The following is a 105,862-nucleotide window of genomic DNA, read 5'->3' as shown; positions in this document are numbered from 1 at the left end:
GTGGGGTCAATTTCGCGCTTACGTTGATCTGGCGATCGAGCTTCTCTGGCTTGCGGCCGAATTGCATGCGCCGCGGCTTGGCGATCAGCAGTTTGAGGCTGTCGATCTTGATCGTCTGGGACGTGAGTTGCCGTTGCAGATCGGCAAGTTGCGCTCGATCTCGCCCTGAAGCACCGGGGATAGCAGTTTCAGATGCCATCGACTTCATCTTGTGAACAAACGATAATTGCCACTGGCACAACCCTACCCGTCTATGTCACCTTGCCTAATCTTCACGATAGCTTCCTTTTTGATGACCGCGCACCCGAGTACGTCCCGCGTGTCCTACATGATGAGAAATACAGAGACATGGCATGGCAATTCCTTCGCGTGTCCGTTCCGTTTAGGGACGAACCTTCCGCTCGGCCTAGCGAGCGCCAGAAAGCCAGTTCAATTCTGCTTGCGGTAGGTACCCGAGAAGTTCTTAGTCGCGGCAGGCTGCTGAGCGTGGAACTAGTCGCTCTGACCGCTGAAGGTGACGTTGTCTGTGAAATGCGTGCCTACGACACGGGCTTCAATTGCGTGAAGTTGACCAATGGGTATGTGATCATTGAGGACCGCGCGTTGCGCGGATGGAGGATCGGCTCCTACTGCTTCAACCTGCTAGTCCGGTGGGCAAAGTACCACTGTCCCGAAAGTGACGTCGCGACGATCAAGCTACTGGCAACCGATGCTACGGAGGAGGTCAACAGAACTAGGCGCAATATGTTTTATGAGCAGTTTGGCATACGCTTCGCCTACACCGATATGGATGGTCTCAGGAATGCAGCGGGGGAGTCCGAACCGATGAAGGCGAGAGAACTTGTTGAACGCTCGCGAGATGAATTTTCGAACATCGAAGAGCTCGACATGCCGCACGCTGCGGCATTCTCCGCCTTGCTGTTTCCGCAGGCCCAGCGACGCGTTCTCGAGTTGCGTCAAAGCGTAACGGAAATGGTGAGGCAGACTCTACCGACCCGGAGGTTCCTCGGTTTTCTCAAGTACATGAACTGGCTGAGTTTCTGGCTTGCCGCATTACTCGGCGCTATGGCGATGAGTGCTTGGCAGCGGTGGAGCTAAGGCAACAATGTCCGGTTGCAGCAGTTCTATCCTGCGGGTTAAGTCATCCTGGCCACGGTTAGTGCCTGTTGGGTGTTTGCCTGGAGCTATGGCTCTTTTCATTGCCATCTACACTGGTCTCATCTGACGATGCGAGGAAATAGCCAACCGCACCGGTGCCGAGGCAGGGCTAGATACCACCACGCTGTATCGCCAGCTCAAGCCCTTCTTCCGGGCCTGCGCCAGCGAGCTGGACCTGGTGGTGCGTGCGGCGCGCCTGCGCGCGGCCGGCTTTTTCAGCCACGTCTGGAGCAACGATCTCGCAGTAGCAATCGATCACGCGAGCCATCACGATCGCAAGCAGAAGAGCCGGCATCGAGGCGTGTTTTTTGTTGCAACGCTACGCTTTGCATCGAGTCCCTAGTCTGAAGGACGCTAATGAAACTTGAATGGCAGTGTCCGCAAAGATAGCCATAGAATTGCTGGAATAGAAGGCGAGAAATGCCCGCGCTCACCGCGAGGTCTATCCACGCCATTTGCGGCCGCCAATTTCCTCCAAGAACATCGGACCTTTTCTTTGGGGGAAGCCTTTTGAATGCGTCGAATTCCATCAACTCTGCCTTCAATTGGTCGAGCTGCGCCAACGCCCCAGCCATTTTCTCCTTTGTGGCATCTTGCGAGGTGACGATCTTCGAGCGTTCGAGAAGTCCCGAGTATCGCCACATCTTATAGCGAAAGGAGCGCGTCGCGAGGTCTGGATGGCAGAACGCATAATGTAGTGCCAAGCACCCCTCCAGGGCTGTCCTAGCTACTACCGCGACGGACGAGTTGTCCAAGAATGGATAGTTTTCCGCGACAAGTATCTTCGTGGTCATAAGATACCTGGCTGTAACGACATGCTTTAGAACCTTAATGGCAAGGACATGTCCGTCGTTACACTCAGGAGTATCTTTCGGAATACTCGCACCTACGGCTGATTGAACGAGTCTGTGAAAGCCGTCCACCAGCTCGCTAACCATCCGCTCCGTTCTTAAATCGTGTTCAGATTTATTTTCTGTGTTCATGGTGCTGCAAGCCAAAACGTTATCAAGCTATTGTCGTTGCGCTTCTACGCGGAGGTAGGGCTGCAGACTCACGGCCCAGCCGTGGATGGCAGCGCGCGCCCTCAGCGCACGCCGAGAGGATCCCACCGAACGCGAGGATGGTAGTGCCCTATCAGGCACTCCGGTGGCAATGGCATTCGAATGCAGAACCCTGCCCCGCGCCCGTCGTCCCGCGCAAATTCCTTCCCATCCAGCAGCTCTTGAAATACGCATTCCAAGGCTTCGCCCGCGAACTCAAGCATTGAGTCTTCACTGATGTAGTCGAGCGGCACATCGCAGACGAAGATTGTCGGCGTCCCCTCTCCTTGAGCACGCGCCGATAATCCCGAGGGCCGTTCAGATGCGCCGCGATCGCAACCAGATACTCACTGCCGTAGAGCATGTAGTGGCCGCAGTATTCGATCAAACTATGCTCATTGGCCTCGAAATAGACGCGCCCCGCACGTAGGTCCGAGCCAACCGCATCAATGGCCCTCTGAAGATCAGGCTCAGTCAACTCTGGGAAGGCACCGCTAAGGAATACACTTTTTTTTGGCCTGCGCGTGGAACCGCTCGGGTGCCAGCGGCTCGAGACCTTCCCGATAGAACGGATCAAGATCCGAGGTTTTTGTGCCGTGCACCGCTCGGATTGCGCGATAACGCCCCCGTAGCCGCTGCGCAAGCTGGGTCTTGGAATCGACGTCTATATCAAGGACGTCGGCGATGATCTCATCCAACCAACTGAGATCATCACCGACAACATACTCGGGTGGCCGTGCTAAGAAGGCGGTCTGGACTTCCTCATTGGCGAAGTCCTGAATCAGCTTCCAAATGTCCGCGCGCCATGTCTCATAGTCGCGGTGATTCCACACGTCATCAGGCGCTGGGCTGCGCAGGTGATACGCGGCATCGATTCGCTTGTTCGGATAGCCGATTAGTTCGTTTTTCATAAAACCCTCCCTTTCTTACTCTGGTCCGGCGAACACGCGCCCTCTCGCCCACGCCCTCGAGTATCCATGCGCAAGATGTCGATGCCAAGCGCGCAAACTCCAGAGTTCGAGCCGATGGCAGGCCGTGTGCGGGAGTTGCACGTACTTGGCCTCCACCCAGTCGATCGCTCGGAGTTGCCCGCGCATCAGCCGCCGGACAGACTCAGCGTGAAACAGTCGGCCAGCCGCAGCCGCGAGGGCTTGGTCATTGCTACTTCTCAATCATCGGGTTCAGCCGCATGGAGGCGATGAAAGACAGCATGTTGGTGAGCATGATATCGAGGGCCATCAATCTCCCCATCGATTGCTCGAGGTTCGCGGACCCGGCAAACGCAGATGCCAGATCTCGCATGGCAGAGCCCCAGCCGACCACCCATTTTTCGGCCTCCGGGTCCATTAGGAGAACCTTGCCGACGCCGCGATTCATTACGGAGACAACCCTCTTCGGCAGGCTTTCAAACATTGCGGCGGCACTGCAATCGGCTGGCCAGGAGCTGTGCATGATGTAGGTCGAGTCCTCCCTGCCATCCTTGCTCTCGCCACCGATGATGACCAGCAAATCGGACTCGATCTCATTCAGCAGCGCGAAGACCGGCCGAGCTCGATCCCCCGACCACTGCGAGACGGCTTCTACGACCTCCGCAATGTAGTTGAGGCGCGATTGAAGGGTCGCGATATGCGCGTCGGACCGCTCCAGTGCGGGAGAGCGGAGATACTCAGCGAGAGCCGAAGGCATTTCCAAAGAAGCTGACATAGTTGCTTGCTCTAATAGAGGATTGGCACTTCCATATTAGCGACCCGCTCCCATTCCGGGAGTTCGAGCGGCCACGCCACGCAATACAGTCTGACCCGGCGGATCGCGTCCTTCAGCGCGATCTGTCGATCGAGGATCGACTTCCTGTGTTTCTCGTCGGCCCCGGCTGTCCCGCCGGTCAGGTATTGCGGCAGCCGCTTGGTCGTGATGTTGTGGTATGCACTTTGCGCGTCGGCTCGTGCTCGCGTGCACCTGGGATCTTCATCACACGTCATTGCGTCCGTGACACGGGTCGCCAGGTCGCGCAGGGTTCGATCGACCTGCTGCAGCAGCGTATTTGGATTTTGGCGGATGCCAGCCCCTTCTTGCAGCTCGTCCGCCGGCGAGGCCGGTGCATTGATTGGCGCCTGGCTCCTGGACGGCCATCTCGGAATGAGGATCCTTTGCCAGCCTGCCTGGGCATTGGCGGACGGGATCCACGACGTCACCCAATCCTTCAGCCTGGTCCAGAGGGCTGACCAAGTGCTCTGCACTCGCCCGCTGTCGGGCGGTACCGGTCGATCGCTCGAGAGCGGCCCAAAAGGGTTGGACGTGTCGACGTTCTGCACAGTGGCCGGCAACAGGCGCGCAGTCAGCCGGTGCGCAGCGTCGTACTCATAGCCTTCATAGTAGCTGGCAGGCCCCCGAATTGCCGTGAGGAAGCCATTCGCGTCGTACTCATAGTTGCTCACGCGCCCGTCCACCTCATAGGCGATCAGCGAGCCTCGAGCATTGTACTGATAGCGGACGCGCTCCCCATCCATATTGATCGCGTCCAGCAGCCGGCCCGCGGCGTCATACTGCAGCGCCCGGCCGACTTTGCCGTCACGATCGGTCAGGGTCTGCAGGTTGCCATCGGCATCGTAGGTGAAGTACCACTGCCCTGTGACAGCGTCTCCAATCATTTCCACCGTTGCAGTCGCCAGGCCGTTGGCATCGTAAGTCCACCCAGTACTCGTCATCGGTCCCGAGGGTGTGGCACTCAGACCTTGGCTGCCATTCGCGTCAATGGTCGGGAACCACGCGTAGCCGACTACCTGTCCTTTTGCGTCGTATGTGAAATAGTCCACCCGGCTAGGCGACGCAATCTTGACCGGCAGGCGCCAGGTGGGATGCCACTCCGTGGTTGTGGTCTGCGCGTTGGCTGTGCCATAACCCTCTATGCGCTGCGTTTCCCTCCCAAGCGTGTCGTAGGTGTAGCGAGTTTCCTTGTTGTCAAAATCGAACTTGCTTGACAGGCTACCGCTGTCGTCATAGGTAAACGCTTTTGTAACACTTCCGCACTCGAGGCAGGGTGCGGACACGCTGGTGGGACGTAGCACGTTCTGCTGGAGTTGGAAGGCATAGGTACGACTGCTGCCGTCAGAGCTGGTCACCGTTGTTTGGCCGTTGTCCAAGAACTGGAGTTGGGTCTTGTTGATGCCGCCGGCATGTTCGGTGGTGATTGCACGTCCTTGTACATCATAAGCGTACGTTGCAAACCTGGCGCCAGCCTCGTCAGTGATGCCGGTCAGCGCCCATCGAAATTGGCTATTTTCGTAGAGATATTGGCGAGTCTTTCCATCCGGCCAAGTTACAGTGGCCAGCATGCCATAGGTATCGTAGGCATAGCGTGTTACACCGCCACCCGGATCGGTCACAGAAGTGATTCGCGCTAGCGAGTCATAGCTGAAACTCAGGGTATGAGCGAATTGATTCTGAACCCCGATGAGTAGTCCCGGTTTGGGGGCAATGCTGGGTGGTGTGGCCCCGTCGCTATAGGACAGAGTAGTAGTCCATCCATTGCGATTCTTGACCGATAGGAGCTTACCGGTCGCATTGTATGTTTCGACGCTATCGGTGATTGCCTCGGTGTATTGCCAACCGATGATGGCATTGGCAGCGTTGCGGATAGGTTGAAGCGCATCCCTTGCACCACCGGCAGCCGTCCAGTTGCTCTGTTGCCAAACGAACCGCGTAAAACTGCCATCATCTCGCAGGGCCGTAATGCTTGGTGTGTATGCGAACTGCAGCGTTAGGTCCAGTCTCTTTTGCCACTGGTGCTGCCAAAGATTACCAAATCCGTCTTGCGGCGTATTTAGATAGCTTGAACGATAGATGCGCCGCAGGGATAATGGTTGTGGTCCGGCGCCAAAATAATCAACTTCCGCTTGAATTTTGACACCCGTCCCGGGGGAGATTGGATTTCCGACAGGACAAGACTGCTCGGCAAGCCGGTTAATCGGTGTGCCCGTATGCTCTGCCGAGCTACCCGGCTGACACACATAAGTGCCACTACCGTTATCCATCTTTGAGAAAGATGGATCGGTGCATGGGGAAACGGGCCACGCATTGTATCTTGGCCATGCCATGACATAACCGGGATATTGGGCACTCTGGAATACACACTTACCATCGGTCGACGATTGAAAGACGAACAACAAGCTGCCCAGATAGGGAGGGCCAAGCAACTTAGCGCGTGCATCGCAAACATTTTGGCCAGATGAGTATTCGCCCGTTATGTTCCTATGGTCGTCCCAGAATCCCGATGCCGCGTACAAGGAATGCGCTTGAAGCAATAATAGCGCAGATAGCAGCATTAATAAAGTGGAAGAAAAACCATTGCGATGTGCAGGATTAACAATGCCTCGCCTGCATTCATTAAGCCAGAGCCTTCTTTTGTTCATTCTTCCCCCAGCAATTTTTATTCGGACTAAAGATTGGAAAGATAATCCGTATCAGAACCCAATTAAAAACCTGCAAGATCCCCAACCCTGTGACCGCTGCACTAACCGTGTCATCTGAACTTTTATCCCATTGCATGCATCATGGAGTGCATCGTAACATTGTGACGTCACAGGTACAAACCGATCCAGATATAGCGCAGACATGCTTAGTCGCCGGCAACTGGAATCTGAAGCTTAAGTTTCTGCATACACCGTCAGCCGCCACCTTTTCGCGCATAGATCCGGCCCCCCTTGCTGCCTAGACATAGACACAGCTCACGCACATCCACGTGCCGCGCGAGGCCAGGCCGGAACCGGATGTGGGGCGCCGCCAGACTGAGGACCAGTGGGGTGTTCGTGCTGGCCCAGCTTGAAGCGCTGCCGCCTATCTCGGCCACGCCGCCGACCTGGGCGAGCGGGCGCCGCAGGCCAGCACGCACTGGCTGCGCCACATGCATATTTCGTATGCGCTAGCGGCTGGGCGCCGCTGGAGGTGGCGCAGCAGAACGCCGGCGACGCTTCGCTCGACACCACCACGCGCTATGTGACCACCGAGGCGGCGCGACGCATGGAGGCAATGCAGGCGGCGTGGAACACCCGAAAGGGCGATTGATGGTGTGTCCCCAAATCGTTGCACCTTTCCGATTCCCGAAACCTTATACCTATCGTCCCATGTCTCTTGAGAGCGAGCGCGCCGCGGCCATCGTGTGGATACGTGTGCAGATGGCCAGGCATGGCCTGACCTTGGCCGACCTGCAGGCAGCGGGTTGCTTCGCCGTGGTGGTGCCGCCGCCGGCACCAGCACCAGCACCGACGCGCACCTACCGCGACGCCGAAGGGCGGAAATGGGACGGGCAGGGCGAGATGCCGGCCTGGCTGCAGTGGGCCGTCAACGCGGGGCAGTCCGCGGAGCATTTCCGCGTGGGTTGACGGTATGCGATCGACCGGGCCAAGTGGGCGCCGCGAAACAAGCCCGCTCGCTCGGGTGCGCAGGCGGGGCTGGCGGCCACCGCGCTGTGCCCGCAGATCCAGCGCCACTTCCAGACGTGCGCCAGCAAGCGGGACCTGGCGGATGCGTGCCGGGGGCGCCGCGCGCCTGTCTCCCAACTGTGGGAAGATGCCAGCGCTGCTAGAGTGAGCGTGATTGAGAGATCTAGAACGCCCCCTCCGTAGGGTAGCAAGAGAAAATGCCAGATCCGTATCATCGGTGTACTGCCCACGCCGGGCATCCAGGAGCAAGTCGCCATGGGCGTTATCGAGCAAGGCCAGCTGGCAGGGGAGTTCGAGGGCTACGAAGATCAAAACACGGTGTTCGAGTTCTGCAGTGGCGGTAAATGGCGCCAGGCGCGCTTCCACTTTGAATACCACTATGCCTACATGCCACAAGCCAAGGTGATCCAGGAGGACGGCAAGTACGTTCTCTATGTCAGCGGGGCCGGCAAGATCGAGGTCGAGCGGGCCTATGTGACCATGACGACTGACCTCTTTTCGGGATCATGGATTTGAGAATGAGCTGCGACGGCATCGTTGCGCAAGTGAACGGCTACCTGTGCTTTATCGATCCTGCTGCTGAGATTGGCATCGAATGGGGCGGGAGTATCCAGTCCGGGCGCGACCGTCTACATCCGGGGCGACGCACAAGCCGCTATCGCGGATGGGTTGTCTGCGGAGCCGAATACCAAACGAGGATATCCATGAGCGCCAGCCTGTTTGACCTACACATCGCCCGGACCTCTCCGGATGAGTACGCCGCGTTGCGCGAGGCCAATGCGCGCTACCGCGCGCTGGCGGTGCGCTTTCCGGATGGTGACACCGCCGTGACCGAGGCCCACTGCCTGTCCGCCAAGGATGACGCGGATCGAGCCGAGACCGCTGCGCGTGCGGCCTTCCACCTGGCGTTCCAGACGCTGGCCAGGAGGAAAACCACGTGGTAAGAAAGGCGATGCCAGAGCCATTGGCTGCCGGCCAGTATTTGGTCAAATGCCGGGAGACCAGCCACATGCTGGCCATCTTGAATGGCCATGAGGAAGTGTTTCCCCGGACGCGTTGCGTTAGTGACGGTCGCTGGTGCATTTTTTTCCGCGATGGCACCGCCGTGTGGGAGTGCAACGCCAGCTATGCCGCGGCGCATTTCATCATCGAGCCCACTGACCAGTGAGGCAACATAATGAGCATCCCACCCGAACCGAAGACGCAGCCGATTAACCATCAGGTGCCTGAGCAGGAGCCGCGACGCTGGGCTCGATGCGTTGGTCATCTACGGCTTGCTACCCGGCAGCGGTTGAGGCCCTATTGCACTCATACCCGCTGCATAGAAAAAGATCCAATCCGCATAACTCCCTTTCCCTTCGAATGCACGGAAAGCAGGCGGGAAGTTTGCAATCTTAATTGGGGCACTTTGCGAGGCGCTATGGATGCCCAGGATGCCGCCACCGGGCGCCGCGACCAAGACCCAGTCAGCTCGAGACGTGATGGGATCCACATAGATCTGTCGTAAGTGCCGGCGCGGATTGGGATAGCGAGGATCCCTGGTCAATTCCTGCAACGTCATCGGATAGGGTGGGCTGCCTACCGGTGTGGCGCGAAAATAGCTCTCGAATGCCGCGCGGTACTGTTCGCCGACGAACAACAGTTCGTCTTCCGCCATCCGCCGCTGAGTCACAGCACCGAGCATCAGGGTTGAGGTCGTTGTCACGCCAAGAATGGCGATCATGATCATCAACCCAAGGTAGGTGAATGCCGCCTGCCTACGCAACTTCCGCTTTCTTGCCCTAGAAATCCGCATACGATATTCCGTCCCGTGTCTGTCCCGGCGCGGTACTCTTCACGTCGTAGACGCCACCCTTAGCCGGGTCTACGGGTGGTATCAGCAGCCACGTTCCATTGTTCTCAGTAAGCGGATCAACCGGCAAGGACCTGAGATAGTGACGATCTACTAGCTCCTGCAGGCTCTCGGGGTACCGCCCGGTATCGTCAAGGAACTTATCGATGGTCTCACGCGTAACGCGCAGGTTCTCCATGAGAATGGCCTCTTTTGCCTTGTCGACGCTGTGAAAGTAGCGCGGTAGAGAGAGCGTCAGCAGCAACGCTATGATACTCAGCACAACCAGCAACTCTATCAGCGTAAATCCTTGGCGTGCCTGCCAGGGTTCCGCTGATCGACCAGCTCGCAGGCGCGTACGGTTGATATTGCGGTGGGACATGGCTTGGCCTACCAGCGGCGGTATGGGATACCGTTGAGACCGATCGCGGTCGATGTCGAGAACACATCATAAACATCTGCCCCCTCCTGAGGATCTGAGGGTTCGCTGGCATAGCTTCGCTTTCCCCACGTATCGGCATCCGGAACGCGGTAGTCCGTGTACAACGGATCGCGTGGTATGCGGCGCAAGAAATAGATCTTGGCCTTTTTCGGATCACGCGTGTCCTCAACCCCGTCGACCAGAGTATTCAGCGATTTAGGGTAGCCGGTACTGTCGATGGCGCGCTGGATCCGCCCCTGATCTGTTGCTTGCTTGTATGCATCAATCGCGGTGCGTATCTCACGCAGCGCACGCCGCAACTCCTGCTCGTGTTGGCGTTGCAAAGTCACTTGCGCTAAAGGGACCACCATGGTGGCCAGGAGCGCAGTGACGGCCAACGTGACAAGCAGCTCAATCAGGGTGAAACCCCGCGCTGGGCAGCGAATAGCGATCGACATTCTGGATCCTCAAGGCACCACCTTGATCGATTGCGGACTAGGCACTGGTACATTCACCGTTGCGCCATTGACGCCGATAGGCGCGATTGTCGTGACCTGTAGTAGGGTTGCATCCGCGGGAGCAACTGCACGCAACGACAGCGTCAAGAGCGTGCCAGGCGTCGTCGTCCCCGTGCTGTCGCCCTGGCTTTGAGCACTGCGCGTATTCGTTACATAGATCTGACCGGCATTCCGATCGACGCGCTGATTGAATGCGGTGGCGCTGCCGTCCTGTTTTAGCAGGTCTCCCTCGCTGACCGATAGCACCTCTACCAGCTTGGGATCAAAGGCCAGAGCGTATGGAATGCTGGTGACGGCCTGCGGCGGCTGCATCCAGAGCTGCGCGGAAAACGGTTCGCCGACCTTGACTTGTGACGGTGCCTGCCATCGCAGCAGTCCTGAGCCCACAGCGCCACCAGCCCCAACTCCATTCGCCGCCGGCAACGCAGCGTTAGAGCTCGGAACGCCGGGTGTCACTGGTGCGCTGGCGACCGGGCCAGGTGGGAGTGTCCGCGTCGCAGGAGTGGCATCACCTGGTGCGACAGCATTGGATCCGGGAGAGACATCGGGCGTCGATCTCGCGGGAAGGCCGCGCAAGCTTGACTCGGTGCCCGCGTAGAACTCCAATTGGTTCATTTCGGGTCGTGCCATATTGCGGATGAGGTGCGGGGTGATCGAGAGGACAATTTCGTTCTTGTTCGCTTGGCTCAGGCCGCTCGAAAACAGCCGGCCGGCAATTGGGATGTCGCCAAGACCAGGCAGCTTATTGGTCGTTCTGCGATCTTCGTCACTAATGAGGCCAGCCAGCACCTGATTCTCCCCATCCTTGAGCCTCAGCACCGTGGACGCAGTGCGCGTGCCAATCTGATAGGCGAGCGTCCCAGAGGTCGTCTTGATCTGATTGGCGATATTGCTGACTTCCAGCGAGATCTTGATGGCAATTTCGTTGTCAATCGAGATCACCGGCGTCACGTCGAGCTTAAGACCGACGTCCAGGTACTGCACGTTCTCCGCGACGAAGCCGGTGGCTGTCGACGTTGAGGTAATGTTCGGCACTCTGTCACCGATCAGAACCTTGGCAGTTTCCCGATTGCGTGCGCGAATGCGCGGGTTGGCCAGCAGGTTGACGTCACCATCCACGCCGCGCGCGTTGATGTTCAATGGCGAAATGCTAGCTGAGACCTGGCTTGCCGAGAGATGTAGCAGGTCATTGAGCGTAACACTACTGCCCGTTGCGGTTGGCAGCGGAGCCAGCGACAGCTGCTCCGGAAATTTGATGCCGAGTTCCATGAGGCGGGTTCGGTTGACTTCAAGAATCTCGACCTCCAGCATGACCTCCGGCTCTGGGAGATCGTGAAGCGCAACTAGCTTTTCCGCCATTCGGACCGCGTCGGGCGTATCCCGCATGATCAGCATATTCTGCTTCTTGTCAACGATGACATCGCGGGTTTTGAGAATCGTCTTCAGCGTGTTGGCAACCTGCTCCGCATCGGCGCTGGAGAGAAAGAAGGACCGTACCGCGAGCGTCTGATAGTCTTTGAGCTTCGCCGGGGTATTGGGGTAAATCAGTATCGTGTTCCGGTCGAGTACCCGTTGCTCCAATTGGTTGGTCAAGAGCACGACTTCAACCGCGTCCTTGATGGTGGTTCCTTTCAGGAACACCGTCGCCTTCTGATCTCCCCTGACATCCTTATCAAACACGAAATTAATCGATGCTGTGCGTGAGAAAATCTCGAAGACTTGCTTGAGCATTGCATCCTTGAAGTCAATTGTGAGGGTCTTCTGTAGCGCAGTAGATAGTTGCGGATCCATAGGTGGCTTGGTGGTCCGCTCTTCCAGTGCGTTCAGAACTCGCCGCGCGGATGAGTTGGCAGGATCGTCAGACAAGATGCCCCGGAGAATAGAACGGCCGGCCTCATCGTCTTTCTTGCGAATTGCGTTCTCCGCCTCCTGCAGCAGCTTCGCGTGACGAGCGCTACGTTCCAGTGATTGCAGGCCCGCCATGGCACGCGCATTTCCAGTGTCGATGCCCAGCACACGGCGATAGGACCCTTCAGCTGCCCGCTGATCCTCGCGAATCCGCGCGGTTTCGGCCTCAGCAAGCCAATTGGTAATGGCCTGATCGCGCAATGCCAGGTACGCTGCCCGCAACTGCGGATTCGTGGGGGTCTCGGCCAACGCCGCCTTCAAGTGCGTCAGGCTATCCTCTACTTTACCTTGCCCATAGAGTTGCCGGGCCTCCTGGATTGCCACCGGCGCGGCACAGGCGCATAGCAAGGTACACAGCGCATAGGTAACGATGGCGCGTCCGCAAGTTGGCATGGAGTTAGTACCAAGCTATTCGATCGTTAGAGATTGCGATTCGCCGAGTGGAAGATACTTCAGCGTCATGGTTGGTGGACTGATTGCATCCACCTGATACACGTCTTCGATTCGATCGTTTGGCTTGACCACGAACGTGTCGCTCCCGCGGCCAAGGAAGACCATCCATGTGCCTTGCTGCTGCAGCTTTCCGAGATAGACGAATGGCAGGGGTGGCGCAGTCGGCTTCTCCGGCGGCGGTGGGGGAGATGGCGGTGGCACCCAGGTCTGACTGTCGAAGATCCCGCCCGTTGTAGGGCGCCTTCCCTCGATCAAAGACGTTACTCGTTGATTGATCTCTAGAACCGCCTGTTCCTTTCCTTCGGCAACGTCGCGCGATGCCGATTCAACTTGGCTTCTGCCAGGCTCGTGCGACGAGCGACTGGCTGTGCGCCCACGATCTGCTGGGGTAACGACTGCATTCCCGGGGGTACGATCACCCAATGCGGCAATGGCGCCCGCGCTCACGAGTCCTGCCAAGAGGATGACGTGCCTCCGCTTCATGGGCTCTCCCGCGCGCTGGGTTTCGTCTCTGCGAGGACCGCGCCTGAAGTAACTTGTCGATCGGTGAGGAAGAGTGTGAATTGGAGCTTTGCTTCGATGGTCGGCTCGCCAATTGCGCCGCGCTTGAATTTGACTTCGTCAAGGGAAGCGAACGGAATGGCATTTAGTACTTCTTCGCAGAACTGTCGGACCGAACGATAAGGACCGCGAACCGGCAACACAATCTGGTATGTGTAGAAAGCGCCTGATCGATCGAAGCTCGCACGATACTCGGCCTGTCGTAACGAAAGCCCGCTCTCGCCGGCGATCCGAAAAAGGATGCCAATCTCGTCCTCCACCGTTGCATACTGGCCCAAGGCCCCGTAGAAGGCGGCAAGGCCCTGCGCTGTGGCGGCTCGCCGCGTTTGCGAAGGCTGATGCGGAACAGCGAGGGCGGCGTTAACTCCTGCGAGTTGTCGTTGCGTCCCAACCAGAGCCGATCGCTCAGCCGGTAGGGCTATGAGCACCAGGGCCGTGGCGCAGACAAGAAGACCGCTAGCGGCCGGTATCGCCCAACCAACACGGACCATCCTGAGATAGCACCGCAATCCGAGCGCTTTCATTCCCCGGCCTCGCGCCAGTAGACTTCAAACTGGAACCGAAAGGGCTTCATCGGATCCTGGTCATTCACCTCGTGTCGAGTGAGCAGCACGTTATGAAAGGTTCGCTGCGTCTTCAACTGTGTAATGTACGAGAGCATCCCATCCGCAGTAGGGGCCTCGGCAGTCCCTTTGAGAGCGGTCCGCTTCGCTTCGGGCTCTAGTGCGAGTAGGGCGATCTCCTTCGGCGTTGCCGCTTCAATCGCCTGCAATATCCGCTGCCACGGCAGGTTAAGCTGGCGGACGGCACTGTTCACAGCAGCGACTTGCTCGCCCTTGACCGCGGTTACGGGAACGCTGTCGACAGGGCGCTCTCGTGCGGCCAAACGCATACCAGCGTGCGCGACCTCTTTCTGCAGTTCACTGATTCGCGTTGCGAGCAAGACGGATTGTGCCGCCGCATAGGCCGTGATTGCGAGCGCGCAGCCACAAACTACCAATGAAGCCGGCGTCCAACCCGCGCGAATCTTGGGGCCTGGTCGAAGATCGAGCGCTGGCCAAGGATACCGGCGGATCCCGACCGGCTTCGCGGGATGCACCTTGAGCAGATGGATAGCCCCATTGGGATGAGGATTCGCGAAGAATTCCGCGGGAATGTCTCCGGTGCCGATCAAGAACTTGGGTAGCGCGCAGTCGAGCCGCATGGCTTCACGGGATAGTCCATCGTGCAGACTGTCCCAGGACCTCCAGGCTTCTTCCGGCCAAGTCAGTGCCCGTATCGCTTGAAGCCGATCTCTCGTTCGAACGGCCATGGTGACATGCGTGCCGCATCTTGACAGCAGCCAACTCGTCTCCTGCCCTTGCAACGGGTGATCGGCACGCGGGTGCTCGAAGGCGGCAGGCACAATCTTCCCAAATCGAAGCTTGCGCGCCGCGGCGAAGCGGGCAAGTACTCCGAGCACGGCGAGCGGGACAGCGCAGGCAGGGAAGGGCGCCTCCGATGTCCAGGCTGCTGCAACATGCCAGTCACTGGCGTGAGCTTCGTACAACCGCTCGAAACGGATGGCTGCCGCGCATCTCAGATCCTCGAACCGGGTCAAGTTCGACGGAGGTGTTACCAGGAACAGGCGCACGAGAGGATCAGCGAGCACAACGGAAAGGGCTGCCCTAGGAGGAACGTTCTCACTCGGCAGGGCGGCCAAGGCTGATTCCAATGCCTGCACCAGATCACCACGCGGAAGATCCGTCGAAGCAATCAGCTTCGATGTCGAACTCTGCCCCCATGTGTCCATGAACAGCGTAACAGCCGTTGGCGATATGAGGAGGCGAAGGTGTTTAGGCTTGAAGCGTGACACGCTTTACCTCCTCTAAGGTCGTCTCGCCGGCTTGCACCAAGTCGAGGGCCGCCTCGCGCAGGCTCCTGGTTCCCGTCCGTCGAGCCGCATCCTTGATCCTTCGGATCGGCGCCTTTTCCACTACAAGTTCTCGCAATTCGTCATCAAGGATGAGAATTTCCGCGATCGACCGGCGACCGTGGTAACCCGTTCCACGGCATTCAGCGCAGCCACGGCCAGCGCGAAACGCAATCCCACCCCGTTCGCTGAGGTCAATGCCCAAGCCGCGTAGTTGATCCTCGCCTGGGCTCACGTCCGCTGCGCAGTGTGGACAGATGATCCGAATCAAGCGTTGCGCCCAAATGCCATTCAATGCGGAGACAAATGCGTAGGGATCGACGCCCATGTGCGTAAACCGGCCGAACACGTCGAACACATTGTTCGCGTGGACGGTGGTGAGCACGAGGTGACCCGTTAGGGCGGATTGCACAGCGATCTCGGCGGTCTCTCTGTCCCGAATCTCACCGACCATGATTTTGTCGGGATCATGCCGAAGAATGGAGCGCAAGCCCTTGGCGAAGGTCAGTCCCTTCTTGTCGTTCACCGGGATCTGCAGCACACCTGACAACTGGTACTCGACAGGATCCTCGATCGTGATGATCTTGTCTCTGCCGTTGTGAATCTCGGAGATTGCCGCGTACAGCGTTGTTGTTTTTCCTGACCCGGTGGGACCGGTGACCAGCAGCATGCCGTAAGGCTCCTCAGCTAGCCTTCGCAGCGAAACCAGCGACTTCGGGTCAAATCCTAGCGCCTCCAACGTCAGTGCCCCATGCGCCTCAATCATCGCCTGCTTGTCCAGAATCCGGATGACGGCATCTTCGCCGTGTATGCTGGGCATGATCGATACTCGAAGATCAATCTCGCGCCCACGCGATTCCACACGAAAGCTACCGTCTTGTGGAATCCGCCGTTCCGCGATGTCAAGCTCCGCCAGCACCTTCAGGCGAGAAATCACCTGTTCCGCCAGTTCTGTTCCGGAGAGACTGGTAGCGTGGTCCAACACACCGTCAATCCGGTACTTGACTGCCAGTCCGCTTGGTGTGCTCTCAAGGTGGACGTCGGAGGCCCCGGCCCGCAACGCGTCGTAGAGCGTGGAGTTCACGATCCGGACGATGGGACTAGTCGAATCATTGACCGATGCGTAGGACAGCACTTCCGTCACCCGCGCGGTCCTGTGCCCGGAATCGGGCGCAGCAATCAAGCTGTCTACAGCACGAACCGACTCCTCCTGCTGTGTGAGGTATGCCTCGATATCCGTCAGCAGTGCAAGGCGATAGATGACTGGCTGCCCAGCCAGCGCTTCCAGCCACGTCTGAAGATCGATATCTCGGGGATCCGAAAGTACCGCGAACATCTCGCCTTCGGGGCTTCTTGATAGCAACGTGCGGCGCTGCATGGATCTTGCCAGCGGCAAGCAGTCGAAGGCCGGTGACAATCGTGCCATCTCGGCCGGTTCGAGGATGGGCATTTCGAACCGTTCGCCGACGATCTGCAATGCCATGCGGGGCGCCAGCTTTGCAACGACCTCCAGCTCCTCGGCGATCGTGCGGCCCGATAGCCGAGCCGCGGCGCGCGCGGCTTCGAAAGCATCTGGTCCAACGAGTCCATCTATGGGCGGATGAGCACTCACTGGAGACTCCCGGCAAGATCAAAGATCGGCATGTAGAGCAGCACGACAATGAGACCCACGATCAAACCGATAACGGTCATCAGCAGCGGTTCGAACGTTTTGGTGAAGCGTTCGACGAAGCGAGAGATGTCGCCGTCATAGAACTCGGCGGCCTGGGTCAGCATCGCGCCGAGCTGGCCGGATTGCTCGCCCACTCGCAGCATGCGCAACGAAATGGTGGTGGTGAGACCGTTGGCTTCGAATGCCACAGAGAGTGGTCTGCCATCCCGTATCTGCTCTCCTGCTGTCCCAAGCCTGCCTCGCGTGGCAGAGGAAACCGTGGCGCAGGCGGTCTCGAGCGCGCTTGTGGCCGGAATACCGCCTTCGAGTAGCATCCCCAGTGTGATATAGAGCCGTGAGAGCTCATAGAGTTGGACGTGCCGGCCGATCGCCGGAAGGCGCGAGGCCAGGCGCCCCACATTGCCATTGCGGAGCAGACGATGTACGCCAACCGACACCGCCAAGGCGCTTGCCACCGCGCCCCCGGCGAACTCCCAGGCATACTTCGCGGCCAGTTGTCCCCAACTGATCATTACCTGTGACAACCATGGCAGGTCGCGACCCGTATCCTGATAAACCAGCGCGAAACGCGGGACCACGTAACAGACAAGGAAGATCGTGACTGCAGCACCAACTACCATCAGGATCAGGGGGTAGATGGAGGCACTGACCACTTTGCCGCGGATACTATCCACTCGCTTCTGGTACTCGACAAACCGTGCAAGCGACCGTGGCAGGTCGCTGGTGCCCTCAGCCGCTTGCATCAGCCCGACGTATAGCGGTGAGAAGTAGCTTCCTTGCTCTGCGAGCGCGACGGAGAAACGACGCCCCTCCCGTAGCGCAGCGAGCAGTCGATCCAGGACGACACAAACCTCCGCGGCCGTCTCCTTTTCCCGCAGGGCCTCAATGGCCTCGTAAAGGCTCAGGCCTGCCTTAACCAAGGCAAGCATCTCCTGGCTAAAAAGAAGCAGCGAAAATCGCGTTGCACGTGACAGCGCAAGCCTTCTGTCTGTGGCGATCGGTCTCACCGAGATGGCTCGAAGGGCTTGGTTGTCGGCCTGCCGCCGTGCATCCTCCTCGTCATGGGCGTCGACGGTGATGACGGCTATCGCATTTGAAGCGGAAAGTGTCCTGACCTGGTACCGCATCGGGAGTCTCGCTGTAAAAGTCTACTGACTGACAAGATCGGCGTTCTCACCGACGCCACCAGGCTGCCCGTCCTTGCCAAGGGAGATGATCTCGAAGTCTCCCTTGGATCCGGGCGCGCGGTAGGTGTAGGGATGGCCCCACGGGTCGAGCGGAACGTTCTTCTTCAGATAGGGGCCATTCCAACGCGCCAGATTGCCGGGACGGTCCAGCAGGGCAGCCAGGCCTTCCTCTGAACTCGGGTAGCGTCCGACGTCCAGACGAAAGCTGTCGAGCGCGCGTTCGAAGGCTTCGATTTGGCTGCGTGCCACCGTCACTTCGGATTTACCGATCTGTGAGAAATACTTCGGACCGACGTATGAAGCCAGCAGACCGATAATGACAACGACGACTAGCAACTCGAGGAGCGTGAAGGCGCGCGCGTTGCGAAGCGGTCTTTCGTATCGCCGGTGCCAGACGGAGCTGTACTCCCGGGCCTCTCTCGTGCAGATTCTCGCGTATCGCATGTCAGTCTTTCCCCTCTCGACGGTATGACGCATAGCGTGCGAGAACCGTTGGCACATAGTCCATCGTCTCGCGATAGGGCGGGATACGTTTGCCATTCCTGAAGACGCTCTGGGCACCTGCGTTGTATGCGGCCAGGGCGAGGGCGATGTTGCCGTTGTACCTGAGCAGCAAGGACTTAAGGTGTAGGACACCAGCCTCGATGTTTTGGCTGGGATCAAATGGGTCCGTCAGTCCGTAGTATTGCGCCGTGGCTGGCATCAACTGCATGACACCTACTGCTCCCTTAGACGACCGCGCCGTTCTAAGGAAGCGTGACTCCACATCAATGATTGCCTTGATCAGTGCGGGATCGACGCCATGGCGTACGCTGATGGTGTCGATGATAGGCTCGATCGCCAGGAGCCGAAGCGCGACAACTGAATCGCCGGCAGCGGGCGAAGTGAGTAGCATTGCCTCGCCGCGGGTTCGAAGAATCGGAACCTGGCCTCGACTCGATTGTGACGTTGAGTAAGACGGTGTTCCATCCGGAGCGTAGCAGACGTAGATATCAGCCTGGCAGGGTAAGATATCAGCCTGGCAGGGTAGGGCGAAGCTGAGCGCGCATGCTGCACTCCATCCGGTCAGCGTTACGCCAGTCATGACTCGCTCCCCTGAATCGTCGATCTCTACTCGAGTGTCTGAGTGCGCTAGATACGCATCTTGTCGCTCAATACTTACCAAGTACTACCGCTTCGTCCACCATTTTTTTAACGGGTAACGGGTAACGGGTATCCTCGCCCCAATCCTGATACGACAGATCCCGCATTCCTTCATGAACTTCATGGCGAATCAATGCGATGGGCGGTTTCGCTGGTAAGGCTCCGAAGAAATACAGTGAGCTCAACCTTCTCCGCGGGAGTCAAGATCAACGGACGGCCGTTCTGGGCGGTTCGGTAGTAGATCTCATGTTCAACCGCTTGCTCCAGCGTTGGCACACTCCCATCGTGCATATACGGCGCAGTGAGCGCGACGTTACGAAGGCTCGGGGTACGAAATTTTCCGATGTCGGCAGGGTCGAGCGTGATGAAGAAGCGTCCCAGCTCGGCTATGTCATCGTCGGTCAGCACAGTGGCGTCGACGGAGCGTCCATCCCGTCGTGCCGCCACAGCCTCCTTGGTAATGCCGGCAAGTCGGCGCTCTATGCGGTCTAGGCCGATATGCAATGAATGGAATTGGTTGTCAGTGAACGCAGCGCTCGATTTTCCGACGTGATGGCAAGTAGAACACTGTGCTCTGCCGGTGAACAGTGTTAGTCCCCGGCGAGCAGCTGGCAATAGTGCTGTTTGATCTCCGGCATAGTAGAACCGATCGAAGGCAGAGTTTCCGGCGACAATCGAACGCAGGTAGCTGGCGAGTGCTTTGGCGACGTGGCGTTTCTCAATTGAGTCTGTGCTTACATCGAAGGCTTGCCTGAACAACTCGGGGTAGTCCGAGTCATGCCGTATCGTTGACAATAGCTGGTCATGACTGGACAGCCCATGTTCTTTTGGGTTCACGAAAGGATCCAGTGCCTGATCCTCGAGCGACGCCCGCCTGCCGTCCCAGAATTGGCTCTCCATGAGGCCCGCCGTTAGGAGACTAGGGGCGTTGCGCGTACCAGCGCGGTCACCAACGCCTCTGGAAGTCTTAAGGCCATCGCTGAATGCACGGTCCGGCTGATGGCAACTGGCACAACTCACCGAGCCGTCTGCACTCAGTCGCTTGTCGAGGAATAGCTTCTTGCCAAGATCCGCCTTGGTGTCCGTGAGAACGTTGTCGACAGGCGAACGCACGGGTGGCAGTCCAAGACGTTCCTGAAGTTGTCCAGCAAAGGCGGACGTGGACAAGCCGACCACCCAGGCAATCGCAATACAGTGTAGGTCGCTCTCTGTCATCTGTTAGGTTGCCTGCGATAGAAATACGGTCTTGCGGCTTTCCGGGGAAAATGGTCGTCGGATCTAATGAGTAGTACAAGAGCACTGTATTAGCAAAGAGAATTTAGTGGGGTATCTCTTGTGAAAGTCCCCCCCTCTTTCGGGGTATGCGGAGGGTTGACTCCAACTTTTTATTGGTGGACTTGGAATCCTTTGCTATACCGGTCAAACGTGTGTGACCGCCGACAAGAAGTAAGAACGAGAACGGGGAGGAACGGCGACCGTGAGATCCAATCTCCATGCGCGGCAGATGGCACCGATCTGCCGACGTCCAGACTCCCTGATGCGGCGTTTGTCGGGGCCATCGCAGATTCTCCTTCCTGCATAGCACCGATTTGGTCGAGCCCTCCTGTGGCTCGCCGCCTTCTTGCTTCGGGAGAATCGCATGTCCACGCAAATGGTGGCCGAGATGGCGCGTCTATCTATCCGCTCGTTTGGTAAGCGTTTGTTGGCCTTCACCATGGTGATGAGCGCACTGGCGGGCATTTCCCCCGTTTGGGGAGCGATCTACAATTTCTCTTATGATGAGCTCGGGCGGTTGACCGGGATTGTCAATGATGCGGGCAACGCGGCAACGTATGCGTACGATGCTTCGGGGAACATCAGCTCGGTCGCTAGAGGCAACGCTGCGGTTTCCATTCTTGGTTTCTCGCCAGGCAGTGGTGCGGTCGGCTCGAATGTCACTATTTCTGGCTGTGGCTTTTCGGCGACCCCCAGTCAAAACACCGTGCAGATCAATGGTGCCGCTGGGACGGTCATCTCGGCATCCTCCACGCAACTCGTTGTGCAGGTACCGGCGGCCGCTACCAATGGGCCGATTTCCGTGACTTCGCCTAGCGGCAGCGCGACAAGTTCGGCGTCATTTGCGGTCACGCAGAGCTCAGCACCGCTCATCGGCGGGTTCTCCCCGACGATCGGGACGCCTGGGACAGCGGTGAGTGTAAGCGGGAGCAATTTCCAAACCACGGTCAACGAAAATAGCCTGGTCTTTAATACCCGGACCGCTCTCCTTAGCGCCGCAACGGCAACCTCCCTAACGACCGCGGTGCCGACCTTTTCGACCTCCGGGCGGCTAGCAGTGACAACACCGTTTGGCCAGACAACAAGCAGCCAGGATTTCTATGTCCCGCCTGGCGCCCATGTGGTATCGGATGTCGCGGTAACGGGACGAATGGCGATTGGCAGTAGTCAAACAGTGTCGCTAACTACCGCAGGGAAGATCGGACTGATCTTGTTTGACGGTACAGCCGGGCAGAGGGTCGGCTTACAGACCACTAGCTCAAGCTTTGGGTCATGCGGTACCGGTAGCCTCCAGATCCTAGGGCCGGGCGGCTCGTCCCTGGGTAGCACGGCGCTATGCAACGGCAATTATCTGACTGCCGTCACGCTGCCAACCACGGCAACCTACACTATTTTGGTCGCACCGATTGGCACAATGACAGGAAGTGTAACCTTCACGCTATATGACGTTCCGGCCGACGCTGCCGCGACAATCGTTCCCGGCGGTTCGGCGGTGACGCTGACCACGACGACACCTGGGCAAAGTGAGGTCCTTACCTTCAGTGGCACGTCGACGCAGCGAGTCTCGCTGACGTTGAGCGAAGACTCTGGCCTTGGCAGCGATTGTACTTACATCTCGATTGCTAACCCGGATGGCACATTCCTCGTCCCAAGCACATTACTCTGTTCGCGGAACTACTACTCCAATGTGCTCACGCTACCGGCTACGGGCACTTACACAATCAAGCTCCGTCCGTACGGTACCAACAAGGGCAGCGGTACCTTCACGCTTTACAACGTCGCCCGCCGACGCGACGGCGACGATTGTCCCTGGTGGCCCCGCGATCACGCTGACCACCACGGCTCCCGGGCAGGACGGGTCTCTGACCTTCAGTGGATCTGCGGGCCAGCGCGTAAGCCTCATCACGAGTCAGGACAACATAGTTTGGTACTACTTGTCGATTTTGAAGCCAGACGGTACGGCCCTCTATCCCTCCGCGGGCTTTGGGAACAGTACATTCGTCGAGCCACTGACCTTGCCAGTGACTGGCACATATACCATCCGCCTTGCGCATTACGGTAGCGCTACAGGCGGCCTCACCTTCACCCTTTACAACGTGCGCGAGCCTGAGCGTAAGCCTGATCACTAGCCAGGACAACATAGTTTGGTACCGCCTGGCGGTCTTGAAGCCAGACGGTACGGCTCTCTATCCTTTGACCGGCTTTGGGAGCAATGCATCTGTCGGACCACTGACCTTACCAGCAACCGGCACTTATACCATCGTGCTCCAGCATTGGGGCACCGCAACGGGCAGTCTCACCTTCACGCTCAGCCCCTGAAATGGAGGAGGCCATGTCCATGATTCTGCCATCAAGGTGCCTTACAAAGGGGGCGCTCTGGAACATGTCGTTACTTCTCGTTCGGCAGGTTGTCGGTTTGCTTTTGATATTGAGTATGGGCGCGGGGCAGGCGATGGCGGCCGCGCCAGCGACTGCTCCTGGGCAGAGCGCCACCTCGCTGCCGGACGGTCGGTGGCTGCTTCTGGGCGGAGAGGGCGATGGAGCAGGCAAGGCAGTTGTGCTGAATTCCGTTACTCAGCAGCTGGTGGTGCTGTCCTCCAGGCTGCGCACTCCGCGCAGTCACCATAGTGGAACACTGTTGCCCGACGGCAAGGTGCTGGTATTCGGCGGTGTTGACTCCAACGGCGCGATCATTCGCGATGCGGAACTGTTTGACCCTGTCACGCAGGCCTTCACGTCGCTGGGCGATCTAGGACTCATTCCTCGAGCCCGGCATACTGCCACTGTTCTGATGGACGGATCGGTATTGATTGCCGGTGGGACTTCCGAGCAGGGTGGGTTGTTGATCCAGGCCGACCTGTGGGACCCAGTCAGCCGGCAAGCGCAAGGCGTCCACGCCCAGATGGTCGTCCCGCGCGCCGATCATACGGCGCAACTGCTGGCAGATGAGCCCATCCTGCTGTCGGGCGGGCGTGATGGCGCGGGCAAGTCGGTGACTTCCCCAGAACTCTACTTTCCCCAGCAGCAGCGCTTCGGCTTGCCGGACCAAGTATCCAGCGGCTGGTTGGCGACCGCAGCCAGCACTAGCGCACCGAGCGTCCAGGAATCCATGCCGGCCCCAGATGCGATCAACGTCTCCATCAAGGCAAAGCTGGCGGTGCGTTTCTCCAAGCCCCTGGCCGTGGCCAGCCTGAATGCCAGGACCGTGACCTTGCTGGGCCCAACCGGCTCAGTTGCTGCGGCTGTTGTGCCAGTCGAAGGAGGGCGCCTCCTATTTGTCACGCCCGAGGTGGAACTGAGACCGGGGGCACGTTATACGCTTTTTATCAATGCCGCGCTCGATGAGGCCGGCACTGCGTTGCCCTTCACGGCGATTGGCTTTACGGCTGAGAGTTTGCATGGATCGGCTACCGCTGCCGGCGTATCGTCAAGCGCTGCGCCCACTGCCGTCGCGCAGACGGTCCAGCCGAATGCAGGGTCTGGCCGTGCGGTGGCACAGCCCGCGTCCCCAGCACCAGCTCAGCCAGCGCTCCCAGCGACGCCCGTCCCGCTTCCGGATGCAGTCTGGATCCCGGGGCCGACGCATATGCGTGGAAACTGGCAAGTCAAACAGCCGGCTTCGCCGTTGCAACAGTTACCACCACTCGCGGCTACCACCACTCGCGGCGCCGCCCGGCGTGACAGCGCTCGCCGGCCAGGTCTTGCTGATGAACGGCGAGGCGGCGGTCGACGTGACCCTGAAGATCGGGGCGCAGACGGCGCGTACCGACGCGACCGGCCGCTTCCTGTTGCAGGGGATCAGTACGAGTGACCGCACGCTGGTGATCGACGGTACCAGCGCCAATCGGCCCGGCAAGACATACGGCTATTTTGAGGTCCTGGCGGCCCCGGCCGCGGGCAAGACCACCGCGCTGCCTTATACCAGTTGGATGCCCCGTATCGATACCGCGCACGCCATCAAGTTCGACTCGCCGACCGCCTCGGACGTGGTGATCACCACCCCCTACATCCCGCATCTTGAGGTGCACATTCCCAAAGGCACCGTGTTGCGCGATCGCAAGGGGCGTGTGATCAACGAATTGTCGATCACTCCGGTGCCCGTCGACCGGCCGCCCTTTCCGCTGCCAAACCGCTACGTTCCTGTGTACTTTACGCTGCAACCGGGCGGAGCGCACCTCGAAGGGGTCGACGCGGCCAGCGCACAGGGGGCCCGCGTGATTTATCCAAACTATCACCAGGGGGCACCAGGCAGTGTGCTGGATTTCTGGAACTACGATCCTCTGGAGAAGGGTTGGCACGTCTACGGCCAGGGCAAGATCGCCGCAGACGGCCAACAGATCGTGCCCAACCCCGGTGTCGCGATCTACGAGCTGACGGGAGCGATGGTATCGCTGCCCAGCAATGCGCCGGCCGAGGGCCCACCGCCGGGAGGCTGCGGTGGGCAGGCGGGTGACCCAGTGGATTGCTATACCGGTCTGTTCCTTCATACCAAGACCGACCTGACCGTGGCCGGCACGGTACCGATCTCGGTGACCCGAACTTATCGGCAGCGCGACAGCGTCTCCCGGGCCTTCGGGATTGGCACCAATCAGCCGTACGATATCTTTACGATTGGCGACATGAATCCGTACACGTACCAGGATCTGATCCTGCCTGATGGTGGGCGAATTCACTTCGTACGAACCTCGGCCGGAACTGGCTATTCCGACGCGGTCTACACGCATACCGCTACCCCGACCGACTACTATGGGGCGGTCATAAGATGGATCAACAGCAGGTGGCAATTGAAGATGCGCGACGGCCGCGTGATGTACTTCTATGACTGCGCGGGATGCGCCTCCAGCCGCGGCGCGGCGTTGCGAGAGTATTACGATCGGGCAGGCAACAGCCTGACGCTGACGCGCGACGCCAGCGCCAATCTGACGCAAATCGCCAATCCGGACGGTCGCTATATCAATCTGACCTATGACAGTGCGAATCGTGTCACGCAGGCCACCGACAGCCTAGGCAATACTGTCACCTATCAATACGATGCCGGGGGGCGCCTCACACAGGTGACCGATCCGGACGGCGGCATTGAGCAATATACGTACGATGGGGCGAACAACCTGCTCACCGTCAAGAAGCCAAATGGGCAGTTGATGGTGACCAATCAGTATGACGCTAACAATCGGGTCAGCCAACAGACTCTTTCCGACGGCGGCGTCTACCAGTTCGCCTACACGCTCGATGGGACCGGCAAGGCCACGCAAACAGACATCACCGATCCGCGTGGCAACGTGCGGCGGCTTTCCTTCAACAGCAGCGGGTACGTGACCGCCGCGACTCACGCACTTGGTAAGGCAGAAGCACAGGCTTTCACCTATACGCGGCAAGTCGGCACCAATCTGCTCACATCGACGACCGATGCACTGGGACGCCAGACCAACTATGGCTACGATTCACTAGGTAATCTCACCAGCGTTACCCGTTTAGCCGGCACGTCGCAGGCTGTCACTGAAACCTACACCTACGATCCCGCCTATAACCAGCCGACGTCATACAGCGACGGACTGGGCCACACCAGAACGTTCCGATACGACAGCCTGGGCAATCGCATTGAGGTCGACGATCCACTGGGTAATGCGACCCATTTTAGCTACAACCCGGCAGGGCAAGTCACCACGGCGACAGATCCACTGGGTAACGCGACGACATTCAGCTACCGGGAGGGGGATTTGGTCGCCGCAACCGATCCGTTAGGGCGCACCGTCAACTTTTATACCGACAGTGTTGGACGGCTGCTGTCCGTCGCGGATCCCCTGGGCAATCTGACACGCTTCGAATACAACGGGCGCAGCCTGCCGATCCGACGCATCGATGCGCAGGGTAACGTGACCAGTTTCGCCTATGATGCCAATGGCAAGCTGACTAACTTGACCGATGCTCGCGGCGGCCAGACCAGCTTCAGCTATGACACCAAGGATCGGCTTGCCAGCAAGACCGATTCGCTATTGCAGATTGAGAGCTACAGTTACGATGGGCTGGATAATCTCACGCGATTGACCGCGCGCAACGGTAAGATCTCCAGCTTTACCTATGACGGCCTGAACCGGCGTATTTCCGGCGCCTATGGCCAAACGCTGGTAGGGGGTAGCCTTACGGCACCCGACGCCACACTCGCCTACACATACGACTCAGGCAATCGGGTCACGCAACTCGTGGACAGCATTGGCGGCACGCTCGCGCGCAGCTATGACGGTATGGACCGGCTTACCGGCGAGACCACGCCGCAGGGCAGCGTCAGCTACGCCTATGACGCGGCCGGCCGGCGCACCGGCCTGACGGTGGCCGGCCAGGCAGCGGTGAGCTATGCGTACGATAATGCCAACCGCCTGACCGGGATCACGCAGGGCAGCGTCCAGGTTGGCTTCACCTACGACGCAGCCAGCCGGCGCAGTACGCTGACGCTGCCGAACGGCGTGGTGGCTACCTATGGCTACGACATCGCAAATCAGCTGACTTCCATCAGCTATGCCAACGGCGGCACCGCGCTCGGCAACCTGACCCATGCCTATGACGCGGCCGGACGGCGAACCCAACTCGGCGGCAGCCTGGCCAATATGACCCTACCTGCGGCAATGAGCAGCGCCACCTACGACGCCGCGAACCGGCTAACCAACTGGGCCGGCGCTAGCCTCACCTACGACGCCAACGGCAACCTGACGGGCGACGGCAGCCTGGCCTACACGTGGGATTCGCGTAACCGACTCAGTGCCCTTGCCGGCGGCGCGACCGCCACCTTCGTCTACGATGGTGCGAACCGGCGTAGCGGCAAGACGGTAGGCGGCGTCGCCACCGGCTTCGCTTACGATGGCCTGAATGTGGTACAGGAGCTCTCGGGTAGCACGCCAACTGCGAACCTGTTGACCGGCCTGGCCCTCGACGAGACCTTCAGTCGCAGCGACACGGTGTTCGGCGCCCGCAGCTTCATCACCGATGGGCTGGGCAGTACGCTGGCGCTCACAGACGGAACTGGTACTGTGAAGACAAACTATGTCTACGAACCTTATGGGACAGCCACCGTGACCGGGGAGGCTAGCGGTAATGCGCTCCAGTATACGGGGCGGGAAAACGATGGCACCGGCCTCTACTATTATAGGGCGCGTTACTCTCATCCTGGCTTCGGTCGCTTCATTGCGGAGGATCCAATCGGGTTGGTCGGAGGGATTAATCTCTATGCGTATGTAAAGGGAAATCCGGTTTCATTCGTGGACCCTCTGGGACTTTGGTTGGTATCAATAGGTGGACAGGGAAGCTTTACATCTACTCCCGCCACCGTAAGTTCTGGTGGTGGATTTGTTTTCGATGGGCAAGGAAATTCAGGAACTTATACGTCATACGGCTACGGTGCTGGCACCGGGGAGGGCGGCGGTTTTGGAACCACTATAAGTTTTTCCCCTAATGCAAGTAATATTAGAGATTTCGGCGGTCCGTTTACTAATTCTAGCTTTGGCCTTGGGCTCGGGCCGTATGTTTCAATAGATTTTTACAAAGATCCGAATTCAAGCATTTGGGGTGTCGGAATCACCATCGGCGCCGGCGTAGGTGGCGGGGCTTCTGTCACAAGAAGCGATACCTCGGTCGTACCTTTTGGTTGGAGGGAGTTGTTTCCCGATTATTTCTCTAACGCCAAGAGAATTTGCAAATAGGAGAAGTAGATTGAATCAGATAAAATATACAATCAATCCATTCATTGCATTCCTAATTATAGGGGCAATTCTTGTGGTGATGTCATGCTATGAAATATATGGCCGCGCCTCGATTGAGGTTGATGGGGAGGTAATCAATAAATTGGTGGTTTGCCAACAACCAAAAAATAATCGATGCGTCACCAAATATATTATCCTGTCCGCGGCAGGAGAGAATAAATCGTACTCCGCTGGCCCGACAGATCAGTCCTTATCTCGTGATTTTGCGATTGGGGAGAAGATCAAAAAACAGAAATGGAAATTGAGTTATATGGCTGACGAACGAATCATTAATGATTTCCCAATTGTTTTTTACTATGGATTATTATCCATTGGATTGCTTTCAATTGCAATATGGTTTATGAAAAGAAAATATATTGGTGTCGCATGATTACCGCGGCGTATTCAAATAGTAGGTACGGTTTTGGGCCAATTGATCGGCCAGTGTCAAACGCAGTCTCAAGTTGATACAGATTCAGGCGCAAACGCATTTGTAATTTGATAACACCCCCCTGCGGTTACTGCATCGGATGGTTGGGTGGTGGCTCCTTTGGAATGCGTTTGCGTTTGATGTCGTCAGACACGGGGTTCGGCGGCGGCATTCGATTGATCATGCCGGCCTGACGCTTCTCCTTGAGCGGTTCGGAGTCCCCCGAGATGGGTACGTACGTGAGCGTGATGCAGTAGGCGATCCAGCAGTGCCGCGGTGAGCGTGGCGTCGCCAGCAAAGGTCTGGTCACCATTGGCCAACGAGAACTCGAAATTTCTGACGGGAGGAACGGTCACCATGGCATCAATTCTCCGAGCACGAGGACAGACCCGGTCTGTCTAACGTAGCGCATCCGGTGAGGCGTTCACTGGAAGTATTCAAACGCCTTTTTCCCGCAAGCAGGCCGTCGTCGCACCTCCAGGTTAGTGGTGCGTACCCGCTCGCTTCGCGGAAACCGCACGTCCGTCCGCACGGTGGTTGAAATGACGCGTCTGCTTTTCCGTTCGCTATGTGACACGTTTTTGGCTTTCGCAATGATGGTGTTGGGCGTGTTCGCAGGTGGCTCCCTCGTTTGGGGGGCAGCCTACAACTTTGCCTATGACGAAGTGGGGCGCTTGACGGGCGTGGTCGATGAGGCCGGCAACACGGCTATATACGCCTACGATGCAGCGGGGAACATTACCGCGATAGGACGAGGCAGTGCCGCGGTCTCCGTGATGAGCTTTTCGCCGCGCAGCGGTCCCACCGGTACCACCGTCACGATTTCTGGCGCAGGTTTCTCAGCGACGGCCAGCCAGAACACCGTCCAGTTCAATGGCGTGGCGGCCGCGATCAGCTCGGCATCGACAAACCAACTGGTTATCCAAGTTCCTGCCGCTGCGACCACTGGTCCGATCAGCGTGACTTCACCCAGCGGCAGCGCCGTCAGTTCGAACGCCTTCACTGTCGCGCAAGGCGGAGCGCCGGTCATCAGCGGATTCACGCCGACGATCGGTACGCCTGGCACAGCGGTGACGATCAATGGGAGCAACTTCCAAACTACTCTCAATCAGAACAATCTGACCTTCAATACGCGGCTGGCGCTGGTGAGCGCTGCCACGGCCAGCGCTCTCACCACTGCGGTAGCGGCTTCAGCGACCTCCGGGCGCTTGGCGTTGACTACGCCGTTTGGACAGGCGATCAGTAGCCAGGATTTTTTTGTGCCGCCGTCGCCGCGCACTGCGACCGACGTTGAGCTGACCGGGCGCATGACCATTGGCAGCAGTCAGACTGTGTCGATCACAACCGCAGGCAAGGTTGGTCTAATTCTCTTCGATGGAGTTGCCGGTCAGCGTGTCAGCTTGCAAGTCACTGGTTCAAACTTTGGAATGTGCGCCGGTGGCGGTGTCCAGATCATTAAGCCAGACGGCTCGTCCTCGACTAGCGCCGCTCTGTGCAATGGGAATTTCTTGGACCCCGTCACGATGCCGGTTACATTCAGCGGCACGGCGGGTCAGCGTGTCAGCCTGCAAACCAGCCAGAACACTGTTGGCTGCCACACATTGGCGATCCTGAAGCCAGATGGTTCGCAACTTTTTTCGTCCGGATTTTGCGGCACGGCGTACGTTGATACTCAGGTGCTGCCGCTCACTGGAACCTATGCGATCACTCTTGATCCCTGGGATGTGGCTACGGGTAGTCTTACTTTCACCCTATATGACGTGCCTGCCGATGCGACAGCCACGATCACAATCGGGGGTTCATCGGTCACTCTAACCACCGCTGTTCCTGGTCAGAACGGCAATCTGACATTCAGTGGTACGGCGGGGCAGCATATGAGCCTGAGCACCAGCGGGAACACTATAGGCTGCTACACGCTGGCTATTCTGAAGCCGGACAGTGCCACGCTGACGTCAACCGGCACATGCGGCACACCGACGGTAGATCAACCGTCATTGCCCACCACCGGCACCTACACGATCGCCCTCGATCCATGGGGCAATTCGATTGGCAGTCTTACCTTTACGCTCAGCCCCTGAAGCGGAGGCAGCAATGTCCATCACCCTCTCGAAGAGGTGTTCTGCGGGCACTGGTCTGATCCCCGCCATTCAGAGGCTAGCTGGCTTTTTTTCGTCTCCGTTCTGGGGAGTTCCATGTCCGTAAAGGGAGGGGATATGATAGTTGGGATCGTTTTTCTGCTCTTGTACCTAGTCGCACGTCTTTTGTCTGGACCTAAGGTTCATGCCATAAGCACTACTGCGGTAATCGCTCTGTGTTTATTGGTAATTTTAAGGATCGCTGGAGATGGAAGCTGGCAAGGACTGGGCCGGTGGGTAAAAGAACACATTATTAGCTCAATTTTTGTTTCTTTTGCATCTTTGGGAATATTTGTTCTCGGTGTTATCACACCTGCCGCGGGCGGAGACATATTTTCAATTACACTTGACGGGATTCTTGCATTGTTCTGGTTTGGATTATTTGCGGTTACTGGGAGAACTATTTTTGATAGATGCCGGATGGAATAAAAGAAAGTCCTAGCTACTTCGTGGTGCCAAATGTACTCTACTCTTGGAGCAGATTAGGTGAATCAGCTCATCGGGTTGTTCTTGACGGAAACGGTGCTCGTCACAGTCGCTTGAGCGCGAAGTGCTGCCGGATCGGGCCGAAGCTCAACAGGAATGCCTGCCTACGCTCAGGAAGTCGGAAGCCGCGCGTGCGGCGCTGGCGACCCGGGCGCCACTGGAGGTGGTGCAGCAGAACGCCAGACACGCCTCGCTTGACACCACGACGCGCTATGTGACCACCGAGGCGGCGCGGCGCATGGAGGCGATGCAGGCGGTGTGGGACGCCGGCAAGGGTGATTGATCGCCCGCTCCCAGATCGTTCTACCTTTCCGCCTCCCAAAACCCGGTACCTTTCGAATGTCTATGGCCATCGAGCGCGCCGCGGCCATGGTGTGGATCCGTGTATAGATGGCTAGGCATTGCCTAACGTTGGCCGACCAATGCATGCCGGAATGGCGCCGCCACGCCCCGCTGCTTGGCGGCCCTGCAGGTAGGCCCCGCCGGCTCTTGAGTAGAAGCGCCCCCGCAGGCCAGCAACAGCAAAGGAAGGCTTCGTTGGCGTTCGCGTATCGACAATGTTGCAACATCTCGCGAGGTCGAGTATAGTATCAACATTGACGATACGGAGGTGGTTCACATGCGAGTCATCGTAAAAAAGTGGGGCAACAGCGCGTCGGTGCGCATTCCTGCCGCCATCATGGAAGCCGCAAGCCTGAGCTTGGACGAAACCGTGGACGTGCGTGAAGAGGATGGGCGCATTGTCATCGAGCCGATACGCCATAGCGAATACGACCTTGCGCAATTGCTGGCCGGCATCACGCCGGACAACTTGCACGACGAGGCTAGTTTCGGCCCCGCGGTTGGCAAGGAGGCGTTCTAGTGGTGCGCGGCTACGTGCCCGAGGCCGGCGACATTGTATGGCTGCATTTCGACCCGCAAGCCGGCCACGAACAAGCCGGGCATCGGCCCGCCCTCGTTCTCAGCCCGGCTGCATACAACGGCAAGACTGGCCTGATGCTCTGCTGCCCCTTGACTACCCAGATCAAGGGCTATCCATTCGAGGTGTCGATTTCTGGCGACCGACCTAGCGCGGCGCTGGCCGATCAGGTGAAGAGTCTCGATTGGGTCGTGCGCAAGGCGAGTCACAAGGGCAGGGTGTCTTCTGTGGAACTGGCCGAAGTCCGGGCAAAAGCCATCGCCCTGCTAGGCAAACCATAGAAATGACAGCCGCCGCTGGGAGGCTTCACCGGCACCCGCCGTGCCTGAAGGGTTGAGCGACAGCAGAAAACGCCCCAACCAGGGCAGCGAGAGAAAACGCCTCCAGCTGGGGAGCAGAGGATAACGCCCACTTCGGGCCGGCAACCGTAGAGGAACATCATGCACCTGCAGCTTGTAATCAGCCCATCGCACTTTGTTGACCGCTACGGTCGCCGGGTTCTGACTGATGGCGGTCAGCCAGGCATGGACGGCAAAGAGGATGTCGGCTCTACCACGGAGCAATATCGCAATCTCGTGGCGGCCGCCGTCTACGCCAATTGCGAGCATCTGGACAATGCGCAGCTGGACGAGATCATCGCCTGGGTGCAGCTGTACAAGAGCAAGTGACGTCGCCGGCGATAGACGCCACGGAAAACGCCCCCAGCAGGGCATGAGGAATCGATGCCGACCACCAGGTTTGATCTTCGCGTGTCTAGTCCGCGGACAGGCAAGCGCATGCTGCCGGCGCGCGGCCAGCGACGGGCATGTGCTTGCTGTGGTTCGCTTGTGGCGACAGGCTGGGTGCTGGAGAATGGCGATTCGGTCTGCGCTGATTGCGAGGACACCATTGCGCGGGCAGAACTCTTTTTCAGCGAAAGCTATGGGCGAGCCACGCTGGACGCCTTTGCCGCCCATCAGGCGCAGATCGATGCGCATTTTTCTGAGCCTGCTCGGCTGTACTTGGCAGGAAGGCTCGGCCTGAGTTAAGAGTAAAACGCCCCCGGTCTGTGGGGTAGCAGAGAAAACGCCCCGCGGAAGAGCATAGTAGGTATCATGGCGCAGCCGCATCTCGTCCCCGACGCCGGCCGGTGGCCCGGCCCACTTTAGGTATCAAGCTATGCAATACAAGATCATCCGTGCATCGAACAACGATATCAAAAACGCTGAGCTGGAGCTGACCCAGGAAGTCAACGCGCATTTAGAGAAAGGCTGGGAGCTGGTAGGTGGTGTTTCCGTCAATCTTCTAGTTGACGCGGGGAGAACAATTTGTGTTTTCTGCCAAGCGCTCACCAAGTAGGGATGCGCCCTTAGCCGCCCGCGAGGCGGCTTTTTCACGACGCTCTTCCATGCCGATAACTGGTGTTATCAGCATGGCGTTTGACTCCGCAAACGGGCCGGTTCCAGAATGGGTCTAACCTAAGTGCCGGATATCACCCGATGCCGGTCGAATGTCAGTGGATGGAGAGGGATCGGTCGATTCGAAATGCTTTCCCACAAGAGGCTTTGGAACTGATTTCCAGGGTCAGATATCAAGGCTGACGCATGGCAACGAGACTGCTACCGTGGCTGCAGCGCGCTTTGCCTATGAGCAGGCCTGCCGCGCGGCCGAGAACGCGCATCTTGATGCGCGCAGCGCCGAAGCGCGGGCGGACGCCGTGGTGCTGCCCGCGCCGCGAGATCCTGAGGGGGAAGCCGTCCTGGCGTTAGCTAACGCCGATTACCACCGTGCGCTGGCCGCGCGCGAGGCCGCACGGCAGGCCGTGCAGGAAGCCTTGGCGCAGCTAATGGCGGCCATGAGCGCAGCGCGCCGCGTACGGCCAGTCAAGCCGAGTAAGGGCCGCTAAACGCTAGTGCCCAAGTCGTGACGTCATGATCGGGACGTTTCAACTGAATGGACACCACCATGCAGGCATTTGAATTTCTGGGCTACCGCATCGAGCCCGCAGCCGCTTACCACGACGACATACGCCGCTGGATACCGGCCGGCGTTATCCGCAACTCAGGGATCTCGGACGGCGCGACGGTTCCCGTGTCATCGCCGGAATTCTATTTCAACGAAGCTGAGGCCTGTTCTGCGTGCGCGGCGCGAGCGCGGGCGATGATACGGGCACACCGCGCCGGCGACGAAAGCCTGATTGACCTGGTCCGGGAGCAGCAGTGGTGGCGAAGTGGTAACCAAGAGCGAGGAAAACCATGAGTGCCAGCCTGTTCGACTTATATATCGCCGAGACTTGTGCGGACGAGTACGCGTCGCTGCGCGAAGCCAATGCGCGCTACCGCGCGCTGACCGTGCGCTTTCTGGATGGCGATGCCGCCGCGACCGAGGCTGACTGCCTGTCCGCCAAGGATGACGCGGACCGCGCCGAGACCACCGCGCGCGCGGCCTTCCGGCGCGCCTTCAAGCGTACAGATTCCGTTTAAGGAGGGAACGCACGTGGTGCGAAGAGCAATCCCCGAACCGCTGGCTGCCGGCGAGTACCTGACCAAGTGCCGGGAGACCAGCCACATGGCGGCCATCGTGGCCGGCCACGAAGCGGTATTTCCGCGGGCGCGCTGCGTCAGCGACGGGCGCTGGTGCACCTTCCACCGCGATGGCGCCGCCGTGTGCGAGTGCAACGCCAGCTATGCCGCGGCGCATTTCCTCATCGAACCCCTGACCAGTGAGGCGACCGAATGAGCATCCCACCCCGACCGAAGACGCAGCCCATCACCCATCACGTGCCCGAGCATCTGGTCGAGGCCTTCCTGCAGGCGGCGGATGAGTTCTTTGCCCAGGCCCGCGGCGGCCGGACCGCTGGCCAGGGCGCGGCAGAGGTCCGGGCCCAGGACCGCGACCGTGGCCTGGATTCGCTGGCGCACCTGGTGGAAGTCGCCGAAGGCGACACCGGCCAGGCCGGCATCGTGGCGCGCTTTCTCGCGGGCCTGTACAACGGCACCAACTTTCCATTCGACCTCACCGAGCTGCGCGGGCTCGATGCCGATCTGTTCGAGCATTGCCTGGCGGTGCTGCGCCTGGACAACCGGCCCAAGGTGGAGGTCCACCGGTATTTCACGGACGGCGATGAACTTTGGCAGTGCATGATTGCACGCTGGAATTTGGACCAGCAGCCGCCGGCGGAACCGGCGCCGCTGCACGGCGAGCGCTACCAGGCCAAGTACGTCACCCACGGCAACGCGCCGGGCTACCGCGACGTGACGCTGTATGTGTCCCTCGAAAACGACCCGGCGCGTCTGTTGCCCATCGAATTGCACTTCTCGGCGCAGGACGGCGTGGCGATCGCCCAGGACGTGATCGGCATTCACCGTCGTGTCTGGCAAGACGGGCGTGTCCCGATCGATATCGACGCGGGCGAAACGCGCCCGAGCTGGTTCTGATGCGCCGCGCCTTCTGCCTCGGCCGCCCTGACGCGGGCTCAGTACGCCGCCTACCGTGCCTGGCTGCAGGGTGTGCAACTGGGCGAAATCGCCGGCCGCTGGCTGGCGAACGACCCAGACGCGCTGCCGAGCGAGCGCGAGGCCGCCGCGCCCGGGCGTTCGTCTTGGCGTTCAGCCTCTGACCGGCTTCCCGGTCGCGTGCCACCCGAAATGAAAATTGAAATCGCGATTCAAAAAGCGGCCAAAATTCAAATTCTCTTCATTTCGGCAAGTTTCCTGTAGTGTGCCCCTAGCGCAGTTAATCTGCATCCAGTTGACCCTATTGCTGCATAGTACATGTGCTCAGCATCAACAGGCGCCACTAAGCCGTGCCTATTGCACATTTGCAACTCTTTAAAAACTCGCGCGTTATTTTCATCAACAGGAATATGCTTGAGTTCATCCGGTACATTTTCCCTGTCAGGCTCAAATGAAGGATCAAGCGCAAAGACGCTTGCGGCGTCAGGAAAATATTCCGGCAACCGCCTTAGCGTTTCCAATGAGATTTTCGGAGTAACCCGGCGCAGAGTGATAAACGTCTGCACGTTCGCCTTATAAATCGGTCGTTGCTCCCAAGCGCCCAAAGTTTGGTCCACATGTGCATAAACGGATGCCGGAGTAATCCGGCCGCAAATATCGGCAGCACTGCCGCTTAGCGCATCGAGTAGAATATCCGTGAATAAGCCACGACCGTTGGCCTCCGCAGCCGTTCCATTACGATGGCATGCCGTCAGTATTGTCACTCCACTACCAATGGCGGATATATTCTCATTGCCAAGTGAGGGCACTTCGCCAGCAAATCCAGAATGACAACTATCGAGAATAATTACCGTGGATTTGATGCGTGGATACGCTCGGTTCGCTAATCCCAATATCTCAGCAAGTGACATCCCCCAAGCCCCCCTAGTTCCGTTCTGGCTAACAATATAGCCAGCGTTGGTGTCAGGGTTGAGAATGCCATGTCCTGCGAAGAAGAGAAGGGCCGTTTCAGCATCTCCCGAAAACAACTCGGAGACTGCGGAATTCAAAGTCGCAGTTGATACCTCAATCTCGTTGCTTGTCAAAAGGCGAGTCGAAAAATTCGGCGACCCATCCCCATCCTTTTCGAGAGTGTTAGCAATGGCAGTAGCATCATTGACGCATCCGTGCAGCGGATGCGCCGGGTAATCGTCGATGCCAATCACTAGCGCCTTTTTCATAACCATTCCATTTTGAGGTTAAATTGAATGCGCCCTTATGGCATCAACGATTGATTTGCTCTGCCACCGAACAATCGCATCGGAATTTTCTTTGACAAGCTTGGAGGTTTTTTCCGCCGCCCATGGTTCTACTGCAATAATTGGTTTTTTGAAGTCATTTTTGGAGATTTGAATTTCCTTGTCGATCCATTTCGAGTATGAGCTATAAACGCCTGCGAGCATAACAACACAATTCACTGGAGCTACTTGAGCTTTTATTGCTTCGTATAATTTGGCATCCGTGCCAGCAGAATGAATCGGGTCGTTTTTCGGCACCGAGTAATTCGCCCAAGAGAAATTTGGGTGCTCATTAAAAAACTGCACAAGTTTCTCATAGGCATCTCCGTAGGCCCAGGAGTGACTGATAAACAGGCGATAGGTTTTTAGGCTTGGCATTTTGTCCTTGACGATTAATTTGTGGCGCCTGAGATCAGTTGTATCGAAATGAGGGGGCGCCGGAGGTGAGATGGATGATTCGACTAGTTATTTCCCTTGTTTCGGCGGAGTGACTTTGGGCATTGGAGGAGTTTGCCGTGGCGTTGGCAAGCCACGATCCTCACCAAGCGGCCGGGGGCGAGAAGGCGGATTTTGCGGTGACGGCTTATGATTCGACATCTTTTTTCCCTATATTGGGTAAAATGTTGAGAAATAATCCAGGGCAAGAGATTCGGCCTTTCCGGACTTTTCCTTGCTTTCTGGAATCACGCTGGATGATAGATATTTTTTCAGTATCTTATGCTTCTGCAGCCGAATATTTGTTCTTGCCTTGTTAATTTCCTCATCGCTAAGCTTTCCCGCTGCTATTTCTGGCCACTTCGACTCGGCCTGAATAAACAGCTCCTCAAATTCGTGTAGCACCGATGAATATGCATTCAATCGGTGCTTGAAAGGTAGGTGGGGGGCCACAGCAGAGACAACTTGAGACGCCGCAATAATTGACGCCCACAAAACTGAGAAATCTTTCCAAATCACCCATGCCCCGATACTTGCGCTTGAGGCAATAGCCATGAATATTTTTATAGCGCGGTCGCACCTTTCGGCATCATTAATATAAGCCTCTAGATAATTGATGTGAACCTTGAGTTGATAGAGCTCTTTCCAGAAGCGTTCCTGTGCCATGTATAATAGTAATTTCGCTAAAATGATAAGGCTAGACGCACTGATATAGCACTACAGCATTGATTAAATAACAGTACGAAATGGGTATGTGATTGTGTCCATATCATACACGCAGATCGCCTGACTCGCTGCTTTGCTGGAATTTTAACGATAGTTACCGTCCGCGCATCGCTTGCCTCCGTCCTGCGCGTCAAAAGAAGTACCGTTTTTCCATTTCAATGTAGTGAAATTGGGGCATGCCACGCCAGGCGCGCGCCGGCGGAGCGCCGAGATACGCAAGCTGTTTTCGCGTACGCGAAAATAGGGCATCTTCCGGCCTGCAGACAGCTGTCTGAACGCTGGAAGCGCTGCGGCGGCACGGCGCCGGGGCGTTTGATCTTCACCAGTCGCGCGAGCGCACGCCGACCTGGTGAGTGCTGCCAGCCCGCTTTGTCATAGAGCCATTCCCCATCGTCGACGTCCTGGACATATAGCAGGCTGGGAGGCGGTTCGGCCAGAAGCTTTTTGAGCGCGGACTTGCGCTCCTCGATGGGCTGGGCCCGCAGATCTCGCCCTCCGCCAACGATCAGGTCGAAGATGCAATAGGCGACCTGGTCCGCTCCCACGTACCAGCCACGACGCAGGGCGCGACGGTGCACCCGGTTGAAGTCGCTGATTCCGAGATCGGAGAGAACGCAGACCTCCCCGTCCACGATGTTCCCAGCAGGCAGGGCGGACAGAGCGTCGCCCAGCTCGGGGAACCACTTCGTCGCATTGACCCCGCCGCTCGACTGCAATTCGACCTGGCCGGTGGTGGCCAGCATCCTGTAACCGTCGTACTTTTATAGGTATCTCTGGAGGTGTTGCGTTCGACTGACTGCCGGGATTCATAATATGCGGTGGGAAAGTCGATGCCGAGCGAAGAATGGAAAATGAAATGGATGTGCAGGCGGAGCTGGAGCAGTTGAGACTATCGGTGCAAGCCGCGCAGGACGAGGTGATGCTGGCGGTGATGTTTCATGAAAACTGGAAGCCAGCGGCTTACGATGTAGAGCTGCATGAGCGTATGGGGACATCTTTCGCCACGCATTCCTTCCAGATTATTCGGATGGCCCTTCGGCGGGAGGTCCTTATGGCGCTGATGCGCGTGTGGGATAAGGACAAGCGTGCGGTGAGGCTAACAGCTATCGCCGAAGTATTGCGCAGCAAAAAATGTTTTGAAGCGTTGGTTCATGCGCGTGCGGCCCGGATCAACATTGGACCTGATCCAATTGGAGACATGCGAAGCGCTCTGGAGCCAAAGCGCGATGAGATCTTGCGCCTTGTCCGCAAATACCTCGAGAAAGGCGATGGATCGTCGATTCTCGAAAGCCTGAGGGCGATCAGACACGAACGGCTCGCGCATAGGCAGACTGGGCAGCCAGCTAGCGCGCCAGGAGCGGAAGCAACTGAGGAGCAAATCGAAACGTTCTACCAGGACACGTTAGAAATTGTTCGATTGCTTTCCTTGGTGATGGGGCATGCCTTCGAAATTGCTACCGACGCTGCTGGCGTCTACCGACACCATGCCAGCTTTTTTTGGGCAGCCGCAAGGGGTGAACGAACGGAAGGCCATCCGAACTTCAGGCGCCCTTCGCTGGGGTAAGAGCGCTGACTCTTCGCTGTCCGCATGGGGGCAATGGCTCAATCACAACACCCCCCTTCATCAAACGCAACGGCCCCTCACGTGGGGCCGGCGATGCAAGAAATGCAACAGGTTGGGGTACATATTTGCACTTGATCTCGAAATGCCAGCCGTCCCCGCGCGGAACGGTCTTTCGTTCTCACAGCAGCATGGGGGAGAGGTCCGCCAGCTTCGGCGCCGGCGCGCGCGCATGGGACGCTACTCGGCAGCCTTTGCCTGCGGTGCGCGCGGCGCAGGCTCTGCAGCCATGAAGTCGGGCGGGTAGGGCCGCATGAAGCTGCGTGCCCGCTCCGGATCTCGGCAGCCCAGCCAGTCGTCCCATTCCGCCCGCGGTACGATGACGATCATCCGTTTTTCCTTGCCTGGGGCATGGAAGCGGTTCATCAGTGGGTGTTTGTCCGAGTTGATGGTCAGCATAGTAAAGCTGAAGACCTCGGCGCCAGCCTCGCCTGGCCAGGCCCGCCACAGCCCCGCGATCGCGAATTCGGGCTCATCCTTCAGCCAGATCCGCCAGCGGACCGACTTGGGCCCGCTCTCGTAGTTGGGTTCATAGAACGCGCTGGCCGGTACGAGGCAGAGCTGGCCCTTCTTCCACGGCCCCGAGAAAGACCGCTTCTCGCCGACCGTCTCTGATCGTGCGTTGGTTGTGTCGAACTTGGCCACGCCGGGTGGGATACGTGCCTTGGGGACCATGCCGAAGGTGCCAACCAGCGCCTGGCGGGCGCTGCCATTGCTCACGATGATTGGCGCCGGATAGTCCGGCCAAGTTTCCTTCGGATAGTCCAGCGGCGGCGGCTCGACGCCGTAGACATCGCGCAGCAGCTGTCGCTGGACAGGGGCGTAGTTATTGCACACGGCTAGTCCCTCCGGTTCTTGTTGCGAGTGTAGACGCTTTGCCGCAGCGGCCCGAAGAACTCCCGTTCCCAGGCCTCGCGCTCCTCGATGCAGGGCTCGCCGCAGATGTCGGCACGGAACTTCTCCAGGATCTGCATGTGCGACACGTGGCAGCCGCAGTCGTAGGCCTTCTGCAACTGGTTGGCGCACAGCAGCAGAATCCGCAAGCGGTGGATCTCCCAGAGCAGGTCCCGGACCTCGGGGCAGGGGTTTCGCTCGTAGATCGCACGGAGCTGGCCGGCGGATAGCTTCGGGTATTCGTATCGGCCGTCCGGGCCGACGGGAAACTTGGGTGCCATGGCGATCACTGAGCCACGCGCGGCAGCACGCGCATGGCCTTCTCCGCTACGCGTCGGTGTTTGTCCTGTGCTTCCGCCCAGGTCGCCGATGTGAAGAAGAACGAAGCGTTTGAACCAGCCGGTGAGAAAGTCGAGGTGAACACGCTGCTCCAGTTCCACCACGGGCTGGCCGTTGGGGTCAAGGATGAAATACCGTGTGCGGAAGGGATCGCCATAGAGATCCGGCGTACCACCGCGCATGGCGTGACGCAGCGCGCGGATCCAGTTTTCGGGAGTATCGGGGTGGGGCATGGCGCTGGATCAGCTTCTGGACGACTTGGACGGGCCGATTCGAATGCCCTCACAGGCATTGAATTCGACGAATGGCTGGTACCCGTAAGCACGCAGGCGGGCCAAGTCGCCCCGGGCCGAGCCTGGCAGCCGGGTGTTGCAGCCCAGTAGGGCGGACGTTACTGCATAGGTGCTGCAGATAGGGCAGGTGTATCGGAACCCCTGGCCGCCACGCTGGCACGTGCGTTCGGCCGCGGCCTGGCAGACGGGGCAAGCTGCAGATTCGGATTTCATAGGGAGGCAAAAAGTACTGTATGGATATACAGTATCATACTGCTTTCCTCGAAAACCGCGCTTGTGGGGCGGCCCCTTCTGTAGGAAACCAGAATTAGCTGGACTACATACCGGTTTGCTGGACTGGAAATCCGGAATTAGCTGGATTGCCGTGCAGCTGATGCGGGCGAGGCTGCTCCAGGGTAAGGGCCATAGTCGATTTCGACCTCTTCTCGGCGGCTTGGAGGGTGCGGCCGAAACGGTTGTATGCTCAAGAAGCCCAGGTTTGGCGCCGGGACAGCGCACGGCCGCTGTCGGCCAGAAGCGGACGTTGAAAAAGTCATGCCGAGCAACTGCTTACGCTCCGAGAAATTCCACTTTGAGCCCGGCGCGCCACTTCGATCCTAAACCGTCCCACGCGGTCTGGGGTCCATGGGAAGGCTCGCCGATCCAGCCAACCGTACCTGTATCAATTCCAGCAGCGCCCGAACACGCGCAGTCACGGAATGGCGATGGCTGTATGCCCCCAACCCCTGGCAGGGATAGGCCGCCACAATCGCGAAGCCGATGCCTTGGCGTGCGCCTGCCACGGCCAATTCCCCGCTGTTGACGCGGTAGCGGCTGCGTACCGGCACTTTGACGATTTCGCCTGCTGCGTCCTGAAACTGCCAGGGCTGGCCCTTCAGCGCACTGAGGGTGGTGATACAGGGCAGAGACTTCAGCTCGGACACGTGGCGTGGCATGCCGGTCCTGGCCAGCAAGGAGGGTGCAGCAACCACGATACTGGGCAGTGTGGCGAGTTCGCGGGTGATGAAGGCACTGTCCTCCTGATGGCCCCCGTGGAAGACGATGGAAAGGTCAACGTCCTCTCGAAGCACTTCCAGTCCGGTCATCCGGGTATCGCATTCCAGCTCGATGCCTGGATGGAGGCTACAGAATTCGGCGAGGATGGGAGCCAGCAGCCTTGGCGCTTCGCCGGGCATGCACATTTTCAGAGGACCACGCAGTTCGCGCTGTACCGCACCAAGCTCTTCCTGCGTAGAGAGCAGAGTATCGAGCAAGGGCTTGGCGCGTTCGTAGAGCAGTCGACCGGCTTCCGTCATACGCAGGTGGCGGGTGCTTCGCTCCAGCAGGCGCACGCCGAGTCTGCGCTCCAGCGCAGCGACATGGCGGCTGACGTTGGACGAGGGGATGGCCAACAGACGCGATGCGCCAGCAAAGCTCTGCTCATCAACAACTGCCGTGTAGACACGGACCGTATTCAGATCGAGTCCATCGCGCATTGATTATCCCGTTTTAGGTATGAAAGCCTTCCATTTTTACACGCTAGTTCTCTTTAATGACGAAATCTAAGATGCCATTTTGCACGATGCGAAACGGTGAGCCGTGCATCGGGCACCGTATGGACAGGAGAGATTCAACGTGGAAATTGGAATACTTGGCGGCGGCATCGCGGGCCTGAGCGTGGCATTGGCTTTGCGCAAGCAGGGTTACAACCCTCGGGTCTATGAGCGCCGAGCGGAGCCGGCAACCATGGGGGCCGGCGTGACGCTTTGGCCCAATGCCAGCTTTGTGCTGGAAGAACTGGGGCTATTGCAAGACATCGACGCCATTGGTGGTCGACCGCTAACAATGCACCGCCAGGATGCTGTGGGCAATGCATTGGGAGGCCTCGATATTGCCTTGCTGGACCGGACGATGGGATACCCGACCTACACGGTGCTACGCCGGCACTTGCAGGAGGTGTTACTAGATCATGTAGCCCGGGCCAGGATACCGGTGGAGTTCGGACACCGGGCGGTGCGGATTGAGCTGGATGCCAATGGCAGGGCTGTGGCCCATTTCGAGAACGGTGCGAGCATCCGCCCGGATCTGCTCATTGGCGCCGACGGCCGCATGGATTCTGTGGCGCGCAAGTTTGTCGCGGGTGACAACACACCTGTCTATCAGGGCTTCGTGAACTGGATTGGCGTAGCTCAGGGGCAGCATGCGCTAGTGGACGATATTTCGATTCAGGATTTCTGGGGGGCGGGCGAGCGCTTTGGTTGCGTCGCGATTCGACCCCAACTGGTGTATTGGGCTGCGGCCCAGGCTCGGCCCCTATCTGAAACCATCCCGACCGCAGATATACGCAAGGAGGTCGAAGATCTGTTCGCGGGATGGCCCGAACCGGTCTCGCATATCATCCGTGCCACGCCCGCAAATGCCGTCCGGCTGATTGCGGTGCATGACCTGGAGCCGCTGCATACATGGAGTCGGGCAAATGTACTGCTGGTTGGGGATGCCGCACACGCGCCATTGCCGACGTCGGGGCAGGGGGCCTGCCAGGCGTTGGAGGATGCGTGGCATTTGGCCCGGTGCCTGAATGGCGCAAGCGGCTGCCTAGATGAGGCCTTTCGGGCATTCACGAAGATCCGCAGCCCCAAAACTGCAAAGCTAGCGGAGCAAGGTCGGGTCTTTGCACGCGGGCTGTTCGCCACCGATCCTGAAACCTGCCGCATGCGCAACGAGCGGGCCAAGGCGTCCGATCCTGTGCGTGACGTGCAGGTCTTGGCCGCCGGATGGGGACAGGGCCTGCCAATGCCAAGCTGCACCGACAGCACGCCAGCGCAAGGGGGGGGCTTCGGCAGCCTGTACCGTATTGAATGACGTGCGCTAGATGTCCTTCATCGGGTTTTATGCAAACGTTTCTTTCCATCCATCCAGTCAGCTCGCATGCGGGCATCTGCCGGTAAGCGCTGCATAGCAAACATTGGTCATTGAAACTCGAACGGCGGCAACGGGTCGGCAAGAGACAGTGAGCAACCGGCGCGGAGCAGTCCAACGAATTCGCGCTTCAAGTCAGGGCAGTCTCGCTATTCCCGGTTCTAATATGGGAGAGCGCTGGCCGAATTAACTGATAAGTCTCTGATTTTCGGGAAATGCGGTCTCACGAATTCCGGTCCCTCGCACTTCGTCGCGGGCGGTGCCTATTCTTTGGGCGGTGAGGGAACGGGCGACTTGGGGACGAAGACGATCCGATTGCCTTGCGGATAGAAGTGCGTGCCGACCGAGCTGGACTGTCGCCGCGTCGTGGTGATGTTGAGCTGCGCCAAGGTGAACGGCCCCGTGAGCGTGAGCTTGCGCCAGCGCTTCGACGGACGGCTGTACCCGCCGGCAGACTCCGTACCGCCGCCGGATACGTGCCACTCGCTGTAGGCGACCTCCAGCATCGCCTTGTCGAACTTGCCCTGCCACAGCAGACCCGTGGAGGGCTCGACGTACCACAGTTCCTTGAAGTTGAAGCCCTGCAGCCACTTCTCGAAGGGCTTGGGACTGTAGCGCTCGATGATGTGGCCCGTGGCGGTCTTCTTGGTGGTGAGCTTGCTCAGGTCGATCAGGGGCAGCCACGTGACCGCCGCGCCCTGCTTGAAGTAATCCTGCGTGCGACGCGCGATGTCCTGCTCCGTGATCGGTTGGTGCTGCATCTCGAAGACATAGGGGGCGCCGTTCTTGCCAAGCGCATACACGTCCGCGCGCTGCGTGCCGATCGGGAATTCCACATCCGCGACCCGCGGCAACGCGCGCAGGTGGTCCAAGAATAGTTTCTTGGCGGCCATGTGCGCGGCGGTCTCGCCTTTGGCCCAGGTACAGGTGACCGGCGGCTTGTGTGCGAAGTGGTGGATGACCTTGAGGCCTTTCTTCAGCGTGACCACCTGGCCGCAGCCGGGGCAATCGTACGTCGGACCCTTTTGAGCAAGCGCAGCGAATGTGCGCGCACCGTTGAGCAATGCGACCAGCATGGCGACCCGTGTTGTTTGTCCAGACTCCCCATTATGCCAAGAGCCTCCAATCGACGCAGCGGGTCGGCTTGCGCCTGACCGTCCTTGTCAGGCTTAGCAATTACCCCCTGGGGGCGTCTCCCTACGCTCCGCTACGGCCGGGCTTTTCGTGCTGCGCATTGAGCCTGGCTGCGCCAGTCTCGCCCCCTGCGGGCTTCTATCCCTGACGCCTCCGCGCCGGCAACGCCGGCGCTGCGCGCTCTCGCTTGCCGATAGCGTCGCGGCCGCGGCCTCAACGTGAGGGCGCCGGCCCTTCGGACCCGCGCCGCGGTGTTGGTGGCGGGAAATCAATGTAGCCGCGCCCCATCCTTTGCCCTTCGGCCTAAGCGCGTTGCCTCTGCGCTTCGGGCCGCCTCTCTTCGACGCATAGCACTGCCCAGGCCCGGCGCAAGGGTGCGCTTCGCCACGTCCTCTCCCGTTCGGTGCTCGCCTGCGGCTGTGCTCCGCGTGCGGCATCCGGCGTGCACTTGCCCCAGCCCTGCGCAGTGCTACCCATGCGTCGAGGCGGCTCCGAAGAGCAGAGACAACAGGCCGAAAGGCAAAGGATGAAACCATGAGCGCAACGACGATCCCCACCACCAACACCACCGACAACGCGGGCGTTCCTCCCGCACCCTCCGAGGCTCACCAAAGAGCAGCAAATGCGCAGGGCCAGTTCACGGCGCACACCAACACCTCGCCGCTCTTTCCGCTGGGCCTGTTGACCGCGACGCGCGGTGCGGCTGATGCGCTGGCTCGCCACGACGAAAGCTATTTCGCCTATGTGCAACGCCACCACACAGGCGATTGGGGCGACGTGGGCGAAGACGACCGGAACGCGAATGCCGTGGGCGTGCGCGAGGGCTACCGAATCTTCTCTGTCTACAGCCTGCAAGACGGCAAAAAATTGTGGGTCATCACCGAAGCGGATCGCAGCGTGACAACCTTGTTGCTGCCAAGCGAGTACTGAATCCCAAGAGCCCGACAGAGGAGCGCAGCGATATGGAAACGTTCATGGGTTACATGCGAGACGAGGCAGAGAACTACCAAATCACCTTCTATTTCACCGTCCCAGGCGATGCCACGCAGGAGCAGCGCGACGCTGCCGCGTTCCGCGCCCTGAAGGAAGCCGCGTCGGAATACGCAGCGACCGTGAAATGCATTTCACTCGGCAGAGACTGACACACATGCCGATTCACCGATATTCTCCACCCCGATCCACTTTGAAGGAGCCCTTCATGGACATGACCGTCAACTCTCAAATCGAAGCCGCGACGTACTCAGCTGGCCTGCTTGCAGTGCTGCCGCTCTCTGCGTTGTACCCGTCGAAGCAGAACGTCCGCACCACGCCCGGCACGATGCCGATCCACGAATTGGCAGAAAGCATCTTCACGCAGGGTCTGCTGCAAAATCTCGTGGTCACGCCGAAGAAGGGAAATAGGAAGGCACAGACGCACGCCGTCGTCGCCGGTGGCCGTCGCTATCAGGCCCTCACGATGCTGGCCGAGCAGGGCCGCATTCCGTCCGATTACCCGGTGTCTGTCATCGTCATCGAGGACGCGGCCCGCGTGATCGCGGTTAGCCTCGCCGAGAATGTCGCTCGTGAGGCCATGCACATTGCGGACGAACTCGCCGCGATCCTCAAGCTCGACAAGGAAGGGCGTGCGGTGGAGAACATCGCCAACACGCTGGGCATTTCCATGCTGACGGCACGCCGGCGGCTCAAGCTTGTGGGCGTTTCGTCCAAGCTGGTGGACCTGCTGCGCTCCGACGAAATCACGTTGGAGCAACTGATGGCGTTGGCGATCTCCGACAGCCACGCCGAGCAAGAGCGCGTATGGTTCGGCGCCGGCCAGTATCAGCGATCGCCCAGCCAATTGCGCGTGGCACTGACGCACGACGAGATCGACGCCGGCGACAATCCGCTTGCCCGGTTTGTCGGTGTCGACGCCTACGCAGCAGCGGGCGGGGCGGTGCGCCGTGACCTATTCTCGGACGACAACAACGGCTACCTTGCCGATGCTGACCTGCTGTACCGCCTGTGCGAAGAAAGACTCGAAGGCGAGGCACAGGCGCTGCGCAACGCTGGCTGGTCCTGGGCCGAAGTGCGCAGCCGCTACGACCACAGCGAATTCTCGCGTTATGGGCGCCTGCGCCCGACCGACATGCCGTTGTCGCCGGAAGCTGCGGAAGAACTGCGCATGTTGCGCGAACAAGCTGTTGCGCTTGATGCCGAGTACGACGCACTCTGTGACGCCGACGACGAGCGCGCCGATGAAGTCTACGAGAAGCTGGAAGCCGTCACGGAGCAGATCACGAGCCTTGAAGAGCGCAGCACCAAGGCATGGTCGCCCGAGCAGCGTGCCGCATCGGGGGTCGTGGTGTACGTGAATCGCGATGGCACGCTGGCTCTCAAGGAGGGTCTGGTGCTGCCGAACGCTATGGTGCGAAGCAATGGGGACCCCGCGATGGTCGTCAAGGATCAGTACGGCAGCGTCAAGGAACCCAAGACAAGGCCAACACATGCCGACAAGCTGGTGCGCCACTTGACCGCTCACCGCACTGCTGCCGTACAGGCCGCGCTGGCCGCGCGCCCCGATGTGGCGTTTGCCTTGGTGACGGCCACGCTGGTCGCGGGGGTGTTCCACGCCTATGCGGCAGAAAACGGCCTTGAAATCAGGGGCACGCAGATCGACCACAAGCTGACCAGCGCCGCTGACGACATGGAATCGAGCCGCGCATGGCAGGAACTGACCGCACAGCGCGAGAAATGGCAGGCAATGGTGCCCGCCACGCAAGCCGAACTGCTGCCGTGGCTGATGACGCTCGATTGGGAAACGTTCTCGGCGCTGACGGCCTTCTGCGTGGCCGTGCATGTCAACGGCGTGCGTGATACCGAGAAGCATCACGCGCCGATAGATGCGCTGGCCGGTGCGCTGACGGTCGACATGGCCGACTACTGGACGCCGACCAGCGCGAGCTATTTCGGCCGAATCTCGAAGGCACAGATGATCACCGTTGTGACCGAAGCCGTTAGCGCCGAAGCGGCAGCGCCGCTGGCCGCCATGAAGAAGGATGCGGCGGCGCAAGCGGCTGAGCGTGCGATGCAAGGTCTGCGCTGGACGCCCGAGCCGATGCATCCGCGCAAGGCCGGTTGACGAAATAAGCGAGAGCAGGGCGGCGGTGCCGCCCTGCTGGCGCAACCATCGGCAAGGAGGCCGCATGCAGCAAACGAGGATCGTGTTCGGCGATGAGGCCGACGCCGAGTCATATTGGCACGACAAGGCGTGGAAGAAATTTGCCGTGGATGTCGCGGCAGGGCCGCAGCGACGGCCAACGTTCCGGGCCACGGTCTATGTCGGTGCCCGAAGCCCGCAGGACGCCATCGCTTGTGCGAAGCGCAATCTGTCACGCAGCCCTGCCGGATGTCGGTTCGCGGCGCGGCTTTCCGGGCCGCGTGAGCTGGGCTGCGTTCCATCCTGACAGTACCAGGAGCGCGCCATCGTGCCTGGCACTGCGCGCCAGGTTGAGCTGGCGGCGGCTCTCGGGGCTGCACCCCTGCCGCAAGGCACCCCCGCTGCAACCTGCTGGTGCGCTGCGCGCACCAGGTCGCGCTTACGGTCAGCCTTAGCGTAATGAATCGCCCGTTCCCCTTGCCCGTTGACTCTCTTCATCGTCAAGTGGCGCTTATCCGTTTCCGTGTGGGCGGCGGCAGTACGCATAGGACGGGCATCCCCCTTCGCTAGGCTACGGGTCGCGCTCTCGTGCTACGCATCGAGCCTGGCTCCCGCCAGTCTCGCCCCTACGGGCTTCCATCGCTGATGCCTCCGCGCCGCCGTCACGGCGACGCTGCGCGCTGCGCTTGCCGGGGCTGCGCCCTGCCGGCCGCGCGGCCGGCGCTCTTCAGGCGGTCCGTGCCCGCATAGGCGCTCGCCGCGCGGCGCTTGCCTGCAGCCGTTCATCCCTTCCTGGCCGCTGTGCCCCCTGACTTCCTCGTCCTGTTGCCGCGACCGGTAGCCGAGCGGCGCAGCACGCTCAAGGGCGCGCCGGGCCGTGTCCTCGCGTTGCTGCGGGCCGCACCACCCGGCGCTTCCTCCCTTGACCGCGCAACTCCGCCCGCCTGCCTCACACGCGGGACGAGGAACTCATGGGACTGGCGGCATAGCGCGAGAGTGCTGGCCGCTTCCAGCAAACCGAAACGCCGGGACTCGGAATCTTTGGGCCTGGCCGCAACGAAAGGATGATGATGAGCCGCAACAGCGCAGCACGAAAGCAAGCCCAGACCGCCAACGAGCATCAGCAGCAGTTGCTCTCCCGCATTCGCGCGTTCGGCTATGCGCACCGCACCGGCGATGTGTTCGCCGATTTCGTGGAGATGGCGGCGCTTGCCATGAGCAACGCCGTGGACTGGCACCAGAGGGAGGCCAGGGAGGCGCGCTATCTGGACCTGATCGGCAAGTACAGGCCAGAAGAGGTCGCGCGTTTCCCTCAAATGCTCGGCGCGCTGACGCTTGCCTATGAGGAGCGCGTGCAGCTGGGCGATTTTGGCGACCTGCTGGGCGAGACGTACATGCGGCTCAAACTAGGTAATGACCGCGCCGGCCAGTATTTCACGCCCTATCACGTGTCGAAGCTGATGGCCATGATGAACGTGGGCGATGGCAGCCCCCATATTGAGCAGTGCGGGTTCCTGACACTGCATGAGCCCGCTTGCGGCGCGGGCGGTATGGTGATCGCCTGCGCCGATGTGCTTCACGCGAGCGGCCGCAATCGCTGTTGCATATCCCAGCCATCGTCGTGCACGGGAACGCGTTGAGCGCCGAAGTGTGGGGCCATTGGTTCACGCCGGCCCACGTCCTGGGTGGGTGGGGCGCCCGGCTGCGCCGTCGCCGAACACCTCACTACCAGGAACAGCCGGTGCGCATAGCACCGGTGGTGCTGATGCCGCCGCCGGCGGCGATTTCCACTGAAAACGTCGGGAAGATCTTCAGCAAGGTCGATCAGTTGGCGCTGTTTTAGCACTGTCACTCCGTGCCGCCGACCTGGCGGCCGCCAGCACTGCGCGCTCACGCTTGCCAAGGCTGCGCCCGGCCGCCTAAGGCCGGCGATGGTTGGCACCGCTTGCGCGGCGAGGGGGCGCGTGTCCTGTCGGACCCGCGCTGTGGCGCCGGGGTAGTGGAAGACGTTTCGGTGCGCTCCATCCTTTTCCTTTCGTTCAAAGCGCGTTGGTACTGCCCTTCGGTTCCGCCTCTTTCCGTCGCATAGCACTGGGGCTGGCCAGCGCAAGGGTTCGCTTCGCCACGTCCTCGCCCGTTCGGTGCTCGCCTTCGGCTGCGCTCCGCATGCGGCCTCCGGGCGTGCCCTTGCACTGGCCAGCCCCAGTGCTCCCCATGCGCCGAGGCGGCTCCGAAGAGCAGTACCAACAGAACGAAAGGAAAAGGACGAACCATGAGCACACTGACCATCCACAACCCCGTCACCACCAACAACGCGGGCGTTCCCCCCGCACCCCCCGAGGCCCACCAAAGAGCAGGCACACCCCTCCCGATGCGTGGTTTGGCAATTCGCGCGGACTACGCACTCGCCAAGGTAATGCACGCGAGCTACGCCGATAGCGAGAACGAAGCACTGGACTTGTGCATCGCATTGTCCGATGCCCGGTGTCTGGGCTATCGCGACTACAACAATGAGGAATTCGATGTTCCGGTCATGTTCGCAGACGAGCCCGATCTTGTGAGCGCATGGCATGACGGCCAGGATCAGGCCACCCGCGCGCAAATGGACGCGTGGCCGCTCGCCGCCCGGCTGGTTTCGTACATCGAATCGCACAGCATCCCGGCGCGGGTACTTCCTGAAGGAAAGATTGCTGCGCTCGCTGTGGAGGTGGATCGCCACGGCCAAGTACGGGAGCAGTGGGAGAACGTCGAGCCGAATGCGAACGCAGTACGCGTGTGGCTTGGCTACTAACCACGTGTGACGAATGCCTGCGGGCATTCGTGCGGAATCCATGTCGGCAGTGCCTTGCCGCCATCTGATGCAGTCTTTACCGGAGAGATCAACATGCACCTCGGCACTCGTTTTGCTCGCTTTTCCCCCTCGCTGCAGTCGGCAGAACCGCTGACCGATGACCAGATTCGCGCGGTGGCGCCGTCGATCTTCGGCGACAACAAGCACGACAGCCGTTCCGAGCGCTACAGCTACATCCCGACGAGTTCGGTGCTCGACGAGTTGCGCAAGGAAGGTTTTCAGCCATTCATGGTCTGTCAGACCCGCGTGCGCAACGAGGACCGCCGCGAATTCACCAAGCATATGATCCGGCTGAGACATGCTGGCCAGATCGAGGCGCGCGAGGCCAACGAGATCATCGTTATTAACTCGCACGACGGCACCAGCAGTTACCAACTCATGGCGGGAATGTACCGCTTCGTTTGCAAGAATGGCCTGGTATGTGGCAACACGGTTGCGGACCTCCGAATCCCGCATAAGGGCGACATCGTGTCCGAGGTGGTGCAGGGCGCATATGACGTGCTCGACGGTTTCGACCTGGTGCGCGAGGTCAAGGAAGGTCTGCAGGGTGTGACCCTGGACGCTGGCGAACAGCAAGCCTTCGCACGGGCGGCGCTCGCACTGCGCTACGAGGAAAGGGAAGACGGTACGGCGTCGGCGCCGATTACTGACACGCAGCTGCTGACGCCGCGCCGCACGGAAGACGTGGCCAGCGACCTGTGGTCGACCTTCAACCGTGCCCAGGAGAACATGATTCGCGGCGGCCTGCGCGGGCGCAACGCAACCGGCCGGCGCGTGTCCACGCGCCCCGTACAAGGCATTGATCAGAGCATAAAGCTGAACCGTGCATTGTGGGTGCTGGCCGAGGAGATGCGCAAACTCAAGAACTGATCACCGGAACTCGCCCAGCGTCTTAGGCTGGGCACCAGATACCACACCATTGCCCAACGACTACCGAGCCAACCATGTCGAGAACCTTTCTTCAAGCACCCGCCACAACCCTGACGCAGGCCAGCCCGGCAGATTTCGAGAGCGCGACGCCGCGTTCGTACTTTACGGATGAGCGCCCCATGCGCGCTGTCAACGCGGTACACATGGCCGGGGCGCTCGAGGTGTACGTAAGACGCGGGCCGAGGCCCTCGCTCACCGTGGCGGCCGAGTACGAAGAGGACTTGCCGCGCGTGAAGACAAGCTTCTCCGGAGACATCCTGAAGGTGTACGGGGAGGCCAGGGCATCAGGATCAGTGGCAACATCATCAACGACGCCAGTCATACTGTGGTGATCAACGGTGTCGTAATGAATGGCAGGGCCACTGGGGGATTCCGCGGGCGCGTGGTGGTCGGAATCGTGCTGCCGGAGCTGCCTTCCATCTCCCTTTCCGGTGCTACCAAGGCTGTGTTGATTGACCTTGCACAGCCGTCGCTGGAAGTAGAGATCAGCGGCGCTGGCGACGTGCAAGCGAGCGGGACCGTTGATAGCCTGACCGTCGACATCTCCGGCGCAGGGTCGATCAATGCAAAACAGCTGATTGCGCGCGTGGCGAATGTACGCGTGTCTGGCGCCGGTGCCGTCCGCGCCTACGTGCGCGAGAGGGTGAGAGTTCGCGTTTCTGGCGCGGCGGACGCCAAGATTTTCGGGAACCCCACCGACCGCAATACCGAGGTGAGCGGCGTCGGCAATGTGAAATTCAAGTAGTCAGCGTATCCGCAAAAGAAAGGTCCATCGCCGAATTGCGGGATGGGTAGAGTCAAGCTGACAGCCTGGCGCAAGAATGAGGCAGATGGCCGAGTTCGACCCACTTCGGCCCATCGACCCGGCGAGCCTTCAATGACACCTTCCAAGGTAGAACGGTCGTTCGCCTAGCTATGCCGGCCGACAAGTACTCCGCCATCGCCGATGTTCAATATTCCACGGTTCAGCATTTAGCGAATGATCGCTCACCCTCCACCGCATAGGGGGCGGTTCGATATGGTTGATTCGATAGGTCCAAGCGAACCGAAATGGGGTGCGTGGATGGGAGCTGCTTAAAGCGCCCACGCGGGCCCCGTTGGCGTTCTGTGGCACACTTTCTCTTGCAAAAGGCCACGTCAGTACCATGAACTCCAATCCGCTAAGATTATGTCAATCTCAAATTCAAAACTTCCGGTGGCGTTTCAACTTGCCGGGTACGCGCAGGCAAATGCACCGAAGCCAAAGCTTGGCATCGATGAGGCATACAAGGGGATTCGAAACCGCCTCCGCAAGTACAGCGCAACTTCAATAGTCGAGGTCGCGCTAAAGATCCTTTGGGCGCCGCATGAGAATTTGGTTGACGAGGTGCGTCATGCGCCTTGGCTTACGCTTCTCATTGTCAAATGGGCCCTCCAGGACAATGGGGTTCAATTGCGTGTCGGACCGCCTATTTCAATTCAGGAGTTCGACCGTCTGCGACAGGACCTGTGGGACCTCCCCGATCTCGTGCGTGACGGAAATCGACCGACGAACGTGTTTTTGATGATGCGGTCGCTCATGCATGTACAGGTAGAGTTCCAGCGGAACGAGGGCTGGGGATTCCTCCGTTGGCCCGCCCTATATGCACGGCTTCCAAAGGGGCACAAGAGTCGGCAGCAATTCCGCGATGCGCTCGGAGTAGAGCCAAACGTGTTTCTCGACCTCGTATATGGTCTATATGCCGCCGTGCTAATTGGGGAGATGCCTTTCAATGGGGATTGGCTTTCGCCGTTCCGTCGGACATATGGTGCAGACGTTGATCGTGTCTACGACATCTTTGTACGTGATCTCATCAGCCTTCGCTGCGAACTTCAGAAGGATCAGGCGCAACGGATACGAGGTAGACATGAGTTGCAGGAATTCCCATACTTGAAGCGATTTCCGTTGCTGCGTCAACGTGATGGACGACTCCACTGCTGGCACCGTTTGGTGTTTGCGCGCGGTGTTGAAGAAGCCGTCCATCTCAAGCTATCGGAAGAGTTCGGTGAACACTACTCATTGTCATTCAGCCGCGTGTTTGAACAATACGTTACCGAGTTGGCTGCGGAAACGGGCAAGCCGCATTTGACCGAGGCGGAGTACAAGGCGAATATTGGAGGTGATGCGCCATCAGTTGAAGTGATCTTCGACGGGGATGATTGCAACGTCTTTGTTGAGGCGAAGATGAGCCTGTTTGCCGATGACGTGCTGCTACAGGACAACCAGAATGCCGCCTACACAAAGACCAAACGGGTCCGCGAGGGGATAGGCCAGGGATGGCGAGTTGGGAGGCTCTTGCGGGAGACAGCACAATTCGGCAATCGGTTCCACAAGGCTCAAGACTTCTTGCTCGTTGTCACCAGCCGCGAGTTGATTTTAGGTAGCGGAGAGATGCTACAGCGACTGTACGAACCGGATAAGTTCGACTATCCGGACGCGGAAGCCGCCGCCCGTATGCCTCTTACCAACGTGTTTGTCCTCAGCATCGAGGACTATGAATGCCTTGTAGGATGTATGAGGGCAGGGGAGGTGGATATTTCCGTTCTGCTCAAGAAATCTTCTGAGGCGAACAAGGATGGTGCTACAGCTCGCCTGTTTTTCTCAGACTTCCTAAAGGAGTACACGAACAAGTGGACGCAACCGACCCTAGTTACCAAGGCTCGCAATGAGGCTGAAGAGAGGATGCTGGAAGTCTTTGAGAATATGGGGGAGCAGCCAAACGCTTGACGCTACCCTGAGGCTGGATGTCCGATTTCAGAGAGAAGCTGTCGCATCAATGTCCGCCTGAGACCACATTCAATTGACGCATTGTGGCCGGGAAGCGACCTCTGCCAGTGCCGGGCCGGTCGCGATAAAGTCGTTGCGAAGCTATGGGCCGTCTTCCTATGCGTCTTTGACAGATGACGCAGGCAATTATGTGCACGTTGCAGGTGGCGGCGTCTCCTGCATGATTGAGCATTTCGAAGTTGACGGGGAAAGGCGATGGAGGGCATTCCATGACAAGCCCAGTCCAGTGCGTCCGGACGGCACGATTCTAGTGTTCGGTGCGGGCAGCATTTCCATGCGCTCGGATGAATGGTTCATGTCTGACCAGGTAGCGGAAATATTTCTAGCGTTCCTGAGCGATGATCCATTTCCGCCATCTGTTTATTGGAGGCCAGCACCGGGGTTTTAGCCGCGCCCTTTCGTTTTTGTGCACCCGGCGACCCACTCGCGGTCGCCGTCAACCTGTCCTACTGCTGGCGACGGACCTGATTGTCGACGATCTGGCCAGCGATGTCCGAAGGCCGTTCATGGCCGCGAGCGACCGACTGTGGCAACGACCGTGGCCGACCCGCAGGGAGGGGCCCGGTTTGCGGAAGCGGACACTGGCGAGCAGCGCTGACGACGCCTGATGCTGCTATGCCACAATGGCAACACCTCGGACTGCCCGCGACGACGTATGACTCCCACTCAACTAGCCATCAACGCAGCCCGATCCAGTTCGTTGATGACGGCTTTTCCGGAGGCGCTCCGCTCCGACGTGAGTGTCGTCGCGGATTTGATCCGAGGTAGCGACGCAACCCATCCTGGATTGCCGGTCATTGTTCGAGGCGAATCGTTCAATATCCCATATCGGATTCACCACGATTCCGATGAAATGCTGTTCGCATGCCTGAACGAAACTCAAGCGATCGTATATGCGTGCGTGCTAACGAGACACCATGATGGGCATATGCGCCAGCGCCAGATTGAACGGCTGGTCGCGTCATCTGAACCTTGGGTGGCACCATTCGTTATGCAACTCTGCGGCGAGTATGTCATTGAGATTCTCGATGCTATCGAGGCGCACTTGCCGTCCATGGATCAACACACCTACGGAGCGTTCTTCCGAGAGAATTCACTTTTTCTTCAAAGGACGCGCGATCGCATGATTAGCTACTGGGATTGCTACTACCGTTGGCTATACAAGCGAGAGCACGACTATGTTGGGTTCCGATTATTCGATCGGTTCCGGGAATGGAGTGCTGCCGCCTAAACCGAACCTCCACTAGCGATTGTCAACGATTCTCGTCACCGGATCGAATGTCCCTTCCTGGCCGACAGCGGTCGTGCGCTGTCCCGGCGCCGAACCCGGGCTTCTGGACCATACCTCTGGAGCAGCCGCGCCCCCATCGAGCTGCAGGGCAATCCTGCCAATTCCAGATTTCTAGTCCAGCAAAAGCGCACGTAGTCCAGCTAATTCCGGTTCCCTACATCAGCGCGTTCGGGTGCCCCGCTCAACCCTAATTCGTTCACATGTTCACGATTTGACATAACCTTTATTCGGCGTCTTTGAGACAGACAGATCTCCTGCTACGTCTAGCTATGCACGCATGCCTCGTGGCGTACGGAGGCTCGCCGGGATGCCGACACTCGCCGCATGCCCGCCCAAAACAACGCGCGGACATCTCTCGCATCGTCGGCGCCGGCCGCCTCGATGCATCGGACGATATGACGCTCCGGAATAATGCCCAACTCCAGGGCCGCACCGAAACAGACCAGCAGCTCGCGACCGGTGAACGCACTCATCCAGGCGTCCAGCACCGATTCAAGCTGCTCGGCATATAGTTGCCGACGATCGGCACATTGCGCGAACGTGCGCTTGTCCGCCTCGCGGGCCAGCGCACGGACTTCCCACATCAGGTCGCTCAGCCGGGACAGCGGTGTGCCCGCCCGGTTGGCAAGTCGCAAGGTCTTGCCGCTGCGCCCTCTCATGATTAAGGGTTGGTGCGAGGTTCAAGCAAAAGCTTGTCGAGAACGCGTCCAAGCATGCCTCCTGACGTCAGCCATTCTGCCTCCACCACGGTGTCGATCCGGCAAGCAAGCCGCATATGCTTCACGAGCGCCCCGTCTGTATTGCGTATCGTGAGGGTCAGTTCTCCGCCCGGGCGCAGTGCACTGGGAAGCCCGCCGAGATCGAGCGTCTCGTCGCCTGTGAGCATGCCGCCAAGATCCTCCTCTGTCTCCAACGGCAGTATGCCGAAAGCCAGCAGGTTGGCGCGATGAATGCGCTCGAAGCTGTTTGCAATCACCGCGCGAACGCCGAGCAGGCGCGTCACCTTCGCGGCCCAGTCTCGCGCGGATCCGCCACCGTAGCGCGCTCCCGCGATGACGATAGTCGGGACCCCGCGCTTGGCATAGACCTGCGCCGCCTCGTGAACCGGGACGACATCGCCATCGGGAAGCAAGCGTGTGAATCCCCCTTCGGTGTCTGAAAGCAGGTGGTTGCGCAGGCGCGGATTCGCAAAACCTCCCCGCAGCATGACCTCGTGGTTCAGCCGCCGGGCGCTAAACGTCCCGTAGCTGGCCGCTGCAATGCCCTGCTCCTGCAGCCACCTGCCCGCTGTGGAAGTGGCGGAGATTCGGGAGACGGGGGAAATATGATCCGTGGTGATCGCATCGCCAAGGATGAGCAGTGGCCGGGCTCCCACGATGTCTGCTGAGAGCAAGGGCCTTTTGACCGCTGTTTCAAGGAACGGAGGCCGGCGGATATAGCCGGCACGCCCTTCCCACGGGTATTGGGCGCTGTCCGCGCTGGGGAGCGCATCCCATTCAACCGATCCCAGCTGCCACACGCGCCGGTTGGCAGCAAAGTGCGACTCGAGCTGAATGCCCTCCAGCACCGCGTGCACGTCTTCCGGGGCTGGCCAGATATCGGACAGCCGGACAGCGGCACCTTCTGGAGAATTGCCCAGCGGAGCTGACGACAGATCCACCGCGAGATTGCCGGCCAGCGCGTACGCCACCACAAGCGCCGGCGATGCCAGATAGGCGGACCGCACGGCCGGATGGATTCGCCCTTCGAAGTTGCGGTTGCCGGAAAGCACGGCGGCAACGGACAGCCTCTCGTCCTTCACGCGGGCTTCCACGCCGGGAAGCAGAGGTCCGGAATTTCCCATGCAGGTGGTGCAGCCGTGGCCGACAACGTGAAAGCCCAGCGTATCGAGATGCCGCTGCAGTCCTGCCGCGCTGAGCAGCTCGGACGCGACACGGGAACCTGGCGCAAACGAGGTTTTGACCCAAGCTGGCACACGCAGGCCTCGCAAGACCGCGTTCCTTGCCAAGAGCCCGGCCGTGACGAGGGCCTCGGGATTGGACGTATTTGTGCAGGATGTGATGGCCGCAAGCACCACCGCACCATGCGTCAAGGCTCGTCCCATCTCCGCGGACACGATCGTCGCCGGCACCTCCGACAGGGTCCGGCACTGTTGAGGCAGGGACGGGCCAGCCACCGCTGCCACAACCGAACCAAGATCGAAGTCGATCACTTTGGTGAAGCGAGGTTCGGGATCCGAAGCCTCACGGTACATGCCCTGCGCGCGAAGGAACCGCTCCACCAGCGTCAAATGTTCCCGCGGCCTGCCAGTTCGCCGAAGATAGGCCAGCGTTTGCGCGTCCGGCGGGAAATAGGCCATGGTGGCGCCATACTCGGGCGCCATGTTGGCGATGCTCGCACGATCGGGCACCGACAGCATGCCGAGTGCCGGCCCGCAGAACTCCACCACGCGTTGCACCAGATCGTGTTCACGAAGGGCGGCGGTCAGCGTGAGGGCGAGGTCGGCTGCCTGGACGCCAGGTTTCAGCTCACCGGTCAAGCGTACGCCGATGACGTCGGGTATGCGCATCACGGTGGGCTCGCCGAGCAGCGCCGCCGTCGCCTCGATACCGCCCACTCCCCAGCCGAAGACCGAAAGGCCGTTGACCATGGTGGTGTGGCTGTCCGTGCCGAGCACCGAATCAAATCCCAGGAGTTCGGGGTTGTCTGCCGTGTTGGCACTGACCAGGTCAGAAAGCACCTCGAGGTTGAGCTGATGGCAGATTCCGATGCCCGGCGGCGCGATGCGCAGGTTGGGGAACCGTTGGGCCGCCCACTTGAGGAATTCATAGCGCTTGCCGTGCCGTTCGAATTCCAACTGAAGGTTGGTGGAAAGAGCCGCGTGCGTACCAGAGGCGTCTACCTCCACAGCGTGGTCGACCACCAGAGCGGCTGGCAGCTTCAGCGAAATTCCGGTGCCCCGCTGCGCCCGGACTTCTTCATCTAGCGCGGCCAGGTCGGCGAGCACCGGCAGTCCGGCCGCATCCTGCATCAACACGCGGGCAGGCATGAAGCCTACGCTGTGGGCACTCGACCCAGTCAGCGGCCATGCACCGAGCGCCAGGATATCCTCCTGGCGTACGACCTCGCCATCTTCATGGCGAAGCAGATGCTCGGCCAGCACGCGCAGGCTGTAGGGCAAGCGCGTGAGCGCGCCGGCACCGTTTCTCTCGGCTTCCACAATGGACATGCAAACATAGCCTTGCGTGCCGGGAAGCGTTGTCCTGCATCTGAAGCTGTCTCGGGATGAGCGCACGGGTTGTCTCGTTGTGTTTTGTTATGCGGTGTCGTGCCAAGCTCGCGCTCTAGCATAGAGTTGTTCGCGAGCGAGCGCGGGCTCGAACGCCGGCGTAAGCGCCGGCATCCCGGCATACTTACGTCTGAGAAGTGAGTGTTACGCGTGAGCGCCGACGTCAAGCCCGAGCAGGCGCTCCAGGATGGTCGGATCGTCGTCCAGCGCCGCCGTCGGTCCTTCGAACACCACGTGGCCCTCCTCGAGGATGTAGTGTCGCGAAGCCAGCGCTCGGCAGACGGCAAAGGTCTGTTCCACCAGCACGATCGAAACGCCGGACCGGCCGACACCTGCAATCAGCTCGACCAACTCATCGACGATCACCGGCGCCAGGCCTTCGGTCGGCTCGTCCAGCAGCAACACCTTCGGTCCCTGCATCAGCGCCCGGGCAATGGACAGCATCTGCTGCTCCCCACCGGACAAGGCGCCTCCGAGGTTCTTCCGCCGTTCCTTGAGCCGGGGGAAGCTCGCATATGCGCTCTCTAGCGTCCAAGTCGAGTGCTTGCGCCTGGCAATCTTCAGGTTCTCCTCGACCGACAGCAGCGCGAATATGCCCCTGTCCGCCGGCACCAGCGCGATGCCAAGACGCGAGATCTCGTCCGACTCCAGGTCGCTGATGTCGACCCCGTCGAGACGGACCGTGCCCGCGGTCTTCTGCAACACGCCGACGATGGTATTCAGCGTTGACGTCTTCCCCATGCCGTTTCGTCCCATGAGACTGACGACCTCTCCCCGACCGACTTGCAGCGAGACGTCCTGCAAGGCGATGCTCTTGCCATATGCGGCTTGCACACCGCGGAGCGCGAGTAGTTGCGCTGTCATACCGAACTCCCGAGATAGACCCGCTTTACGTTCGCGTCGTGTCGAATCTCCTCAGGGGAGCCTTCGGCAATGACATTCCCCTGGAACATCACGGTGATGCGGTCGCTGATGCCCATGACGACGTGCATATTGTGCTCGACTAGCAGAATGCTGTAGCTGGCCTTCAGCTGTAGCAGCAGTTCCGAGACGCGCGGGACGTCGGCCAGGCCAAGGCCAGCCATCGGTTCATCGAGCAGCAGCAGCTTGGGCTTGGCCACCAGGCACATGCCGATCTCCACCAGCCTCTGCGTGCCGTGTGAAAGTGCGCCAACCGGCGTGGCGGCATGGCGAGCCAGATCGAGCTCCACGAGTACCTTGTCGGCGATCCCATGTTTGCCGGCCTCCGCGCTCCATGTGCTCCAGAAATGCAGGGACCGGCCGGCCTCATATCCCAGTGCGGCAAGACGCAGATTATCCAGCACCGAGCTTTCGGGGAACAGGCTCGTCACCTGGAAGCTGCGCGCCATGCCGAGCTTCACGCGTCCATGTGCCGGCGAGCGCGTAATGTCCTTGCCGTCGAACTCGATGGAGCCGCGCGTGGCGGGCAAGCGCCCGCTCACGATATTGAAGAAAGACGTCTTACCCGCACCATTTGGTCCGATCAGGGAGTGAAGCGAGTTTGCCTGCAGGTCGAGGTCGACCTTGCCCACGGCGGTGAAGTTGCCGTAGTCGAGGCCCAGGCCCCGGGTGGTCAGGATCGCGGTCATCACGCAGTCTCCTTGCTGCTCAGGTGCGCGCCGCCCGCCTTCCGTTTCTCGCGGGGCGTTCGCCATTGGGAAAAGATCCCACCAATGCCACTCGGTGCGAAGAGGACGGTCACAATCAGCACGAAGCCGACGATCATCTGCCACCGCGGCCACAATTGCGATAGCTGTTCTGCCATCAGGGTCATCAGCAACGCCCCGAAGGCGGCGCCGAGCAGCGACCGCTTTCCGCCCAGGATGGCCATGATCAGGATCGTCTCCGACATCATCAGGTCGATGTTTGACAGAGGTGCGGAGCGCAGCTGGATCGCATACAGTGCGCCCGCTAGCGCGGTAACCGAGCCGGATATGACGAAGGCGAGCAGCTTGAGTCGTAGAACGTCGTAACCCGCCATCTGAGCACGCGTTTCGTTCTCCCGCACGGCATCGAGTACCCGGCCGAACGGCGAGCGCACGACCCGGCGCAGGAAGGCGAAGGCAAGGACGAACACCACCGACACGACCAGATACTGACTCTGCGATTCCGAGAGCACGCCATCCAGGCCGGCGCCGAGACGAGGAATGTCGAGCAGGCCGTTCTCTCCGCCCGTCACGTCCGGAAACGAGAGTGCCGCGAAGAAAGCCATCTGGGCCATCGCCAGTGTGATCATGACGAAGTAGATGCCCTTCTGCCGGATGCTCAGCATGCCGATGACCAGGGCCGCCACCGCGCCGGCTGCCGCACAGAGCACAAGCACGCTAAGGCCCAGGCCGGGATGGCTCCGCAGCAGGACACCTGCGGCATACGAACCCACGCCGAAGAACGTTCCCTGTGCAAAGCTCAGCAGGCCAGCGTAGCCAAGCATCAGGTTGCAGGCCCCCGCGGCGATCCCGAAGATCATTACGACGACCGCAGTGGTGGCGGACCCCGACATCAAAGGCAAGGCGAGTGGCAAGGCCAGCAGCGTCAGGTAAAACGCCCCGGCCGACTTTGAGAAGGTATTAAGCACGGCCGAAGAGTCCTTTTGGCATCAGAAGAAGAACGACAACCATCAGAAGGAAGATGGCAAGGCGCGCCCCCTCCGGCCAGATGGCGCTCATCATGCTTTGCGTGACGCCGATGATCAGCCCGCCGACCAGCGGCCCGCTAAAGCTGCCCATGCCGCCGATGACGACCACCACGAAGGCAATGACAATGGCTTCCAGGCCCATGGACGGATCGGCACCGCGCAGGGGAACCGCCAGACCGCCGGCAAGACCGGCCAGGCCTGTTCCTAGTCCGAAGGCGATCGCATAGACCCGCGACACCCTGGTACCCAGCAGCTTCAGCATCTGCGGCCGCTCGTTGCCCGCGCGAACCCTCGCTCCGAACATCGTTCGCTCGAACAGCCACCAGAGTGCCGCCCCAATCACTCCGCAAACGATGACGATGAAGACCCGATAGCTTGGGATGGGATAGGGTCCAATCATCAGCACGCTGCTTAATGACTCCGGCGGCGCCACGCGCTGGGACTCGGGGCCAAAGAGATAGACCACGGCTTCGGTCAGCACGAACGTCAAGCCGACGGTCACGAGGATCTGCGCCTCGTGCGACATCTTGTACGTTCGCCGGAGCAACCAGCGTTCAGCGGTCAAGCCCAAGCTGGCCACGCAGACGAACGAGGCAACGAGGCCCAGCGCAAAACTCCCGGTTACCTGGCTGGTGAAAAAGGCCGCATAGGCACCGACGAGAAACAAGGCACCGTGTGCGAAGTTGACGAATCCGAGGAGACCAAAAATGATGCTCAGCCCGACCGACAGCAGGAAATAGATCATGCCGAGGCCGAGCCCGTTTAAGGCTTGGAAGACATAGATGTTCATAGCGAAGACTCCGGCTATGGCCTCAGGCCATCTTGCATTCCGACTCGGATTTTGGGCTGGCGGTCTTCGACGACGACAGGATGTCCACGAAGTCGTCCGCATCCTTCATTGCGGACCTCTTCTTTCCCCGAGCCAGGAAGTAGTTCTTGATGACCTGATGGTCGAAAGGACGCACCTGCTCCTCGCCGGTCAAGCCAGAGTAGGTGTACCCCTCCAGCGCCTTGATGATCGCTGCGGGATCCTCGCTGCCGGCCTTCCTGATAGCGTCGAACATCAGCGTGGCAATCTGGTAATCGGCCGCCGAATAGAAGCGAGGATTATCCTTGAACTCGCGGCGATACACGTCAAGGAAGGTCTTGTTGCCCGGCGTATCGAGTCCGTGCCAATACTGCAAGCCGAAATAGATATCTTCGGTCACGTCGGCACCGAGCGCCTGGAATGTATCCAGACCGGAGAACCAGACCACCGCCACGGCCATGCGCTTCTTGATGCCGAAGCTGGCGGCCTGCCTCAACAGGTCGAGTGTGTTCGCGCCAAAGTTCAGGATCACGAGGACATCGGCTCCCGATCCGATCGCATTGCCGAGATAGCCCGAAAATTCCTTCTCGGCAAGAGAGTGATAGCTGTTCCCGACCAGTTCCACCTTTGCGTCCCGCATCACTGCCTTCGAATTGCGCAACAGCGCTTCGCCGAACACATACTGGCCGGTGATGGTATAGGCCTTCTTCCATTTCGGATTCTGTTGGAATAAAGGGCTTAGCACCGTGTTCACCGCACCGAAGGTCGGCGTCGACCACCGGAATGTGGAGCGATTACAATCCTTGCCCGTGACCTCATCGGCTCCAACGTAGGTGATATACGCGCCGTTTGCCTTGTTCACCTCCTTCATCACCGCCAGCGCTTCGGAAGAAAGCGCGGCCCCGCCGAAAAGGCGCGCGCCCTCCTGGCTGATCGCCTGCTGGACCTTGCGTACGGCAATGGCCGGATTGCCTTCGGTGTCGATGCGCTTGTAATCGATGGCACGGCCAAGCCGGATCCCGTAGCCGGTGATTGCGGCGCGTACGCCAAGGTCACTGTATTTTCCGCTTGCTGCGAAGTTGCCCGAAAAGGCGTTGATGCTGTAGTACCCCAGCGGCTTCGGCTGGGCGATGGCGAAGCGCGGTAGTGCGATCGATCCCGTGGCAGCGCCGGCAAGCGACAGAAAGGTGCGTCGGTCCATGGTCAGTCTCCTCGTGTTTTTTTATGTCGGTGATGCAGATCGCCTACTCAGCGATCACTGCAGCTCGCAATGTGCTGGGCGGCTCGTCGACCGAACACCAGACCCCGAAGCACGGAAGTCGAGCCCGTATAAACCTGGTGATAGATACCCATGGTTTCCCCTGCCGCATACAGGCCGGCCATGACGCGGCCGTCGTGATCCAGGACCTGTGCGTTCTCGTTGACCTTCAGGCCGCCAAACGTGAAGCAGTTCGTCGAGATGATCGGATAAGCATAGAACGGCGCCTGGTCGATCGGCCGGCTCCAGTGGCTCTTGTCAATGTCCAGGCCCTTGGTGCCGCGGTGATCCACAATGAATGGCTCGAACACATCCGAGCGCTGGGGACATGCTGCGTTAAAGCTGGCGACAGTCTGCGCGAGCCCGTCTTCGGGAAGGCCAAGTTTCGCTGCGAGCGCTTCGATGGTCGGTGCGGAGACGGGAGGCTGATCGCTGCGGATGCTGGTCTTCCAGCGTGGAATTTCTTCCACCCTGGAGTCGAAGATGACGTACGAGATGCCGTCTGGCTGATCCGCGATGGTGCGCGTAATGTTGTCGTAGTGCGCGTCGACGGTGCCCGGCGCCTCGTTGACGAAGCGCTTGGCGAGCTTGTTGACCAGCATGCCATATGGGTAGATGAACACGACGGCCTCTGCCTGTCGCGAGCGGGGATCGACGGGCTCCGCATGATAGGATCCGAATTCCCCCGCAGGCGCGGCGCCTGCATTGAGCGCCATCTGGATCCCTTCGCCGCGGTTGTAGTAGCCGCCGATGGCAACCGGCCGGATGTACTTGGCGCGCAGGCCAACGTACTTGGTCATCATCTCCGGGTTGCCCTGGAATCCACCACTCGCCAGGATCACACGCTTTGCCAGCAGGCGCGATCGGATCCCGTCGGGGTTGGTGATGACGACTCCGCACGCCACACCCTTGTCGTCGCGGACGAGATCGGTCGCCGTGGTCCGATATCGAATTTCACCCCCAAGCGCCAATGCCTTGGCGCGCAATGCTTCGATGATGGCTAGGCCGCCGCCCTTGGCCGCTATGCGGGTGGTGTTCTGCGTCAGCAAGTAGATCGGCTGATGCTCGAACTTCAAGCCCAGTCCCTTGAGCCACGAGATCGTGGGCGGAACCGAGTTGGCGAACGCGGAGATGACCTCGGGATCGGGCAGACTGTGTGACTTCACGAACGATGGCCAATCCGCGTAGGAGTCGGTGAGTGCATCGAGCACGTTGGGGTCGATGTTCCATCCGGCATTGTTCGCGAAGTGCTCCTCGAAGTCGGCAGAGATCTCCGAGTCGTTCTTCATGCGCATGTACGCTTCAGTCCAGCGCGAATTGCCACCGAAATGGTTCTCGTCCGAGCGCTCGAGGTTGATGGTCTTGAGCCCTGCTTCAAGCGCCGTCACGGCTGCGGAGAGCCCCGCAACACCGCATCCCACGATGACCACGTCCGCGTCAAATTTGTCGTTCACAGTATCTCCTCCTGATTTATATGGATTGGGGTGCCGTCAGCCCAGAACGAAGGCGTTTGCCTTGGCCGGCTTGGTAGTGATCCAGACGCTCTTGGTCTGGAGGTATTCCTTGATGGCATCCACGCCGCCCTCGCGGCCGATCCCGCTACGCTTGTAGCCGCCAAACGGCGTGGTGAAGCTGGTCGCGCGATAGTTGTTTACCCACACGGTTCCCGCCTTCAGGCGGTCGGACATATAGAACGCGCGGTGCAGATCGGAAGTCCATACCCCGGCCGCGAGGCCGAACATGGTGTCATTGGCAATGCACAGGGCGTCGTCCTCGGTATCGAACGGGATGACAGTGAGCACCGGCCCAAAGACTTCCTCTTGGGCAATGCGCATGTCGTTGGTCACGCCGGTGAAGATCGTCGGTGCGATGAACTGCCCTTGCCCGTAGGCAGCGCCGGTCAGTGCGTGCCCCCCCAGAACGCAGCGCGCTCCGCCGTTCTTCGCTATCTCGATGTAGGAGAGGATCTTGCGGAACTGAGCCTCGGTGGCGATTGGGCCGACTTGCGTTTCGTGCTTGGCGGGATCGCCGATGACCGCCTCGCCAGCGACCTTGATCAGCATCTCAACAAACTGGTCGTGCACGTTGCGCTGGACCAGCAGCCGGGAACCAGCCATGCAGGTCTGCCCTGCGGCACCGAAGATGCCCGCCACGGCGCCTTTCACTGCCTGGTCAAAATCGGCGTCGTCGAAGACAATGTTTGCCGATTTGCCACCCAGTTCGAGCGTGACCTTCTTGAAATCGCTTGCTGCGATCTCATTGATGCGCTGGCCGGCAATATCGCCACCCGTGAATGCAATCTTGGCGATGTCCTGATGGCGCACCAGCGGCTCGCCCACATCTGCGCCGAAGCCAGTGATGACATTGACGACGCCAGGAGGGAAGCCGGCTTCCTTGGTCAACGCGGCGAGCTCCAGCAGCGAGGTCGAGGTGTATTCCGATGGCTTGATGACCATCGTGTTGCCAGCTGCCAATGCCGGGGCCATCTTCCATACCGTCAACGCAAGCGGCGAGTTCCAGGGCGTAATCGCCGCGACCACGCCCAGCGGCTCGTACTTGATGTAGTTGAAAACGCCCGGCTTGTTGATGGGAACCACGGCGCCCTGCACCTTGTCGGCCAGCCCCGCGTAATAGTGGAACCACTGTGCAACGTTCTGGACCTGCCCGGAAACTTCCGCGATCAGTTTGCCGTTGTCTCGCTGCTCTGTCTCAGCCAAGCAGGCAACATTCGTGCTGACCAATTCCGCAAGTCGACGCAGAAGAGCGCCGCGCTGCGTCGCGGTGAGATCCCGCCAAGCCGGCGCATCAAACGCGGCTTTTGCCGCCTGCACGGCTTTCTCCACATCTTCGGCACCGCCCTTCGGAATCTCCGCCCAGGCCTCGCCCGAATATGGCTCGATCGACTCGAACCACTGCCCCGAGGCAGAGTCGACCCACTCATTGTTGATAAACATCTGATAGCGCTTCACCACGTCTCCTTGTTCGGCTGTTGCGGGAACTTTAGTAACGTTCTAAAATATAGTCAAGCGTTCTGCTGGATAGAACGAATCGGTCGTGGCATGCTTGCGACCCAGGGCGCACACTGGAGCAAAATCGAATGGCTAAGAAGAACCTTGAACCGAAGCAGGAACCTGCCGGGGAGGAAGAAGTGGGCGTTGCGGCGGTGAATCGAGCACTGTCCCTTCTCGACACGTTCTCGAAGGAGAACCTGTCATTTACATTGGCGCAGATGGCGGAACGGACTGGCCTGTACAAGAGCACCATCCTGCGGCTGGCAGAATCGCTTGAAGCGTACGGTTATCTGAGAAGGGGAGAAGGCAGCGTGTTTACGCTTGGCCCCACGCCATTTCGGCTCGCGACGCTGTATCAGCGGAATCTGCATCCTGCGGAACTGGTGATGCCGGTGCTGCGAAGTCTCGTTGAACTGACGGAGGAGAGCGCGACGTTCTACGTCATATCGGGGGACAAGCGTTTGTGTGCGTATCGCGCGAACTCGCCGCTCGCGATCACTGACAATGTGCAAGCTGGAGAAATGCGGCCCCTTGAGCGCGGCGCTGGAGGCAAGGTGTTGCTCGCCTTTGTTGGTCGGCAAGGTTCCGAGTTCGATACGATACGCGAGGAGATGTTCTCGATCAGCCGGGGGGAACTCTACGAGGGCATCGTGTCGCTGGCAGCGCCAGTCTTCGGCTCCGCCGACAAACTCGAAGGTGCTATTTCGATTTCCGGTCCGGCTACGCGCTTGGGCAAGGAAGCGATCGCTCGGATAAAACCACACTTGTTCCGGGCGTCCCAGCATCTAACCGAGCTTTTTGGCGGGGATGGGTCACGATACGAAATGTTGCTCTGACAGGATCGCCTCTCATCTCCGACTCCCCCCTCGATGGCCTGCCGGAGTTCGAGGCCGCAGCGCGCCCCACGACATATTCGGACGGACGAGCTTTGGGAAGCTAAGCCTACATTTTCCATTAGTTGCGGGGCTCGATCATGCCGTGGAAGCATACAAGCTTCTCGAAGTTGGGCAACACGCTCGAAAACTCGTTCTTACAGTCTGAGGAGATTCATGATGTTTATTGTCCTGTTCCCGTTCTGCCGTGAGCGAGTGGCACAATTTCAGATAATAGAATTTACTCCGAGCAAGCTCGCTGCGGGTGCCGAGGCCGCCTTTTCGGTTAGCGCCCGATAGAAGATTAGTGAGACGACGACGGTGCCGTTCACCGCATCGTCCATACGGCAAGAGTTCTGCCATGACACCCCACCCGCCGGCGCAATTCCGACCCATGCGAAATCTTCATCAAGGTCATGCGCAAGCTCGAGTCCCTCGTCAGGACCCGGCTGCAGCAATATCAGCTCGCGCATGCGGACACATTGGAAGACCTGGTCAGCCAGTTCCGTGACGTGCCACAAGACGGAAAGCTTACCAAACGCAGAGGACTACGACACGCCCTTCTGGGCATTCACACCCGGTTCCGTTTGGAAGCAGCAGCCGCCTCGAAGAGGCGGTAGATGCTTGCGAGAAAAGAATTTCAGTATATAACTTCCGACATGAACCGATTTGATCGCCTCTGGCAAACTGACCCGCCCCGTGCCTATGCCGACTGGCAGGCCCGCGAAGCCGCCGGCGCGGACCGGCGCCCGTTCTCCGCGCGCTCCATCGTCCAGCACGAGGCGATGTTCGAACGCTTCCGACGGCACCTGTTCGCAGTCAACGAGACCCTGGCCACCTTTGGCTCCGACCACATCGAAGCCTTCTGGCGGACACCGGAGGCCGGCGGATACAGCGCTGCCACCCGCATGCGATACATGAAGCTGCTCGACCGACTGTGCCGCCACCTGGTGGCCATCGGTGTGCGAGAAGGCAACCCTGCCGAGAAACTGGTACGCGATGGCCGATGGCCACAAGACGACCCCCTGCCAATCTTCCTCCCGGAAGACGCAGATTCCCGGCTGCAGGCCCATGTGCAGCCGCACGCCGGCGACAACCTGCCAACGCTCCGCAGCCGCGCCATCGTCGCCTTTTTTTTCGGTACCGGCGTCACGGTCGCAGAGGGCCGATCTGCCCAGGTGGCCGACCTGCACCCCGCGGCCGCGCCGCCCTATCTCCGCGTTCCTGCGCATGGCGCGCGTGATACCCGCACCGTGCATCTGGACGCGTTCGCCGTGCCAATCCTTTCGGCATGGATCGAACTCCGTGCCTCCCTGCCCTACTCCGGCGAACTGTTGTTCTCGCTCCAGCCTAGCGGCATTCCGATCGCGGAGATGAGCTTGGGAAGGATCGTGCGCGCAGCGCTCGCGATGATTGATTTCGAGGCGGACGATATGAGCCCCCGCGTCTTACGCAATACCTTCTGCCGGCGCCAGCTGCTCGCCGGCCGCTCGAGCGAGGACGTCAGCAAGCAGCTGGGCTTGGTCAGCTCAAGGACCTGTGACCGAATCGCTGCCACGATCGAATAGCCGTCGCCGCATGATCGAACCTGCGGGAGTGTTGGAAATACGACGCGTGGGGTCACAGCTCGCATAGACTTTGCTATCCTCCACGCAGCGCCAATGCTGTCGGCATGCTGGCGCCTCACTTAACAGACAACGAGCACCCATCCATATGGCAACCAAAGCAAAACCTGTCGCGAAGAGCGCCACGCCTGTGGCCAAGAAGGTAGCACCTGCCAAAAAGACCGCCGCATCAGCTGCTCCCGTCGCCAAGCCACTGGCGGAGAAGTTCAACAAGTCCAGCCTGCTTGCCCACCTGGTCGCAAAGACCGAGCTGGACGCCAAGACCGTGAAGACCGTGTTGGCTCATCTGGAGAACACGGTCCTGAGCGCCGTGCACAAGAAGGGCGCCGGCGAGTTCACCCTCCCCGGCTTGTTCAAGGTGGTGGCCACCCAGGTCCCGGCAACCAAGAAGCGCTTCGGTAAGAACCCGTTCACCGGCGTGGATCAATGGTTCGCAGCCAAGCCGGCGACCGTCAAGGTCAAGGTTCGCCCGCTGAAGAAGCTCAAGGACGCAGCAATCTAAGCAAGGCGCAGCGCCGCCTGATACCCTTGTATGGTTCCGGGCGGCGCTGAACAAATTCGCGCCAACCCACGCTCTCGCGCGCAGCGTGCTTTCCCCCGACTCCGGCTGCCATAACGCCGCAGAAACCGCTATCATTGGAGCGTCGCAGCAGCGGCAGGAAGCAACAGTACAAGGACAGCATTGGCGGCTCTGCCGCGCAAGGCGCTTGTCCCCACTAGCCATTCTCCCAGAGCGTCTGCCCATTCCATTCGGCATTGGCATGCGCCTCTCTCCGTGCTCATCTCCTTTTTAACCGCCGTCATTTCGGCAGAAGGAGAAATCCGTTGGACACAATCGATACCCAACCCGCAACAAGCGCAGCTGCCCATCAGCAGATCTTCCGGCTGGAGGAGTTCGCGTCAGGCCGTTACGACGTCTACCCTGCGATCAATGGGCTGCGCGCAGGCTCGCTGATCGGCGGAAAGGGCCAATGGTGCGCTGAGCAAGGCAACCAGCCCTGGGGTACTTCGGGACGAGGGATGATGCCGCCATGGCTTTGATCCTCGCCCGGGGCTTCCCGTCTCAAACGCCTCGTCTAGCATCTCGACTAGTCCTTCCGGATAGATGGTCTCGGTGGTGCTGGACAGTTCCTCCCGGCTCCACCATTGGTGATTCGCCATCACTTCCATCTCTTGCGCAGTCCAGCCGTCACGTGAAATGGATTCCGTGTCCGTGTTGACGACGAAATACTGTTCGACCGCGAGCACACGCTCGCCACGTGGTAACTGCAAGGGCACTTCGCGTCGACCTACCGGCTCGGATACCTGTGCCTCGCGAATGCCCGTTTCTTCACGGAGCTCTCGTATTGCAGCTTCCGCGAACGTCTCGCCATGCTCGACACCGCCGCCCGGTGTTGCCCAGTAGACCCTTCCAGCTAGCACGCCAGTCTTGTGCACGAACCGGAACAGCAACACTCGCCGCTTTGGAGTGGTGATCAGTAGCCTGGCAGAAGGACGTTCGCGCATGGAATTCAATCGGAAGTGGACGTTAGTGGAAGTAGAATATGCATTGGGAAGCGACCCGGAGGGGGCCCTTCAACTGTTCGCCCTAGTCAGCATGGCACAACAGTCGCGCGAGGCCAGCGCCTTTGGTATTGCTTTTGTTCAATACGTCGCCGATATGTGTCAACGCTGACACGCGTCGGATTCCGCCGAACCACCATGGAAAAGAGATCGTCAAGCCCATGCGGCGCAATGACGTCAATCGAGTCGTCGTCCCGTAGAGTCAGTCCAACCGATGTCGCGAACTCCGGCCAGGATGCAACAGCGTCTTCGAGAGAATCGAGTGGCACAACGGAATGACCAAACGTTGCTTCGAACCATGTATGCACGGCGGCCTGATTGGTGACTTCCCACGGCGAAGGATGGATGTTGGTCAAACGACGCTGAATCTCAGCATCGCGCTCGGCCGAAAGATCGGAAGCGTCGAAGTGGGCGACGTCGATATCGGACAGAGCCGACGGCGCCTGGAAATCATGCAGGGAGTCCCACACAAGGTTGCGAACAGCGCCGGCACCGATGCACCACGAGGGCAGATTCAAGCTGCGGACGGCGACGAGCGCCGGCCGGAACCATGTCGACTCGCGCGCAATAGTCACAAGGCGTCCTTCCAGATCGGTTGATGGCACGGCTGGATACTCGAAAGTTGGTCGTTAAGTCGCCAATCTTGGCATGTCTCTCAGAATTGTCGACGATGTACGTCTTGCTGTCGACCGGCCGCTCCTGGCCGGAAAGAGTCGTCCGCCTTGTCGGCCAACGGCGGTTCATCGGCCAAAGCCGGCACTCGCAAAGCCACATGTTCTGTCCCAACACCTCGGATGACCGGCTTCAAGCCGCCACGCAGCCGTGCCGCCCCCATCGTTGCATTGCGTGGCTGTCGGTGGCGGCGAGATACTGGACAACCCGATCCAGCAACCGTAGAGTTATGTCAGCCGATTCCGCCAGTTTCATCGCCAGGTGCAAATCCTTGCTGACCACATTTTGAATTCAGGCGAATGCAACCTCGGATCGGGCCCATGCCTCGTAGTAGCTCCTGCAGGTCAGCGAGGTCGGAACCTGGCGAATTGGATGCTCGTTGCAACGACACTACAGTCGATAGCACGACCCCGGGCAGTAGCAGCCGCCACCCGAGGCGGTGTCCAACAGACAGCGCGCCGCCGGCCTCGTCATTCGGCAATGGTCTCCAGCGCCTTCCCTCGCGTTTCGATGCCGAACCTGTACACGATCATTGCCGCGGCAAGGAAGCACAGCGCACCGAGACAGAACACGCCAGCCTGACCGGCGATCGGCAATACCAGCCCGACCAACGTCGGCCCGAGCAACGAGCCGATCCGCCCGACGGTCGACGCCATGCCGCAGCCGGACGCCCGCGCCCGCGTCGGATACAGCTCGGGCGTATAGGTATAGAGCACCGCCCACATGCCGAACATGAAAAACTGCATCATGCCGCCCGAAATCAAGAGCGTCATTGCGTCCGGATTGGAGCCCGCGACCTTTCCGTAGAGGAATACCATGCAGGCTCCGCCCACGAGCGTGGTCACGCATGCAGGCTTGCGTCCCCAACGCTCGACGGCAAACGCCGCCCAGAGGAAGCCCGGAATGCCGCCGATGGAAATGTAGACCGTGTAGAGCACGGATTGGCTCACGCCGAGCCCCGACTGCTGCAGCAGTGCGCCAATCCATGTGTTCAGGCCGTAGAAGCCCAGCAATGCAAAGAACCACAGTCCCCAGACCGTCAATGTCCGGCTCCGGTACTCGCGCGACCAGAGTACACGCAGACCAGAGGTCTCCGGCTCGGCAGCCGACAGCGCAGGCATGATCTCCGGCAGCGACGACAGCTTCAATTTCCGCATGACCACTTTCTCGATACGATCCACGATGCCGGAGGCCTCCTCGTGACGGCCTTTCGATTCGAGCCAGCGCGGCGATTCGGGGACATAGCGCCGTACGACGAACAGAAAGAGGGCGGGAGTTGCCCCCAGCAGGAACATCGTTCGCCATGTGTAGGCACTGAGCACGTAGTAGGACATCAGGCCGGCACAGATAAAGGCGATCGGCCAGTTGCCGTCCATCAATGCCAGATACTTGCCGCGCTGGCGCGCCGGGATGAACTCCGACATCAGGGTCTGCGCCAACGGCAGCTCCATGCCCATACCGAGCCCGAGCAGCAAGCGATAAGCGGCGAGCACTTGCGGGCTGTCGGCGGTCGAACAGAGATAACTGCCTACGCCCCAGATGATCATACTGACCTGGAACACCGGCTTGCGGCCGAACTTGTCCGCCAGCACGCCGGAACTTAGCGCACCGATTCCCATCCCTACGAAACTGGCGCTCCCGAGCATACCGGCCTGCGCGGACGTCAATCCGAACTCGGTGCGAATCGACCCCAGCAGATAGGTCATCATAGCCAGGTCGAGATTATCGAAGAAGAAAGCCAGCGCAATGATGGCGAAGAGCGATCGGTGATACCCGCACACCGGCAACCGTTCCAACCGGTCTCCGGTGCGCACGCGCATCAACTCGAGAGGGGTGAGCTTCATATTGTCTCCAGTAGTTCTTGTGCCGGCACCGGGAGTGCCGGCCGAAAGCGATAGCGCGATGCCGCGATATCGCTTGCTACTGTCGCGTGGATGCGTTTCCGAAGCGCGTGCCGCAACGCCAAGCTCTATCTCGCAGATGCCATGGAATATTGCCGAAACAGGATGGCTTGAAGATAAAAAAGAGGTGCCTGGGCACCCCTCGTGTCATGCGAGTTGCAAAGCGAAATTTGGAGCGATAGCTATCGTCCTTCCCGGCCGAACCTGTGAGGGTCGAACGCCTCCGGTGCCAATCCGGATAGCGTGGCGCCTGCCTGGAAGGGATAGCGAAGATACGGCGCCTTCGGCTGTCCGGGCGGAGAGTACTGTCCGTCGGCGAGGATGCGTTTCTTTGCAGTCATCTCGCTAATCTCGCATCGATACGCCACGATCTGATTGGCAGCGCCATCCTCGATCGGCGAGTAATCCTTCTCGGGGCGGAACTTGTCGAGTGCCTGATACTGGTGCGCGCGCACCTCGTCCGTACTATCGCGCAGCACGACCACGCAGCGGGCGATGACGCTGTAGTACTCCAGGCTCGTATTCTGGCCTTTGGGTGCCTTAAGCAGCGCGACGGGGCGGTCGATTTCGATCGTGACCAGCGGATTGGCGCGGATTGCAGCGGCGAGCTTGCCGAAGCGCGAACTGTGTATCAGGAACGCGTCGCCGGTAAATGTGAAGCTCTGCGCCGTGACGTAGGGGTACGGCGTATCGTGGACGGCGACCCTGCAGATCAGTTCGTCCTTCAGAAACGCTTCGATTGCTTCCCAGTCGGTCCATGCGAGGTCAGTCCGACGCATGGCGCTGTCGAGATAGGATGGTGTTGTAGTGGTCATTTCATATCTTCCTGGTGTTCTTCAATCATGCGCATCTGCTCCCGCCCGGGGCCCAGTCCGATCCCCCGCAGCGGCCGGCCGATGACCTCTTCCACGCGCGCGAGCAGAGCCACCAACTGCGGAGGGAGCGGAGCAGCGGGATCCTGCGGAATCGCCGCTTCACCGAAGGCGGGGAAGCGGATGGTGTGCCGGCCACCGGCATAGCCCTGACCGACCATGACCGGAATGCCTTGGTCGGCGCACCGGGCGAATGCCGCCAGGCTGTCGCATTTATTCAGGAAGACCTCGTCGATGCCGAACTGCTGCACGGCGAGCCGGAGTTGCGCGAGATCTAGAAGTCCGACGCGGCGCGGCCTGCCTGTTCCGGTGCCGTACTCGTTCGACAGCATGCGGAGTGCCATGCCGATGCCGAAATCGTCGTCCCCGGCGAGCAGCGCAAGGGCGTTGGCCCCAGCGGCTTCGTCGGCCTTGCCGCGTCCTGAGCGTGCGGCATCGGCACAATAGCGCTCGGATCGTTCTCCTCCGAGTTCGGTCGGTAACGGTCCGCCGCCGACGCGCGAGACGATCGCCTTGGCCACGCCGATCGTCTTCCGGTGGTACTTGCACGGCAAATCGCCACCCACGTAGGCATACGAGGGCAAGGTATGGCTGGAAGTGACCCACGGCTGGTCGCCATGTACGACGTCGAGCATCACGGACTGCGCGCCTTCGAAGAGCACCCTCGCCCCCTGTTCCACCCGACGCGGCAGCCAGAGTGGATCGTCCGTGACGAACGGCCGCACGACGTCCCACGCTTCGCGCATCCGGTTCATGGCATTGGCGAGCTCGCCTTCCTCGCGCAACGCAGCAGCCCGATTCAGCTTTTCGAATACCTCCTCGGCATCCCGCAACAGGTCCCGAAGCTGGAAGGAGGATCGTTCACCGTCGTGCATCCGGACAGCGAGGTCCGCGTAGCAGGGCCCAATGCCGTTTCCCGTCGTGCCGATTTGTCCGCCTTCATTGCGATCGCGCAGCACGTGGACCGGCTGGACAAGTGGGCATCGGTCGCTGATCGTCAGTCGACCGGCGAGATCAATCCCGTATGCGGCGAGCATCCCGATCTCGCTCGCCAGTTGCTGCAAGCCGATGACGCAGCCAGATCCGATATAGAGTGCGACCAGCCTATGCAATACCCCAGACGGGATCTGCCGCAAGCGCAATTCCCCGCTGGCAGTGACGATCGTATGACCCGCATTGGCACCGCCGTTGAAGCGCGCGATCACGTCATAAGCGCCGGCGAGATGATCTACCACCCGCGCCTTTCCTTCATCGCCGTATTGCAACCCGACCAGGACGTCGGCGTACCCGGCTTTTGTCTGTGTTTCCATTGCTCAGGCATCCAGGACAAACGTGGCTTCGATCTCGACTGGCGCGTCGAAGGGCAGGCTCGCGACGCCCATGGCCACGCGGGCATGGCGCCCTTTTTCGCCAAAGATCTCATTGAGAAGCTCCGAAGCGGCGTTGATCACCGCGGGCGCGTCATGAAACCCCGGCTGCGCCGCCACGTAGCCACCCACACGAACGATGCCCCGGATCCGCTCGAGATCGCCGTCCGTTGCGGCCGCGGCCCAACCGAGCAGATTGACGAGGCAAAGCCGCGCCGCCGCGCGGGCGTCTTCCACGGTGACTTCTCCAGGTACCTTACCGACGAATTCGGGCTTTCCGCCTTTCAGCGGCAACTGCCCCGACACCGTCAGGAGGCCGTTGTGTACTGTGTACGGCACGTACAGAGCCCTGGGGAATTCGGCGGCTGGCAGGACGATCCCGGCCACCTCGATACGATCGATGACTGACATGCTGACTCCTCGATTTGAACAAGTACCGACGGAGAAAGCACGCTGCCTCAACCGTCGGCCCGTTGACTGTGCCGTACGGCCGAGACAGTGACCGGCGTCCCGACGCCAGTTACTGTCGCGCAGACGCCAATCCAGCCTGCGGGGCTGCGTTAGTCACCTGCGGCATCCCGGAAATACTCGGTGGGCGTCATACCGAGCGCCCGGCGAAACATGGCGCTGAAGGCGCTGGGACTCTCGTATCCGAGCTGCAGTGCGATATCGGTCACGTGGCATCCTTCCGCCAGGAGGCGAACGGCAGCCATCAGTCGCGCCTGCTGTTTCCAGCGGCTATAGGTCAGTCCAGTCTCTTCGGGAAAGAGACGGATGATGGTGCGCTCGCTGGCGCCAACGAACTGGCTCCACTCCTGTACCGACGTTTCGTCGGCAGGATCGTCGAGGACCCTCGCGCAGATCTTGCTCAGCCGGTTGTCCTTGGGCATGGGCAAGTGAAGGGGGACCACGGAGAGGGGGCGCAGTTCATGCAGCAGAAGCTGGACCACTAGGCCGTCGCGTCCGTCCTGCTCGTACTCGACCGGCATGCGCACGACGGCGGAAATCAGTTCCCGGAGCAGCGGCGGCACCGCAACGACGCAGCACGTCTGCAATTCCGCCGGGATGGCGTCCTCGCGAATGTAGACGGTGCGCATCTCGACGTCGCCGCAAGCCTGCATGGCGTGCCGGACATTGCACGGCACCCAGACGGCGCGCTGGGGAGGCACGACCCATGAGCCATAGTCGGTCGACACCGAGATGGCGCCGACGTAAGCGTAGATGAGTTGACCGCGCGGATGTGAGTGCGTGTCGATATAGAAGCCGTCCGCAAGGGCGCGCGCCATCCCGCCGATCGGCTGGCCTATGGCCTGATAGTCGTCCCGGTTCTCGCTCTTTCCAAACATGGCATCTCCGCGATAGTCGCTGTCATTTGCTGGCGCGCGAGGATCTGGCGCAGGCAAGTATCTTTGGTCGGACGCCAACGAGCGTCGCAACTTGCAAAAGGAATCGGCCTATCGATTCCAACAGTCTGGAGCCAATGTAATGTCAGTGTATCGAAACTTCAATCAGCAAGAGCTGGACAGGCAGTACAACGTCAGGGCCGGGATTCCCGGCTTCCAGGACATCTTCCAGACCTGGGCGAAGGTCAGCGAAGACTTCCGCCGGACCCACCCCGTCATGGAGAATCGCGCGTACGGGCCCGACGCCAAGCAGACGCTCGATTTTTTCCCGGCCGCCAACAAGGGCCGTCCGCTGCTGGTCTTCATTCACGGGGGATACTGGCAGTCTCTGGACAAATCCGACTTCAGCTACATTGCCTCGCCCTACCTGAAGCGCGACATCAACGTTGCGGTGGTCAACTACCGGCTGGCGCCGGATGTGGGGATGTCGGAGATCGTCCGCGACAATCGCGACGCGGTGACATGGCTCTATCGCAACGCAGGCGAACTCGGCGGCTTCGATGCCAACAGGATCTATGTCTCGGGGCACTCCGCTGGCGGACATCTCACTGCAATCCTGGCGGGCACCAACTGGGAGAAATTCGGCGTTCCGGCGGATCTTCTCAAGGGCGGTTGCGCGATCAGTGGGCTGTACGACCTCGAACCGATCCGGCTTTGCTATCTCAACAAGGTGGTGCAACTGACCGAGACGGACGTCGCCGCCTACAGCCCCGTCTCTCATCTGCCGAAGGTGAGGCTGCCGATGATTCTCACTGTGGGCGGCGATGAGTCGCCGGAATACCACCGGCTCCAGCGCGAATACCAGACGCTACTGGAAGCGAATGGCTTCGACGTGCAGGTGGTCGAACAGAGGCGAGGCCACCATTTCGACGCTGTCGACCTGCTTGGTGACGGCAATGGCGCCCTTGCCGAAGCGGTACTGCGCTTGATCGAAAGCGCTTGATGCATTCGCTGCCGACTTGAAGCCGCATCTGCCTGCACAGTGGCTGTCCTTCGCCCATTGGTCACAGGCGACCGAGGTCGAGGCTATTAAGGAAGAGTTGGCCGTGGAGGCGGCAGCACGCACGGAGTACCGTAACGGCGCAATATGGCGTCCAGTTGACCGTTCTTATCCAGAATGGTGTGAGGGTGGGCTTGTGTCCAGTTTGCGGATGATTTCGTCCTTGACGAGAGCCAGCTCTAGCCAACGATAGAAACACGCCATGTCTCCTCCCGCAGTTGGTGGTGGCTCCGTGCAGTCTTTGTGGAGCCACTACTTTGCTCACGAACTTGAGCCAGGCACTCGTGGGGCACGGATTCGTGGGCAGGTGGGGTCCCTCAACAGCCGTTCTCGGGCGTCGCAATCTCAATGAGTGCTGCCATGAAACTGGCGCAAGAATCGGCCCAATGGCGGAAATGGCCGATGACGCGACGTCCAGCGTTACCAGCCGAGCGGCCGTTTCGAAAAGCGAAGCGGACGCATGAATGTCCGGTCGCGCCAATGGACGAATGACGCCTCGTGGCCGAACTCAGCCGTCGGACCGAGCCATGAAATATACCGTCACCACCGCCGCCTTGGCTCCCCCTTTCTTTTGCGTCCCTGGGCGCCTGCCGAGCGTCGGCGGTGCGCTCTTGGGGCGCTGCCCCGCCTCGCAGCATCCCCAATAGTGCGGCCTTCGGCCGATAGCTTTCAGATGTACCACTCTGGCTAGCGCCCGCCTTGGCTCTGTATCGTACGATTCAGAGATTGTTTCCGCTATTCCTGCAGGCCACTTCGGCGCTTTCGAGCGCGCGCCCTGCCTATGCGCTCATAGTAGGCAATTTCCTCGGCCTGTTTGACCGGATCGGGGTGCATGAGCGCGTGCAATTCCTGTGGCGTCGGCGGGGGATGTCGCGGCTCGAACGTCGGCGCGGTCTTTTCTTCTGTTCCAGACGATACAGACGTCTTGAGGTGCCCAGTCACATCGGCTGGCGTCGGTGGCGTCCGGCGCGGCGCGGGAGCCGGCTCTCGCGTGGTGTCTGCTTCGTACGATACAGGTCGGGCCGCCTTCACCTTCTTTCTGTACCGATAAACATTGGTGCGCAAGGTTTCAAGCGGGATGTCTATACCGCTACCGGCCAGCGCCTGGTGGACCGCCTTGAGGGTGACCCCGACACCCAGCTTTGCCTCAATCTCCGGCATCAGCTGGCGCAGTCGCGCCGCGATGCTTTCCGGTTGAAGCGCACGTATTGCAGTCACTGGATCAAGTTTCGTCGTCATGGTCGGTCTAGCACGCATTTTCTCCGCCAAATTGTAACTATTGGGACCGTGAGCTGTCTGTAGGCTGTACTGCTGATGTCTGGATCTGGCATGCAAGCGTCTGCAAAATGTACATATCATGTCATGAATTTGACGTGGGTCCCTACGGCCTTCGGCCTAAGTGCCGAATACGCCCTTAACTGCCGTGAGATTCTGGTCCTTAACAGGCCCAAAACCTCAATACACGAAACGCACCCCCTTCGGGGGATCTAACCCATTGATTTATAAGGCTTATCGGCCTCATTGTCGTGTGACTTATAAATATAGAAATTGTATAGAAAAGTGCTGTAATGCATTGTAAATGCTATATTTATGGCTATACAAAATCTATAAAATTGGAGTTCCTATGAGCGACGGTAAGGCGATCCCCGTCTGGTTCACCGACGATGACCATCGGCGGGTCAAGGAAGCGGCCGCCCTGGCGGGCTACAAGCACCTGTCCAAGTACATCCGAGACAAGGTGCTGGGGCGCCGCGAGGCTAACGAAACGTTGGATGCGCAGGCAGAACGCGAGGCACTTGGACATCGTCTCGCGGATATCGAGCACGCGCAAAGGACATCCGAAGTGTTGCTGGCCATGTTGACCGCCTTGGTCGCCCGCAAGGCGACCACAGGGGAGATCAATGACCTGCGCGTGGCGGCTAGCGCCGCAGTCGATGCCAATGGTCTGTTGGCCAACGCTGCGCCCGAGCTCGCCGCGCTGGCGGAGAGCTTGGTTTCGTCGGCGAGATAAAGCGTGGACTGCGACGCGCCTCAGAATGCGTTGAACATTGGAGAACGACATCCCTGCTATTGGTGAAACTGCCCGGCTAGAAGCCGCCACGGAAACGCTAGCCGAGTACATCGGCTACCTGAGCAGCGAGGTCGATGCCGAGCAAGAGAAGCCTGTCCCGGATGCCGCACGCATCTAAGCCCTGGAAGCTGAACTCGACAGGCTGGAGGACGAGCGACGCGCGCTGCCCCTCCGGAGACCTGGCACTCATTCACCGGGCCTTGTATGTCTATGGGCCGATCGTCAAGGCGCCGCGCAGGTGACGCTCGATGGCTGACAATCAATCCCTGTTGGCACCGCATCGGCATGCGGCCATTTATGCGCGCATCGAACGTCATCATTTCGAGGGCACGGCGCCGGCAAGAGCTGGCTACTGGAAGCCACTAAGCTGGACTTTGCCGATCGCAACGTGGTGATGATCGACGGCGACGAGCTGCGGTACTACCACCCGCAGTACCAGCAGATCCAATCGTCAGACGAGCGGCACTTCGCCGAGTTGACCGATCCGTACGCCCGTCCCTGGACAAAACAGCCCTTTGACCGCACCATTGACACACGCCGCACGTGGTATTCGAAGGGGCCATGCGACGCATCAAGACGGCCAGCTACCAGGTGGTGGTGCGTGTGATCGCCGCCAATGCCCGCGACAGCTTGACAGGCATTTACCGTCGGTACGAGGAACAGAAGGTGGCGAAGGGCTTTGGCCGCTGGAGCGAGGCAGGCGCCCATGATGCCGCATACCGGGGCATGCCGGCCACGGCGGAATACGTCGAGCAGCACAGACTAGCCGACCGTGTGGAAGTCTACGACCGCGTCGGGCGCGTGCGGTACGCCAATGTGTTGCACACCGATGGCAGGCCGGTGACATCGAGATTACGCATGCGCGTGAAGTAGCGCACCAATATGGAGGGCTTTCAAACATGGAACATGTACCGGCTTCCTATGAGCAGGTGGAAGGGGCCAATCTTCCCTCGAAGGAACTCTCGGCCGAGCTGGAGCGTGTGGAAAAGATCATCTCCACCGCTGCAAATGGATGGCGCCCGCAGCTGTCCCTGGACGAGCACCAGCAGGTTGTTCGACTGGTCGAAACTGCCATGCTGGCCCGCGAGCGTCACGCCGGCGGTAATGATCCGGTCGCCAAGGCGCTAAACCAGTTGCCGGAGCTTCACCAGCAGGCAGCCATGGGCGTGGCGCGAATGCTTGCCCGCCACGATGGCCCTGGCAGTCCCAACCCGTTCCAGCAGGAAGCACTACAGCGTGTCTACCATAGCGAGCAGGCGTTTGCCTTCCCGGCGCCAGTGCTAAGTCCCGCTGAGGCGGAAAAGACCTACCGGGGGCCGATCGTCAGGTCCGATGACCGGCACGTGATCCAGGCCGTACGAGACGGGGGACGCGAGCAGCATATTCAACATGACCGCACTGCGCTGAACAGCGTTCGTGCCGATCTCCTGAAGACTGGGGCGAATGTCGAAATACGCTATCCGATGCACCGTGTCGGTATCGTCCGGGAATGGGGCGCGAGGGAGAAGGCGAGTCTTGTATCAAAGGGCATTGAGCCACGGGATTTTGGCAAGGCCTGAACGAAGCTCACATGAGCCGTTCACAGGACCCTCGAAAGCCCTGCCAGCCGCGCTGGGCGACGGCTCATGCCGCCCAGCTTGGTCATCGATACACTCAAGGTGCATCGATGCGAGTCCCACGACGTTCTTCAGCAGATTCTCGACCGCTTGCCGCCGGCACCGTAGACGACGCAGAGAGGGCTTGCACAGCTTGCTGAAAATCAGCGGCCAATGTTGCGACTTCCGTTTTGACCGACGAATACCGCCTCAGAGGAATGCCTGCCTTCGCAAGGATTTCATCCTTCGTCGCGTCCGCCTTCTTTGCCCTAGCGCTGTTGTGACTCCGATCATCCAACTCGATCACGTAAAGCACTCTGCAATTCGGGGAGCAGATCACGTAGTCGACATACTTCTGGCTAAACCGAGCTCGTGCCGCCTGCCCCTCTTTGCCTTTGCTCCTCGTCTCAACAATAGCCGACATAGAGACCTGGCTGAATACCTGGGCCTGCGGAAGCGCCTCGCGCAAAACACGGAAGAACTGCAGCTCACGCTCCGTCATCAATGGTCGGCGCGAATACTGGTAGGTTGGCCCGCCACGCGCACGCACGGCGGCCGCAATCACAGCAACAACAATAACCAGCAGGAACAAAAGAAAACAAGCTCCTTCATCATGACCCCCTTGTTTTTGCGAGGATCATAGCAAAACTAGGCGATGAAAGTGATCGCGTCAGCAAGGGCATCCCGCATGCTTCCTGTTGTGCCCTGAGAGACTTCAGCCGCCAAAATAGAAGCGGCGCGTTCCACCGCCAAAATGCGCTCACTCAGGTGCATTCAGTCCACCTCCTGGCGCCTTTCTTTTGGCCGGTCCAGACGGGACCGGCTTGCCGTTGGCGGCACCACCCGTGTTCTGGAGTTCATTGGTCTGGCGGCTTGTCAGCCGTGCGCGCTGGATTTCCAGCGCCGTCGTCTTGTCATAGCGACGCGCGATCGCCAGCGGCAGGTTCTTGATGGAGTTTGTGTAGATGCGGGCCTCATGGCGTGCCCTGCTGATGGCCACGTAGAAGAGGTTCATCGACGTGGTGCGGCTCTTGGTGTCCAACGCCACCAGCACGCGGTCACTGGTCAGTCCCTGCGAGCTATGTACCGTCGACACGTAGGCATGCTCCAAATGCATCGGCCGCAGTGCTGGCAGTTCCAGCGCGGGCAGCGGCCGCCCGTTCTTCCGTTCTACCGACTCCAGGTTCAACACACCACCCAGGATGCCGCCTACACGCAGACGGTCACCGTTGGTCAGATCCCGGCCAGGATCGTTGCGGTTGACGCGAATGATGTCCCCGATTGCCAGTTCCGTGTGCTCGAGGTGGTAGACGCTCAGTTGCGTGGCGGTGCGCGGGTTGATCGTCGTGGTGGTGCCGTCGGCGCGCACCAGGCGCAGCAAGTTGCCCGGGAATGCTTCCTGCACGTGATAGGTTTCGCCGCGGACGAGGCCTGCCTTGGCATAGTCGCGCTCGGGCTGGATGACCATGCCGGGCTGATAGCTGGGCGCAAACCTGCGCTGGGCCTGCGTCATGTCGACGCGCGTGAGCGTCTCGAATTCCCGGCCGGTACCGGCGAGCCCAAGCGCAACTCGAACCATGCCATTGATCTCGCGGCGATCCTTGTTGGTGCCAGCGACAATCAGCGTGGCCTCGCGCTCTGGCTCGCCCAGGGCCACGTAATCATTGACGACGGCTTGGTGCCGTTCACCGGGCGCCTTGATCTCTTCCACGTGCCGGATGTGATCGAGTGAGGCGCGCATGCGGCGTTCGGCGGCATGACCGACGGCCAGCTTCAGTTCCGGATTCTTCTGCCTCTGGATTTCACTGATCCGCGCCGTGCGCATGCCTTCCTGCTGAAGTTGCGCGAACGGCTTGCCCGCCTCGATGGCCTCGGTCTGCTTGGTGTCCCCCAGCAGCACCATGCGGGCGCCAGCCTTCTCCACCACGCGCATGAGCTGTTCCATCTGACGTGAGCCGACCACGCCGGCTTCATCCAGGACGATGACGGTCTTTTCATCGATCGGTTTGTCCTTCGTGCGCAGGAAGCTGGCCAATGTATGCGCTTCCAGCCCTTCCTGCTTGAGTGCCTTGACCTGATTGCCGTAGGGCGCGAGCGCCACGGTGCGGTAGCCTTCTCCCTCGGCAACGGCACCCCCGATGAGGGACACGGCCTGGTTGACGGTGTATGTCTTCCCGGTGCCCGCATCGCCCTGAATACCGACGAAACGATCCCGGGTGGCCACGATGGCTTCCACTGCGGCACGCTGCCCGGCATTGAGCGGGGAGCCCTGCAGCGCCGCCTGTAACACTGACGCTTCCACAATGGGCGCGACCTGGCCGCGGCCGGCGCGCTCGATGGCGAGAATCGCCTTTTCTCGTTTGAGGGCCTTCTGCGTTGTGTATCGCTTTTCGACTGGTATCAGTGAGCCTGCCTTGATCGCAGCATTCACATAGTCACGGGCGAAGCCGCTATCCCGGCCGTGCTGCGCTTGCAGGTAGTGCCGCCAACCGGCAGGTGATAGCGTCTGGCTGTCATCGCGGGACGCCAGCCGGTAGGCGGGTGGAGCCTCGATGAGGGAGCCTTGCCCGACCAGGCGCCGGATTTCTTCGCGGACCTCCTTCGATCCGGCCAGGCCTACCGCGCGGCGCAGCGCAGTCGATGACAGCACCGATTCCCGGACTACTGCTTCGCGCTCGGTCAGGTGCCGGATAGCATACTGCACCACCGCTTGCGCCGGCGTCAGATGCGAAGGCAAGCTGATAGCCGGGGCGGCTGCGTCAGCATCGTCCGGTGCGCCGGCACCTCCGTGACCGGCGGATGGCGGCGGCCCGTAACTACGATCATCCAGCCGCGACCTCCGCCCGAACGCGATCTCGAGTTCACGACTCTTCTCGACCCAGTATTGCTTAACGACTTCCCGGTCGGACTCGTCCTTGCGCGGACGGGTGGCCAGTGAGATCACCTGCTTCTCCAGCGTGGTCGCGGTGGCCCTTGTTTTGCCGTCGTTGGCCAGCGCTTCCTCGATCACTCGACTGCGCGAGGAGAAGACCTCGATTTGCTCACGCGTGATGTGTGCAAGCTCGAAGTTGCCTTTGTCGTCCACCAGCCGGATCTGGTAGCCCAACTCCTGCAGCCCCTTTGCCAACTCAGCTTTGTAGATGGCATCGATGCCGTGATATGCCCGAAATACGTCTTCGTTCGAAAGCGCGCGCCAGGCGCCGTCTGCGCGCTGCGTCATATTCAACAACACAGCGTGCGTGTGCAGCTGTGGATCTTTGGCCCGACTCATCTCGTGACGGAACTTGCCGATGACCATATTGCCGGTGCGCTCGCGATGACTCTTGCCTTTGACCTTCCTGCGCGCTTCGGCAAGCTTCTCGACTTCCTGCAGCGCGATCGTTACCGCCCGATCGTGGGCCTCTGTCACAGATAAGTCACCGGCGACCAGCGCTTGCATCGACACGGACTTCGGCGCGGAGAACGTCAGGTCCAGCCCCATGCGCTTCTTGTTTTCCACCGGGTCGAAGGTGGCCTGGATGCGCTCGCCGTTGGGTAGCTTGCCATCGAGCAGTCGCGCCAGCTCGGCCTGGTCCACGGCACCAGTCAAGCCCAGCGCCTCCGCGCCAATTCCCTGCCACTGTCCCGGGTTTTCCTTGCCGTAATAGTCGTCGGCCGCAGAGAAGTAGTGTGCGGCAGCATACTGGTTGTTGCCGCGAATCGGTGTCACGTTAAGCATGCGTGGACTCGATTGTGTTGGCGTCGAGCGTGTTATCGCAAGCCAGGCAACCGAGGCGTAGGGCAGCCTTGCCCCAGACATTGATGCCGCAGCCAGGACAGGTGTACTTGGTCTTCCGCTTCTTGCCCTGATCGTCCTCGTCGACACGCAGCCCCAAGGCGGTCAAGGCCTCCACGTCCACGTCGACATCGACATCGACATCGGTTGTTGGGATCGAGGCGCCGGCGGGTTCCACGGCGAACTGGATGGCCATGGGATCAGTCTGCGCTTGCACGTCGACCCAGGAGATCAGGATCTCGCTGGCCACCAATGCCTGGCACGCCTCATCAAAGGGGCCGCCCGGGAGGATGTAGTGGGTCATGCGCTGCCCCACACGGTTACCGTCAGGGGCGCCGGTGTCGGATGGCATCAATCCCATGGATTCCATCTTGTCGGCCCATTCGCGATTGTGATAGCCATTGCGCGAGGGCTTGCCGGCATGCGCCTGCCACTGGTGCACCATTTCGTGGACCAGCGTGGAGAGCGTTTTCTCGACGGTACGGAACGCGAAGAAGGCCGGGTTCAGGGCAATCTCATCGCTCTTGCCACGTGCGTCACGTCGCAGGAAGCGCGAAGGCCCGTAGTAGCCAAAGGTGTTTCGCTTGCGCTGCAGCGTGAACAGGCAGCCCGGCAACTCATTGTTGAAGAGCCGTTCGTTGAAGTAGCGGTAGGCGTGTTCCAGCTCGGCATAGAGTTCGTCAGTGGCGCTGATCCAGCGGGTGCGGATGGGTGGCGTCATGCCGGTATGCCTCCCGCACGGCGGGTGAGCGCGGCGGCCGCGGTCTCGCGCTGCAGCTGGGCTAGGGCACCGGGCGGCAGCGGACCGAGCCGGCCGCCAATGCGTCGGCCAAACGAGGCCTCGGCGGCGACCTGGTGAGCCAGCCGCTGGCGCTCCGCTGCGCGCGCCTGGGCCACGTGGTGAGCGTAGTGGGTCACCCATGCTTCGCCGGCGGCGGCCGCCTTGCGAAGCAGTTCGTTGAAGTACGGCCACGGTTTGCGCACCACCCCGGCCTTTGTCGCGCCGTGCCATTCGTCCAAAACGCGCTGGGCTAGCGTCTTGCCCAGGACTGCGGTCCTTCGTGCGATGTAGCCGCGCTGGCGGTCTGCGATCTCGGTCGGCCAGTCGAGATGAGCGACCCACGTTACCTCCGCCTCGCCCCCCTCCTTGCAAGCCGGGCCGAAGGCCAAATCCCCACCGTCGCCGGCGGGCTTAATGCGTTGCTCTGAGAGCCCTCGTGGTTGCGATCGGAGCGGTGTTTCGTCGCCGTTGAGGTTGTTGGCCTGCTGCGCCGAAGGCGCGGTAGGGTCGATGAGACCATCCCCTTCAGGCCGCAGGCCTGAGGGGGTAGGGGGAGTAGGGTTTAAAGGTTTACCGGATACCGGATGTGTGGCGGGTTCAGCGTTATCCACACCCCTGCTGGAGGGCCGCAAAGCCTTGGCTGGCTTGGTTTTTTTGGCGGTCTGGCAATGTCCCGAAGATGTACCGGGTTTTTCTGGGCAGCGGTCATCGCGATCCGCCAGCGGACATTCAAAGATCAGCTCATATGGGCCACCCAACCGTCTGAGCAACCCCAGTTCTTCAAGACGTACAAGCATGCGTTGTAGCTTGCTCTTGCCGAAGGAAAGCGCTCTGACGCCGTGTCGACTATGCCGCTCTGTGCGCTCCCTGAAGCTTTGATAGGACACCCTCACCGCGCGCCCGACGATCCCGGTACGGAAGTCCATCCGCAAGCGCAAGGCAGCGAAGTACAGATGGAACAGCTCCGACCCCGCGCCCTCCAATGCATCCAGTTCCCGGTCATTGATACGATAGGCCGTCATGCTTCCTGCTCCCGAGGAGTGACTGTGGTGTCCGCAAGGGCGCAGATATAAGTCAGGCTCGAATCGCCCTCCAAACGGCACAACAAACCGAGTTCCACCAGGGCCTCCAGCATGCGGTGCAACGTGCTCTTGTCATGGGCCAGGTACTTGATGCCGGGCCGACCCACCCGCTCGGTCACCTGCTCGAAGGTGGTTCGCACCACCCCGGTCAACGGTTCCATGTGCGAACGAAAGCCAAGGCAGTACAGGTGGAACAAGTCGGCACCGGCACCAGCCAGGGCGTCGAGTTCCGTATCGTTGATTTCGAAGGGTGGCATCACGCACTCCTGATTTGAATGGCCGGCGCCCGCTGCGGATAGCTGACGTACGGCACGACGATCTTGGCAATGGGGAACTGTTCGGCGAACATGACGTAACCGTGCAGGTCCCGCAGGTTCGAGATCTCCGAATCCATCACCACCGGTTCCTTCGTGGCCTCGACTACGCGGCTGCGGCCGCCGCGGCCTCCGCCCATCGTGAGCGTTTCCTTGACGCGCTCCACCTCGTGATTGCCGAGGATCTCGCTGGCCTTGTCGGCGTTGTAGGCGTTCGCGGCACCGAAGATCAGGTAATTACGGAAGCAGGCGAGCAGTGTCCTGGCCTGGTCCTTGCCATAGGTCTCATCGAGCTGCGCCCAGTCCTGGATGCTCCCGACGATACGCAATCCGTGCTTGCGCCCCTTGGTTGCAGCTGGCACGAAGGATTCCAGGCGCCCAAGGGAATCCAGTTCGTCCAGAAATAGCCAGAAGCGCACGTCACTGGTCGGGTCAGGCTCTGCCTGGCTCAAGACCGTCGCGCAAATCGTGTCGATCCAGGTGGCCACCAGCGGCCTCTGGGCCGCGCGCATATCCTCGCGCCAGGTGATAAAGAGATTGCCAGCCTCAGGGTCGTTGACCCAGCGGTGCAGGGAGAATTCCCCTTCGCTCATGAAGCGCAGCGGCCGGACATACTTGTTCATCATGAACTGGATCGACGCGATGGCCTTCTCGGCGTTGTCGCGGAAGTACCCTTGCGAGTCCGTGTTGGCCAGGAAGGCGCGAATGACCTCGCCGTCCTCGCGCACCAGCAGCCGCACCAGCGTTGCCTGGTCCGGGTTGTGAGTCTCGACCAGCTTGCGCATCGTGTCGGAGAGGACGTCGCGCGCATAGGCGCACCACTGCTCATCGCTCGGGTCGATCTGCGGCGGGATGACGCTCTTGGCCATCCGGTCGAAGTCGTGCACGCCCTGGATCTCGTTGAACAGCGTCCACCCCGCCGAGCGCGTGTCAAATGGATTCAGGATGATGTCGCCAGGGAAGCTGAATTTTGAGTAGAAGGTGCCGTTGGGATCGACTACGGCCATCTTGTCGCGGCGGAGCACGGCCGCCCCGATCATGCTCTCCATGGCCACCGATTTGCCGGCACCAACGGAGGCGCACAACAGCAGATTGCGGTTCTCCAGGTGCAGCGGGATCGGCATCGGACCGATCTTGATCGGGTCGAGCTTGCGCATGCCGCGCCTGCGCCGGCGGACGTTCTCGCGCCGGTTGACAGCATGGATCTGACCGGCCACGGTATGCCAGTTTTCCAGACGTGAGCCCCGCATCCAGCGCCGGTACCGCGCACCGCGGAAGCCGTCGTCGCCATACTCGCGCAGCAGATAGGCCGCGCCGACGGCCAGCGCCAACCCGCCCAGCAGGCCACCGGCAAGATATGGGCTATGCGGAGTCAGGTGCAAGGCATCGGTCAATGCCTGCGGGAAGGGCAACAGCCGCACGCGGCCTATGTAGGCGCTGGCCAGCCACCCCGAGACGGGCAACGTGATGCCCGCGGCAAGCGTCGCGCTGTCGACTTCGTGCTTCTGCATATCAGGGCTTTCCTAGAAGGCTATCGCATCGCTGGTTCAGTAGCTCGGCCAGCAGGTGCGCATCGCGCGCGGCATCGACGCAATCGCGCTGCAGAGCTTTGATCAGGGCCTGCCGCAACCAATGGCTGGTCGTGGCAGATGTGAGCACGGCTTGAATTCGCCCGTCGATATTGAGCAACTCAGGCAGCATGTCGATGCTCCACGTCCGAAACGATTCGCCCGGCCGGGTCGTAAGTGACCTCCCGGTCGCCGGCGTTGCGAAGCGCATCGAGCGCCAGTTCTCGCAACATCGTGCGGGGCAATTTGATACCAAGCGTCGTCAGGCGCCTCACGTAATAGAGAAAATCGGTGTAACGCGATACCTTTGGATCCTCCCGATGGCAGTAGATTGGTCGTTCCACCTGGTCTGTGTAGCGGACCACCAGCGTGTGACATTGCAGGGGCCGGTCCCAGCCCATCAGGACCTGTGCCTGCCGGCCCCTGTAGGTCGTTGTATATAGATGCGTGCTCATGGTCTGCTCCTGCGTTCACAGAATGGGCGCACCGGTGGGAAGTCAAGCAGGGCACCTCGCTTCACCGGATCAGCAGGGCGGCAAGGAAGCCACCAATGGCGCCAGCAAGCAAGGAACTGCTGAACAGCAGTAACAAGGCCAGCGTCGCCTTACGTTCCAGGACCTGGTTGGCGGCCACTATCTGGGTAACGCCGCCATTGAGCTGGTTACCGATCTGCGCGGCCGCGTGCCGTCCCGCCTTCGTCAAGCGCTGCTCCTGCTCGCCGATCATGGTTTCGAGGTTCAGCCGCGCGGCAAGGTAGGCCTTGCCGGCTGCATCCCGTACGGCTTGCTCGATGTGCCCGGCGAGCTCCTTGTCGAGGGTTTCAATGCGTGCCACGAGCGCATCGGTATCGCGCAGCAGTTCGGCCATCAGCGCCTCGCGGGCCGTGGTGATGTTGGATCTGTCCATGGAGGATCGACTAATGGAATACGATGAGGAACGTTTGTCTTTTTCGTTGACGCGAACTAGCTGCTGAACAACCCGGCGTAGGCCGCATCCAGGTTGCGTTGAGCGGATTTGGCTAAGCGCTGGGCAGAAATCATGCTGACCGCATTCGCCTTCTCTTCGCCATCGGTCGCAGTGCGTAGCCGCGCACGGTAGTCCGTCTCGTCATTGGCTACGTCTGCCACCGTCTTCTTCAGCGCCCGTAGCCGATCGTAGATTTCGTTGTGGAAGATCACCGCGTCGCGATGGATCGTGAAGCGGCGACTTGCGTCATGGAAGGCAAAGAGCATGCTGAAAGCGCTGTCCAGCGCATGGCCCTCGTCGACCTCGACCTTGTTGAAGATCACTCGGATCTTCTGCGGCGGTACACCGAGGTTCGACAGCGTGAGGATCGTGTTCATGGTGTCGGCCTGCTGTTTCTTCTCAGCGACGACTGGCACGACGTAGTAGTCGAACTCCTCGTGCGAACCCTCGAACTGGCCCATCAACTTGATGAACTCCTCGACGTTCGAAGCACCGATGTCAACAATGGCCGAGTCCAGCAACATTAGCTCTTCCTGCAGGCTGCCAAACTCCTTTCCCTTCCATCGCTCCGTGTCGCCTCCTTCGTCGGACGCGCCCGAGTTGATCGTCTCAATGGCAAACTCGGGGGCCTGCATGCGCGGGGCAAGCAACTGGCGGGCGACTGTCGTTTTTCCGACGTTGCCGCTAAAATTGATGATCGCGATTTTCATGAGGTAATTCCATTTTGGAGAAACGGAGTATGAATAAGCCCGGCGGCGTGAGCTTTTGCATCTTTCATTGCCTGTTCAACCCAGACGGGAGCATCGTTCACCATGCACATTCCTTCGATGAAGAGCTCTATGCATTGATGCCCCATCTCTATGCGATCTGCGTGGCGGCGGGGGGTAAAGCATTGCCTCGGCGCCGGATCGTTGGGTGTTTTTTCATGAGAACAACCCACCATCACGAGGATGCCGCATTCAACGAGGCGATTGATGCCGTCTGCGAGATCGTTCCGCAGTTCACGGCTGTGAGCCGGAGCACGCGTAGCTACCTCCCGGCCAGATTGGGCATCAAGGGAAGCAAGCCGCCGAGTGAACTGCAAATGCTTGATGTCGCATTGACCCAGTACGTGAAATGGTCTGACGAGGGCTTTGCGTAGCAACCTGACTGTCATATGCCACCTTCGTCGGTAGCTGCTCGAATCTCATGCACGTGTTCAAGGACGAAAAGTGTCACGTGCAGCCGTTGCAGCCGTTTGCGTACTGCATCTGGGCTCATCATTCCCGAGCGCGTTATGCGTGCCGTGGTGTTGGCCCCAGATGCCGCTGACGCGGTTTCAAATTTCCGCTCAACATTCGTTTCGTAGTCGGATTGATCCGTGTTGTTGATCGCCATGGCTCCCCTCTAGTTAGTAGGTAGATTGATACGGTGTCCCACGGTCCCAGCGGTCCCGCCAGTGCGCCAGATATTTGCTGGCGAGTTCTGGGTGATTCCACAACGCCAGCACGTTTTCGCTATTGCGCTGTGCGGCCGCGTTGCTGTAGTTGAAACTGCCCGTCTCGACATGCTTGCCGTCGACCACGATGTATTTGTCGTGGTGAATCGAATACACCTGCACGGTGCGCGTCGGGATGCCCGCATTCACCAGCAAATTGAGTGCTTGCTGTGGCGCTTTGCTGCGGCTTTCCTTGAGGTTGTTCTTTTCGTCCACGATGACCGCCACGTCGACGCCGCGCCGCTTTGCTTTCAACAGCGCATGCACCACGGACGGCAAGGTGAAGGAATAGGGGCGCCGCGGCGTAGCGCTTGACGACTGACGGGTCCGTGAGCGCTAGCAGCACGCTGGATTGCGCGGGCGTAGCGGCCGTCAGCGCAAGGCTCAGGCCGAGCAGGGAAAGGATGTTTCGCACGATAGTCGTCTCCATTACTGGCGCACGCGCTGGAACCACTTGTTGTTGATGTAAACGTCAATGGCAGCCGGGCTCTGCGGCGGCTGCCATACCACCCGGTCGTACACCACCACGGTGCGGCTATCGTCGTAGGAGCCCTCCTGATAGCTGCCAAGCGCCTTTCCCACGCAAGGGCGGGGGCCGATCGCGTTGGCGTCTCCAAATTGCAGGGTGGCGGGTCGCGTGCCGGTGATGGCGAAGGCGCGCCCGTTGCTGTTGGCGGCCTGTAGCTGGCCTTGCACCACGACCGTGCCGGCGGTCAATGCGGCGGGCTGCAGCGGAGTCGGGCACGGGTCGTAAGGGTCATACACCCGACGGGCGTAACTCGTGCCGTCGTTGCCGTCGGCCTGGTCGCAGGTGGGGAACGCCCTGCCCTTTCTCAGATCGTGGTAGAGCTGGTTGATCGGCTCTGCGCATTCAGCGACACCCTTCGGGCCGCCGTTGGACACCGGGTTACTCAGGCAAAGCAACACCTTGCAGCCATAATCCGACGCATGCGCCGTGGTAGCTGCTCCCACCAGGAGCAGTGCTCCAAGAAATTTGTCCATGTTCTCTATCACTCCAAACTGTCTCGGTGACTCAGTTGAAGAACTGCACGAACGGCGTTGCCGGCGGCCCGCTGACGGTGCCGGACATCGGTGCTGGCAGCGCGGGCTGTGCCACCGCTGGCGCTGTCGCCGCACGAACAGCAGTGATGTCAGCGCCCGCCGCGGGTGTGGCTAGCTGCACCTTGATTGCGGCTGCCTGAGCGCCGGCGGTGTCAGCGGGTGCCAGCACGGCCACTTCCGCCGGCGCTGCGCTGGCAAAGATCACCCATTGCGCAGGTGCGGCCGGATTGGGCGATGCGGAGGATGTCGGTGTCGGCCGCTCGGCGCGAACTGGCTCGCTGCCCGTTGGGGGTTGAATGGCAGGGACAACGATAATTGGCCGCGCGACGCCGGCGGCGTTGGCCACCACCTTCTGGACGTAACTAGGCTCACCAGGCTTGTCCGGGCGGAAGCCTCGGGTGAAGTTGCCTGAGTAGTAGCAGCTGATCGCGGCGCGTAATGCCCGCTGCTCGCTAGGCATCTTGCGCTTCGCACGGTCATAGCAATCCTTGAGGATGGCGCCGCCGGCCTTCAGATTGCGACACGGTTCGAACACGGTCTCGTAGGTCTCACCGTACTTGGCCAGGTTGTACCGGTTCACCTGCCCCAGGCCCATGGAGAAGTTGTAGCCACGCCGATCCAGGTCCTTGGCGGCCGCCACCGCTTGCGCGTGAGTGCGCGGCTGTCGTTCCAGGCGGCCGCCGACGATACCGATGGCATAGGGGTTCCAGGATGACTCTGTGTAGATCAAGCCCTTGAGTGTCGTTGGGTGGATTTGCGGCGCGCAGTTGGCCGCCAACTGCTCGAATGGCAGCGACAGAATGGGGGGCTGCGCCCCCGCGGCGAACCGTGGCGTGACCGCTATCACGCCGGCCAGGATGGCAGGCGACAGCGTCTTCCGGTGGCGGCGCTCAATCATGGCTGGGCTCCCACCGGTGCTTGGTAATGGTCGTCGCCGTATACCCCGTAGGCGTAGGTCGCCGGCCACGCGCCGCGCTCGCCTTCAGCCGCCTCAACGTAGATGCAGTTGTACTCAGGAGCGCGCGAGGGAACCGCCCGCATCCACGTGTGGACCGGCGTCCTCAGCGGCCAGGTCCAGCCTTCCTCGCGGGCCTTGCGCATGAACTCGTGCGGATCGTGATGCCCCTTCGACATGAGGATGTAGGTGTCCTCGTCGACGCGTTTGATGTCGAGTGGGTAGTGCTTCGCGCTCACTTGCCTTCCCCTTTGACGATGGCGGCGCGGTCAAGGCGCTCGTCATGCGCGGGCGGCGGGCCCTCGGCATCGACTTGGCGGCCGCATTCTGCGAGCGCGGCGCGTGCCGCTGCGGTGGTATCGCGCTTGTCCTCGCTCGGTCGCGGGGCGGCGATGGTTTGCAACGCCTTCCGGAACTGCTCGACATACTGCTCGGGGCTGGCACCCCAGTAGAGCGGGGACTCATCGTTCCGCTCATCGTCGGGATAGGCGTCGTCAGGCTCGCCCGGAACCATGATGAATTCGCACTCAATGGCATGCAGGCATTCGGCATGCCGCCTAACGTTGTCAATGCACGCCAGCAAGACACTAAGCGTCCTGGCCGGCGCGCTAATGCCGAACGCGTCGTAGACTGCCTTCAGGTCTGCTTCAGCGCTCGCCCCCTGGCTGCCACCCAGATTGGTGACGGTGGCGGACTGGGCGCGGGAAAGTACCGTGTTTTCACGCATACTGAATCTCCGAAATGTAGCGGCCGTCGCGCTCGGTGTATTTCCACTGCACAACAACATCGATCCGCCGTTTGACGCGTTCAATGACCTGCTGACGTGTCATGGACGTATGACCGTCCATCAGCTCACCAAAGCGGTCGTACATCTCTGATGGTGAGTCAGTGTGAATCGTCGTCAGCGTTCCCTTGTGGCCCGTGTTGAGCATATTCAGAAACTCAACCGCTTCGGGGCCACGGATCTCACCCATGATTACCCGGTCGGGTGTGAGTCGCATGCATGACCGAAGGAGTGTGGTCGGCGTAACCGCTCCCTGTCCGCTTGCCTGATGACGGGCATAGGACAGTCGCACGCAGTTCCGTTGCGCCGGTTCGATCTCTCGTGAGTCCTCAATCGTGACGATGCGCTCGTGCGCCGGTATCTCTTGCACCAACGCGTTGAGGCAGGTTGTCTTGCCGCAATACGTGCCGGCAGAAATGGCGATGTTCTTGTGTGCAAGCACCGCGCCGCGCAAGAACTCAACCCATTGCCCCGACCGATACAGCGCCAGCAAGCGCGCGTCTTCCGACTCATTATTGGCGCCACTATTCACGAACCGAAACGCGCCCTGTTCGTCATACGCGGGCAATGTCATCTTGACCAACGACTGCTTGCGAATCGTCATCGCAATGGTTCCTTCCGGGACCACGGGCGGCAAGATCATCTCGGTCCGGTACGTCCCGCGCTCGAAGTCTGGAATGCCGTCCTCCAGATTCACCGGAATCTCCGCCGAAAAGGAGCGAAAACGACAGCCTTGGCACCACAATCTGCTCTGCGTAGTACGAGTCTTTTTTTACGTGACGAGATGCCTCGATCTCCGCCTGGTAGATCGGCGTGAAATCCAGGTCCCGGTTCACGTAGATACGGACGCGCGAGCCGGCCGGAACGGTGACGGTTGGTGGCATGTTGGCGTAAGGCTGCAGGATCTGCTGTGAGGTCTGCGCCGCCGCCTGCTGTACCGACTGACGGTAATAGGCCGCAGAGTTGTACTGGTCGCCGCCCCCCACGCCGACCGTGCTCGATCCGGCGCCGATGATGGACAGCAGCGCGGCCATGCCGAAGATTTGCGCAAAGTGCGTGTCCACGACACCGCCCATGCCCGCCGTGCCCAACTGATCGGCGCCGATGCTGTCCAGCGTCACCTGCACGCCATCCGGTCGCCGCACCGTGTTCCAGACGGCAAACAAGCGGTCCTGACCCTTGCGGAGCTCGGCACTGTAGACACCGCAGACACTGGATCCCCAGGGAATCAGCGCCTTGCGCCCCTGCGCCCCGTATACGTCACGCTGCACCGTGGCGCAGATCGTGCCGGGCAGATCGGAGATCGCGCGCGGTTCCAGCACGGCTTCGATCAGCTTGCCCTGCAGCACCTTGTAATCGAGGTCGGCGATCTGGCTTGCTTTGCTGACGGCCACGCCACCGCCCGATACCGCGCGTGCGAAGCGAGAATTGCTGTCCTGTGCGCCGCGTTCGCCGCCACCGCCAAGGCCGCTGGCATCGGGTTGGCCATCGCCGGACACCACAGCGGGCGTCGTGCCAAGCGCCGACGTCTGGCCCTGCCCGCTCTGCGCCATGATGGCGGACTTGAGCCGCGCGGCCAGGAGCTTGCGTTCCTGTTCCTGGCGCTGCCTTTGCGCCTCCTCGCGCTGCGCCATGAGCGGGTCATCGGCTTGTGCGGCCGATCCCGGCGCCGCATGCGGCTCGGACGCTGCTACGGCAGGCACAGCGGCGGTGGACACCTCCTTGAGCTTCGGCACCGGCTTGCGGTCCGCAATGCTCTGCTCGACGTCGGCCTTTGGCTGCGACGCTTCAGCGCTGGTGTGCTTCATGTACCAGATGACAGCCATGACCGCGGCCGCGATCACTGCAATGGCAATACCGCTTGCCCGCTTCTTGCTCGTGTCTGCCAGCAGTGGGCTGTTGATCTGGTGTTCCCATTCGCGCACGGCGGCGTCGCGATCCTCCGTGGAGGCACCCGGCGTCTTCATCGGATCGGACATATCAGCCCCCCACGCGCGCCGTAGCGCCATTGTTCTGCACGCACAGGTACGCGTTGCCATTGCGCAGTGTGAAGCGGCCAGCGGTGCGCTCCACTACCATGTAGGGACCCTCACGCCGCCTGTTCAAGACCGATTCGGTGCCATCTGCACCGACCGCATAGAAGGCCGGAATCTCGGCGTTGGGCTCAAACAGGAAGTACGTGAACTGGCCATCATCAAAGACACGGTTCAGTTGCACTGCGGCCTTGTCGCCGGCGCTGCTGTAGCTCAGGTTCAGCTTGGCCACATCGAAACCCTCGTTAAGCCGGGAGGGGACAGCCTCTGCGGCCGGCACGCCAATGGCTCCCTGCAGGATGGGGTTAGCCGACGGATAGAGAAACCGCACCACAAAGGTCATCGGCGCGCGGGCGTCGGCGCTGTTGAGGCGGAAGAAGTAAGTGTGTTTGTCCGTGATGACCGTCAGGTTCGTCGCCGCGTTCGGCTCTACCGGTTTGAGAAACAGCCGGTTCAGATACGGCACGGTCTGCCAGGCAATGGTGTCGCCCAGCGTCACCACCTTGACCGTCTCGTCGCGGCCAAACTCGATCGCGGTCTGGTAGCCATAAGTGCCCGTGATTTCATATACCTGGTTCGCGTCGTAGGCCACCTGCTTGACGCGAGCATCGGTGATGAGCGCGTTGGGCGCCTTGGCCGCCTGCGCCGGCATCGCGGCCAGCTGCAGGGCCGCCGCAGCGGCCAGGAACACGGCGCGGGAAATGGTGCGGGATTTCACGTTGGATTCTCCTGGATAGTCATTGGCTTGCGGGCAGCGCGCCCTGCTGGCGGCTGAGTTCCTGGTCCTTGCGATAGGCAGTCGCCGCAAAGCCCAGCGGGTTCTCCCAGCGATCACCGAGAGCAAGCGGCTTGTAGGTGAAGGTGTAGTGAACGAGCGCCGTGAAGTATTCAACCCTCGGTTCGGAACCAGGCCGGTCGGTGATCGACTGGAACGACACCTGGTACGCTTCCTTGGCGAGCGACGTCACCGCGGTGATGCGCGGGTAGCGTCGCTCGCCCTTGGCGAGCTGGTAGTACGGGTTGTCCGGGTTCTCCGGCCCTGTTTCGGTGTCGTACTGGCGCGCGACCGCCAGCGTGGCGTGCAGCCGGCATAGGTCCGCGTAATGCTGGCGCCATGCCGGGTCGAATGTGTTGCACGCCGTCACGAAGGCGTGCACTTCGCTTTGCACGAAGGCGTCCTGCGCGGTGATCGTGTCCTTGTTGACCACGGTCTGCTTGGTCACATGTCCATTGGCATCGACAACGGACACCACGGGTATCACCGTGTGGATCTCCGCCAGGCGCCAGACTGCTGCCGATAGCCCGATCATGCACAGCGCCTGCAGCGCGTTGAAGAGGTAGGAGCGATTGCGCTCCAGCTTGAGCTTGTTCACCCCGCCCAGCTGCAGGGCCTGCGTCGCGGGATCGCCCTTGAAGGTGCCACGGCGGAGCTTCATTTTCTGCCCCCCGGGGTTTTCAAGCTGCGTGCAATCAGGAGCAATGCGCCTGATGACGCCGATGCGCCGCTGGCCAGCTGCGCTGCCCAGCCGCGCGCGCAAAAAATGAACACGATCAGGATGCCTTCCACGATGAGCAGATAGGCCACCTGCTCGAAGCTGATTTTTACTGCCTCAAGCGGCCCGGACGCCGTACCAGCGGTATCCAGGGCATCGCCGAACGCCACGAAGCCCAACCGCACAATGGCCACGACCAAGATGTACAGGAACGCGTGCGTCAGCATCTTGCTCACCCAGTTCATGAACCATTGCCGCGTCTGCGCGAACAACAAGAAGCCAACGAACAGCGGCAGCAATACCATCGTGATCGCCAGGCCGAACTTGGCGATGATGGTGTAGGCCACGGCCACCACGAACAACGCGCAAGTCACTAGCCACAAGATCCCTCCAACAATGAGGACTCCCGTCTGGTAGAGGCTAACGTTCAGCGCCTTCGCCGCGACGTCCATGGCGTTGGAGAACAGGGCGTCCAGCATCTGGTCCGTTGGCTTGCCGGCCATGATGGTGGACGCCGCGCCGTTCATGAATGACGAAAAAGCTTGGTACACCATCTGTCCCATCCCGGCCCAGTTCAACGTCGCAAAGACAGCGGAGGTCATGATGGCCTTCGCCAGCAGTTCGTCCAATGCCAGGGGCGCGTGGCCCGCGTAGATCTTGTAGCCATACACGACCCAATACAACACCGCCACAAGGTACACAGGCGTGGAGACCGCGTTGGCCAGCGCCGGATACGTTTGCGATAGGAATGAATCGGTTACCCCATCAGAGGCATTGAGCAGTCCGGCGATCGTCAGGGCTGACATGGCTATTTCATCCCCATGAGTTCACGAAAATGAGTCCGCACGGCTGGCTCCAGCACCTGCGCCGGCGTCAACTGCACTGCAGTTTCGTCTTGCACTCGCCCGATGATGGCGCGGACACAGTCGTCGGCCCGGCGTGGGTCTGGCGTTGCGGCACCGAACAGGTCGGTGCCGCAGAACGACGGGATCCACCGCTCGAACTGGGCGTAGTTCGCCGTCAGCAGCGGATTGCCGCTCGCAGCGCTCGGGTGCCCCTGCGCGCCCGCGGTCCATTTTCAGGAGGATAAGGAGAGCGTTCTTCATGATCGATTCAAGGGAAAGGAGGTGTGAGACAGGACGTTCAGCGACCTTGACGCCGGAAGAACTGCTCGTTGGCGGAGGTGGCCTGATTCATCTGATTGACCATGTTGGCCTGCAGATTCATGTTCATGACATTGAGCTTGGCTATCGCGCTCTGCATCAAGCCATTCTCGGTCGCAATCCGGTTCTGCAAATCCTGCGCATCCTTGATGTTTGCCGTCGTATCGACTTGTTGAGCCAGCGTGGAGAGGTTCTTGAGGTGTGTCTGCACCTCGGCATAGAGCGTGTCGCCGCCAGCCATGGCGGCCCGCACGGCATCCGAACTCATCTTGTACGTCGTGGCCGACTGTGACTTTGGATCCTGAAACAGCTCTTGCGGCATCGTCTTGATGAGCTTCTCGTAAGCGCCCTGCTTGGTGCCATACGCGCCACTGGCCTGCTTGGCCACCACGTCCTGCCAAGACCCCGGAACAACCGACGCCGCTGCCACGGACTCCGCCATGCCACTTGCTCCACGTCCATAGCTGCCAGTGACCGCCGCGTACTGGTTCTTGAGGGTTTCGTATTGCTGCTGCAGCTGCTGAAACTGCGCCGCCAGGGCGGCGACAGTTGCCCCATCGAAAGTCGGAATGCCGGAAGCAGATGCCGGTACGGCAGCGCTGAGCGAGGCGAAGACGACCAGTGCTACGATAGCTTTCTTCAAGACCTGACTCCTTTCTGCAATCTGCACGGCCAGCACCGTTGGTCCGTCCCCGGCGCTACTGGCGAGGATCGTCGTATGCTGCGCGAGCCCCTTCTCGCCTTCGGAATGAAGAGGTTGCGCGTGGACGGCGAACGTGGCGCTGAGGGCGTCGATGGCGTGCTCGGCAATGTTCTTCTTCATGGTCATGCTCCCTTCTGCTTGAGGTTGTGGGTGTTTTGTTCCATGGCACGCGCCATGAACACCGGCACCCAATGCTGCGGGTCTTGCGTGCCCAACTCGTCCATCACGGCGTGCATAAGGGCCACGCCCTTGTCATTTGACGACAGGACCGGGATGAACTCGGGAAGGTCGGACAAATCGAAGATCGCCCGAATGGATTCGTTGCCGCGCCGGATCAGGAACTTGCGTGCCTGGGGCGGTGTGTCACGGATGAACTCGAACTCCGACTTCGTGTATCCGAGCCTGTCCACGAAGTCCTCGCTGCGCGCCTTGTCATTGGGCAGAACAATGGAGGTGACGGCTTGCTTCGCGATCGAGTCGGTTTCGCAGTACAGGTACTTAGCGTCGGGGGTCACGAACACCAGCAGTCCGTTCTTTCGACGGATCTGCATGATGTAGCTGTCGATCTTTTCCCGCCAGTAGACATGCCTGACCAGGTTCTGCCCCTCTTCCAGCACGATGATAAACGGCTCACCATCCATTGACTGCTCGATGCGATGGAACGGATAGCTCAGGACGACAGGCAGCTCCGGGCGAGCCGTGCCGTCCTTGATCAGCTGGCGCATCTCGAAGCAGTAGTGCCGGCAATCGGTCAAGTCGATGCCGTCGTGCTCGTTGTCGAACACGCCCCAATTCGCGCCTTCGCCGTTGGCGCCGTGCCAGATGCCCATATCCTTGGCGAGCTCGCCTTGGCCATAGCACCATGCGACGTTGCGCAACCGCCGGTCCTTCCGGGGCAATTCGTAGTTCTCGTGCACCGCCTTCTTGAACCGCTCGATGTCGTCCGGCGTAGTTTTCCCGCCGTAGCAAGTGCGCATGAGCATTTGCAGCTCAACCAGGTAGGTGCGGTTCTCCGGCGTATCCGGCAGCTTGAAGGGGTTCCAGCCGGTGCTGCCCTGCACCGTTAGTGTCGTATGCTGTCCGCCCATGGCGCACATGAACACCTTGGCGCCCTCCCGGTTGTCGAACCAGAAAACGCGCGGCCGGGCCTTGTCTGCCATGGCGATTAGCGCAGATAGGAGCGTCGTCTTGCCGGCACCCGTGTCTGCCGTGACCGCCGTGTGGCCAGCGACCATGCCCTCCATTTCGCGATGGAAGTTGAAGTTGTATGCGGTGCCGCTCTCCGTCTCGAATGGCATGATGGCGGGCCCCCAAAGATTGCCCTCAGCCTTGCCCTGCGCAACGTTGTGCAGCGACGCAAATCCCGCGAAGTTGGATGACTTGATCTTGCCGCGTCGGCCCATGAAATGCTGGGCCTGCCCGGGCAACTGCGCCCAGAAGAACGTTTCCACGGCGAACCACTCACGAACCGGCTTGACGTTCAGGTTAATGAAGGCCTTGTTGAGCAGCCCTACCGCGGCGTCCAGATCCGCCACCGTTTGCTGGCGTGCCGTCAGCGGATCGGCATCGGTAGCGGCCGGCACGTGGACGAGCATCGTGAGATGGTGCAGACCATTGACCGCTCGGCCACGTGTCAGGTCCTGCAGGCCCTTGGTGATCTCGTCCGTATCCTCTTCTGCAACACCATCACGGTCATTGACAGAGATACGCCTGCGCTCCTGCCGCATGTCTTGCTCGGCACTGATGCGATCGGTGAAGAAGAAGGACTGAGTGATGATGAACTCGACGGGCTGTTGCAGGAATCCGTTCAACATGCGCGAGGGTGTGCGGGCCGGCCATTCGGCCATGCTGAGCATCGCGCCGGCCCGCCTGCCATTGAGGTTCTGTACGGCCATCATGTTGCTGACCATGCGGAAGTCCAGCCAGGACGCTGCCAGCGTCCGGTCCAGCGGCAGCTCCGTAACTGGCACCCTCGCCTCTTCGAGATTCACCAGGTAGTGGAGAAAGCCGCCGATCTCAGTGAAGTCCTCCCCCAGGAAGTCCAGCACATCGACGCTCGAGTAGTCTTCGCTGTGGCCGTACTGCTGCAGGAAGTCTTCCCATCCCAGCCTGAAGCGGCGAACGTCGCTTTGGGCTCGTACCTTGTCCACGCGCTCGCAGTCCAACTCCGGCCTGCGCTGCACACGCAGCTTGCGCGGACCATATTCCGACAGGGATTGCAGCACCAGACTTGCCGCCTCCTGCAGGTCTCGTGCTTGTTCCGCGAACGATTCGGTTTGCTCCTGATTGAGCTTCACGCCGGACATGCCGGCAAACAGCTTGTCGAGGACGCCCGGCGTCCCCTGACGAAAGCGGTTGCGCACAATCGAGATGTAGATATCGTTCGCATAGTACGAGCGGCGGTCGGAGCGGGCACGCCAGGCAGCATTGAAATGGCGCGAGAACCAGGTACCGCCATCGCCCGCTGGATAGGAGTTGACTTTACGGCGGACCAGGTGAACGTAGACGCCACGGTTGCTGTTCGCGATCGAGCGAAGCACCGTGTTGCGCCGACGCTCGAAGATGCGGATCTGCGCCGCACTCAAGGAATCGAAGTAAAGACCGTCGACCTTGACAACCTGCACCAGGCCGTCATCCTTGGTAATGACCGTCTCATCGTCATAGTGGACGGTATAGGGAATCATGTCGCTGAGCGCCATCTCCATGGCATCGGCCGCATTCCCCTGCGGCACCGGCACAGACAGCGACATATCGAACTTGCGTTTGAGGAGTTCAGCGAGGCGCATAGCGGCGGCACCCCCACAGGTGTTTGTTCGGGCAGCGGCTCAGGCGCGTGGCCGAAACAAAGATTTCGAACAGGTACACGTCCTTCAGGCAGACCAGGTAGCTCACCAGCAGAAATGCAGGCACCAACACCACGGTCAGGACGGATCGACTAATCATCATGATCAGCCCGGGGATGAACAGGCTCAGCACAATGCTCGTCAGCGTGAACCCACCCAACATTGCCGGGCGGGTCATCGCTGCGACGAGCGGCTCCCCATCTTCCAGGAACGGCTCGTCGTGGCTCATACGACCCCCGATGCGCCGCTTCTGAACTGGCTGACGATGTTGGGGGCGAAGAACACCAGGAACAGACCGAAGCCCCACTTGCCGAGGTCCAACAGGCTTATGTGGCCCGTCCACCAGCGGTAGCCCTGGATGACCAATGCTGCGATCGCGATGTAGTAGCCCCATTCAAAGATGAGCAGGTTGATGATCTGCTTGAGAAACTGGGTGACACCAGCGCCCAGACCGCCCGCAGCTTGCGCATGAGCGAACTCGGGCAGCAGCAAAAAGGCGATCACCACGCCCTGGCCCATGTAGTTCAGTACCGTATCGATACGATCGCCATTGCGGGTGGCGACCTTTCGCGCATCCGAGCTAAGTTGATTCGATTCCATTTTGTTTCCTCTGTAGAAAAATGAGATGACCACCACTGGCTTTCGTGCCCTGCGAATCCGCGGAAGCGGAACTATCGGAAACGGCTGCTGGCGGCTAGTTGCTCTGCCGTACCGCAACGGATAGCGTCAAGCGCGTGGTGGACACGAAGATCTCGACCCCATGGTGTCTGCAAGGCGATCAACCGCAATGAAGCGGATAAACCCTTTGCACGGCTCGTCGCGAACGGGTTGATCGAAGAACACGCGTGATGCCAGTGAATCCCCCGAATGAAAGGCATCAGGATGCTCCGCCCGGATCTTGTGGATGGCCTCTTGCACCACGTCGTGGGACAACTGCGATGCCGTGATGAGGACCTGACGCTCGTCGGCAGTGAGTTTCATGGCTCCCCCCTTGCGTTGGCATGCTCAAAGGCGACCGCCTTACCCATGACCGAAAGCGTGACGCGCCGATTCGGCTGCAGGCAGGCAATGGTCTTGGCGTTCTGCGGACCGGCACACTGCACGATCGGTTCGGCCGCGCCGGCACCGGTCGCCGTGATCGGCACCTTGATGCCCTGCCCTACCAGGTACTGCTGCACCGCATCGGCACGCCGTTGCGACAGCGACCGGTTGTAGTCGACGGAGCCGAATCGGTCGGTGTAGCCCGTCACCGTCACCGCGGTGGCGATCGTCAGCTGACGCAGATCGCTGGCGAACTGCGCCAGGCTCTCCATCCCCTTGGGCTTGAGCACTGCACGATCAAAATCGAACAGCGCATCGGCATTCAAGGTCTTCTCGATCAGCTTCGGAGCCGGCTTCTCGACCACCGGCGGCGCCGGCGGCGAGCAAGCGGCCAGATCGGATTTGGCCTTCGCGACAAGTGCAAGGGCGTGGTCGATCTCGGGGCGGCCGTGATTCCAGCGCGCGCCCTGCGTCTCTTCCATGTTCTCCATCACGCTCTCGTACGCTACGTCCAGGCATGCCGATACAGGCGTCTGGCAGCGTTTGGCGTCGTAGGCCGCGAGCGTCTTCTCGATGGCGCGGATATCCGCCAGCCACTGAGGGCGTCCATGGCGCGAGTCATTGGACGGATAGATCTTTGTGCTGAAAATGCGCGCATTCGGCGCACTCTTCTCTCCGCGCTCCAGGGCGCCAATGATCTGGTCGGCATTGAAGAGGGCTTTCTGCGGCGTATCGTTCGTGTGGATCAGGCTCTGGGAGCGCTCTGCGTGATAGAGATCGATCCAGCACTGCGCGCGTGCGCGGATCGGCGTCGTTGGCGCCCCCAGCTTGTCCAGACGGAGCTGGAGCGCTGCCGCGTCGCGTTTCACTGAATAGTCGACCTGGGCGGCCCAGGCAGGCGTCATGAGTGCCACGAGCACCGCCGTGGCCACAAGTTTGAGAGTCATGGTGTTCCTCGAATCAGGAGGAGCTCCGTGCGGAGCCATGGGAGGAGGACATAGCCCTCCCCGCTTACCGGCGCTAGCTGATCAGAAGCCGAACGTAGCGCCCACGCCAACCGAGACGGTCTGGCTGGCCGACAAGCCAGCGCCGATCGCGGTGGAGGCTTTCAGGTTCAGCAGCACACGGTTCGACGCGTAGTAGTTGATGCCGGCCGCGAGCGCTGCAATACCGCCGTTGGTGCCGGCGCCCACCGAGATCGACAACGGACCTTCTGCCCGTGCGTTGGGCTGCATTGCCGCCATGGCTGCCCCCATCGCGCCCACGGCACCCACCATGCGCTGCGTGCGATCCGACAACGCATTGAGCTGGCCCACGTTCGCCGCATCCGTCGGCGCCGTACCGGCTGCCACATTGGTGATCTGCCGCGCGTTGCCCGCTGAGCCTACCGACACCGAGTTCGGGCGGTCTGCCACTGACCCCGGACCCAACGCGACCGAGTTCGAGCCGGGCGCAACCGGCGCCGGCAAGTTGCCGGTGTTGTTGACTGCTACGCGGTTGTCCACGTAGGTCTGCGCGTTGGCGCCCATGGCCTGCAGCTGGCGCAGATTCACCGCGTCAGTGGCCTTGTGGCCATC

The 105,862-nt window shown here is 60.4% G+C and carries 111 protein-coding genes and 7 pseudogenes (1 of these 118 only partly in view); 45 read left to right on the top strand and 73 right to left on the bottom strand.

Annotation, left to right across the window (positions count from 1 at the left end; genetic code table 11):
• Nucleotides 1–199: pseudogene (locus OR16_RS48080) on the bottom strand (hypothetical protein); the annotation flags it as partial.
• Nucleotides 200–531: 332 nt separating this feature from the next.
• Between OR16_RS48080 and OR16_RS39535 the strand changes: the two are divergent.
• Nucleotides 532–1,098, top strand: a complete 567-nt coding sequence (locus OR16_RS39535) for a hypothetical protein (RefSeq protein WP_006156759.1) — start codon at nucleotides 532–534, stop codon at nucleotides 1,096–1,098.
• 275 nt (nucleotides 1,099–1,373) lie between these two features.
• Here the strand turns inward: OR16_RS39535 and OR16_RS43425 are convergent, their stop codons facing one another.
• The 4 genes from OR16_RS43425 to OR16_RS04360 form a co-directional block, all read right to left on the bottom strand.
• Nucleotides 1,374–2,141 (bottom strand): DUF5677 domain-containing protein, encoded by a 768-nt coding sequence (locus OR16_RS43425; protein ID WP_141639841.1) that lies wholly within the window; start codon nucleotides 2,139–2,141, stop codon nucleotides 1,374–1,376.
• A gap of 551 nt (nucleotides 2,142–2,692) precedes the next feature.
• On the bottom strand, nucleotides 2,693–3,109 hold the full coding sequence (locus OR16_RS04370) for a hypothetical protein (RefSeq protein ID WP_006156757.1): 417 nt from the start codon (nucleotides 3,107–3,109) through the stop codon (nucleotides 2,693–2,695).
• A 250-nt stretch (nucleotides 3,110–3,359) separates the two neighbouring features.
• Nucleotides 3,360–3,902, bottom strand: a complete 543-nt coding sequence (locus tag OR16_RS40900) for a hypothetical protein (protein ID WP_141639840.1) — start codon at nucleotides 3,900–3,902, stop codon at nucleotides 3,360–3,362.
• An 11-nt stretch (nucleotides 3,903–3,913) separates the two neighbouring features.
• On the bottom strand, nucleotides 3,914–6,607 hold the full coding sequence (locus OR16_RS04360; RefSeq protein ID WP_081488673.1) for an RHS repeat domain-containing protein: 2,694 nt from the start codon (nucleotides 6,605–6,607) through the stop codon (nucleotides 3,914–3,916).
• A 711-nt stretch (nucleotides 6,608–7,318) separates the two neighbouring features.
• Here OR16_RS04360 and OR16_RS04355 point away from each other — a divergent pair.
• The 4 genes from OR16_RS04355 to OR16_RS04340 all read left to right on the top strand — a co-directional run bounded on the left by OR16_RS04355 (nucleotide 7,319) and on the right by OR16_RS04340 (nucleotide 8,804).
• Nucleotides 7,319–7,576 carry an H-NS family nucleoid-associated regulatory protein gene (locus OR16_RS04355; RefSeq protein ID WP_006156753.1) on the top strand — a complete coding sequence of 86 codons (258 nt, stop codon included), beginning with the start codon at nucleotides 7,319–7,321 and terminating at the stop codon, nucleotides 7,574–7,576.
• A gap of 315 nt (nucleotides 7,577–7,891) precedes the next feature.
• Nucleotides 7,892–8,152: a hypothetical protein gene (locus OR16_RS04350; RefSeq protein WP_006156752.1), complete on the top strand. Its 261-nt coding sequence runs from the start codon at nucleotides 7,892–7,894 to the stop codon at nucleotides 8,150–8,152.
• A gap of 188 nt (nucleotides 8,153–8,340) precedes the next feature.
• Entirely contained in the window at nucleotides 8,341–8,580 is a 240-nt protein-coding gene (locus OR16_RS40890; RefSeq protein ID WP_006156751.1) for a hypothetical protein, read from the top strand.
• A gap of 65 nt (nucleotides 8,581–8,645) precedes the next feature.
• Complete coding sequence (locus OR16_RS04340) at nucleotides 8,646–8,804, top strand: hypothetical protein (RefSeq protein ID WP_006156750.1); 159 nt, start codon at nucleotides 8,646–8,648, stop codon at nucleotides 8,802–8,804.
• A 99-nt stretch (nucleotides 8,805–8,903) separates the two neighbouring features.
• Here the strand turns inward: OR16_RS04340 and OR16_RS04335 are convergent, their stop codons facing one another.
• The 12 genes from OR16_RS04335 to OR16_RS04280 form a co-directional block, all read right to left on the bottom strand.
• Entirely contained in the window at nucleotides 8,904–9,359 is a 456-nt protein-coding gene (locus OR16_RS04335) for a type II secretion system protein (RefSeq protein WP_237716926.1), read from the bottom strand.
• Nucleotides 9,360–9,417: 58 nt separating this feature from the next.
• The gene (locus tag OR16_RS04330; RefSeq protein WP_081488672.1) at nucleotides 9,418–9,849 is read right to left on the bottom strand and encodes a type II secretion system protein; all 432 of its coding nucleotides are present in this window, start codon (nucleotides 9,847–9,849) and stop codon (nucleotides 9,418–9,420) included.
• Between the two features lie 8 nt (nucleotides 9,850–9,857).
• Nucleotides 9,858–10,346: a type II secretion system protein gene (locus tag OR16_RS04325; RefSeq protein WP_006156747.1), complete on the bottom strand. Its 489-nt coding sequence runs from the start codon at nucleotides 10,344–10,346 to the stop codon at nucleotides 9,858–9,860.
• A gap of 9 nt (nucleotides 10,347–10,355) precedes the next feature.
• A complete protein-coding gene (locus tag OR16_RS04320; protein WP_100227829.1) occupies nucleotides 10,356–12,707 on the bottom strand; it encodes a secretin N-terminal domain-containing protein in 2,352 nt (783 codons plus the stop codon).
• A 15-nt stretch (nucleotides 12,708–12,722) separates the two neighbouring features.
• On the bottom strand, nucleotides 12,723–13,250 hold the full coding sequence (locus tag OR16_RS43420) for a hypothetical protein (protein ID WP_141639839.1): 528 nt from the start codon (nucleotides 13,248–13,250) through the stop codon (nucleotides 12,723–12,725).
• Nucleotides 13,247–13,852 carry a hypothetical protein gene (locus OR16_RS04310; RefSeq protein WP_006156745.1) on the bottom strand — a complete coding sequence of 202 codons (606 nt, stop codon included), beginning with the start codon at nucleotides 13,850–13,852 and terminating at the stop codon, nucleotides 13,247–13,249. The genes OR16_RS43420 and OR16_RS04310 overlap by 4 nt, the downstream gene beginning before the upstream one ends.
• Nucleotides 13,849–15,183, bottom strand: a complete 1,335-nt coding sequence (locus OR16_RS39525; RefSeq protein WP_141639838.1) for a hypothetical protein — start codon at nucleotides 15,181–15,183, stop codon at nucleotides 13,849–13,851. Before OR16_RS39525 ends, OR16_RS04310 begins: the two co-directional genes overlap by 4 nt.
• The gene (locus tag OR16_RS04300) at nucleotides 15,164–16,852 is read right to left on the bottom strand and encodes a GspE/PulE family protein (protein ID WP_006156743.1); all 1,689 of its coding nucleotides are present in this window, start codon (nucleotides 16,850–16,852) and stop codon (nucleotides 15,164–15,166) included. Before OR16_RS04300 ends, OR16_RS39525 begins: the two co-directional genes overlap by 20 nt.
• Complete coding sequence (locus tag OR16_RS04295) at nucleotides 16,849–18,039, bottom strand: type II secretion system F family protein (protein WP_006156742.1); 1,191 nt, start codon at nucleotides 18,037–18,039, stop codon at nucleotides 16,849–16,851. The genes OR16_RS04300 and OR16_RS04295 overlap by 4 nt, the downstream gene beginning before the upstream one ends.
• Before the next feature lie 21 nt (nucleotides 18,040–18,060).
• Nucleotides 18,061–18,543, bottom strand: coding sequence for a type II secretion system major pseudopilin GspG (gene gspG / locus OR16_RS04290; RefSeq protein WP_006156741.1), 483 nt, complete (start codon nucleotides 18,541–18,543; stop codon nucleotides 18,061–18,063).
• Between the two features lies 1 nt (nucleotide 18,544).
• Nucleotides 18,545–18,994 carry a lytic transglycosylase domain-containing protein gene (locus OR16_RS04285; RefSeq protein WP_006156740.1) on the bottom strand — a complete coding sequence of 150 codons (450 nt, stop codon included), beginning with the start codon at nucleotides 18,992–18,994 and terminating at the stop codon, nucleotides 18,545–18,547.
• A gap of 368 nt (nucleotides 18,995–19,362) precedes the next feature.
• A complete protein-coding gene (locus OR16_RS04280; RefSeq protein ID WP_006156739.1) occupies nucleotides 19,363–20,457 on the bottom strand; it encodes a cytochrome-c peroxidase in 1,095 nt (364 codons plus the stop codon).
• 424 nt (nucleotides 20,458–20,881) lie between these two features.
• On the opposite strand from OR16_RS04280, the gene OR16_RS40885 reads away from it, so the two are divergent.
• From OR16_RS40885 to OR16_RS43415, 4 genes are all read left to right on the top strand, one after another.
• Entirely contained in the window at nucleotides 20,882–22,579 is a 1,698-nt protein-coding gene (locus tag OR16_RS40885) for an IPT/TIG domain-containing protein (protein WP_237716925.1), read from the top strand.
• Nucleotides 22,580–22,849: 270 nt separating this feature from the next.
• Complete coding sequence (locus OR16_RS39520; RefSeq protein ID WP_158001328.1) at nucleotides 22,850–24,328, top strand: kelch repeat-containing protein; 1,479 nt, start codon at nucleotides 22,850–22,852, stop codon at nucleotides 24,326–24,328.
• Entirely contained in the window at nucleotides 24,225–28,208 is a 3,984-nt protein-coding gene (locus OR16_RS45310) for an RHS repeat-associated core domain-containing protein (RefSeq protein WP_050982884.1), read from the top strand. The genes OR16_RS39520 and OR16_RS45310 overlap by 104 nt, the downstream gene beginning before the upstream one ends.
• A gap of 10 nt (nucleotides 28,209–28,218) precedes the next feature.
• Entirely contained in the window at nucleotides 28,219–28,638 is a 420-nt protein-coding gene (locus OR16_RS43415; protein ID WP_141639837.1) for a hypothetical protein, read from the top strand.
• Between the two features lie 127 nt (nucleotides 28,639–28,765).
• On the opposite strand, the pseudogene OR16_RS44820 reads toward OR16_RS43415, so the two are convergent.
• Nucleotides 28,766–28,982 (bottom strand): annotated as a pseudogene (locus tag OR16_RS44820) (ATP-binding protein); the annotation flags it as partial.
• 237 nt (nucleotides 28,983–29,219) lie between these two features.
• Between OR16_RS44820 and OR16_RS04260 the strand changes: the two are divergent.
• Nucleotides 29,220–30,755, top strand: coding sequence for an IPT/TIG domain-containing protein (locus tag OR16_RS04260; RefSeq protein ID WP_043418371.1), 1,536 nt, complete (start codon nucleotides 29,220–29,222; stop codon nucleotides 30,753–30,755).
• Between the two features lie 592 nt (nucleotides 30,756–31,347).
• Here the strand turns inward: OR16_RS04260 and OR16_RS40875 are convergent.
• Nucleotides 31,348–31,443: pseudogene (locus tag OR16_RS40875) on the bottom strand (IS6 family transposase); the annotation flags it as partial.
• A gap of 474 nt (nucleotides 31,444–31,917) precedes the next feature.
• Between OR16_RS40875 and OR16_RS04250 the strand changes: the two are divergent.
• The 11 genes from OR16_RS04250 to OR16_RS43410 all read left to right on the top strand — a co-directional run bounded on the left by OR16_RS04250 (nucleotide 31,918) and on the right by OR16_RS43410 (nucleotide 35,915).
• Nucleotides 31,918–32,160, top strand: a complete 243-nt coding sequence (locus OR16_RS04250) for an AbrB/MazE/SpoVT family DNA-binding domain-containing protein (protein WP_006156733.1) — start codon at nucleotides 31,918–31,920, stop codon at nucleotides 32,158–32,160.
• Nucleotides 32,160–32,498, top strand: a complete 339-nt coding sequence (gene mazF, locus OR16_RS04245) for an endoribonuclease MazF (RefSeq protein WP_006156732.1) — start codon at nucleotides 32,160–32,162, stop codon at nucleotides 32,496–32,498. The genes OR16_RS04250 and mazF overlap by 1 nt, the downstream gene beginning before the upstream one ends.
• Before the next feature lie 159 nt (nucleotides 32,499–32,657).
• Nucleotides 32,658–32,885: a hypothetical protein gene (locus OR16_RS04240; RefSeq protein WP_043418368.1), complete on the top strand. Its 228-nt coding sequence runs from the start codon at nucleotides 32,658–32,660 to the stop codon at nucleotides 32,883–32,885.
• Nucleotides 32,886–32,993: 108 nt separating this feature from the next.
• Nucleotides 32,994–33,245 (top strand): hypothetical protein, encoded by a 252-nt coding sequence (locus tag OR16_RS04235; RefSeq protein ID WP_141639836.1) that lies wholly within the window; start codon nucleotides 32,994–32,996, stop codon nucleotides 33,243–33,245.
• Nucleotides 33,246–33,375: 130 nt separating this feature from the next.
• Nucleotides 33,376–33,555: a DUF1737 domain-containing protein gene (locus OR16_RS40870; RefSeq protein ID WP_081488668.1), complete on the top strand. Its 180-nt coding sequence runs from the start codon at nucleotides 33,376–33,378 to the stop codon at nucleotides 33,553–33,555.
• Nucleotides 33,556–33,820: 265 nt separating this feature from the next.
• Complete coding sequence (locus tag OR16_RS04230) at nucleotides 33,821–34,102, top strand: hypothetical protein (protein WP_006156729.1); 282 nt, start codon at nucleotides 33,821–33,823, stop codon at nucleotides 34,100–34,102.
• A 59-nt stretch (nucleotides 34,103–34,161) separates the two neighbouring features.
• Complete coding sequence (locus tag OR16_RS04225) at nucleotides 34,162–34,455, top strand: CV_2116 domain-containing protein (RefSeq protein ID WP_006156728.1); 294 nt, start codon at nucleotides 34,162–34,164, stop codon at nucleotides 34,453–34,455.
• Entirely contained in the window at nucleotides 34,452–34,679 is a 228-nt protein-coding gene (locus tag OR16_RS04220) for a hypothetical protein (protein ID WP_006156727.1), read from the top strand. The genes OR16_RS04225 and OR16_RS04220 overlap by 4 nt, the downstream gene beginning before the upstream one ends.
• Before the next feature lie 13 nt (nucleotides 34,680–34,692).
• Entirely contained in the window at nucleotides 34,693–34,935 is a 243-nt protein-coding gene (locus OR16_RS04215; protein WP_050982883.1) for a hypothetical protein, read from the top strand.
• Entirely contained in the window at nucleotides 34,932–35,633 is a 702-nt protein-coding gene (locus tag OR16_RS44415; RefSeq protein ID WP_006156725.1) for a DUF7673 family protein, read from the top strand. Before OR16_RS04215 ends, OR16_RS44415 begins: the two co-directional genes overlap by 4 nt.
• A gap of 72 nt (nucleotides 35,634–35,705) precedes the next feature.
• Nucleotides 35,706–35,915 (top strand): hypothetical protein, encoded by a 210-nt coding sequence (locus OR16_RS43410; protein WP_141639835.1) that lies wholly within the window; start codon nucleotides 35,706–35,708, stop codon nucleotides 35,913–35,915.
• Here the strand turns inward: OR16_RS43410 and OR16_RS40865 are convergent.
• The 4 genes and pseudogenes from OR16_RS40865 to OR16_RS04205 form a co-directional block, all read right to left on the bottom strand.
• The gene (locus OR16_RS40865) at nucleotides 35,882–36,871 is read right to left on the bottom strand and encodes a caspase family protein (RefSeq protein ID WP_006156724.1); all 990 of its coding nucleotides are present in this window, start codon (nucleotides 36,869–36,871) and stop codon (nucleotides 35,882–35,884) included. The genes OR16_RS43410 and OR16_RS40865 overlap by 34 nt on opposite strands.
• Before the next feature lie 18 nt (nucleotides 36,872–36,889).
• Nucleotides 36,890–37,306 carry a TIR domain-containing protein gene (locus OR16_RS40860; RefSeq protein WP_006156723.1) on the bottom strand — a complete coding sequence of 139 codons (417 nt, stop codon included), beginning with the start codon at nucleotides 37,304–37,306 and terminating at the stop codon, nucleotides 36,890–36,892.
• 228 nt (nucleotides 37,307–37,534) lie between these two features.
• Nucleotides 37,535–38,029, bottom strand: coding sequence for a hypothetical protein (locus OR16_RS40855; protein ID WP_081488667.1), 495 nt, complete (start codon nucleotides 38,027–38,029; stop codon nucleotides 37,535–37,537).
• A 215-nt stretch (nucleotides 38,030–38,244) separates the two neighbouring features.
• A pseudogene (locus OR16_RS04205) lies at nucleotides 38,245–38,838 on the bottom strand (hypothetical protein); the annotation flags it as partial.
• 95 nt (nucleotides 38,839–38,933) lie between these two features.
• Here OR16_RS04205 and OR16_RS04200 point away from each other — a divergent pair.
• Nucleotides 38,934–39,653 carry a hypothetical protein gene (locus OR16_RS04200; RefSeq protein WP_141639834.1) on the top strand — a complete coding sequence of 240 codons (720 nt, stop codon included), beginning with the start codon at nucleotides 38,934–38,936 and terminating at the stop codon, nucleotides 39,651–39,653.
• A 237-nt stretch (nucleotides 39,654–39,890) separates the two neighbouring features.
• Here the strand turns inward: OR16_RS04200 and OR16_RS04195 are convergent, their stop codons facing one another.
• The 3 genes from OR16_RS04195 to OR16_RS04185 form a co-directional block, all read right to left on the bottom strand.
• Complete coding sequence (locus tag OR16_RS04195; protein ID WP_006156720.1) at nucleotides 39,891–40,547, bottom strand: SOS response-associated peptidase; 657 nt, start codon at nucleotides 40,545–40,547, stop codon at nucleotides 39,891–39,893.
• 2 nt (nucleotides 40,548–40,549) lie between these two features.
• Nucleotides 40,550–41,176 carry a hypothetical protein gene (locus OR16_RS42575; protein ID WP_141639833.1) on the bottom strand — a complete coding sequence of 209 codons (627 nt, stop codon included), beginning with the start codon at nucleotides 41,174–41,176 and terminating at the stop codon, nucleotides 40,550–40,552.
• A gap of 656 nt (nucleotides 41,177–41,832) precedes the next feature.
• Entirely contained in the window at nucleotides 41,833–42,711 is an 879-nt protein-coding gene (locus OR16_RS04185; protein WP_043418361.1) for a LysR family transcriptional regulator, read from the bottom strand.
• 139 nt (nucleotides 42,712–42,850) lie between these two features.
• Here OR16_RS04185 and OR16_RS04180 point away from each other — a divergent pair, with 139 nt between their 5' ends.
• Nucleotides 42,851–44,077, top strand: coding sequence for an FAD-dependent monooxygenase (locus OR16_RS04180; protein WP_006156715.1), 1,227 nt, complete (start codon nucleotides 42,851–42,853; stop codon nucleotides 44,075–44,077).
• Nucleotides 44,078–44,397: 320 nt separating this feature from the next.
• Here the strand turns inward: OR16_RS04180 and OR16_RS04175 are convergent, their stop codons facing one another.
• Nucleotides 44,398–45,210: a competence protein CoiA gene (locus tag OR16_RS04175; RefSeq protein WP_006156714.1), complete on the bottom strand. Its 813-nt coding sequence runs from the start codon at nucleotides 45,208–45,210 to the stop codon at nucleotides 44,398–44,400.
• A gap of 592 nt (nucleotides 45,211–45,802) precedes the next feature.
• Here OR16_RS04175 and OR16_RS04170 point away from each other — a divergent pair.
• The 11 genes from OR16_RS04170 (at nucleotide 45,803) to OR16_RS04125 (ending at nucleotide 56,222) form a co-directional block, all read left to right on the top strand.
• Nucleotides 45,803–46,198 carry a hypothetical protein gene (locus OR16_RS04170; protein WP_006156713.1) on the top strand — a complete coding sequence of 132 codons (396 nt, stop codon included), beginning with the start codon at nucleotides 45,803–45,805 and terminating at the stop codon, nucleotides 46,196–46,198.
• 32 nt (nucleotides 46,199–46,230) lie between these two features.
• Nucleotides 46,231–46,410, top strand: coding sequence for a hypothetical protein (locus OR16_RS04165; protein ID WP_043418358.1), 180 nt, complete (start codon nucleotides 46,231–46,233; stop codon nucleotides 46,408–46,410).
• Between the two features lie 56 nt (nucleotides 46,411–46,466).
• On the top strand, nucleotides 46,467–48,386 hold the full coding sequence (locus OR16_RS04160) for a ParB/RepB/Spo0J family partition protein (RefSeq protein WP_006156711.1): 1,920 nt from the start codon (nucleotides 46,467–46,469) through the stop codon (nucleotides 48,384–48,386).
• 1,082 nt (nucleotides 48,387–49,468) lie between these two features.
• Nucleotides 49,469–50,044 (top strand): N-6 DNA methylase, encoded by a 576-nt coding sequence (locus tag OR16_RS04155; protein WP_006156710.1) that lies wholly within the window; start codon nucleotides 49,469–49,471, stop codon nucleotides 50,042–50,044.
• Nucleotides 50,041–50,247, top strand: coding sequence for a hypothetical protein (locus OR16_RS43405; protein ID WP_141639832.1), 207 nt, complete (start codon nucleotides 50,041–50,043; stop codon nucleotides 50,245–50,247). The genes OR16_RS04155 and OR16_RS43405 overlap by 4 nt, the downstream gene beginning before the upstream one ends.
• 429 nt (nucleotides 50,248–50,676) lie before the next feature.
• On the top strand, nucleotides 50,677–51,195 hold the full coding sequence (locus tag OR16_RS39515) for a hypothetical protein (RefSeq protein ID WP_141639831.1): 519 nt from the start codon (nucleotides 50,677–50,679) through the stop codon (nucleotides 51,193–51,195).
• A gap of 93 nt (nucleotides 51,196–51,288) precedes the next feature.
• Entirely contained in the window at nucleotides 51,289–52,125 is an 837-nt protein-coding gene (locus tag OR16_RS04145; protein ID WP_006156708.1) for a DUF932 domain-containing protein, read from the top strand.
• Between the two features lie 179 nt (nucleotides 52,126–52,304).
• Nucleotides 52,305–52,517 (top strand): hypothetical protein, encoded by a 213-nt coding sequence (locus tag OR16_RS04140; RefSeq protein ID WP_141639830.1) that lies wholly within the window; start codon nucleotides 52,305–52,307, stop codon nucleotides 52,515–52,517.
• A gap of 50 nt (nucleotides 52,518–52,567) precedes the next feature.
• A complete protein-coding gene (locus tag OR16_RS04135) occupies nucleotides 52,568–52,930 on the top strand; it encodes a GIN domain-containing protein (RefSeq protein WP_006156706.1) in 363 nt (120 codons plus the stop codon).
• Nucleotides 52,931–53,353: 423 nt separating this feature from the next.
• Nucleotides 53,354–54,931 (top strand): GapS1 family protein, encoded by a 1,578-nt coding sequence (gapS1, locus tag OR16_RS04130; protein WP_141639828.1) that lies wholly within the window; start codon nucleotides 53,354–53,356, stop codon nucleotides 54,929–54,931.
• Between the two features lie 715 nt (nucleotides 54,932–55,646).
• Complete coding sequence (locus OR16_RS04125; protein ID WP_043418353.1) at nucleotides 55,647–56,222, top strand: hypothetical protein; 576 nt, start codon at nucleotides 55,647–55,649, stop codon at nucleotides 56,220–56,222.
• A 323-nt stretch (nucleotides 56,223–56,545) separates the two neighbouring features.
• Here the strand turns inward: OR16_RS04125 and OR16_RS39510 are convergent, their stop codons facing one another.
• The 9 genes from OR16_RS39510 to OR16_RS04080 all read right to left on the bottom strand — a co-directional run bounded on the left by OR16_RS39510 (nucleotide 56,546) and on the right by OR16_RS04080 (nucleotide 67,262).
• The gene (locus OR16_RS39510; RefSeq protein WP_141639827.1) at nucleotides 56,546–56,917 is read right to left on the bottom strand and encodes a hypothetical protein; all 372 of its coding nucleotides are present in this window, start codon (nucleotides 56,915–56,917) and stop codon (nucleotides 56,546–56,548) included.
• A 26-nt stretch (nucleotides 56,918–56,943) separates the two neighbouring features.
• Nucleotides 56,944–59,577 carry an aconitate hydratase AcnA gene (gene acnA, locus OR16_RS04115; protein ID WP_043418352.1) on the bottom strand — a complete coding sequence of 878 codons (2,634 nt, stop codon included), beginning with the start codon at nucleotides 59,575–59,577 and terminating at the stop codon, nucleotides 56,944–56,946.
• A gap of 138 nt (nucleotides 59,578–59,715) precedes the next feature.
• Nucleotides 59,716–60,435: an ABC transporter ATP-binding protein gene (locus OR16_RS04110; RefSeq protein WP_006156701.1), complete on the bottom strand. Its 720-nt coding sequence runs from the start codon at nucleotides 60,433–60,435 to the stop codon at nucleotides 59,716–59,718.
• Nucleotides 60,432–61,181 (bottom strand): ABC transporter ATP-binding protein, encoded by a 750-nt coding sequence (locus tag OR16_RS04105; RefSeq protein WP_006156700.1) that lies wholly within the window; start codon nucleotides 61,179–61,181, stop codon nucleotides 60,432–60,434. Before OR16_RS04105 ends, OR16_RS04110 begins: the two co-directional genes overlap by 4 nt.
• Entirely contained in the window at nucleotides 61,181–62,167 is a 987-nt protein-coding gene (locus OR16_RS04100) for a branched-chain amino acid ABC transporter permease (RefSeq protein ID WP_006156699.1), read from the bottom strand. The genes OR16_RS04105 and OR16_RS04100 overlap by 1 nt, the downstream gene beginning before the upstream one ends.
• On the bottom strand, nucleotides 62,160–63,017 hold the full coding sequence (locus tag OR16_RS04095) for a branched-chain amino acid ABC transporter permease (protein ID WP_006156698.1): 858 nt from the start codon (nucleotides 63,015–63,017) through the stop codon (nucleotides 62,160–62,162). Before OR16_RS04095 ends, OR16_RS04100 begins: the two co-directional genes overlap by 8 nt.
• A 22-nt stretch (nucleotides 63,018–63,039) precedes the next feature.
• Complete coding sequence (locus OR16_RS04090; RefSeq protein ID WP_006156697.1) at nucleotides 63,040–64,236, bottom strand: ABC transporter substrate-binding protein; 1,197 nt, start codon at nucleotides 64,234–64,236, stop codon at nucleotides 63,040–63,042.
• A 47-nt stretch (nucleotides 64,237–64,283) separates the two neighbouring features.
• A complete protein-coding gene (locus tag OR16_RS04085) occupies nucleotides 64,284–65,747 on the bottom strand; it encodes an FAD-dependent oxidoreductase (protein ID WP_006156696.1) in 1,464 nt (487 codons plus the stop codon).
• A 36-nt stretch (nucleotides 65,748–65,783) separates the two neighbouring features.
• Nucleotides 65,784–67,262, bottom strand: a complete 1,479-nt coding sequence (locus OR16_RS04080) for an aldehyde dehydrogenase (RefSeq protein WP_006156695.1) — start codon at nucleotides 67,260–67,262, stop codon at nucleotides 65,784–65,786.
• A 128-nt stretch (nucleotides 67,263–67,390) separates the two neighbouring features.
• Here OR16_RS04080 and OR16_RS04075 point away from each other — a divergent pair, with 128 nt between their 5' ends.
• Nucleotides 67,391–68,140, top strand: coding sequence for an IclR family transcriptional regulator (locus OR16_RS04075; protein WP_006156694.1), 750 nt, complete (start codon nucleotides 67,391–67,393; stop codon nucleotides 68,138–68,140).
• A gap of 263 nt (nucleotides 68,141–68,403) precedes the next feature.
• Here OR16_RS04075 and OR16_RS04070 read toward each other — a convergent pair whose 3' ends face one another.
• Nucleotides 68,404–68,649, bottom strand: coding sequence for a hypothetical protein (locus OR16_RS04070; protein ID WP_043418347.1), 246 nt, complete (start codon nucleotides 68,647–68,649; stop codon nucleotides 68,404–68,406).
• Nucleotides 68,650–68,796: 147 nt separating this feature from the next.
• On the opposite strand from OR16_RS04070, the gene OR16_RS04065 reads away from it, so the two are divergent.
• Both OR16_RS04065 and OR16_RS04060 read left to right on the top strand, forming a co-directional pair.
• Nucleotides 68,797–69,744, top strand: a complete 948-nt coding sequence (locus OR16_RS04065; protein WP_158001327.1) for a tyrosine-type recombinase/integrase — start codon at nucleotides 68,797–68,799, stop codon at nucleotides 69,742–69,744.
• 145 nt (nucleotides 69,745–69,889) lie between these two features.
• Nucleotides 69,890–70,303, top strand: coding sequence for an HU family DNA-binding protein (locus tag OR16_RS04060; RefSeq protein WP_006156691.1), 414 nt, complete (start codon nucleotides 69,890–69,892; stop codon nucleotides 70,301–70,303).
• A gap of 398 nt (nucleotides 70,304–70,701) precedes the next feature.
• Here OR16_RS04060 and OR16_RS04055 read toward each other — a convergent pair whose 3' ends face one another.
• The 7 genes from OR16_RS04055 to OR16_RS04025 all read right to left on the bottom strand — a co-directional run bounded on the left by OR16_RS04055 (nucleotide 70,702) and on the right by OR16_RS04025 (nucleotide 77,522).
• A complete protein-coding gene (locus OR16_RS04055; RefSeq protein ID WP_081488663.1) occupies nucleotides 70,702–71,307 on the bottom strand; it encodes an NUDIX hydrolase in 606 nt (201 codons plus the stop codon).
• Nucleotides 71,308–71,393: 86 nt separating this feature from the next.
• A complete protein-coding gene (locus OR16_RS40835; RefSeq protein WP_100227828.1) occupies nucleotides 71,394–71,969 on the bottom strand; it encodes a nucleotidyltransferase family protein in 576 nt (191 codons plus the stop codon).
• Between the two features lie 537 nt (nucleotides 71,970–72,506).
• Nucleotides 72,507–73,880 (bottom strand): MFS transporter, encoded by a 1,374-nt coding sequence (locus OR16_RS04045; RefSeq protein ID WP_006156688.1) that lies wholly within the window; start codon nucleotides 73,878–73,880, stop codon nucleotides 72,507–72,509.
• 239 nt (nucleotides 73,881–74,119) lie between these two features.
• Complete coding sequence (locus OR16_RS04040; protein ID WP_006156687.1) at nucleotides 74,120–74,752, bottom strand: pyridoxamine 5'-phosphate oxidase family protein; 633 nt, start codon at nucleotides 74,750–74,752, stop codon at nucleotides 74,120–74,122.
• Nucleotides 74,749–76,119, bottom strand: a complete 1,371-nt coding sequence (locus OR16_RS04035) for an adenylosuccinate synthetase (protein ID WP_006156686.1) — start codon at nucleotides 76,117–76,119, stop codon at nucleotides 74,749–74,751. The genes OR16_RS04040 and OR16_RS04035 overlap by 4 nt, the downstream gene beginning before the upstream one ends.
• 3 nt (nucleotides 76,120–76,122) lie before the next feature.
• Nucleotides 76,123–76,587, bottom strand: a complete 465-nt coding sequence (locus OR16_RS04030) for a RidA family protein (protein WP_006156685.1) — start codon at nucleotides 76,585–76,587, stop codon at nucleotides 76,123–76,125.
• Nucleotides 76,588–76,736: 149 nt separating this feature from the next.
• Nucleotides 76,737–77,522 (bottom strand): AraC family transcriptional regulator, encoded by a 786-nt coding sequence (locus OR16_RS04025; protein ID WP_006156684.1) that lies wholly within the window; start codon nucleotides 77,520–77,522, stop codon nucleotides 76,737–76,739.
• A 139-nt stretch (nucleotides 77,523–77,661) separates the two neighbouring features.
• On the opposite strand from OR16_RS04025, the gene OR16_RS04020 reads away from it, so the two are divergent.
• Nucleotides 77,662–78,522 carry an alpha/beta hydrolase gene (locus tag OR16_RS04020; RefSeq protein WP_006156683.1) on the top strand — a complete coding sequence of 287 codons (861 nt, stop codon included), beginning with the start codon at nucleotides 77,662–77,664 and terminating at the stop codon, nucleotides 78,520–78,522.
• Nucleotides 78,523–79,314: 792 nt separating this feature from the next.
• On the opposite strand, the gene OR16_RS04015 is transcribed toward OR16_RS04020, so the two are convergent.
• Nucleotides 79,315–79,818: a hypothetical protein gene (locus OR16_RS04015; RefSeq protein WP_006156682.1), complete on the bottom strand. Its 504-nt coding sequence runs from the start codon at nucleotides 79,816–79,818 to the stop codon at nucleotides 79,315–79,317.
• Nucleotides 79,819–80,203: 385 nt separating this feature from the next.
• Here OR16_RS04015 and OR16_RS04010 point away from each other — a divergent pair, with 385 nt between their 5' ends.
• The 6 genes from OR16_RS04010 to OR16_RS44410 all read left to right on the top strand — a co-directional run bounded on the left by OR16_RS04010 (nucleotide 80,204) and on the right by OR16_RS44410 (nucleotide 82,209).
• Nucleotides 80,204–80,590 (top strand): hypothetical protein, encoded by a 387-nt coding sequence (locus OR16_RS04010; RefSeq protein WP_006156681.1) that lies wholly within the window; start codon nucleotides 80,204–80,206, stop codon nucleotides 80,588–80,590.
• 37 nt (nucleotides 80,591–80,627) lie between these two features.
• Nucleotides 80,628–80,768, top strand: coding sequence for a hypothetical protein (locus OR16_RS45305; RefSeq protein ID WP_237716924.1), 141 nt, complete (start codon nucleotides 80,628–80,630; stop codon nucleotides 80,766–80,768).
• A gap of 130 nt (nucleotides 80,769–80,898) precedes the next feature.
• Nucleotides 80,899–81,045, top strand: a complete 147-nt coding sequence (locus OR16_RS45300; RefSeq protein WP_237716923.1) for a hypothetical protein — start codon at nucleotides 80,899–80,901, stop codon at nucleotides 81,043–81,045.
• Nucleotides 81,039–81,257, top strand: coding sequence for a zeta toxin family protein (locus tag OR16_RS48075; protein ID WP_423739630.1), 219 nt, complete (start codon nucleotides 81,039–81,041; stop codon nucleotides 81,255–81,257). The genes OR16_RS45300 and OR16_RS48075 overlap by 7 nt, the downstream gene beginning before the upstream one ends.
• The gene (locus OR16_RS47185) at nucleotides 81,212–81,523 is read left to right on the top strand and encodes a zeta toxin family protein (protein WP_050982881.1); all 312 of its coding nucleotides are present in this window, start codon (nucleotides 81,212–81,214) and stop codon (nucleotides 81,521–81,523) included. Before OR16_RS48075 ends, OR16_RS47185 begins: the two co-directional genes overlap by 46 nt.
• 26 nt (nucleotides 81,524–81,549) lie before the next feature.
• Nucleotides 81,550–82,209: a KfrB domain-containing protein gene (locus OR16_RS44410; RefSeq protein WP_050982880.1), complete on the top strand. Its 660-nt coding sequence runs from the start codon at nucleotides 81,550–81,552 to the stop codon at nucleotides 82,207–82,209.
• A 94-nt stretch (nucleotides 82,210–82,303) separates the two neighbouring features.
• Here the strand turns inward: OR16_RS44410 and OR16_RS03995 are convergent, their stop codons facing one another.
• The 10 genes from OR16_RS03995 to stbB form a co-directional block, all read right to left on the bottom strand.
• Nucleotides 82,304–82,837 (bottom strand): DUF2726 domain-containing protein, encoded by a 534-nt coding sequence (locus OR16_RS03995; RefSeq protein WP_043418339.1) that lies wholly within the window; start codon nucleotides 82,835–82,837, stop codon nucleotides 82,304–82,306.
• A gap of 168 nt (nucleotides 82,838–83,005) precedes the next feature.
• Nucleotides 83,006–85,963: a MobF family relaxase gene (gene mobF, locus OR16_RS03990; RefSeq protein WP_006156679.1), complete on the bottom strand. Its 2,958-nt coding sequence runs from the start codon at nucleotides 85,961–85,963 to the stop codon at nucleotides 83,006–83,008.
• Nucleotides 85,956–86,741: a SprT-like domain-containing protein gene (locus tag OR16_RS03985; RefSeq protein WP_006156678.1), complete on the bottom strand. Its 786-nt coding sequence runs from the start codon at nucleotides 86,739–86,741 to the stop codon at nucleotides 85,956–85,958. Before OR16_RS03985 ends, mobF begins: the two co-directional genes overlap by 8 nt.
• A complete protein-coding gene (locus OR16_RS43950; protein WP_158001326.1) occupies nucleotides 86,738–87,823 on the bottom strand; it encodes a hypothetical protein in 1,086 nt (361 codons plus the stop codon). The genes OR16_RS03985 and OR16_RS43950 overlap by 4 nt, the downstream gene beginning before the upstream one ends.
• The gene (locus OR16_RS03975; protein ID WP_006156676.1) at nucleotides 87,820–88,140 is read right to left on the bottom strand and encodes a hypothetical protein; all 321 of its coding nucleotides are present in this window, start codon (nucleotides 88,138–88,140) and stop codon (nucleotides 87,820–87,822) included. Before OR16_RS03975 ends, OR16_RS43950 begins: the two co-directional genes overlap by 4 nt.
• Nucleotides 88,140–89,708 carry a type IV secretion system DNA-binding domain-containing protein gene (locus tag OR16_RS03970; RefSeq protein WP_006156675.1) on the bottom strand — a complete coding sequence of 523 codons (1,569 nt, stop codon included), beginning with the start codon at nucleotides 89,706–89,708 and terminating at the stop codon, nucleotides 88,140–88,142. Before OR16_RS03970 ends, OR16_RS03975 begins: the two co-directional genes overlap by 1 nt.
• A gap of 1 nt (nucleotide 89,709) precedes the next feature.
• Nucleotides 89,710–89,898 (bottom strand): hypothetical protein, encoded by a 189-nt coding sequence (locus OR16_RS03965; protein ID WP_006156674.1) that lies wholly within the window; start codon nucleotides 89,896–89,898, stop codon nucleotides 89,710–89,712.
• The gene (locus tag OR16_RS03960) at nucleotides 89,888–90,220 is read right to left on the bottom strand and encodes a hypothetical protein (RefSeq protein WP_006156673.1); all 333 of its coding nucleotides are present in this window, start codon (nucleotides 90,218–90,220) and stop codon (nucleotides 89,888–89,890) included. Before OR16_RS03960 ends, OR16_RS03965 begins: the two co-directional genes overlap by 11 nt.
• Nucleotides 90,221–90,281: 61 nt before the next feature.
• Nucleotides 90,282–90,632 carry a hypothetical protein gene (locus OR16_RS03955; RefSeq protein WP_043418406.1) on the bottom strand — a complete coding sequence of 117 codons (351 nt, stop codon included), beginning with the start codon at nucleotides 90,630–90,632 and terminating at the stop codon, nucleotides 90,282–90,284.
• A gap of 95 nt (nucleotides 90,633–90,727) precedes the next feature.
• Nucleotides 90,728–91,441, bottom strand: a complete 714-nt coding sequence (gene stbB, locus OR16_RS03950; RefSeq protein WP_006156671.1) for a StbB family protein — start codon at nucleotides 91,439–91,441, stop codon at nucleotides 90,728–90,730.
• Between the two features lie 29 nt (nucleotides 91,442–91,470).
• Between stbB and OR16_RS03945 the strand changes: the two genes are divergently transcribed.
• Complete coding sequence (locus tag OR16_RS03945; RefSeq protein WP_006156670.1) at nucleotides 91,471–91,872, top strand: hypothetical protein; 402 nt, start codon at nucleotides 91,471–91,473, stop codon at nucleotides 91,870–91,872.
• Between the two features lie 11 nt (nucleotides 91,873–91,883).
• Here OR16_RS03945 and OR16_RS43400 read toward each other — a convergent pair whose 3' ends face one another.
• From OR16_RS43400 to OR16_RS44400, 18 genes and pseudogenes are all read right to left on the bottom strand, one after another.
• Complete coding sequence (locus OR16_RS43400) at nucleotides 91,884–92,108, bottom strand: hypothetical protein (RefSeq protein WP_141639826.1); 225 nt, start codon at nucleotides 92,106–92,108, stop codon at nucleotides 91,884–91,886.
• Nucleotides 92,109–92,121: 13 nt separating this feature from the next.
• Nucleotides 92,122–92,499, bottom strand: a pseudogene (locus tag OR16_RS44805) (phospholipase D family protein); the annotation flags it as partial.
• Nucleotides 92,500–92,637: 138 nt separating this feature from the next.
• On the bottom strand, nucleotides 92,638–93,210 hold the full coding sequence (locus OR16_RS03935; RefSeq protein ID WP_006156668.1) for a hypothetical protein: 573 nt from the start codon (nucleotides 93,208–93,210) through the stop codon (nucleotides 92,638–92,640).
• Nucleotides 93,211–93,241: 31 nt separating this feature from the next.
• On the bottom strand, nucleotides 93,242–94,168 hold the full coding sequence (locus OR16_RS03930; protein ID WP_006156667.1) for a lytic transglycosylase domain-containing protein: 927 nt from the start codon (nucleotides 94,166–94,168) through the stop codon (nucleotides 93,242–93,244).
• The gene (locus tag OR16_RS03925) at nucleotides 94,165–94,464 is read right to left on the bottom strand and encodes a hypothetical protein (RefSeq protein WP_006156666.1); all 300 of its coding nucleotides are present in this window, start codon (nucleotides 94,462–94,464) and stop codon (nucleotides 94,165–94,167) included. The genes OR16_RS03930 and OR16_RS03925 overlap by 4 nt, the downstream gene beginning before the upstream one ends.
• Nucleotides 94,461–94,952 (bottom strand): hypothetical protein, encoded by a 492-nt coding sequence (locus tag OR16_RS39495; protein ID WP_006156665.1) that lies wholly within the window; start codon nucleotides 94,950–94,952, stop codon nucleotides 94,461–94,463. Before OR16_RS39495 ends, OR16_RS03925 begins: the two co-directional genes overlap by 4 nt.
• Nucleotides 94,945–95,782, bottom strand: a pseudogene (locus tag OR16_RS44405) (ATPase, T2SS/T4P/T4SS family); the annotation flags it as partial. The pseudogene OR16_RS44405 and the gene OR16_RS39495, both read right to left, overlap by 8 nt.
• A gap of 54 nt (nucleotides 95,783–95,836) precedes the next feature.
• Nucleotides 95,837–96,562: pseudogene (locus OR16_RS45290) on the bottom strand (TrbI/VirB10 family protein); the annotation flags it as partial.
• A gap of 427 nt (nucleotides 96,563–96,989) precedes the next feature.
• Complete coding sequence (locus OR16_RS03905) at nucleotides 96,990–97,760, bottom strand: TrbG/VirB9 family P-type conjugative transfer protein (RefSeq protein ID WP_006156662.1); 771 nt, start codon at nucleotides 97,758–97,760, stop codon at nucleotides 96,990–96,992.
• A 19-nt stretch (nucleotides 97,761–97,779) separates the two neighbouring features.
• Nucleotides 97,780–98,478: a type IV secretion system protein gene (locus OR16_RS03900; protein WP_006156661.1), complete on the bottom strand. Its 699-nt coding sequence runs from the start codon at nucleotides 98,476–98,478 to the stop codon at nucleotides 97,780–97,782.
• Nucleotides 98,475–99,341, bottom strand: coding sequence for a type IV secretion system protein (locus OR16_RS03895; RefSeq protein WP_006156660.1), 867 nt, complete (start codon nucleotides 99,339–99,341; stop codon nucleotides 98,475–98,477). The genes OR16_RS03900 and OR16_RS03895 overlap by 4 nt, the downstream gene beginning before the upstream one ends.
• 337 nt (nucleotides 99,342–99,678) lie before the next feature.
• Complete coding sequence (locus OR16_RS03890; RefSeq protein ID WP_006156659.1) at nucleotides 99,679–100,527, bottom strand: VirB5 protein; 849 nt, start codon at nucleotides 100,525–100,527, stop codon at nucleotides 99,679–99,681.
• Complete coding sequence (locus tag OR16_RS03885) at nucleotides 100,524–103,187, bottom strand: type VI secretion protein (protein WP_006156658.1); 2,664 nt, start codon at nucleotides 103,185–103,187, stop codon at nucleotides 100,524–100,526. Before OR16_RS03885 ends, OR16_RS03890 begins: the two co-directional genes overlap by 4 nt.
• Nucleotides 103,174–103,473, bottom strand: coding sequence for a VirB3 family type IV secretion system protein (locus OR16_RS03880; protein WP_006156657.1), 300 nt, complete (start codon nucleotides 103,471–103,473; stop codon nucleotides 103,174–103,176). The genes OR16_RS03885 and OR16_RS03880 overlap by 14 nt, the downstream gene beginning before the upstream one ends.
• Nucleotides 103,470–103,844 (bottom strand): TrbC/VirB2 family protein, encoded by a 375-nt coding sequence (locus OR16_RS03875; protein ID WP_006156656.1) that lies wholly within the window; start codon nucleotides 103,842–103,844, stop codon nucleotides 103,470–103,472. The genes OR16_RS03880 and OR16_RS03875 overlap by 4 nt, the downstream gene beginning before the upstream one ends.
• 126 nt (nucleotides 103,845–103,970) lie before the next feature.
• Nucleotides 103,971–104,225, bottom strand: coding sequence for a hypothetical protein (locus OR16_RS03870; RefSeq protein WP_050982879.1), 255 nt, complete (start codon nucleotides 104,223–104,225; stop codon nucleotides 103,971–103,973).
• Nucleotides 104,222–105,190 carry an OmpA family protein gene (locus tag OR16_RS39490; RefSeq protein ID WP_237716928.1) on the bottom strand — a complete coding sequence of 323 codons (969 nt, stop codon included), beginning with the start codon at nucleotides 105,188–105,190 and terminating at the stop codon, nucleotides 104,222–104,224. The genes OR16_RS03870 and OR16_RS39490 overlap by 4 nt, the downstream gene beginning before the upstream one ends.
• Before the next feature lie 123 nt (nucleotides 105,191–105,313).
• Nucleotides 105,314–105,862: the 3' end of a YadA family autotransporter adhesin gene (locus OR16_RS44400; protein ID WP_081488661.1), read on the bottom strand. The gene runs 1,428 nt beyond the window's last position; only the last 549 of its 1,977 coding nucleotides appear in the window; its start codon lies off the right edge, out of view; it ends in the stop codon at nucleotides 105,314–105,316.

The organism is Cupriavidus basilensis OR16 (assembly GCF_000243095.1).
Classification (GTDB): Bacteria; Pseudomonadota; Gammaproteobacteria; order Burkholderiales; family Burkholderiaceae; genus Cupriavidus; species Cupriavidus basilensis_D.
The sequence above is the reverse complement of the archived record's forward strand: the minus strand, read 5'-3'. Positions and strand labels throughout refer to the sequence as shown.

Excerpts from the sequence above, each read along its gene's own strand:
- OR16_RS39535 (WP_006156759.1), top strand. The coding sequence starts at position 532 with ATGCGTGCCTACGACACGGGCTTCAATTGCGTGAAGTTGACCAATGGG.
- OR16_RS43425 (WP_141639841.1), bottom strand. The coding sequence starts at position 2,141 with ATGAACACAGAAAATAAATCTGAACACGATTTAAGAACGGAGCGGATG.
- OR16_RS04370 (WP_006156757.1), bottom strand. The coding sequence starts at position 3,109 with ATGAAAAACGAACTAATCGGCTATCCGAACAAGCGAATCGATGCCGCG.
- OR16_RS40900 (WP_141639840.1), bottom strand. The coding sequence starts at position 3,902 with ATGTCAGCTTCTTTGGAAATGCCTTCGGCTCTCGCTGAGTATCTCCGC.
- OR16_RS04360 (WP_081488673.1), bottom strand. The coding sequence starts at position 6,607 with ATGAACAAAAGAAGGCTCTGGCTTAATGAATGCAGGCGAGGCATTGTT.
- OR16_RS04355 (WP_006156753.1), top strand. The coding sequence starts at position 7,319 with ATGTCTCTTGAGAGCGAGCGCGCCGCGGCCATCGTGTGGATACGTGTG.
- OR16_RS04350 (WP_006156752.1), top strand. The coding sequence starts at position 7,892 with ATGGGCGTTATCGAGCAAGGCCAGCTGGCAGGGGAGTTCGAGGGCTAC.
- OR16_RS40890 (WP_006156751.1), top strand. The coding sequence starts at position 8,341 with ATGAGCGCCAGCCTGTTTGACCTACACATCGCCCGGACCTCTCCGGAT.
- OR16_RS04340 (WP_006156750.1), top strand. The coding sequence starts at position 8,646 with ATGCTGGCCATCTTGAATGGCCATGAGGAAGTGTTTCCCCGGACGCGT.
- OR16_RS04335 (WP_237716926.1), bottom strand. The coding sequence starts at position 9,359 with ATGATCGCCATTCTTGGCGTGACAACGACCTCAACCCTGATGCTCGGT.
- OR16_RS04330 (WP_081488672.1), bottom strand. The coding sequence starts at position 9,849 with ATGTCCCACCGCAATATCAACCGTACGCGCCTGCGAGCTGGTCGATCA.
- OR16_RS04325 (WP_006156747.1), bottom strand. The coding sequence starts at position 10,346 with ATGTCGATCGCTATTCGCTGCCCAGCGCGGGGTTTCACCCTGATTGAG.
- OR16_RS04320 (WP_100227829.1), bottom strand. The coding sequence starts at position 12,707 with ATGCCAACTTGCGGACGCGCCATCGTTACCTATGCGCTGTGTACCTTG.
- OR16_RS43420 (WP_141639839.1), bottom strand. The coding sequence starts at position 13,250 with ATGAAGCGGAGGCACGTCATCCTCTTGGCAGGACTCGTGAGCGCGGGC.
- OR16_RS04310 (WP_006156745.1), bottom strand. The coding sequence starts at position 13,852 with ATGAAAGCGCTCGGATTGCGGTGCTATCTCAGGATGGTCCGTGTTGGT.
- OR16_RS04295 (WP_006156742.1), bottom strand. The coding sequence starts at position 18,039 with ATGCGGTACCAGGTCAGGACACTTTCCGCTTCAAATGCGATAGCCGTC.
- gspG (WP_006156741.1), bottom strand. The coding sequence starts at position 18,543 with ATGCGATACGCGAGAATCTGCACGAGAGAGGCCCGGGAGTACAGCTCC.
- OR16_RS04285 (WP_006156740.1), bottom strand. The coding sequence starts at position 18,994 with ATGCTACTCACTTCGCCCGCTGCCGGCGATTCAGTTGTCGCGCTTCGG.
- OR16_RS04280 (WP_006156739.1), bottom strand. The coding sequence starts at position 20,457 with ATGACAGAGAGCGACCTACACTGTATTGCGATTGCCTGGGTGGTCGGC.
- OR16_RS40885 (WP_237716925.1), top strand. The coding sequence starts at position 20,882 with ATGTCCACGCAAATGGTGGCCGAGATGGCGCGTCTATCTATCCGCTCG.
- OR16_RS39520 (WP_158001328.1), top strand. The coding sequence starts at position 22,850 with ATGTCCATGATTCTGCCATCAAGGTGCCTTACAAAGGGGGCGCTCTGG.
- OR16_RS45310 (WP_050982884.1), top strand. The coding sequence starts at position 24,225 with ATGAACGGCGAGGCGGCGGTCGACGTGACCCTGAAGATCGGGGCGCAG.
- OR16_RS04260 (WP_043418371.1), top strand. The coding sequence starts at position 29,220 with ATGACGCGTCTGCTTTTCCGTTCGCTATGTGACACGTTTTTGGCTTTC.
- OR16_RS04250 (WP_006156733.1), top strand. The coding sequence starts at position 31,918 with ATGCGAGTCATCGTAAAAAAGTGGGGCAACAGCGCGTCGGTGCGCATT.
- OR16_RS04240 (WP_043418368.1), top strand. The coding sequence starts at position 32,658 with ATGCACCTGCAGCTTGTAATCAGCCCATCGCACTTTGTTGACCGCTAC.
- OR16_RS04235 (WP_141639836.1), top strand. The coding sequence starts at position 32,994 with ATGCTGCCGGCGCGCGGCCAGCGACGGGCATGTGCTTGCTGTGGTTCG.
- OR16_RS40870 (WP_081488668.1), top strand. The coding sequence starts at position 33,376 with ATGCAATACAAGATCATCCGTGCATCGAACAACGATATCAAAAACGCT.
- OR16_RS04225 (WP_006156728.1), top strand. The coding sequence starts at position 34,162 with ATGCAGGCATTTGAATTTCTGGGCTACCGCATCGAGCCCGCAGCCGCT.
- OR16_RS04220 (WP_006156727.1), top strand. The coding sequence starts at position 34,452 with ATGAGTGCCAGCCTGTTCGACTTATATATCGCCGAGACTTGTGCGGAC.
- OR16_RS44415 (WP_006156725.1), top strand. The coding sequence starts at position 34,932 with ATGAGCATCCCACCCCGACCGAAGACGCAGCCCATCACCCATCACGTG.
- OR16_RS40865 (WP_006156724.1), bottom strand. The coding sequence starts at position 36,871 with ATGAAAAAGGCGCTAGTGATTGGCATCGACGATTACCCGGCGCATCCG.
- OR16_RS40860 (WP_006156723.1), bottom strand. The coding sequence starts at position 37,306 with ATGCCAAGCCTAAAAACCTATCGCCTGTTTATCAGTCACTCCTGGGCC.
- OR16_RS40855 (WP_081488667.1), bottom strand. The coding sequence starts at position 38,029 with ATGGCACAGGAACGCTTCTGGAAAGAGCTCTATCAACTCAAGGTTCAC.
- OR16_RS04200 (WP_141639834.1), top strand. The coding sequence starts at position 38,934 with ATGGAAAATGAAATGGATGTGCAGGCGGAGCTGGAGCAGTTGAGACTA.
- OR16_RS42575 (WP_141639833.1), bottom strand. The coding sequence starts at position 41,176 with ATGCCCCACCCCGATACTCCCGAAAACTGGATCCGCGCGCTGCGTCAC.
- OR16_RS04185 (WP_043418361.1), bottom strand. The coding sequence starts at position 42,711 with ATGCGCGATGGACTCGATCTGAATACGGTCCGTGTCTACACGGCAGTT.
- OR16_RS04175 (WP_006156714.1), bottom strand. The coding sequence starts at position 45,210 with ATGCTGGTCGCATTGCTCAACGGTGCGCGCACATTCGCTGCGCTTGCT.
- OR16_RS04170 (WP_006156713.1), top strand. The coding sequence starts at position 45,803 with ATGAGCGCAACGACGATCCCCACCACCAACACCACCGACAACGCGGGC.
- OR16_RS04165 (WP_043418358.1), top strand. The coding sequence starts at position 46,231 with ATGGAAACGTTCATGGGTTACATGCGAGACGAGGCAGAGAACTACCAA.
- OR16_RS04160 (WP_006156711.1), top strand. The coding sequence starts at position 46,467 with ATGGACATGACCGTCAACTCTCAAATCGAAGCCGCGACGTACTCAGCT.
- OR16_RS04155 (WP_006156710.1), top strand. The coding sequence starts at position 49,469 with ATGATGATGAGCCGCAACAGCGCAGCACGAAAGCAAGCCCAGACCGCC.
- OR16_RS39515 (WP_141639831.1), top strand. The coding sequence starts at position 50,677 with ATGAGCACACTGACCATCCACAACCCCGTCACCACCAACAACGCGGGC.
- OR16_RS04145 (WP_006156708.1), top strand. The coding sequence starts at position 51,289 with ATGCACCTCGGCACTCGTTTTGCTCGCTTTTCCCCCTCGCTGCAGTCG.
- OR16_RS04140 (WP_141639830.1), top strand. The coding sequence starts at position 52,305 with ATGCGCGCTGTCAACGCGGTACACATGGCCGGGGCGCTCGAGGTGTAC.
- gapS1 (WP_141639828.1), top strand. The coding sequence starts at position 53,354 with ATGTCAATCTCAAATTCAAAACTTCCGGTGGCGTTTCAACTTGCCGGG.
- OR16_RS04125 (WP_043418353.1), top strand. The coding sequence starts at position 55,647 with ATGACTCCCACTCAACTAGCCATCAACGCAGCCCGATCCAGTTCGTTG.
- OR16_RS04110 (WP_006156701.1), bottom strand. The coding sequence starts at position 60,435 with ATGACAGCGCAACTACTCGCGCTCCGCGGTGTGCAAGCCGCATATGGC.
- OR16_RS04105 (WP_006156700.1), bottom strand. The coding sequence starts at position 61,181 with ATGACCGCGATCCTGACCACCCGGGGCCTGGGCCTCGACTACGGCAAC.
- OR16_RS04095 (WP_006156698.1), bottom strand. The coding sequence starts at position 63,017 with ATGAACATCTATGTCTTCCAAGCCTTAAACGGGCTCGGCCTCGGCATG.
- OR16_RS04090 (WP_006156697.1), bottom strand. The coding sequence starts at position 64,236 with ATGGACCGACGCACCTTTCTGTCGCTTGCCGGCGCTGCCACGGGATCG.
- OR16_RS04075 (WP_006156694.1), top strand. The coding sequence starts at position 67,391 with ATGGCTAAGAAGAACCTTGAACCGAAGCAGGAACCTGCCGGGGAGGAA.
- OR16_RS04070 (WP_043418347.1), bottom strand. The coding sequence starts at position 68,649 with ATGCGCGAGCTGATATTGCTGCAGCCGGGTCCTGACGAGGGACTCGAG.
- OR16_RS04065 (WP_158001327.1), top strand. The coding sequence starts at position 68,797 with ATGCTTGCGAGAAAAGAATTTCAGTATATAACTTCCGACATGAACCGA.
- OR16_RS04060 (WP_006156691.1), top strand. The coding sequence starts at position 69,890 with ATGGCAACCAAAGCAAAACCTGTCGCGAAGAGCGCCACGCCTGTGGCC.
- OR16_RS04055 (WP_081488663.1), bottom strand. The coding sequence starts at position 71,307 with ATGCGCGAACGTCCTTCTGCCAGGCTACTGATCACCACTCCAAAGCGG.
- OR16_RS04045 (WP_006156688.1), bottom strand. The coding sequence starts at position 73,880 with ATGAAGCTCACCCCTCTCGAGTTGATGCGCGTGCGCACCGGAGACCGG.
- OR16_RS04040 (WP_006156687.1), bottom strand. The coding sequence starts at position 74,752 with ATGACCACTACAACACCATCCTATCTCGACAGCGCCATGCGTCGGACT.
- OR16_RS04035 (WP_006156686.1), bottom strand. The coding sequence starts at position 76,119 with ATGGAAACACAGACAAAAGCCGGGTACGCCGACGTCCTGGTCGGGTTG.
- OR16_RS04030 (WP_006156685.1), bottom strand. The coding sequence starts at position 76,587 with ATGTCAGTCATCGATCGTATCGAGGTGGCCGGGATCGTCCTGCCAGCC.
- OR16_RS04025 (WP_006156684.1), bottom strand. The coding sequence starts at position 77,522 with ATGTTTGGAAAGAGCGAGAACCGGGACGACTATCAGGCCATAGGCCAG.
- OR16_RS04020 (WP_006156683.1), top strand. The coding sequence starts at position 77,662 with ATGTCAGTGTATCGAAACTTCAATCAGCAAGAGCTGGACAGGCAGTAC.
- OR16_RS04015 (WP_006156682.1), bottom strand. The coding sequence starts at position 79,818 with ATGACGACGAAACTTGATCCAGTGACTGCAATACGTGCGCTTCAACCG.
- OR16_RS04010 (WP_006156681.1), top strand. The coding sequence starts at position 80,204 with ATGAGCGACGGTAAGGCGATCCCCGTCTGGTTCACCGACGATGACCAT.
- OR16_RS45300 (WP_237716923.1), top strand. The coding sequence starts at position 80,899 with ATGGCTGACAATCAATCCCTGTTGGCACCGCATCGGCATGCGGCCATT.
- OR16_RS47185 (WP_050982881.1), top strand. The coding sequence starts at position 81,212 with ATGCGACGCATCAAGACGGCCAGCTACCAGGTGGTGGTGCGTGTGATC.
- OR16_RS44410 (WP_050982880.1), top strand. The coding sequence starts at position 81,550 with ATGGAACATGTACCGGCTTCCTATGAGCAGGTGGAAGGGGCCAATCTT.
- mobF (WP_006156679.1), bottom strand. The coding sequence starts at position 85,963 with ATGCTTAACGTGACACCGATTCGCGGCAACAACCAGTATGCTGCCGCA.
- OR16_RS03985 (WP_006156678.1), bottom strand. The coding sequence starts at position 86,741 with ATGACGCCACCCATCCGCACCCGCTGGATCAGCGCCACTGACGAACTC.
- OR16_RS43950 (WP_158001326.1), bottom strand. The coding sequence starts at position 87,823 with ATGACGGCCTATCGTATCAATGACCGGGAACTGGATGCATTGGAGGGC.
- OR16_RS03975 (WP_006156676.1), bottom strand. The coding sequence starts at position 88,140 with ATGCCACCCTTCGAAATCAACGATACGGAACTCGACGCCCTGGCTGGT.
- OR16_RS03970 (WP_006156675.1), bottom strand. The coding sequence starts at position 89,708 with ATGCAGAAGCACGAAGTCGACAGCGCGACGCTTGCCGCGGGCATCACG.
- OR16_RS03965 (WP_006156674.1), bottom strand. The coding sequence starts at position 89,898 with ATGCTGCCTGAGTTGCTCAATATCGACGGGCGAATTCAAGCCGTGCTC.
- OR16_RS03960 (WP_006156673.1), bottom strand. The coding sequence starts at position 90,220 with ATGAGCACGCATCTATATACAACGACCTACAGGGGCCGGCAGGCACAG.
- OR16_RS03955 (WP_043418406.1), bottom strand. The coding sequence starts at position 90,632 with ATGGCCGAACTGCTGCGCGATACCGATGCGCTCGTGGCACGCATTGAA.
- stbB (WP_006156671.1), bottom strand. The coding sequence starts at position 91,441 with ATGAAAATCGCGATCATCAATTTTAGCGGCAACGTCGGAAAAACGACA.
- OR16_RS03945 (WP_006156670.1), top strand. The coding sequence starts at position 91,471 with ATGAATAAGCCCGGCGGCGTGAGCTTTTGCATCTTTCATTGCCTGTTC.
- OR16_RS43400 (WP_141639826.1), bottom strand. The coding sequence starts at position 92,108 with ATGGCGATCAACAACACGGATCAATCCGACTACGAAACGAATGTTGAG.
- OR16_RS03935 (WP_006156668.1), bottom strand. The coding sequence starts at position 93,210 with ATGGACAAATTTCTTGGAGCACTGCTCCTGGTGGGAGCAGCTACCACG.
- OR16_RS03930 (WP_006156667.1), bottom strand. The coding sequence starts at position 94,168 with ATGATTGAGCGCCGCCACCGGAAGACGCTGTCGCCTGCCATCCTGGCC.
- OR16_RS39495 (WP_006156665.1), bottom strand. The coding sequence starts at position 94,952 with ATGCGTGAAAACACGGTACTTTCCCGCGCCCAGTCCGCCACCGTCACC.
- OR16_RS03900 (WP_006156661.1), bottom strand. The coding sequence starts at position 98,478 with ATGAAGCTCCGCCGTGGCACCTTCAAGGGCGATCCCGCGACGCAGGCC.
- OR16_RS03895 (WP_006156660.1), bottom strand. The coding sequence starts at position 99,341 with ATGTCAGCCCTGACGATCGCCGGACTGCTCAATGCCTCTGATGGGGTA.
- OR16_RS03890 (WP_006156659.1), bottom strand. The coding sequence starts at position 100,527 with ATGACCATGAAGAAGAACATTGCCGAGCACGCCATCGACGCCCTCAGC.
- OR16_RS03885 (WP_006156658.1), bottom strand. The coding sequence starts at position 103,187 with ATGCGCCTCGCTGAACTCCTCAAACGCAAGTTCGATATGTCGCTGTCT.
- OR16_RS03880 (WP_006156657.1), bottom strand. The coding sequence starts at position 103,473 with ATGAGCCACGACGAGCCGTTCCTGGAAGATGGGGAGCCGCTCGTCGCA.
- OR16_RS03875 (WP_006156656.1), bottom strand. The coding sequence starts at position 103,844 with ATGGAATCGAATCAACTTAGCTCGGATGCGCGAAAGGTCGCCACCCGC.
- OR16_RS03870 (WP_050982879.1), bottom strand. The coding sequence starts at position 104,225 with ATGAAACTCACTGCCGACGAGCGTCAGGTCCTCATCACGGCATCGCAG.
- OR16_RS39490 (WP_237716928.1), bottom strand. The coding sequence starts at position 105,190 with ATGACGCCTGCCTGGGCCGCCCAGGTCGACTATTCAGTGAAACGCGAC.